The organism is Endozoicomonas sp. (genome assembly GCF_965196975.1).
Classification (GTDB): Bacteria; Pseudomonadota; Gammaproteobacteria; order Pseudomonadales; family Endozoicomonadaceae; genus Endozoicomonas.
In genome coordinates this window covers 3,251,261-3,366,603 of record NZ_OZ239981.1, presented here as the reverse complement: position 1 = coordinate 3,366,603, position 115,343 = coordinate 3,251,261, and the positions used below count along the sequence as shown (strand labels likewise).

90 protein-coding genes (2 of these 90 running past the window's edge) are annotated in these 115,343 nt (G+C 47.4%); 33 read left to right on the top strand and 57 right to left on the bottom strand.

The genetic code is table 11. The features are described from left to right. Positions 1 to 761, bottom strand: partial view of a glycoside hydrolase family 2 TIM barrel-domain containing protein gene (locus ACOCLE_RS15120; protein WP_419533168.1) — the 5' end (the start) only. The gene continues 2,401 nt to the left of window position 1, outside the view; only the first 761 of its 3,162 coding nucleotides appear in the window; it begins with the start codon at positions 759 to 761; its stop codon lies off the left edge, out of view. A gap of 83 nt (positions 762 to 844) precedes the next feature. Further along, on the bottom strand, positions 845 to 2,272 hold the full coding sequence (locus ACOCLE_RS15115; RefSeq protein ID WP_419533167.1) for an amino acid permease: 1,428 nt from the start codon (positions 2,270 to 2,272) through the stop codon (positions 845 to 847). Positions 2,273 to 2,570: 298 nt separating this feature from the next. Here ACOCLE_RS15115 and ACOCLE_RS15110 point away from each other — a divergent pair, with 298 nt between their 5' ends. Continuing rightward, positions 2,571 to 3,743 carry a hypothetical protein gene (locus tag ACOCLE_RS15110; protein WP_419533166.1) on the top strand — a complete coding sequence of 391 codons (1,173 nt, stop codon included), beginning with the start codon at positions 2,571 to 2,573 and terminating at the stop codon, positions 3,741 to 3,743. A gap of 105 nt (positions 3,744 to 3,848) precedes the next feature. On the opposite strand, the gene ebgR is transcribed toward ACOCLE_RS15110, so the two are convergent. The 7 genes from ebgR to ACOCLE_RS15075 all read right to left on the bottom strand — a co-directional run bounded on the left by ebgR (position 3,849) and on the right by ACOCLE_RS15075 (position 10,339). Further along, positions 3,849 to 4,823, bottom strand: coding sequence for a transcriptional regulator EbgR (gene ebgR, locus ACOCLE_RS15105; RefSeq protein ID WP_419533165.1), 975 nt, complete (start codon positions 4,821 to 4,823; stop codon positions 3,849 to 3,851). Positions 4,824 to 4,958: 135 nt separating this feature from the next. Further along, the gene (locus tag ACOCLE_RS15100; RefSeq protein WP_419533164.1) at positions 4,959 to 5,537 is read right to left on the bottom strand and encodes a disulfide bond formation protein B; all 579 of its coding nucleotides are present in this window, start codon (positions 5,535 to 5,537) and stop codon (positions 4,959 to 4,961) included. A 68-nt stretch (positions 5,538 to 5,605) separates the two neighbouring features. Next, entirely contained in the window at positions 5,606 to 6,250 is a 645-nt protein-coding gene (locus ACOCLE_RS15095) for a thioredoxin domain-containing protein (RefSeq protein ID WP_419533163.1), read from the bottom strand. Positions 6,251 to 6,347: 97 nt separating this feature from the next. Next, on the bottom strand, positions 6,348 to 7,244 hold the full coding sequence (gene ylqF / locus ACOCLE_RS15090) for a ribosome biogenesis GTPase YlqF (RefSeq protein WP_419533162.1): 897 nt from the start codon (positions 7,242 to 7,244) through the stop codon (positions 6,348 to 6,350). 219 nt (positions 7,245 to 7,463) lie between these two features. After that, positions 7,464 to 8,042, bottom strand: coding sequence for an HAD family hydrolase (locus ACOCLE_RS15085; protein WP_419533161.1), 579 nt, complete (start codon positions 8,040 to 8,042; stop codon positions 7,464 to 7,466). Between the two features lie 333 nt (positions 8,043 to 8,375). Beyond that, positions 8,376 to 9,266, bottom strand: a complete 891-nt coding sequence (locus ACOCLE_RS15080) for an IS982 family transposase (RefSeq protein WP_419533099.1) — start codon at positions 9,264 to 9,266, stop codon at positions 8,376 to 8,378. Positions 9,267 to 9,538: 272 nt separating this feature from the next. Beyond that, the gene (locus tag ACOCLE_RS15075) at positions 9,539 to 10,339 is read right to left on the bottom strand and encodes an oxalate:formate antiporter (protein ID WP_419533160.1); all 801 of its coding nucleotides are present in this window, start codon (positions 10,337 to 10,339) and stop codon (positions 9,539 to 9,541) included. Positions 10,340 to 10,459: 120 nt separating this feature from the next. Here ACOCLE_RS15075 and ACOCLE_RS15070 point away from each other — a divergent pair, with 120 nt between their 5' ends. After that, entirely contained in the window at positions 10,460 to 11,350 is an 891-nt protein-coding gene (locus ACOCLE_RS15070; RefSeq protein ID WP_419533099.1) for an IS982 family transposase, read from the top strand. A gap of 438 nt (positions 11,351 to 11,788) precedes the next feature. On the opposite strand, the gene ACOCLE_RS15065 is transcribed toward ACOCLE_RS15070, so the two are convergent. The 4 genes from ACOCLE_RS15065 to ACOCLE_RS15050 all read right to left on the bottom strand — a co-directional run bounded on the left by ACOCLE_RS15065 (position 11,789) and on the right by ACOCLE_RS15050 (position 15,061). Beyond that, complete coding sequence (locus tag ACOCLE_RS15065; RefSeq protein WP_419537214.1) at positions 11,789 to 12,091, bottom strand: DUF2306 domain-containing protein; 303 nt, start codon at positions 12,089 to 12,091, stop codon at positions 11,789 to 11,791. Positions 12,092 to 12,275: 184 nt separating this feature from the next. After that, a complete protein-coding gene (locus ACOCLE_RS15060) occupies positions 12,276 to 12,845 on the bottom strand; it encodes a hypothetical protein (protein WP_419533159.1) in 570 nt (189 codons plus the stop codon). Positions 12,846 to 13,220: 375 nt separating this feature from the next. Then, the gene (locus ACOCLE_RS15055; protein ID WP_419533158.1) at positions 13,221 to 14,009 is read right to left on the bottom strand and encodes a hypothetical protein; all 789 of its coding nucleotides are present in this window, start codon (positions 14,007 to 14,009) and stop codon (positions 13,221 to 13,223) included. A gap of 95 nt (positions 14,010 to 14,104) precedes the next feature. Then, on the bottom strand, positions 14,105 to 15,061 hold the full coding sequence (locus ACOCLE_RS15050; protein WP_419533157.1) for a GNAT family acetyltransferase: 957 nt from the start codon (positions 15,059 to 15,061) through the stop codon (positions 14,105 to 14,107). Between the two features lie 280 nt (positions 15,062 to 15,341). Here ACOCLE_RS15050 and ACOCLE_RS15045 point away from each other — a divergent pair, with 280 nt between their 5' ends. Next, the gene (locus tag ACOCLE_RS15045; protein WP_419533156.1) at positions 15,342 to 15,626 is read left to right on the top strand and encodes a hypothetical protein; all 285 of its coding nucleotides are present in this window, start codon (positions 15,342 to 15,344) and stop codon (positions 15,624 to 15,626) included. On the opposite strand, the gene ACOCLE_RS15040 is transcribed toward ACOCLE_RS15045, so the two are convergent. After that, the gene (locus tag ACOCLE_RS15040; RefSeq protein WP_419533155.1) at positions 15,615 to 16,256 is read right to left on the bottom strand and encodes a CDP-alcohol phosphatidyltransferase family protein; all 642 of its coding nucleotides are present in this window, start codon (positions 16,254 to 16,256) and stop codon (positions 15,615 to 15,617) included. The two genes, ACOCLE_RS15045 and ACOCLE_RS15040, sit on opposite strands and share 12 nt — an antisense overlap. Positions 16,257 to 16,565: 309 nt before the next feature. Here ACOCLE_RS15040 and ACOCLE_RS15035 point away from each other — a divergent pair, with 309 nt between their 5' ends. The 3 genes from ACOCLE_RS15035 to erpA all read left to right on the top strand — a co-directional run bounded on the left by ACOCLE_RS15035 (position 16,566) and on the right by erpA (position 18,219). Then, a complete protein-coding gene (locus ACOCLE_RS15035) occupies positions 16,566 to 17,318 on the top strand; it encodes a DUF6776 family protein (RefSeq protein ID WP_419533154.1) in 753 nt (250 codons plus the stop codon). Next, positions 17,308 to 17,766, top strand: coding sequence for a bactofilin family protein (locus ACOCLE_RS15030; RefSeq protein ID WP_419533153.1), 459 nt, complete (start codon positions 17,308 to 17,310; stop codon positions 17,764 to 17,766). Before ACOCLE_RS15035 ends, ACOCLE_RS15030 begins: the two co-directional genes overlap by 11 nt. A 99-nt stretch (positions 17,767 to 17,865) precedes the next feature. Beyond that, positions 17,866 to 18,219 (top strand): iron-sulfur cluster insertion protein ErpA, encoded by a 354-nt coding sequence (gene erpA, locus ACOCLE_RS15025; protein WP_066018029.1) that lies wholly within the window; start codon positions 17,866 to 17,868, stop codon positions 18,217 to 18,219. A gap of 133 nt (positions 18,220 to 18,352) precedes the next feature. Here erpA and ACOCLE_RS15020 read toward each other — a convergent pair whose 3' ends face one another. From ACOCLE_RS15020 to ACOCLE_RS14995, 6 genes are all read right to left on the bottom strand, one after another. After that, complete coding sequence (locus ACOCLE_RS15020; protein WP_419533152.1) at positions 18,353 to 19,291, bottom strand: L-lactate dehydrogenase; 939 nt, start codon at positions 19,289 to 19,291, stop codon at positions 18,353 to 18,355. Between the two features lie 54 nt (positions 19,292 to 19,345). Further along, positions 19,346 to 20,851, bottom strand: a complete 1,506-nt coding sequence (gene tnpC, locus ACOCLE_RS15015) for an IS66 family transposase (RefSeq protein ID WP_419532963.1) — start codon at positions 20,849 to 20,851, stop codon at positions 19,346 to 19,348. Positions 20,852 to 21,114: 263 nt separating this feature from the next. Beyond that, on the bottom strand, positions 21,115 to 22,224 hold the full coding sequence (locus ACOCLE_RS15010) for an anhydro-N-acetylmuramic acid kinase (protein ID WP_419533151.1): 1,110 nt from the start codon (positions 22,222 to 22,224) through the stop codon (positions 21,115 to 21,117). A 117-nt stretch (positions 22,225 to 22,341) separates the two neighbouring features. Then, on the bottom strand, positions 22,342 to 23,787 hold the full coding sequence (locus tag ACOCLE_RS15005; RefSeq protein ID WP_419533150.1) for an OapA family protein: 1,446 nt from the start codon (positions 23,785 to 23,787) through the stop codon (positions 22,342 to 22,344). A 401-nt stretch (positions 23,788 to 24,188) separates the two neighbouring features. Continuing rightward, a complete protein-coding gene (locus ACOCLE_RS15000) occupies positions 24,189 to 24,983 on the bottom strand; it encodes a hypothetical protein (protein WP_419533149.1) in 795 nt (264 codons plus the stop codon). A 221-nt stretch (positions 24,984 to 25,204) separates the two neighbouring features. Further along, positions 25,205 to 25,846, bottom strand: coding sequence for a hypothetical protein (locus tag ACOCLE_RS14995; protein ID WP_419533148.1), 642 nt, complete (start codon positions 25,844 to 25,846; stop codon positions 25,205 to 25,207). A 475-nt stretch (positions 25,847 to 26,321) separates the two neighbouring features. Here ACOCLE_RS14995 and tyrS point away from each other — a divergent pair, with 475 nt between their 5' ends. Then, the gene (gene tyrS / locus ACOCLE_RS14990) at positions 26,322 to 27,629 is read left to right on the top strand and encodes a tyrosine--tRNA ligase (protein WP_419533147.1); all 1,308 of its coding nucleotides are present in this window, start codon (positions 26,322 to 26,324) and stop codon (positions 27,627 to 27,629) included. 71 nt (positions 27,630 to 27,700) lie between these two features. On the opposite strand, the gene amrA is transcribed toward tyrS, so the two are convergent. Then, positions 27,701 to 28,282 carry an AmmeMemoRadiSam system protein A gene (gene amrA / locus ACOCLE_RS14985; protein ID WP_419533146.1) on the bottom strand — a complete coding sequence of 194 codons (582 nt, stop codon included), beginning with the start codon at positions 28,280 to 28,282 and terminating at the stop codon, positions 27,701 to 27,703. Between the two features lie 160 nt (positions 28,283 to 28,442). Continuing rightward, positions 28,443 to 29,222: an AmmeMemoRadiSam system protein B gene (gene amrB, locus ACOCLE_RS14980; RefSeq protein WP_419533145.1), complete on the bottom strand. Its 780-nt coding sequence runs from the start codon at positions 29,220 to 29,222 to the stop codon at positions 28,443 to 28,445. 167 nt (positions 29,223 to 29,389) lie between these two features. On the opposite strand from amrB, the gene amrS reads away from it, so the two are divergent. Beyond that, positions 29,390 to 30,490: an AmmeMemoRadiSam system radical SAM enzyme gene (gene amrS, locus ACOCLE_RS14975; protein WP_419533144.1), complete on the top strand. Its 1,101-nt coding sequence runs from the start codon at positions 29,390 to 29,392 to the stop codon at positions 30,488 to 30,490. A 2-nt stretch (positions 30,491 to 30,492) separates the two neighbouring features. Here amrS and ACOCLE_RS14970 read toward each other — a convergent pair whose 3' ends face one another. From ACOCLE_RS14970 to ACOCLE_RS14960, 3 genes are all read right to left on the bottom strand, one after another. After that, positions 30,493 to 32,421 carry a hypothetical protein gene (locus tag ACOCLE_RS14970; protein WP_419533143.1) on the bottom strand — a complete coding sequence of 643 codons (1,929 nt, stop codon included), beginning with the start codon at positions 32,419 to 32,421 and terminating at the stop codon, positions 30,493 to 30,495. A gap of 767 nt (positions 32,422 to 33,188) precedes the next feature. After that, the gene (locus ACOCLE_RS14965; protein WP_419533142.1) at positions 33,189 to 34,940 is read right to left on the bottom strand and encodes an autotransporter outer membrane beta-barrel domain-containing protein; all 1,752 of its coding nucleotides are present in this window, start codon (positions 34,938 to 34,940) and stop codon (positions 33,189 to 33,191) included. Further along, entirely contained in the window at positions 34,912 to 35,502 is a 591-nt protein-coding gene (locus tag ACOCLE_RS14960; RefSeq protein WP_419533141.1) for a hypothetical protein, read from the bottom strand. The genes ACOCLE_RS14965 and ACOCLE_RS14960 overlap by 29 nt, the downstream gene beginning before the upstream one ends. A gap of 381 nt (positions 35,503 to 35,883) precedes the next feature. Here ACOCLE_RS14960 and ACOCLE_RS14955 point away from each other — a divergent pair, with 381 nt between their 5' ends. From ACOCLE_RS14955 to ACOCLE_RS14935, 5 genes are all read left to right on the top strand, one after another. Continuing rightward, positions 35,884 to 36,294 (top strand): SPOR domain-containing protein, encoded by a 411-nt coding sequence (locus ACOCLE_RS14955; protein ID WP_419533140.1) that lies wholly within the window; start codon positions 35,884 to 35,886, stop codon positions 36,292 to 36,294. 63 nt (positions 36,295 to 36,357) lie between these two features. Beyond that, the gene (tnpC, locus tag ACOCLE_RS14950) at positions 36,358 to 37,863 is read left to right on the top strand and encodes an IS66 family transposase (RefSeq protein WP_419532963.1); all 1,506 of its coding nucleotides are present in this window, start codon (positions 36,358 to 36,360) and stop codon (positions 37,861 to 37,863) included. 56 nt (positions 37,864 to 37,919) lie between these two features. After that, positions 37,920 to 41,432: an Ig-like domain-containing protein gene (locus ACOCLE_RS14945; protein WP_419533139.1), complete on the top strand. Its 3,513-nt coding sequence runs from the start codon at positions 37,920 to 37,922 to the stop codon at positions 41,430 to 41,432. A gap of 68 nt (positions 41,433 to 41,500) precedes the next feature. After that, the gene (locus ACOCLE_RS14940; protein ID WP_419532972.1) at positions 41,501 to 42,781 is read left to right on the top strand and encodes an ISKra4 family transposase; all 1,281 of its coding nucleotides are present in this window, start codon (positions 41,501 to 41,503) and stop codon (positions 42,779 to 42,781) included. A 76-nt stretch (positions 42,782 to 42,857) separates the two neighbouring features. Beyond that, entirely contained in the window at positions 42,858 to 46,286 is a 3,429-nt protein-coding gene (locus ACOCLE_RS14935) for an Ig-like domain-containing protein (RefSeq protein WP_419533138.1), read from the top strand. Between the two features lie 182 nt (positions 46,287 to 46,468). Here ACOCLE_RS14935 and ACOCLE_RS14930 read toward each other — a convergent pair whose 3' ends face one another. Continuing rightward, positions 46,469 to 46,810, bottom strand: coding sequence for a hypothetical protein (locus tag ACOCLE_RS14930; RefSeq protein ID WP_419533137.1), 342 nt, complete (start codon positions 46,808 to 46,810; stop codon positions 46,469 to 46,471). A gap of 413 nt (positions 46,811 to 47,223) precedes the next feature. Between ACOCLE_RS14930 and ACOCLE_RS14925 the strand changes: the two genes are divergently transcribed. Next, positions 47,224 to 47,655 carry a YkgJ family cysteine cluster protein gene (locus ACOCLE_RS14925; protein ID WP_419533136.1) on the top strand — a complete coding sequence of 144 codons (432 nt, stop codon included), beginning with the start codon at positions 47,224 to 47,226 and terminating at the stop codon, positions 47,653 to 47,655. Between the two features lie 78 nt (positions 47,656 to 47,733). On the opposite strand, the gene ACOCLE_RS14920 is transcribed toward ACOCLE_RS14925, so the two are convergent. The 8 genes from ACOCLE_RS14920 to malE all read right to left on the bottom strand — a co-directional run bounded on the left by ACOCLE_RS14920 (position 47,734) and on the right by malE (position 57,428). Next, positions 47,734 to 48,021 (bottom strand): carbohydrate porin, encoded by a 288-nt coding sequence (locus ACOCLE_RS14920; protein WP_419533135.1) that lies wholly within the window; start codon positions 48,019 to 48,021, stop codon positions 47,734 to 47,736. Beyond that, positions 48,018 to 49,544 carry a maltoporin LamB gene (gene lamB, locus ACOCLE_RS14915; protein ID WP_419533134.1) on the bottom strand — a complete coding sequence of 509 codons (1,527 nt, stop codon included), beginning with the start codon at positions 49,542 to 49,544 and terminating at the stop codon, positions 48,018 to 48,020. The genes ACOCLE_RS14920 and lamB overlap by 4 nt, the downstream gene beginning before the upstream one ends. Before the next feature lie 90 nt (positions 49,545 to 49,634). After that, on the bottom strand, positions 49,635 to 50,126 hold the full coding sequence (locus ACOCLE_RS14910) for a DUF2244 domain-containing protein (protein ID WP_419533133.1): 492 nt from the start codon (positions 50,124 to 50,126) through the stop codon (positions 49,635 to 49,637). A gap of 57 nt (positions 50,127 to 50,183) precedes the next feature. Further along, entirely contained in the window at positions 50,184 to 52,397 is a 2,214-nt protein-coding gene (malQ, locus tag ACOCLE_RS14905) for a 4-alpha-glucanotransferase (RefSeq protein ID WP_419533132.1), read from the bottom strand. A 15-nt stretch (positions 52,398 to 52,412) separates the two neighbouring features. Next, a complete protein-coding gene (locus ACOCLE_RS14900) occupies positions 52,413 to 53,549 on the bottom strand; it encodes an ABC transporter ATP-binding protein (protein ID WP_419533131.1) in 1,137 nt (378 codons plus the stop codon). A gap of 89 nt (positions 53,550 to 53,638) precedes the next feature. Then, positions 53,639 to 54,529 carry a maltose ABC transporter permease MalG gene (gene malG, locus ACOCLE_RS14895; RefSeq protein WP_066015727.1) on the bottom strand — a complete coding sequence of 297 codons (891 nt, stop codon included), beginning with the start codon at positions 54,527 to 54,529 and terminating at the stop codon, positions 53,639 to 53,641. 90 nt (positions 54,530 to 54,619) lie between these two features. Further along, positions 54,620 to 56,176: a maltose ABC transporter permease MalF gene (gene malF / locus ACOCLE_RS14890; protein WP_419533130.1), complete on the bottom strand. Its 1,557-nt coding sequence runs from the start codon at positions 56,174 to 56,176 to the stop codon at positions 54,620 to 54,622. A gap of 34 nt (positions 56,177 to 56,210) precedes the next feature. Then, the gene (gene malE, locus ACOCLE_RS14885; protein WP_419533129.1) at positions 56,211 to 57,428 is read right to left on the bottom strand and encodes a maltose/maltodextrin ABC transporter substrate-binding protein MalE; all 1,218 of its coding nucleotides are present in this window, start codon (positions 57,426 to 57,428) and stop codon (positions 56,211 to 56,213) included. Positions 57,429 to 57,985: 557 nt separating this feature from the next. On the opposite strand from malE, the gene ACOCLE_RS14880 reads away from it, so the two are divergent. Further along, positions 57,986 to 58,666, top strand: coding sequence for a glycogen/starch/alpha-glucan phosphorylase (locus ACOCLE_RS14880; protein WP_419533128.1), 681 nt, complete (start codon positions 57,986 to 57,988; stop codon positions 58,664 to 58,666). 1 nt (position 58,667) lies between these two features. Here ACOCLE_RS14880 and ACOCLE_RS14875 read toward each other — a convergent pair whose 3' ends face one another. Further along, complete coding sequence (locus tag ACOCLE_RS14875; RefSeq protein WP_419532972.1) at positions 58,668 to 59,948, bottom strand: ISKra4 family transposase; 1,281 nt, start codon at positions 59,946 to 59,948, stop codon at positions 58,668 to 58,670. A gap of 93 nt (positions 59,949 to 60,041) precedes the next feature. Here ACOCLE_RS14875 and ACOCLE_RS14870 point away from each other — a divergent pair, with 93 nt between their 5' ends. The 8 genes from ACOCLE_RS14870 (at position 60,042) to glgB (ACOCLE_RS14835) (ending at position 74,647) form a co-directional block, all read left to right on the top strand. Beyond that, on the top strand, positions 60,042 to 61,841 hold the full coding sequence (locus ACOCLE_RS14870; RefSeq protein ID WP_419533127.1) for a glycogen/starch/alpha-glucan phosphorylase: 1,800 nt from the start codon (positions 60,042 to 60,044) through the stop codon (positions 61,839 to 61,841). A 24-nt stretch (positions 61,842 to 61,865) separates the two neighbouring features. Beyond that, positions 61,866 to 64,073, top strand: a complete 2,208-nt coding sequence (glgB, locus tag ACOCLE_RS14865; RefSeq protein ID WP_419533126.1) for a 1,4-alpha-glucan branching protein GlgB — start codon at positions 61,866 to 61,868, stop codon at positions 64,071 to 64,073. Between the two features lie 283 nt (positions 64,074 to 64,356). Further along, complete coding sequence (locus ACOCLE_RS14860; protein ID WP_419533125.1) at positions 64,357 to 65,028, top strand: hypothetical protein; 672 nt, start codon at positions 64,357 to 64,359, stop codon at positions 65,026 to 65,028. 208 nt (positions 65,029 to 65,236) lie between these two features. Continuing rightward, positions 65,237 to 67,387: a glycogen debranching protein GlgX gene (glgX, locus tag ACOCLE_RS14855; RefSeq protein ID WP_419533124.1), complete on the top strand. Its 2,151-nt coding sequence runs from the start codon at positions 65,237 to 65,239 to the stop codon at positions 67,385 to 67,387. Positions 67,388 to 67,752: 365 nt separating this feature from the next. After that, entirely contained in the window at positions 67,753 to 69,396 is a 1,644-nt protein-coding gene (pgm, locus tag ACOCLE_RS14850) for a phosphoglucomutase (alpha-D-glucose-1,6-bisphosphate-dependent) (RefSeq protein WP_419533123.1), read from the top strand. A gap of 196 nt (positions 69,397 to 69,592) precedes the next feature. After that, positions 69,593 to 70,816 carry a glucose-1-phosphate adenylyltransferase gene (gene glgC, locus ACOCLE_RS14845; RefSeq protein WP_419533122.1) on the top strand — a complete coding sequence of 408 codons (1,224 nt, stop codon included), beginning with the start codon at positions 69,593 to 69,595 and terminating at the stop codon, positions 70,814 to 70,816. Continuing rightward, a complete protein-coding gene (gene glgA, locus ACOCLE_RS14840; RefSeq protein ID WP_419533121.1) occupies positions 70,737 to 72,266 on the top strand; it encodes a glycogen synthase GlgA in 1,530 nt (509 codons plus the stop codon). Before glgC ends, glgA begins: the two co-directional genes overlap by 80 nt. Positions 72,267 to 72,403: 137 nt before the next feature. Continuing rightward, a complete protein-coding gene (gene glgB / locus ACOCLE_RS14835) occupies positions 72,404 to 74,647 on the top strand; it encodes a 1,4-alpha-glucan branching protein GlgB (RefSeq protein WP_419533120.1) in 2,244 nt (747 codons plus the stop codon). Between the two features lie 63 nt (positions 74,648 to 74,710). Here the strand turns inward: glgB (ACOCLE_RS14835) and ACOCLE_RS14830 are convergent, their stop codons facing one another. Both ACOCLE_RS14830 and ACOCLE_RS14825 read right to left on the bottom strand, forming a co-directional pair. Next, a complete protein-coding gene (locus tag ACOCLE_RS14830; protein ID WP_419533119.1) occupies positions 74,711 to 75,391 on the bottom strand; it encodes a DUF2726 domain-containing protein in 681 nt (226 codons plus the stop codon). A gap of 337 nt (positions 75,392 to 75,728) precedes the next feature. Then, complete coding sequence (locus ACOCLE_RS14825; RefSeq protein WP_419533118.1) at positions 75,729 to 76,043, bottom strand: cold shock domain-containing protein; 315 nt, start codon at positions 76,041 to 76,043, stop codon at positions 75,729 to 75,731. A 277-nt stretch (positions 76,044 to 76,320) separates the two neighbouring features. Here ACOCLE_RS14825 and ACOCLE_RS14820 point away from each other — a divergent pair, with 277 nt between their 5' ends. Continuing rightward, the gene (locus ACOCLE_RS14820; protein ID WP_419533117.1) at positions 76,321 to 77,331 is read left to right on the top strand and encodes a cation diffusion facilitator family transporter; all 1,011 of its coding nucleotides are present in this window, start codon (positions 76,321 to 76,323) and stop codon (positions 77,329 to 77,331) included. Between the two features lie 85 nt (positions 77,332 to 77,416). On the opposite strand, the gene ACOCLE_RS14815 is transcribed toward ACOCLE_RS14820, so the two are convergent. The 3 genes from ACOCLE_RS14815 to ACOCLE_RS14805 form a co-directional block, all read right to left on the bottom strand. Continuing rightward, the gene (locus ACOCLE_RS14815; protein WP_419533116.1) at positions 77,417 to 78,973 is read right to left on the bottom strand and encodes a SpoVR family protein; all 1,557 of its coding nucleotides are present in this window, start codon (positions 78,971 to 78,973) and stop codon (positions 77,417 to 77,419) included. Then, positions 78,960 to 80,249, bottom strand: coding sequence for a YeaH/YhbH family protein (locus ACOCLE_RS14810; protein WP_419533115.1), 1,290 nt, complete (start codon positions 80,247 to 80,249; stop codon positions 78,960 to 78,962). The genes ACOCLE_RS14815 and ACOCLE_RS14810 overlap by 14 nt, the downstream gene beginning before the upstream one ends. 108 nt (positions 80,250 to 80,357) lie before the next feature. After that, positions 80,358 to 82,280: a PrkA family serine protein kinase gene (locus tag ACOCLE_RS14805; protein WP_419533114.1), complete on the bottom strand. Its 1,923-nt coding sequence runs from the start codon at positions 82,278 to 82,280 to the stop codon at positions 80,358 to 80,360. Between the two features lie 465 nt (positions 82,281 to 82,745). Here ACOCLE_RS14805 and ACOCLE_RS14800 point away from each other — a divergent pair, with 465 nt between their 5' ends. The 4 genes from ACOCLE_RS14800 to ACOCLE_RS14785 all read left to right on the top strand — a co-directional run bounded on the left by ACOCLE_RS14800 (position 82,746) and on the right by ACOCLE_RS14785 (position 86,938). Continuing rightward, positions 82,746 to 83,528, top strand: a complete 783-nt coding sequence (locus ACOCLE_RS14800) for a sulfite exporter TauE/SafE family protein (RefSeq protein WP_419533113.1) — start codon at positions 82,746 to 82,748, stop codon at positions 83,526 to 83,528. Positions 83,529 to 83,622: 94 nt separating this feature from the next. Next, positions 83,623 to 85,128, top strand: coding sequence for an IS66 family transposase (tnpC, locus tag ACOCLE_RS14795; RefSeq protein ID WP_419532963.1), 1,506 nt, complete (start codon positions 83,623 to 83,625; stop codon positions 85,126 to 85,128). Between the two features lie 116 nt (positions 85,129 to 85,244). Continuing rightward, entirely contained in the window at positions 85,245 to 86,108 is an 864-nt protein-coding gene (gene lgt, locus ACOCLE_RS14790) for a prolipoprotein diacylglyceryl transferase (protein ID WP_419533112.1), read from the top strand. Beyond that, the gene (locus ACOCLE_RS14785) at positions 86,105 to 86,938 is read left to right on the top strand and encodes a thymidylate synthase (RefSeq protein WP_419533111.1); all 834 of its coding nucleotides are present in this window, start codon (positions 86,105 to 86,107) and stop codon (positions 86,936 to 86,938) included. Before lgt ends, ACOCLE_RS14785 begins: the two co-directional genes overlap by 4 nt. Positions 86,939 to 87,008: 70 nt before the next feature. On the opposite strand, the gene ACOCLE_RS14780 is transcribed toward ACOCLE_RS14785, so the two are convergent. The 4 genes from ACOCLE_RS14780 to ACOCLE_RS14765 form a co-directional block, all read right to left on the bottom strand. Beyond that, positions 87,009 to 89,699, bottom strand: a complete 2,691-nt coding sequence (locus ACOCLE_RS14780) for an inositol phosphate phosphatase SopB (RefSeq protein WP_419533110.1) — start codon at positions 89,697 to 89,699, stop codon at positions 87,009 to 87,011. A gap of 251 nt (positions 89,700 to 89,950) precedes the next feature. Then, positions 89,951 to 91,006 carry a succinylglutamate desuccinylase/aspartoacylase family protein gene (locus tag ACOCLE_RS14775; protein WP_066018243.1) on the bottom strand — a complete coding sequence of 352 codons (1,056 nt, stop codon included), beginning with the start codon at positions 91,004 to 91,006 and terminating at the stop codon, positions 89,951 to 89,953. A gap of 106 nt (positions 91,007 to 91,112) precedes the next feature. Further along, positions 91,113 to 92,015, bottom strand: a complete 903-nt coding sequence (gene rimK / locus ACOCLE_RS14770) for a 30S ribosomal protein S6--L-glutamate ligase (protein WP_066018242.1) — start codon at positions 92,013 to 92,015, stop codon at positions 91,113 to 91,115. A gap of 356 nt (positions 92,016 to 92,371) precedes the next feature. Then, positions 92,372 to 92,677 carry a hypothetical protein gene (locus ACOCLE_RS14765; RefSeq protein WP_066018241.1) on the bottom strand — a complete coding sequence of 102 codons (306 nt, stop codon included), beginning with the start codon at positions 92,675 to 92,677 and terminating at the stop codon, positions 92,372 to 92,374. Positions 92,678 to 92,996: 319 nt separating this feature from the next. Here ACOCLE_RS14765 and yccS point away from each other — a divergent pair, with 319 nt between their 5' ends. Further along, positions 92,997 to 95,144: a YccS family putative transporter gene (gene yccS / locus ACOCLE_RS14760; protein ID WP_419533109.1), complete on the top strand. Its 2,148-nt coding sequence runs from the start codon at positions 92,997 to 92,999 to the stop codon at positions 95,142 to 95,144. Positions 95,145 to 95,745: 601 nt separating this feature from the next. On the opposite strand, the gene ACOCLE_RS14755 is transcribed toward yccS, so the two are convergent. Next, positions 95,746 to 95,871: a hypothetical protein gene (locus ACOCLE_RS14755; protein ID WP_020580743.1), complete on the bottom strand. Its 126-nt coding sequence runs from the start codon at positions 95,869 to 95,871 to the stop codon at positions 95,746 to 95,748. A gap of 129 nt (positions 95,872 to 96,000) precedes the next feature. Continuing rightward, on the bottom strand, positions 96,001 to 96,240 hold the full coding sequence (locus tag ACOCLE_RS14750) for a hypothetical protein (protein ID WP_419533108.1): 240 nt from the start codon (positions 96,238 to 96,240) through the stop codon (positions 96,001 to 96,003). Between the two features lie 14 nt (positions 96,241 to 96,254). Here ACOCLE_RS14750 and ACOCLE_RS14745 point away from each other — a divergent pair, with 14 nt between their 5' ends. Next, entirely contained in the window at positions 96,255 to 97,535 is a 1,281-nt protein-coding gene (locus ACOCLE_RS14745; protein ID WP_419532972.1) for an ISKra4 family transposase, read from the top strand. 8 nt (positions 97,536 to 97,543) lie between these two features. On the opposite strand, the gene ACOCLE_RS14740 is transcribed toward ACOCLE_RS14745, so the two are convergent. After that, positions 97,544 to 99,007: a chondroitinase family polysaccharide lyase gene (locus tag ACOCLE_RS14740; RefSeq protein WP_419533107.1), complete on the bottom strand. Its 1,464-nt coding sequence runs from the start codon at positions 99,005 to 99,007 to the stop codon at positions 97,544 to 97,546. 142 nt (positions 99,008 to 99,149) lie between these two features. On the opposite strand from ACOCLE_RS14740, the gene tnpC (ACOCLE_RS14735) reads away from it, so the two are divergent. Continuing rightward, positions 99,150 to 100,655 carry an IS66 family transposase gene (tnpC, locus tag ACOCLE_RS14735; protein ID WP_419532963.1) on the top strand — a complete coding sequence of 502 codons (1,506 nt, stop codon included), beginning with the start codon at positions 99,150 to 99,152 and terminating at the stop codon, positions 100,653 to 100,655. Here the strand turns inward: tnpC (ACOCLE_RS14735) and ACOCLE_RS14730 are convergent. The 4 genes from ACOCLE_RS14730 to ACOCLE_RS14715 form a co-directional block, all read right to left on the bottom strand. Further along, entirely contained in the window at positions 100,606 to 102,117 is a 1,512-nt protein-coding gene (locus tag ACOCLE_RS14730; RefSeq protein WP_419533106.1) for a chondroitinase family polysaccharide lyase, read from the bottom strand. The genes tnpC (ACOCLE_RS14735) and ACOCLE_RS14730 overlap by 50 nt on opposite strands. Before the next feature lie 111 nt (positions 102,118 to 102,228). Next, entirely contained in the window at positions 102,229 to 104,481 is a 2,253-nt protein-coding gene (locus tag ACOCLE_RS14725) for an autotransporter outer membrane beta-barrel domain-containing protein (RefSeq protein ID WP_419533105.1), read from the bottom strand. A 60-nt stretch (positions 104,482 to 104,541) separates the two neighbouring features. Further along, positions 104,542 to 105,489 carry a hypothetical protein gene (locus ACOCLE_RS14720; RefSeq protein ID WP_419533104.1) on the bottom strand — a complete coding sequence of 316 codons (948 nt, stop codon included), beginning with the start codon at positions 105,487 to 105,489 and terminating at the stop codon, positions 104,542 to 104,544. Between the two features lie 233 nt (positions 105,490 to 105,722). Continuing rightward, positions 105,723 to 106,937, bottom strand: coding sequence for a M20 family metallopeptidase (locus ACOCLE_RS14715; RefSeq protein ID WP_419533103.1), 1,215 nt, complete (start codon positions 106,935 to 106,937; stop codon positions 105,723 to 105,725). A 265-nt stretch (positions 106,938 to 107,202) separates the two neighbouring features. On the opposite strand from ACOCLE_RS14715, the gene ACOCLE_RS14710 reads away from it, so the two are divergent. Beyond that, complete coding sequence (locus tag ACOCLE_RS14710) at positions 107,203 to 107,967, top strand: alpha/beta fold hydrolase (RefSeq protein ID WP_419533102.1); 765 nt, start codon at positions 107,203 to 107,205, stop codon at positions 107,965 to 107,967. Between the two features lie 74 nt (positions 107,968 to 108,041). Here ACOCLE_RS14710 and maiA read toward each other — a convergent pair whose 3' ends face one another. The 6 genes from maiA to cpdA form a co-directional block, all read right to left on the bottom strand. Then, complete coding sequence (gene maiA, locus ACOCLE_RS14705; protein WP_066016441.1) at positions 108,042 to 108,668, bottom strand: maleylacetoacetate isomerase; 627 nt, start codon at positions 108,666 to 108,668, stop codon at positions 108,042 to 108,044. 5 nt (positions 108,669 to 108,673) lie between these two features. Then, the gene (fahA, locus tag ACOCLE_RS14700; protein WP_419533101.1) at positions 108,674 to 110,002 is read right to left on the bottom strand and encodes a fumarylacetoacetase; all 1,329 of its coding nucleotides are present in this window, start codon (positions 110,000 to 110,002) and stop codon (positions 108,674 to 108,676) included. Positions 110,003 to 110,061: 59 nt separating this feature from the next. Further along, entirely contained in the window at positions 110,062 to 111,360 is a 1,299-nt protein-coding gene (hmgA, locus tag ACOCLE_RS14695) for a homogentisate 1,2-dioxygenase (protein WP_419533100.1), read from the bottom strand. A 695-nt stretch (positions 111,361 to 112,055) separates the two neighbouring features. Further along, the gene (locus tag ACOCLE_RS14690; protein ID WP_419533099.1) at positions 112,056 to 112,946 is read right to left on the bottom strand and encodes an IS982 family transposase; all 891 of its coding nucleotides are present in this window, start codon (positions 112,944 to 112,946) and stop codon (positions 112,056 to 112,058) included. 238 nt (positions 112,947 to 113,184) lie between these two features. After that, positions 113,185 to 113,409, bottom strand: a complete 225-nt coding sequence (locus ACOCLE_RS14685; protein ID WP_419533098.1) for a hypothetical protein — start codon at positions 113,407 to 113,409, stop codon at positions 113,185 to 113,187. A 244-nt stretch (positions 113,410 to 113,653) separates the two neighbouring features. Continuing rightward, on the bottom strand, positions 113,654 to 114,442 hold the full coding sequence (cpdA, locus tag ACOCLE_RS14680; protein ID WP_419533097.1) for a 3',5'-cyclic-AMP phosphodiesterase: 789 nt from the start codon (positions 114,440 to 114,442) through the stop codon (positions 113,654 to 113,656). Between the two features lie 613 nt (positions 114,443 to 115,055). Here cpdA and tnpC (ACOCLE_RS14675) point away from each other — a divergent pair. Further along, positions 115,056 to 115,343, top strand: partial view of an IS66 family transposase gene (gene tnpC / locus ACOCLE_RS14675; RefSeq protein WP_419533096.1) — the 5' end (the start) only. The gene runs 1,218 nt beyond the window's last position; only the first 288 of its 1,506 coding nucleotides appear in the window; it begins with the start codon at positions 115,056 to 115,058; the stop codon falls past the right edge of the window.

Genomic DNA, 115,343 nt, shown 5'->3' with positions numbered 1-115,343 from the left:
TGGGTAAAGGTTGCATCCAGTTCAGGTTTGCAGTGGAAGTCATAGATACGGCTTTTGCCTGTGGAATAGATAAAGACTTCCCGCTCAAGCCCGGACATATCCAGCATGTCCTGCTTTTCCAGGTAGCTGGCGTTGGACCAGCGGAAGATCTCCAGGGCAATGGTGTTAGCACCCTCACGGACATAGGCACTGATGTTGAACTCGGCAGGGTTCTTGGCATTCTGGCTGTAACCAACCCGTTGCCCGTTAATCCAGATAAAGGTGGCTGTGCGGGCTCCCGCCAGTTGCAGGAAAATTTCCCGGCCAGACCAGCTCTGATCCAGAGTAAACGTACGACGATAAGAACCTACAGGGTTGTAGTCTCTGGGCACTTCCGGCCATTCGGTGGTAAAGGGAAAGCGTTCATCCAGATAGATGGCCTTATCAAAGCCCTGGGCTTCCCAGTTACCGGGAACCTGAATACTGTCCCAGCCGTCAACATCAAAGCTTTCCTGATGGAAACCCCGTGGACGGGACTCTGGATTGATGGCGCAGTTAAACTGCCACAGGCCATTCAGTGAGAGATAGTTGCCGGCTTTTTCGGGTTGATTATTGATCGCCAGGGATTCATGACTGAATGGAAAGGCGTGAGGTCTTGGTGCTTCTTTATTGATGCCATTGATACGGTGATCTTCCATAACCGCCGGCACATGATTGATCTCTTCGTACAGATCGATGACCTTTTGTTCGTCACCTTTGCTGGAAAAAACGACTGCGCTCATACAAAAATTCCGGGTCAGTGAAGCCACCCGCCAGCTCTGCTGGCTGATGGCTTTATACAAATGGTTGAAAAGGTTGTCTGTTATCAGGAGAAAGCGGCGGCAGTAGTGCGAACCTGACTTTCAGGCTGCTGACGCTTCAGGTAACGGCTGTACCAGAGGTTGGCGGCACCCAGGAAGATCACTACACCAGAGACGTTGTAGAGCAGTACCTGCATGATGTTGCTGCCGGTTGGGAAGGTGGCGGCCAGGAAGCCAATGGTGAAAATGGTCAGCAGCATGACGGTAATCACCACACCCACTTTGGCAGAGCCCATGCGGAAGTCACGTTCGATATGGTCATGCTTCAGGCGCAGCATGATGTAAGACGCCATGATGAAGATAGGTGGCAGCATCGCAGTTGCTGCAGTCATATTGATGGTGGTATTCATCAGTTCCTGGGCGGTTTCACTGCCCAGTGCAGGGATGAACATCAGCGGAATCACGATAAAGAACTGGGCCCAGGCTGCACGTTCAGGCACACCGTGCTGGTTCAGTTCAGTCGTTTTCTCACCGTAAATACCTTTGGGGATTTCAGAGAAGTGAATTTTTACCGGAGTGGCAGACCACATCAGCAGGCTGCCAAACATGGCGATAAACAGAACCACACCAACAATGCGACCGGTAATAACGGTTGAGAAACCGTAGTGATTGGCCAGTCCGGTAAATACTTCCACCATACCACCAGTGAATGAGAGTTCAGCGCGTGGTACGAACACGTTGATCAGTAGGGAACCGGCTGCGTACATCACGCCAATGAACAGGCCTGCAGCAACAATAACTTTAACAAAAGTTTTAGCACCACCTTTCACATCGTTCAGGTAAACCGCAACACTTTCTGCGCCACCGGCCGCCTGGAAAATCCAGCACATAATGCCCAGGGTTGCCCAGTTGATGGTCGGGCTCAGAGCCTCCATGGTGATGGGGTCTGCTGGCTCAAGTCCACCAACCAGCGCACCACCGGCCAGGAAGATATAACCGAGCGTCAGGGCCAGAACAACAGAAGCAACTACCGAAGTGATCTTGCCCAGCCAGCTGGCTCCACGGGTAGAGACGAAGGTTGCCAGAGCAAACAGTGCAGTAGAGAGAATCGCTGTAGCCATGGGTGAGAAGGTTTGCTCGTAACCCAGCAGTGCATAGGATGCATAGGCAATAACGTTGGGCAGGAGCGAAGTAAACCAGAACAGGTTTACAAAGAAGTAGGTGAATGAGCCCAGGTAAGCCGCGCGGTCACCCAGAGGGGTCTTCAGCCAGTCGTACATGCCGGACTCGGAGTTTTTATTGGCGGAAACAAACTCGGCAACGATGAAGACAAACGGAATGAAATAGAAAATCGTGGCAAAAAGGAAGATAGGGGCAGAACTGAGGCCCAGCTCAATATTGTTGTTCACAATATTACGAACGTTGAATACTGCGGTAAACGTCAGGGCCAGCAGGGCAAATTTGCCTATGGTCCCGCGGTTGTTTTCACTCATGGTCGCTCCGCCTGGTATTTTTATCGAACAGTGTGTTTGCTTATTTTTTGCGTTTATTTTTACGCAAATTTTTACTTGGCGTGATCCTAGCGTTGTTGTGTTTGTTTTTGTTTGATCGAGATCAAGTTTTGTTTGAGGGGTGATTAAAAAAGTTGCGCGGCTGCTGTAGGTGTGCAGAGGTTAACAAATGATTGCATTGTTGGAAGTCGAGGGTTCTTATGAGTTTTTATTTCTGAACTATCTTCGAAATTAAGGGTCTTTTACCACGATTGAACAAAAAATATAGCAGGTCAATGTTATGGATAGAGTGAACTCACCTGTTTCTCCGCCTGCAGTGGGAAACCTTATCCCTGTCTCACCAGATGTGGAATGTGATGATAAGGATATGCTTGCAAAGCTAGACGCGCTTCCTTCTGTAAGGAGATTACCTGTTCCTCCTACAAGACAGCAGGACGAGCTACTTCAGAAAACTCTAGATAAATACAAAGTTACTGCTCAAAAAGCGGTAGTGCGCCCCGAAGCAGTTATTAATGGTATTTTTAGAGGTGCTTCCTACTCCTGTCAGGCGTTTTTCCCCAAGTTTCCTATGGTACCTCGATGGATTCCTGTGATTCAGGGAGGGGCATCCTATTTTATCGGCGTGAAAAATACGGCTTTGATTTTATTCGCGGCAGGGGTTGGCGCTGGAGGTTTTGGCTTTCTCTCTGGTTTATCAGAGAAAGCCAGAGAAATTCATCTAAAGACTCCTGAAGAAAATTTGAAAGCCAAGAAAGAGTCCCTCGATGCTGATATTAAATATTACAAGGGGAAAATTGCTAGTGCCCGAGAAGATATTCTTAGAGAGAAAAAGGCTTGGCATCAAATAGCCCCGGAGTCGAAGATAAATACTCCTAATAAAGTGTTCGCGGAATTACAGGATACTCTAATTCAGGTTTCTGAAATGACGAAGGAGGCAAGTGTGCGCTTCTTTGAGAAGGAGTTGGAGGTTCAAAGTAGACGGGTTCAGGAATGTAAAAAATTAAGAGATCAGCTGCAAAAAAGCGTGCATTTAGATGATCGACTAGAGTACCTGAAAGCAGAGCTCGACTTTCAAAACGAAACTGAGGCTTTGGATAATTTAAGGGAGTGTTTGGAGAGCGCTAGGACGGCACAAATACATGATGAGTCCGAGCATATTGAGAGGCAGAGAGAAGTCTCTGACATAATTACTAAAAGTAAATTTCAAGCTCTGAATGAAATTTACCAAAGATACCTAAAGGCAGAGAGCGTATTAAAATCTGCAGAATCTGATTTGTTAAGAGTACATACAGAGCTAGTATCTGTCCGTAAAGATGAACAGCAGATTTTGCTGGCCAGGCAGAGAGGAATGACACCGACCAAGGAGGATAAGGATGTACCTCGTCTTGGAGCTCCTGTTGCCACTGCAAGTATTACTCAGCCACCGCAGGCGGCTGGTTCACAGAATACATAAACTCAAAAGAGAGCCTTTTGTATTTTGCGGGCCAATATTTGGCCTCCCAATTTTATTCATCGCTAGAGTTTTAAGTAACCAGCCGATCATTCTTCCGTTAATTTGTCAGGTGGTTCCGCGGTGTTTGAGCGTTGCTGGTATGGTCATGCACAACGGTATACGACGCTCATCGCGAATCTGGTCTGAAAGCAGATTTACCGCCTGAATGCCCATCAACTCTGATTCCAGCCGGAAGGTAGAGAGAGGGGGGAAGGTAAAGCGGGCTGTAGGAATATCATTGATGCTGATCATCGAGAGATCCTCAGGAATGCGGATATTGCTTTCATGAAGTGCTCTTAACACCCCAATGGCAATGGAGTCTGAGGCGACCAGAAACGCTTTAGGGTATTCTTCTTCCAGCATCTGTTTGGCCAGGCGATAGCCAGACGCGCTGGAAAAGTCGCCGCGATAAATATCTCCGGCATTAACCACTTTCCGGGAACGCCCATACTCCAGAAATGCGGACTCCCTGACATCTATGGTTTTACCGGCATCCTGCCCGCCAATAAAGCCAATGCGCTGATGGCCCTGTTGCATAAAGTAGTCAATGGCGTGTTGACAGATCCGGGCAAGGTCGGTGTAAACGCAGTCAAACTCATCGTGTTGATAATCGACACAGACGATTGGCAAGGTGTGTTTTTTGCTGGTAATTTTCAGCGCATCGTCGTTTTCTGGACGAACTCCCACCAGAATGACGCCATCAGTTCCGTCAGGTACCGGTTGCTCAAATGCATCGTACTGGCGTGTTAACTGAATGTTCAGCTTCTTGCACTGCAGCTCAATCCCGTACCGGATGGAGAGATAATAAGGGTCATTGATTTCAACCGCTTCGGGGTAGCCAAACCGGGCAAGAAACTGATAGCTGGTCGCTGGTGTTTCTTTGCGGCTGCGAGTGGTGCGATACTGCAGTTTTTCAGCGATTTCAAAGATGGCGTGGCGGGTTTCTGCTTTTACGCTGATGGAAGGGTCGTCATTCAACACCCTGGATACTGTGGATAAAGAGACCCCGGCCTGTTGGGCGATCTCCTTTAACGTGGCCATGTTTACTCCGGCATAAATAATGTGCTGAATATTCTGGAGAGGAATGTATCACAGAATTCTAAAGCCAGGTAAAAAATAGTAAAATTTTACCTGGCTGATGGAAAGACATCGATTATTGAAACCGATGTCAGCTGCTCAGGGCTTCTTAAAGAGAGTGGAGTATGTGGAACTGATAATGCAGGTTGCCGCTGCCAGCAGATAGATTGAGAAAATCACCACCATCCACTCGGCCATATTCAGGGTCAGGAAAGTCCAGTCATCGGCACCGCAGATTCCTGTGGGCATGAACATGGAGGGCCACCATTCATAAAGCGGCAGGTCGAAAGGGAAGATCGGACGGAAGCTGCAGCTGGACGTAAATGGATTAAATTCGGCATAGTCTGCAGTTTGCGCAATGGCTTCCTTCAATCCATACAGTGCACCGGCGATCCAGAGACCGTAGCCTGTGATTCTCAGCAGCGGATTGGTTGGTGAAACGGTGATAACCAGCGGAGCAAACATCAATACCAGTACTGCAAGCCGTTGATAGACACAGCGCTCACAGGGATCCATATGCAGAATATACTGAAAACCCAGGGCGCACAGTTCCAGAAAGAGCGCTGTGGCAAACATAATGAGCCAGGTGACTCGTAAATTCTGCCAGCCATGAATGGTTTGCAGGGGGCTCTCTTTCAAGTTTTGAAAAGGGCTCTTGGAATTCTGTTCAGCAGCCAATGGTCGGGTCCCTCACGAAGTTACCTATGGCTTTCCAGTTGGGAAACCGGAAAGCCATCAGCTCTGTTTTATTTTGTGTCTTCCACTGGAAGTTTGGTCAGGTAGGTAATCAGTGCGTTCAGATCGTCGTGGGACTTCAGACTGCCCATGTTGATCAGGTAACGGTTATTGACCATAAAGCTGGGAACGGCATGAACGTATTCTCCATACTGATTCCAGTCCAGCACGGTTTTCATGACCATCAGGTTATTCTGGTTAGCCTCGAAATCAGACTGTTTCAGCCCGGCCTTTTCCATGGTCTGGAAGAAGTCCGTATCATTCCTCCAGTCGCCCTTGCGCTCCACATGAATGCGATTGAACAGTGCCTGTTTGACAGCGTTATGGCGGGGTGTGCCCTGGGTCATGGCCAGGGCCATAGTGGCCTGTTTGGCATACGAACCCATAAAGTTCATGTGCGCTTGCTTGAATTCAATGTTCTGCTGGCCCAGCCATCCTTTCAGAGTAACCAGAGGCCCTTTTTCCCACTGATAGCAACCACCGCAGTAGATGGAAAACAGTTCGGTCACGGTTGGCTTAGTATAAGCTGGAAGCCCTTTAACGACTTCATAATGGGTTCCTTCCTGAAACCGGCTCGCATTTTGAGTGCTGTCCGTTGCTTTGGCAAAAGCCATCATCGGAAATGCAAACATAAGTACCAATAACAACTTTTTCATCGGTATTATTTTCCTGTAGTCCTGTTCAACAGTGTGATTATAGAGAGGTTAACATTGTCTACCAGACACTAATCTCAGTGTCTGGTAAATATATTGGTTATTTTTTAGCCTTTTCTGCTTCGCTGGCCGCTTTTGCTGCTTCCATGGCCTTCTGTTGGGCTTCAATCATTTCTGGCGTTTCCAGGGTAATGCGACCCAGCTGGCCATCTCGAAATTCATTGATCAGAATTTCAGACACCTTATGGGTATCGGCAATACCGCCCCGGCGCATACAGCCTCTGCGCTGACCGATCCTATCAAACAGCTCGATACCGGTTTGCGGGATTTCCCTAAGCTGATAACGCTGCTGAAGTGCATTGGGGTAATGCTGCATCAGGAACTCGGCCAGATACATGGCAACGTCTTCGAACTCGATCACCGTGTTTTTGATCGCACCGCTGATGGCCAGACGATAGCCACAATCTTCCGGATCAAGCTTTGGCCAGAGGAAGCCGGGGGTGTCCAGCAGCACAATATTATTGGGCAGTTTTATCCGCTGCTGCTGCTTGGTGACCGCTGGTTCATTACCGGTTTTGGCCACCGTCCGGCTGGCCAGAATATTGATGGTGGTGGACTTGCCCACATTGGGAATCCCAAGAATGATGGCCTTCAGCTGGCTGACATCCAGGTTTCGCTCAGGAACCATGGCGGGAGCCATGTCCAGTATGCTGCGAATTTTGTCCGGCTGCTTCAGGTTGACGGCAATGGCTTTCATACCGGAAGTACGGTTGATATGGTCTACCCACTGCTGGGTCACAGCCGGATCCGCCAGGTCGCTCTTGTTAAGAATCTTGATGCAGGGCGTGTCTCTGCGCAGGGAGGCAACCATCGGGTTCTCGCTGCTGAAGGGAAGTCGGGCATCCAGCACTTCAATGATCAGATCCATCTTTGGTATCACTTCACGGATCTCTTTTTTGGCCTTGTGCATATGGCCGGGATACCAGTTTATTGCCATCGTTGGATCTATCTTGCCTAAGTGAAAACGAGCTATTTTACTATGTATCGGGTGCGCCAAAAACCACCAATTTTAAAACAATCAGTTATATGAAGTGGTGGTGGTCTGCCGCGATCGTGCTGTTTGGCTGTTAGTCAGAACTTGCGTTTGAGTGATGGCTTCAAAGTGCAGGCAGAATCTGGAAGTGTCTCAGGCCAGAAAACGGTCTGTATCTGTTAGCTATGTGTATTTTCCAATGATGGATAGCAGGTCTTCAACATGGTGGGCAACGTAATCAGGCTTGTGCTGCCAGTTATCCGGCTCAGAATGGCTGTATGCAGCAGCGACTGAAATAACTCTGGCATGACTGCCCAGTGCTGACTGTAGATTCCGCGCAAACTGGGTATCTGCTTCATGGTCGCCAATGTACATAAGCAGTTGACTGTTGGTGTGACCAAACATGGTTTCAAGGCACTGTATGCCACCATATGGTGTCGGCTTTTGGTGGTCACTGGATACATCGTCATAGCCAACCACGGCTTTGAATGGCCTGTCTATACCATTGAGCTGCAGTACGCTGCGGATATTAAGTTGAGAGTTTTGGGAGCAGATCCCGTGGGAGAGATGTGAAAATTGCTGGATAACGCTGTTGATGCCCTTAAAAAGCCTGACGGGTGTCTGGTTCTTTTCCTGATGTTCTGCCCACATACTGCCAGCCTGGAGCATCTCTTCCTGTGTCATCCCATAATAATTAACGTATAAATCCTGCCAGTTCGCAGCGGCATGATTCGCCTCATGATACGCGCTTTCACTCTGCAAGTGCTTGGGTAAATTGTCACCAGTCAAGTGAGGAGCAACAATGGATAGGATCGCTTTTGTAATACTAACGCGATGTGCGACTTTGTCTGAAACTATCTCAAATTACTAGCCCGGATATTTCATAAACTGCCCCGAATCTCGGGCAGGACTTTGTCGCCCTAAGGGATTTTGTGAGGGAGTGCCGTACCGGGGAGTACGGTCGACCGAGCAAAACTCCCTTAGGGCGGCAAAGGACAAGCGAGAACGGGAGCACGTTTATGAAATATCCGGGCTAGCATGATGGTAAGTCCAAGTTGTATCTTCAAAATCACGCAATTATTTGCTTTCCGTTTTTTAATCTTCGGAAATAAGGTTCTCAAACTGTATTGCAGGACGACCAGCAATTATATTCAGATAAGAACCAATATTATGTGCCAGTAACTTCCGAGCGATACGTGATGTCATATGCCATCTATCTCGACAATGGCACTTTTCTATTTCAAAGCGCTCTGTCAATTGACCTATCACTGTTTCTATTCTCCGTCGTACCCGTAATACCAGCTTTACAAACGACTTCGGACGTTCATCTTGCATGTTTTTTCTCAGTGGCGTCTGAAGATCAATACCTAATTCCTGACAATCAGCTTTAAACTCAGGCCTTATATAGCCCTTATCGCCAAGCAAGAGGCCAGAAATGGTCTCGAGCATGTCATAGGCTGCATCACGCTCATCTACGTTCGCTGCGGTCAGAGTAAAACCCACAGGAATCCCTCGTGCTTCAACCAGCAAATGCCCCTGAAAGCCATAGAACTTCTTGTCCTTGGAAGCGCAGTAACCATAACCAGCCTCAGCTTTAAAGATACGGCTCTGTGGTGCACGGGTTCTGACGACAACATCAATCGGAAAACCATCGATTAAATGGATATCTGCATTATCTGCATGCATCATCTGGACTATACGAATTTGCAGTCGTTGTTTCACATGCCATAAGTTGGCGGCCTGTTTGACAAATGCCGAGCGTGAAGGAATGTCAGGAAACAGGTGTCGCCAGTGTCGGGTAAAATACTTCCAAATCTCAGTGTCCTTATGATGCCCAAGCCATTCACCGACAACTTCCATGGTGATCGCTTCACTATCAGTGAGCTTTGGTGGAAACCCTCGAAGTCGCAGTGGTACAGGAAAAAGCTCTTTTACCAAATCGTCGATCAAGCAGTAGACTGTAGTGATAAACTCTTCAACGGGCATGACTGAAACCTTCTTTGCTTTCTACTGCTTTTAATAGCAGAAAGCAGGATCAGTCATGTCTCCTTATGCAAACCTAAAAGTCGCACATGGCGTAATACTAATATTCTTTGGTATTGAGTTGACCAGTGTTCCATCGTAATCCCACAGTACTGCATCTAACTTCATGATCTGATTCATTCTTCCGCATATTAAAAAACATCATAAGCGTTGTACTCCGAACTAAACCAGAATACAACGTGGACTTTATGCTACTGATAAATAATATGCAGACATTACCCTGTAGCTGTATCTCGAAGCATCTGTAAATAATTTAAAGACAGGCGTTGTGCTTTCTTGCGTACTGTAATTACAGGGCTACGAAGTTCAAGGTAGAGTTTTACCGCATACTCCGTTGCATCCAGCAACGTTTCTTTTTCTGGAATGGCGACTGTTTTTTTCAGCTTTTCTGCAAAGTCAGGAAGCAGTTGCTCAATTTTACGGACGCCTCTTGCCTCATAACCTGCCTCTTGCAATGCCAGAGATCCTAATACTTGAGAGCGTAGAAAGCTTAAAAAGTCCAGGGTTTCAAAATACTCACCACGGCCTATTTTGGTGCCGGCATAATGGACCCATACCCAGAAACGATCTTCGATCCACTGGCCATTGGCTTCAGGATACGCTCCCTTACCCTGGCTAAGAGCCTCTTTTAAGCTGGAATCCCTTGCCCACAGGATAACCGGTTCATCAACCCGGATCGCTGCATCTTCTACTTTGATAAACTTGAAATCCACATGGAGCAGTTCAGGGCCGAAAAGGGTAATCAAAACCCGGGGTTCACCAACGTGTTCACCGGTAAATCCAGCCACCATATCGCCCAGTGCAGAAATTATGAGAACCCGGTCCTTCATGATGGAATCAAATGCCTGAGGCTCCACCGCGATGACCAGGTCCAGATCGCTGAAGATATCGAGTGTGTTGTCCGCATAGGAGCCGGAGGCTGCGATGCCGATAATTCTGGGATCGCTGATCAGTATTGGTAATGCCTGCTCAATAAACGCCTGATGAAGGCTGGGGAGAGAGTTTGGAAATTGCATGCTTTATCACTTAACTCTTACTGCTTTACGCCATGTGCGACTTTTAGGTTTGCATAAGGAGACATGACTGATCCTGCTTTCTGCTATTAAAAGCAGTAGAAAGCAAAGAAGGTTTCAGTCATGCCCGTTGAAGAGTTTATCACTACAGTCTACTGCTTGATCGACGATTTGGTAAAAGAGCTTTTTCCTGTACCACTGCGACTTCGAGGGTTTCCACCAAAGCTCACTGATAGTGAAGCGATCACCATGGAAGTTGTCGGTGAATGGCTTGGGCATCATAAGGACACTGAGATTTGGAAGTATTTTACCCGACACTGGCGACACCTGTTTCCTGACATTCCTTCACGCTCGGCATTTGTCAAACAGGCCGCCAACTTATGGCATGTGAAACAACGACTGCAAATTCGTATAGTCCAGATGATGCATGCAGATAATGCAGATATCCATTTAATCGATGGTTTTCCGATTGATGTTGTCGTCAGAACCCGTGCACCACAGAGCCGTATCTTTAAAGCTGAGGCTGGTTATGGTTACTGCGCTTCCAAGGACAAGAAGTTCTATGGCTTTCAGGGGCATTTGCTGGTTGAAGCACGAGGGATTCCTGTGGGTTTTACTCTGACCGCAGCGAACGTAGATGAGCGTGATGCAGCCTATGACATGCTCGAGACCATTTCTGGCCTCTTGCTTGGCGATAAGGGCTATATAAGGCCTGAGTTTAAAGCTGATTGTCAGGAATTAGGTATTGATCTTCAGACGCCACTGAGAAAAAACATGCAAGATGAACGTCCGAAGTCGTTTGTAAAGCTGGTATTACGGGTACGACGGAGAATAGAAACAGTGATAGGTCAATTGACAGAGCGCTTTGAAATAGAAAAGTGCCATTGTCGAGATAGATGGCATATGACATCACGTATCGCTCGGAAGTTACTGGCACATAATATTGGTTCTTATCTGAATATAATTGCTGGTCGTCCTGCAATACAGTTTGAGAACCTTATTTCCGAAGATTAAAAAACGGAAAGCAAATAATTGCGTGATTTTGAAGATACAACTTGGACTTACCATCATGCTAGCCCGGATATTTCATAAACGTGCTCCCGTTCTCGCTTGTCCTTTGCCGCCCTAAGGGAGTTTTGCTCGGTCGACCGTACTCCCCGGTACGGCACTCCCTCACAAAATCCCTTAGGGCGACAAAGTCCTGCCCGAGATTCGGGGCAGTTTATGAAATATCCGGGCTAGTAATTTGAGATAGTTTCAGACAAAGTCGCACATCGCGTTGCTTTATATTCACCATCGACAAGATGATGTCTGTAAGAATTTCAAACAGCATTACAGGCTAACTTCTTGGGTAGTAGGGTTATAAGTCGAACTAATACCTACTGAGTCTTTTTTGTTAAGGCCGGACTAAATGATACCATTTGATATTGATCACCTTTATGGTGAAAGAAGTTAACCACCGAAGAATAATTGATACAAATAACGCCCGGGCGCAAAAGCCCCAATACCTGCACCCACCAAGCCAACGTAAGCACCAATTGAATAAGCCTTATGACGTTTGATTTTATGACTCCGGGCTGCAGATACAGAAATGACTACACAGATGATAATCCACACAGAGAGCAGATGAATGGGACCAAAACTGCTCCAGATGGGAAAGAAGCTGCTGATCCAGAATGAGGAAGTGGCCGTGATCAGCATGGCCACCATCCAGGTTCGCCCAAGGTACCGGTGCAGGGGGGTGCCTTTTTTCATCGTTAGCTGAAGTGTACCCGTTAGAAGACTATAGACTGCTGCTGTCAGGTGAATCGCTATCGGTGTTGTCATCATCTAATATCCAAAAATCATGCTTGAACACATGCTTAAATAATTTTAAGTTCCTTAATGAGTCATCATTTATAATCCAATTTTAGCGATGTATTATCTGAAGAGGTTGTGCTTAATGAATCTCACCGACGGATTGGATATTCAGCTTATCCCTTAAATAATAGGCGATCCATTTTAATCCACGTCGTTGCAGTGAGTACAAAGGACGACCAGCAATTTCTTCAGCTTCTTTAACTACATCGTGGTAACTCATACCAAGGTACTGCATCTGATAAGTACCAATGACCAGAGCGGCTCTATCACTGCCCGCTTTACAATGCACAAAAAGTATACGTGGTCTGCTCCATTCCTGATTCATCAGGATTTGCAATCGATCTACCAGTCGATAGACATTGTCAAGAAAAGGAATGTTGTGCATCAGGTCCAGTATTATACCGGGGTATAAATCAGGGCTTGAAAGCGCGCCGTATATGGGGTGGTGAACTAAACGTACAAAGTCTGGATGCTCATTGGAAAACTCCTCTTCCAGCTTTAACAGGTGGCTCTCATTAAGAGTGCTGATCAATGAGAAATTGAGAATTAAGAAGTCTTCTGGAAGTGGGGTGTCCATTTTTTCCAGTGACCTTTGATTCATTGATTTTACCAGTTCATCATAAGCAAACTGATTGCTTAAGACAGGCATGTTCCCCCTGAACAGGTAGTTCCCGGTTTCTGAGTTGAAGTCAACCATCCGTAATTTCTGTGGATTGAATGCCAGTACCCTTTTCTGTAAGGCCGGTGGTAAGGGTGAATACTCTACTACAGGGGGGGAGCGTTGATCAGAAGAAACTCCTGCTACCAGGCAGAACAAAAGTAACGTTGGAATGATTTTCCTGAGGATATTCATAGCTCACTACATAATGGTTCTGATACTGGCTTCAGACCATATCTTGATCCAATAGTTTCAAAAGCAGTAAATGAGTCATCAGGATAGGTTCACTTGAGTATATTTGCAGAAGCCGTTCATAAATCAGCAGTAGCCCTGCCTGAACAGAATTGTTTGAGGGCACAGGCCCCTCTAGATATCACCAATGGTAGGAAGTTTTTCAACCTCTTTGAGATAATAGGCGTACCACTGCAGTCCATGCTTGCTTAATGAACTGATCTGTCGACCTGCGACAAGGACAGCATTCTGGTAGGCTTGATGGTAGCTTTTCCCTTGGTGGCGCAGTTGGTAGGCAGCGATCAGCTCACCAGTTCGGTCAAAGCCTGCTTCACAGTGCACGTAGAGAATGATGGTGGCTGTTTCATCTTGATCCAGCCGTCTTTTCAGGTTGTTAACCAACGATTCAAGTTTGTCTTTGCCCCATTTTTTAGCAAAGTGTTTACGCCACTTACGATGGGTGTGTTTGACGCTGACAGGGATGCCATAAACGGGGTAGTGAATCACTTCTCCCAGTTCTTTATTCTGATCAAAGAATCCGTGCTCTTTTGCTAAATGCCTTCTCTCGTTGGGGTTAATTGTATTTATCAGGGAAATATCAATGATTCTGACCATTTCTGGTATGGGGCTTCCTGTTTGTTCAATAGCATGGCTGTTAACAATGCCCATCAACTCATGATAGGCAAATGTTTTACTGTTAAGTGGCATGTTTCCACGAAACAGGTAGTTACCAGTTTGTTCGTTATAATCAACGAGATGGACCCTCTCCGGCTTGAATTCACTACTGGGCTCATTCTGATAAGCTGCTGCCAGACCCGATGTATTGAGAAATGTTTCTGTATCAAGGGAGCGTTCCTGATGCGATTGGGCCACAGGTGAAAATGCAATGATCAGTAAGAATAATAACCGCACATAAGCATGCATTTGCTAAACCATTTTCTAAGAGCTTATGTGTTGATATCTGCTGGTGATGGTAAAACCATTAGATCCCCAGCATCAGAAAACTGGGGAGGTCTGGGCTAGTCGTCAATCCTTTTTCCCAAACTGATGACACTATCTGTCTGGTATTTCAGGGATCGATAAAATGCTAAAACCTGATGATTCGTAGTGCGGACCTGCAGATTGATTTTTGGACAGCCGAGTTTTGCTAATCGTGTTTCCAGCTTGCTCATCAGGGTTTTACCCAGCCCGTATGATTGCCATTGGGGAATGACGGCCAGATAGTTCACCCAGCCTCTATGACCCTCATAACCACCCATAACAGAGGCGACGATTTCATTGTTGATAAGTCCTACCAGAAAAAGATCGTCATTCATGGCAGTTTTTCGGTCTATATCACTCTCTGGGTTATTCTGTGGGGTGGTCAGACCACACTGTTTCCACAGTCTGACCACTGCTTCTCTATCTTCAGACTTGAAGGTACGGACTGTCATATCAGGACGAGCATTTTGTCGTGGTGTGATCTTTGGTGTCGAGTCAACTATTGGTAGACGGACTCTGGACATCCGATAGCTGTTGACAAACTGCCCATTACGAAAGGCATCACATTTGCTTTCACCCTCTATCTCAAAACCAAAACCCTGGTAGAGGGCAATAGCCCGGGAGTTGTCTGTATAAACGTCTAACTCGATCCGTACCAGATTCAACCAGTTGTCTGCGAGCTCCACCATTGTCGCCATCAGCTGTTTACCAATGCCTTTTCCCTGGGCATTTGGATGAATGGTAATACCAAAACTTGCGCAATGTTTGCGGCGGGGGTTCTCCTGTGTTCGTAACCCCAGGTGGCCAAGAATTTGCCCTGATGACTCGGCGACCAGTTGTATATGGTTTTTATCGTCAATATTGAACAGGCTTTTCCAATACTCTTTGGAACGATAGGGAATCTGGCTGGTCTGGCGGGTGACTTCGGGATCACGGAAAAACGCCCCAATAGCTTCAAGGTCTGAAACTTCGGCATGTCTGATCACTGCATCCATGACATATTCTCTGTTGTGTTTATTTTTAAGGATTATATGGGAAAGCGGTTAGCTTTTTACAACAAACTGGATGTCTATCAACAAGGACTAGTAATAAGCGGAGCTATGTGTGCAGAAAACTAAAATATACGTTCAATTAGGTTGATTCCGTTTTTTACTTCTGGCGTGGTACTTACAGAGGTGTAGGAATATGCATGCTCAAACGTGACAACTCATGATTAAAAGAGGTTGAACGGTTCTTTAGAATTCAGAGTTCGTATTTTGTTTCAGGAACCTGACCGTGGGTGAAGTCTGCTTTACATTGTTTGATCCCTTCTTTTTGTTTGTTGCTGTGATTGGTATTTCACTTGGCTACTCAAAAAAATACATTGTCCCACTCACGGCACTGTTTATTGGTTTGCTGGCTGAAACTCTGGCAACAGAAGCAAATCAGGCTCGGCAGTGGGGGGAAAGCATTCACGTTTTTCTGGGGGCTGCGATTATTCAGGCGATCCTTGCTTACTTTGCTGTCGGCTGTTGGCGTCGGAGAAAGTTCTGCGTAGAAAAGAACGTTTCATGCCGCTGAGCGGTTATGTTTTTCTCTTTCGGCTTGACGAATGCTCTGATACCCAGCCCAGATTCTGAGCCCGGCTGTTAATATGCAGACAGCTGCAAAACCAAGGGCAAGTTGTGGAAAATAGGAAGGGAGCATACAGAAAAGGACAAACAGGAATATGGTCTCAGTTCCCTCTGCCAGACCGCCCAGATAGTAGAGCGATTTATGGTTGAAATGTGGGTCAGATAGCTGGTGTTTTTCAGCCATAATGGCATAGGCGAGAAAACTGGCCCCCGTTCCCATGAAGGAAAAAATAAGGATGGAAGCGGCAACCGCATTTTTATCCGGGGCGGCCAGGGCGAATCCCATAACGATGCCTGAATAGAAAATAAAATCCAACGTGATATCCAGGAACCCTCCTGCATCAGAAGGTGCGCTTAGTCTGGCCAGTGTACCATCGAGCCCGTCCAGGCAACGGTTAATCAAAATAGCGAATAATGCAAATGAGTACTGTTCAAAGGCGAGAAGAGGAATTGCTACCATCCCTACCAGAAAGCCAAAGATTGTAATCTGGTCAGGTTTGACGCCACGATGCTGTAGCCAACTGGCCAGAATTTTCAGCGGTGGTTGGATGAGAGGAGCTGTCCATTTATCGAGCATGTGATTGAATGAGCTTACTAACGGTTATAACTGCATCATACCCTTGAGAAACTACGGTGCCAAACCACTTCTCATGCAGATAATGTGAATGAGCTCCAGACGCAGTGAAAATTATATCAGCCAGTTTGTTATGTTTTTTTGGCTTGTGTATAGTCCCGCTGTTAAAGTTTTCAGCATAAGATTCGCCTTAATACGTTAAGGTGGTTTTCAGTCCCGGATATAAACAGTGGCTTTTAAAAATCACGTTGATGCATTGCTAAATGGACATCAATTGGTTTTTAAGCCGTGGTCAGGAAAAGGTGGATATCTTTGATCCCCGACAATGGCAAACTCAAGGTTATACGCCATGACCCTAGGCGTGAACAGTTAGTTCGAATCTTCCTGTTGGTCTTTATTGCTTTGCTGGCTGTTGTTACCTACTGGTATGGTGGTAGTCATGCAGGACAGAATCTGGATGAGGCACAGCAGCAAAATCTGAGCCTGGAAAGGCAGACAGACGTTTTACAAGAAGAGAATAACGAACTCAGACAGAGACTGGCCATTCTGGAAGGTGCCAGCAAGATGGATCGTGAAGCCCTGAACAATGTTCGACTGCAGGTCAAACAGCTGGAAGATGAAAAAGAGAGGCTTCATAAAGAGCTCGTTTTCTTCAAGAGCATACTGGCTCCGGAAGATATGTCGACGGGTGTCAGGATGGCAGGGTTCAGCTTGCTTAGAGGCGATGAACCCGGTCAATATCGAATGCGTCTTGTTATCTCCCAGGTTGCTCGAAGTAACCCGTTTCTCAGAGGGGCGTTATCTGTGTCGTTACTGGGTGAACAGGGTGGTAAGGCTCTCTCTATACCGCTTCAGCAGTTAGTTGGAGGGGAGCAGATAACAACCCGTCTTGGGTTTCGCTATTTTCAGGCTCTGCCCAGTGACCGAGAGTATCTCGACTTTACTTTACCAGAAGGGTTTCAGCCGTCAGAAATAAAAGTAGTGATACAAATAACGAGTGGTATAAAGCAACATTTTGAACAAATTTATCAATGGGATAAGGAGCTGGTAGGGGATGTTCGGTAAGAGCAAAGCAGCAGGTAACGTAAGTAACAAGCATGGTAGCACTACCCTCATATCATCTGAAACTACCATTACCGGAGATATCCATTTTACCGGAGCAGTCCATATAGAAGGTCGTGTGAAGGGAAATATCTCTGCTGATCATGGGTTGCTGACTATTGCTCACAGCGGTAGTGTTGAGGGTGATGTTCGAGCTCAGCGCGTGGTCGTTGATGGCCATGTTCGTGGTAATGTTTTTGCTGAAGAACACCTGGAACTTGCCTCCAGAGCGGTAATTACCGGGAATGTATTTTACAGTGTGATTGAAATGACCAAAGGATCTCAGGTAAATGGCAGTCTTGAGCATCATCCTAACGGTGTACCTGCGGGGCAGCAGCCGCTTCTGGAACGATCTGATGCTACCGACACGGAAATACCTGTTGGAGAAGTGATTGAAGTAGGGAATAATTGACTGTAATAGTTGGTTACTTGGATAATAGCCAGCTGATGAGTACATGACGGGCCGTTGGATTAACTGGAATAAGTAGATGACAGCGGCACGGGAGGGTCAATGAGCGTAGTAGAAACAGTGATACCTGAGCCAATCAGTGTTACGGAAGCTGCTGCCCGCAGGGTAAGTGAATTGCTGGCAGATGAGACTGAAGAAAATCAAAGGCTGCGGGTATATGTCACCGGTGGAGGCTGTTCTGGTTTTCAGTATGGCTTCACCTTTGACAGTAACCTTGCTGATGATGATACCTTGATTATCAAGGATGGAGCGCCGGTGGTGGTTGACTCCCTGAGTTATCAGTATCTGGTAGGGGCAGAAATTGATTATGAAGAAGGACTGGAAGGTTCCCGCTTTCTGGTCAAAAATCCGAATGCCAAATCTACCTGTGGTTGTGGATCTTCTTTCTCAATATGAACGGGTAGCCTGAAGCGTTCTATGGGACTTTTTGGGAACCACAAGAGTCACACAGAACACAAAGAAGTATTTTCTCTTTTCCCTTGTGCTGTGTGATAGTTTATGGTTTAGACGCAGCCTTTAAAAAGCGAACCTACACCAACTGATCCATTGATGCTTTCAGGGTGCTTGCAGAGTGCTGAATACCTGCAAGTTCCTCTTCATCCAGTTTAGGGGCGATAATACTCTCCACACCATCACTGCCAATCACTGTGGGCAGGCTGAGGCAGATATCACTGATACCGTATTCCCCATTTAGCCTGACGGTTACTGGCAGAACACTTCGTTGGTTATTGCGAACTGTGCGAATGATGTAGGCAATGACCAGGCCGATGGCCCAGTTGGTGTAGCCTTTGTTAGCAATAATCTCATAAGCGGCTTTTCTGACACGTGTGACAATTCCTGCCAGAGCCTCCTGACTGTATTCACGGCCATTAATGGTATTGCCTTTAATACCCAGGCCTGCAATAGACGCCGAGCTCCATACAGGTACTTCAGAATCCCCATGCTCGCCAAGAATATACGCATGAATCGACTGTGGGGATACGTCGTAGTGGCTGGCCAGAAGGGTTCGAAAGCGGGAGGTATCCAGCAGAGTTCCAGTACCTATCACCAGATTGTTGGGACGCTGGCTCAGGCTTTGCATGGCATGAGTAAGAATATCTACCGGGTTGCTGGCAATCAGTAACATAGCCTCTGGTGCATGGTGATCCAGCTCTTTGGCAATCGCTTCAAACACTTTGATATTGCGTTGCAGCAGATGCAAACGGCTTTCATCCGGACTGGACTGGCTGACACCTGCGCAGATAACAATGATTCCCGCGCCTTTCAGGCTGGAAAAGTCACCGGCAGTGACCTCACAGCGTCCGACCAGAGGCTGGCCGTGCATCAAATCAAGAGCCTCTCCATGAGCTCTGTCGTGGTTTTTATCCACAAGAACAATTTGGTTGGCCAGCTTTTGTTGGAATAGGGAGTAGGCTGCAGCCATACCAACAAAGCCGGTACCGATGATGCCAATTTTATTCATATTCATGGGAGAGTGCCTGCGTCTTTGAGGTTAGCTCAGACAACCTTAAGCTGAATGTAACTATTCAGCACCCAGCAAAGGCGTATTGTTGTAATTTCGAACCGCTTTAAGAAGCGCCTGAAATATGTTCAACCCCTGCTTTTTAGCAGATGATAAATAGCTTCGGATTCGGGTAAACATGGTACCTCCGTCTTCGCTTCTGAAGCAGCCTGAGATCTTCTGCTTAAGTTTGGCCATCCTGGCATCACGTTCACTGCCATTGTTATCGAAGGGAATTGAAAAGTCCGACATGAAGCGCAACGTTTCAACCTTAAACTCAATAAGCCTTTTGAACAGGTTGTAGGCCTTGGTATTCCTGACCTTCTTACGTCCAAGCACCTGTCGTTGTTTTTCCATATAAGCGGTTTCCTTCGTGAGAGCCCTTTGAAGGATTTGGTCGTATATCGTCTCAATGCGAAGCTGTATTGCACCAGGCATTTGAGTCAGACCGGCTGCTTTGTATTTCTTGCAGAAGTGCCAGGAGAGCGTAAGCAATTTCATCAGCCGCAGAGCCAGCTTATTCGCATCCCTATCGACAACTCCCTGAAGCTCTCTCAGATGATGGGCATTACAAAGCACATGCACTGCCGCATAGGCAAAGTAGGACTTCCAATGATCGTGAACCAGAATGCCTGCAAAAGTCAGCAGGATGCCCATTGCATCCATTGCTTCACAACCTCGCCTTTCTGAGAGGTAGTAAAGCGTCCATTGGTCATCTCGCATAATGTGTAACCACCACAGTGAACCGTCAACCCGCATGCCAGTTTCATCCGCTCCTGCAACCGGACTTTCTTGTAAAGCATCGCGGATACTCTGCTCAGTAGAGGCCAGGTTCTCATGGGTATAGGCAACAAAATTGGCAACAGAGCCTGCGCTGACACTCATGCAATAAATAGTATTGAAATACTCAGACACCCGGTGATATGGGATGAAGTGATACTGGTTTAAATGAACAGCCATTGCCTGAGTCACTTCTCCGTATTGAGCAGCGGCTTTCACTCCTTGGGGAAACTCAGCGGTGTTCCGTTTACCACAAGGACATACTTTAACGTCTGCCCAGTACGCGGTAACTTCAAATTCTCCGGGTCTACCTGGATCAAAAACCTGTCGCTCAATGTATTTGGTGGGTTTAATATCGATAAGCGAAGACTGGCAACAGCAACATTTTTCAACCTTCAGATGCCTGACATAATCGGGTAAGGCGACACGTCTCAAACAAGAGCCTTGATGACCTTTCTGGCCACCTGGTTTATTGCCTGAAGATGGTCTAAGGCTTTTGGGGTTCGGTGTTTCCTGTGAGGAGCAGGGGGCTTCTTTGGAAGATGTATCACCTTTATCACTCCCTTTTTTACTGGGCTTTTGATAACCATCTGACGATGGTGGCTTACTACTGTTTTGACTGTTTTTATTAACCCTTTCTTCCAGTTCGCTGCAACGTTCCCGTAAAAGCGCATTCTCGGTCCGAAGCTCTTCATTCTCTTTAAGGAGAGCTTCGGTAAACGGAGTAGCTGGGAAGTCTGGTTCCATACTGGAGATTTGTTAGAAAAATTGAGTATAAGATGATGGTCGAAAAATCAGAAAATTCCAGATTTATATGAAGGGTGCTGAATAGTTACAGCTGAATAATAGCGTACCTCAATAGTGTGAAGGAGGGAGTTCCAAGGTGCTATGAAAGGAGGCTGCCCTTCCTTGCGATAAAGTGTTTCAAAGTAAGTGTTTAGATGAAATTTAGTCTCATATATTCTTATTGGGTAGTCATCATCAAGCGGTCGGCTTTCAAGAGAACGGGGTCATGCTGGATAAACGCCACCAAGCAGACGTAGGCCAGACGCTCCAGTAACTGCAGGCAGATTGCCGGGCAGTTTCGATATATTCTGTCTGGCAAGCCAGGCAAAGGCGACTGCTTCAACCCATTGAGGATCAATGTCCAGTTCGGAAGTTGAACCCAGTCGTCTGTCAGGCATTTCCTCTTTAAGCATAGACATTAAAACTTTGTTGTTAGCGCCACCACCACAGGCAAACACTTCATTTGTTTCTGGTGCATGCTGCCTTATGGCATCTGCAATACAGCGAGCCGTTAAACGACAAAGAGTTGCTTGTATGGTGGTCGGGGATAATCCGCGAAACCCTTCAAGCATTGAGCTCAGCCAGGCAGGGTTGAACAGTTCCCTGCCGGTACTCTTGGGAGCTGCCAGCCGGAAAAATGGTTCGCTCAGCATGGTTTCCAGCAGGATGGGGTCATGAGGCTCCTGGGAAGCATGAAAGCCGTCTTTATCGAAAGGTTGATGCCACTGTTGCTGACACCAATAGTCCATTAACAGGTTGCCAGGGCCGGTATCAAAGCCAGTTACGGAGCTTTGTCCACTATTTGCAGCCGGCAAGATAGAAATATTGCTGATTCCCCCAATGTTGACGACCACTCGGTGGGAAGTTTTGCTGGTAAAAACGGCATGGTGAAAGGCGGGTACCAGAGGGGCTCCCTGGCCACCAGCTGCCATGTCCCGACGTCTGAAATCGGCAACAACGGTAATGCCGGTTTGCTCTGCCAGTATATTAGGGTCACCAATCTGAAGGGTATAGCCGAACTCTGGTATATGCCTGATGGTCTGACCGTGGCTGCCAATGGCATTGATCTGGTTTGCAGTCAGCCCGGCTTTATCCAGAAGTGACTTGACGGTTTCAGCGGCAATATAAGCTATGGCCGGATCAACCTCAGCCATTAAGCGAATTTCATCATTGCCTGGCTGACAAAGCCGCTGAATTTTTTCCTTCAGCTTTAACGGCCACTCTGTGGTATGGCTGGCAATGAGAATCGGGTGATTGTCATCGAAGCGAACAGCAACCGCGTCCATGGCATCCAGACTGGTACCTGACATAAGGCCTATATAGATATCTGACATGGTTTGCCCTTGGGAGGAAAGGTTGTTGAGTATCATTGTTAACCAAAAAGACTCCGGGGCACAGAGAAGAGATAATACTTTCTCTGTGCCCCGGAGTCTTTTTGGTTTGATGGAACATTATTGCGTAGCCAGCAGTGTCTCACTTTGCTTTTCAAGCCTTGCAATCATCAGCTCTGACCTTTTTTTGAAGTTAGCCATTTCACTTTTGGCAATAGGTGCTGCATCCGGTAATTTGACCGTCATGGGGTTGCGGTGAACGCCATTGACGCGGAACTCATAATGCAAGTGGGGACCTGTTGCCCATCCTGTTTTGCCAACATAGGCAATAACCTGACCTTGGCGAACTTTCTGTCCTTTCTTCAACCCTGCCAGCTTATTGGCATGAGCGTAGATAGTAACAATATTGTTGGGGTGCTCAATAAAGACTACGTTTCCATAGCCATTCTGCCAGCCGGAAAACTTGACCCGACCATCCCCTGCTGCCTTGATGGGAGTATTCATGGGGGCTGCATAGTCAACAGCCCTGTGGGGGCGTTTGGTTTTGAAGATTGGATGAAGCCGGTCTGGGTTGTATCGGGAACTTATGCGGGTAAAGTCAACCGGAGTACGGAGAAAGGCCTTTTTCATGCTTTTTCCATCCGGGGTGTAATAATCGGTATCACCATTGCTATCGGTATAGCGAATAGCGGTATACGTCTGCCCCTGGTTGGTAAAGCTGGCAACCAGAATATTGCCGTCACCCAGCTTTTCACCTTCCAGATACTTCTCTTCATAGAGCAGGTGGAAGCTGTCACCACTGCGAATATCCTGAACAAAATCGATATCCCAGCCAAAGATGCCCGCCAGCTCCATGGTCAGATTCTGGGAAAGGCCTGCTCTCTGGCTGGCAAGAAAAAGGGAACTTTCAATGGTACCACTGGCATAGGTAGGGCGTATATCCGGTGACAAGGTTACCAGTTCAGCCTGATAACCATCACTTTCTTTGTTAAAGAAGATACTTTCCAGTTTGGATTTGACATAGCGTAATTGGGTCAGGCTACCTTCCTGATTAATCCGAAACTCAAGGGATTCACCTGGTCGGATTCGAGCAAGTGTTTCACCATACTTGGGTGTGTTGGCAATCTGGTAGACAACACTGGCACTTAACCCCTGAGTATTAAAGATCGCCGATAAGTTATCACCGGATTTAATGGTAACGTTGTGCCACGTACCAAGCTGCTGTTCCAGGTCGTATGCGGCTTTTGCCAGTGCTTTGGCTTCCGCTTCCTGCTCCAGCTCTTTGATAGAGGCTTCTGCTGTATCGGAGCTCTGCCCGTTGATAAATGGAGCAGGCTGGGAAGTTGTTGTGCTGCTGGCCAGTTCAGGAACGGTTTCCTCAGACTGAAACGCATCAATGGCCATTGGAATTTCGCTGCGCTTAGCTTCTACCTCACCAGAGGGCAGAAGAGCCATCACTCCCATGATGCTGGCAGCGATAGTACTTGCCAGCAGCAAGTGTCGCTTGGGGAATTGTTTCAGGCGCTGGTTCACTCGGGTGGCGCCTCTCGGGATGGCTTTATTCATTAAGGTTGTTAACGCTGTCTGCAATGTGCTGATAAGTAAATTATAACGATAAAAAACACTGTAAGTCATATCCGTCAGAAAAGATGCGTCAACTGAACGTCAATTATTATTTTTTCTTATGAGTGACTTGTTTATCGCAAATCATTTTGTGGATGGTATGGGAAGTACTGGTGGCCTGGACGTATAGAAGGAGAATTGAGCTTTGAGCCGGAGGTAATATTAAACCATGGATGAATTTTCAGGCACGCTGGCTGATGTATATTTGATGCGGGGTAAATCTTGGTAGGGGATTTGCCGGACACCCTGTTGCATAAGGCAGGTAAAAATATCTGGAAGATTGCTTGTTAGATGCTTGTAAAAACATCCAGCGTGTTTGATTTCTGGTAGCGATGACCCTGAATTTATTCTTTCCTGAGCAGTTTATGAATGAAATTTTCATGCCCTCCAAAGGGCTCGGCATCGAGCAGGTAGGGTGTATTTAGTATTAACGCGATCAGTAACGGAGCCGGCAGGAAGTAAAGCAGTGGCGCCGCATAAACAATTGTTGTGAGGTAGGTGAGAATGACCCCTCCTACTATCTCTGGGATCTTACCGAATACCAGCAAATATTGATCAGGTATGTTACTGGTCTCTTCTGTACCGCGGATGGTTGCTTCTGTCGGATTATCAGGAGCTCTGTTACTGAGGTAATCCCTTTGGTATGCACCATCAATAACGGACTTTCTACAAGCTCTAAGATTACTAACAACCTTTTCAAGATAAGGGATACCAGTCAGGGGGGAAGCATTTATCTGGCGATCAGCAAGGTTTCTCTCGGTTGGGCTTGAGTCGCCCAGCCAGTGCAGAAAGCCAATGACAGCACCTAATGTAAGGCTCGTGACGTGCCTGCCCAAATAAAAAGCGGTTTGACTGATTGTGGCACTGAGCTTTATTCCGGTTTCCAGGGCTTTGCAAGCTCGTTCTTTAATACCCGGGGACAAAGTGTTGTGAGATTGTTGCCCAAGCTTTTTTGAGATTTCCAAGGCTTTGCAAGCTTGTTTTTTAATACCCGACCACAAAGTGTTGCGAGTGTGTTGCCCAAGCTTTATACCAGCGCCAAGGGCGTTACGAGTTTGCTGCTCCAGCCCACTACTCTGTCCATATGATAGAGAGGTGAATCGCATTATATCCATAATAATCAACCACTTGTTCAGCATATGTCAGCAGAAGCATTTGACTGCTACAGCGTATGAATTATCTGGAGGGAAAATGATAGAAAGACTAAAAAAGTCAACTATTTAGAGTCCCTTGGGGCTCTTTTTTCGACCGGGGAAGTTTGCTTTTGTTCCATGACTTTGCAGTATGTTGAACTTTTATGCCTGAGTTATGGGAGGGAAAAACAGCAACCGGTCAGGTTGCTGTTTTCACTCATTGATGATTACACGATGCGAACTGTAGACTGATTAGACGTAGACTGCATGCCCATGAAGATATTCCAGTGGCTTACGACACCCGTGTCAGGATGAGGCCGGCTTGTTAACTCATAGGTTGCAGGCTCTGGATTAGGTTGCACTGTTTTAAGGGTGTTGAATGGAAGAAGTTTTGGCGCATTCACTAACGGTGCAATAATTAAAGGCAGGCCAAGCCCGTAGGTAGCAGCCCCAGTCAAAGCCATCGCACTCAACGTACTCAAAGCACCGCTGATGGATGATATCTCGTATTTTTTAAAGAGCGGCTTGTTAATCAATTCGAGAGCACTGACCTGCCAGTCTTTGATCGACTTTGTCACGCGCTCATGGAATTCCAGGTTGTCTCCACGACTACATGGAGGAGTCTCAACGTCCATTCTGCGGCTTCCATCACGGCAGTGGTAAATCCCTTTAGCCAGTCCAACCGGTGCACCTATAGCATAACCTACGGCATAACCAGCAAAGCAAGCTACAGCCTGACCTGGCTGCATAGCAATTTCAGTGGCCCCTGAAGCCAAGGTTGCACCAGTCTTGACCAGGCCCTTAGTTCCTGACCATACTGATGATGCGGCAAAGTAGGCGCAATCTGCGACACCCGAAACTAAACTCATATCTATTCTCCTGATTTGTATTCATTTTTATAGAGCTCTGGCCATACTGCTTTAGCAATGGTGGCAAGGCTTATCATCCAGAAATGCAGCGGATCTCCACAAATGAGACTGGGTCACTTGGGAAGGGCTGAACTGCTCTATGGTTCTATTTGATAGGCAGTCAATGTTTTAGTTCATTGGCACAAGTGTACTTGGACTACCTTGAGGTCAGGAATAACTAACGTAGGGTGTACTTTTACCTGAGTATTCAGATGTATTGATTGCTGCTGCTCGCCTGTTATCAAAATGCCAATTTACCACGGTTTCTCTCTTTAGAACTGCCTAAAAGCTTCATTCCACGACATCAAAAGGCTGGCAGCTACTAAAGAAAATATATTTATAGTTCAGGCATTTGTTCCAGCGAGATTTTGTTGTATTTTGAGCGGCTTGATTTTTTATTTCGATTGAATCACCAAATCGTTGCAGGAAAAGGTAAATGTCCGATAGCCAAAACCCGTTGCTGAAAGATCTTCAGGCCCGCCAGCTCATCGCGCAGACTACTGCAGTCGAGGAACTGGACGCTCATTTGAGCGAACAGCCTCGGGTGCTCTATTGTGGCTTCGACCCTACTGCTGACAGTCTCCATCTGGGGCATCTGGTTCCTTTGCTGGTTCTCAAGCGCTTCCAGGAAGCCGGGCACAAGCCAATAGCGCTGGTGGGTGGAGCTACTGGCCTGATTGGTGACCCAAGCTTTAAGGCTGCTGAACGTCAATTGAATACTCCTGACGTGGTGGCTGGCTGGGTAGAGAAAATCAAAGGTCAGGTAAGCCAGTTTATTGATTTCGACTGTGGGGACAACTCCGCGGTTGTTGCCAATAATCTGGACTGGACCGGTAACCTGAACGTGCTTGATTTCCTGAGGGATATTGGTAAGCACTTCTCTGTGAATGCCATGATCAACAAGGAGTCCGTGCAGCAGCGTTTGAACCGTGAAGGCTCTGGCATCTCCTTTACTGAGTTCTCCTATGCCCTGCTTCAGGGTATGGACTTTGCGGAGCTGAACCGCCGTTACGACTGTACCCTTCAGATCGGTGGCAGTGATCAGTGGGGGAATATTGTTGGCGGTATTGATCTTGCCCGTCGTCAGAATAAGGCTCGTGCCTTTGGGTTAACGGTACCGCTGATTACCAAATCTGATGGTACCAAATTCGGTAAAACAGAGGGGGGGGCGGTCTGGCTGGATTCCAGAAAGACTTCCCAGTATGCGTTTTACCAGTTCTGGATGAACACGGCTGATGCAGATGTGTATCGTTTCCTGAAATTCTTCACCTTCTTGACTATGGAAGAGATTGATGCCATTGAGAAAGCCGACGCAGAACGTCAGGGGCGCCCTGAGGCCCAGAGAATTCTTGCCCGTGAAGCTACCCGCCTGGTGCATGGGGAAGAAGGTCTTAAGGCTGCTGAGCGAATTACGGAAGCACTGTTTTCCGGTGACATTACCCAGCTTTCAGAAACTGATATGGAGCAGTTGAAGCAGGATGGCCTGCCAAGTGCCACGATTGAACGGGCTGGACTGGAAGGTCAGGCCATGACTCAACTGTTTGCTGAAGTGGGTATGGTGAAGTCTGGCAAACAGGTTAAAGATGCGCTGGGTAATAATGCCGTGTTCTTTAATGGTATCGCCCGTGGAGCTGCGGATAATATGAACCTGCCTGAGTGCTTTGCTGCTGATAAGGCAATGTACGGTCGATTCTTTCTGGTAAAACTGGGTAAGAAGAATCACTTCCTGTTTGAAGTGGTTTGATTGATCCCGTTTATGGTTTACTGAAAATCATGGTCATCGGGCGATCCTGTCCCGGTGACTTATTTCATCTATTAACCTCTCCTTTCCTCAAATTTCACACATTGATAGCGGAAGCATTCCATATCATCAGGCCAGATGCCCGGGGGCATGCCTGCCTTGTTTTTCAGGTGAGCCAGAAACTGCCTTGGATTAGGGAGCTGCTTCCAAACCTGGGGTAAGAATGTCGCAGAGTATTGCGAGTTGCGAATCAATAATCCGTCGATGCCAGGACGTAATTGCTTCAGTAAATCTCTCTCATCAGCAACCTCCATGCGTTGCTGGGGTGTCAATATGGATATTTCTACCTTTATTTCTGGTAATTCGTTTTCAGTAACGGGTGGAAACCGAGGGTCTCGAAATGCACTGGCAAAGGCATTATGAATGATGTCATCGAGCAGGGTTCGGTGAGCCTGAGTCGAACCAGTACAACCACGCAGTATCCCCTTTTTCTGGAGAGTGACAAAGCTGGCTGCTTTTTGCAGAAATACATCTGGCTGGTCTTCCCGTTCCTGTATTTGCTCTGGTGGCAAGCCCCGTGTACACCCTTCGCTGATCGTCTTTCGGGCAAGGCGCAGCAATTCTCTTTTCTGGTTTTCTGTGGGTTCGATTTGCACAGTAGAAATTCCCGTTTTCCTTCGTTAGAGGCATGGGAAGCCTCTTTCTGGTTTTTATCGTCACCCAACGGGGCCTCTGAATAACTGCTTCATTTACACTGGCAGTGGCTGGGAGTCTTCTGTATAGGATGTATGCAGCTCAGGTTCTGCAGAATATCGTCTATTGAATAACAAAGGCGCCATACCCCACCACTCGGCTTTTATCGCCAGCAGTATCTCCAGAGTTGCGCACATCAAGAGTAATGACATCCATTCCCCGACGCTGGGCAACCTTCAACATGCCATTAAGAGGATAGCAGCCACAGGCCTGTCCACCGGTTAAATTGCAACTGAGCTGTTCAATGGCCTTTACCGTCTGGTTATCCCGGTAGCAGGCTTCTTCATAATTATGGTAATGACTCAGATCAGAGCTGATAATAATCAGGGTTTCGTCTTCTCCCCAGAGGTATTCGATCACTTCAGCCACCGCCAGAGGGCTGGTGTCGCCAACGACAATGGGTATCAGTTTGAAGTTATCCAGACAGGCCTGAAGAAAAGGGCATTGAACCTCCAGACTGTGCTCATAGGCATGCGCCTGATCAATGGTCTGTATCTGACTGAACTGCTTCAGCTCAGCCATAGCCTCTGCATCCAGAGGTACGTTACCAAGCGGTGTAGCAAATGCTTCACAGGCAGGAAGCGCCATACCCTGCAGAGGAACCCTGTGACAAGGCCCCAGCAGAACAACCCGGCGGATACTCTTTCGCATAGAGCTCAATAGACGATACGCGCTGGCAGCTATTGAACCGGAGTAGATAAAGCCAGCATGGGGAACGATCAGGGCCTTGGGTGAAAAATCCCTGGGGTCAGCATCATTGAGCAGTTCTTTGACAACATGATCCAGAGCACTGGGTGATTCAGGATAGAACGTCCCGGCGACGGCAGGTTGGCGAATAATCATTATGGGTTCTCCCCCGAGAGTGGCTTGTGGGCACGCAGTTTGAGTGAAGGTACCCCCTGTTTTTCAAGCTCCACTCAAATCGCGCTGGCAGAGCCTATAATTATAGTCTTCGTTCCATATTCAGGATGATGATCAGAGTTATATTCTTTGATCGGGAGAGAGGGAACATGCTCAAGGAAAAAACGCCTGCCGGTAATGTGCCGACAAACTATTGGCACGTTCTGGATGATGGGCGTATCCAGTGTGATGTCTGCCCCAGGGCTTGCAAGCTCAGGGAGGGGCAACAGGGACTCTGCTTTGTCCGAGCCTGTGAAAATGGCCAGATTGTTCTCACCAGCTATGGACGCTCCAGTGGGTTTTGCATCGACCCTATTGAAAAGAAACCTCTTAACCATTTTCTTCCCGGAACTCCAATTCTTTCTTTTGGCACTGCAGGCTGTAACCTTGGCTGCAAATTCTGCCAGAACTGGGATATGAGCAAATCCAGAGAGATGGATACTCTGGCCGCTCAGGCCATGCCCGAACACCTGGCTGCAGCAGCTGAGCAGACAGGGTGTCGTTCACTGGCTTATACCTACAACGACCCGATTATTTTCATGGAATATGCCATTGATGTAGCTCAGGCAGCAGCAGAGAAGGGCATCAAGTCGGTGGCGGTTTCTGCAGGGTATATCTGTGATGAGCCCCGAGCTGAATTTTTCCGTTACATGGATGCTGCCAATATTGATTTGAAAGCATTCAGTGAAGGCTTCTATCGAAAAATCTGTGGAGGGGCTCTTCAACCGGTGCTGGAAACGCTGGAATATCTGAAACATGAAACCTCTGTCTGGTTTGAGATCACAACATTATTGATTCCCGGTGAAAACGATTCTGATTGTGAGCTGAACGACATGTGTCAGTGGATTGCTGAGCATCTGGGGGTGGATGTTCCTATTCACTTCACGGCATTCCACCCTGACTGGAAGATGCGTGATCACCCCAATACACCTGCTGCCACGCTGACCAGAGCCAAGAAAATAGCAATGAACCACGGTATCCGGTACGCCTACACAGGTAATGTCCATGATTCTGATGGTGGTAGCACTCGCTGCCATCACTGCCACAGTATGCTCATTGAACGTGACTGGTATGTGTTGGGTGAGTGGGGGGTTAACGCTTCGAAAGGTAAGGGATTCTGTCAGCAGTGTGGTACACCGGTTGCCGGTGTTTTTGAAAAGCAGCCTGGCGTTTGGGGGAGTCGTCGGGTGCCTGTTAAGATTGTGACCTGAAATCAAAATCTCCAGACAAAATCAGCACTGATTTGTTGTGCGAGTATGTGTGATGAATGTCGTGCACTGTAGCGAATACTGCTATCTAGAAACTCCCCCGTCATTTGCAGTCCAATACCCAGCTCTGTGCTGGTTCTATCCATTTTTGGACTTGAAATGGATACGCCAGAGCCTTTGTTATTGTTTAACGAAACTTCGGTTTGCAGCTCCCGATCACCCCAGGTGGGAATAAAGCGAATATCGAGCTGGGGCAATAATTGAACTCTGGCATTATCTCTGGAAATCAGGTCAGGTCCTTGAATGGCGACACTTAGCGGTAGTTGTCTGTAGTTCTGTTTGGTTTTGCTGCGTGTGTAGAGATCATTGCCGTCTACCATGATTTCACTGTCTGGTTGGTGGGTATGCCAGAGTTCAATGTGTGCAGCAGGCGTCACCAACCAGTCTCCATAATAATGGGGCCATGCCATTCCCGCCTGTACGCCAGCCACATCAAGTGTTGTATTCGATTTAAGGTGTTGGCCATTGTTGTATTGATGCAGCTTGTGTTTGGTATGCAGATAAGTCGCGCCGAGGTTGATCACAAAGGGAGAAAAACGTAAGGCGCCACTGATCAGCCCACCCAGATAATCGGCATCGCTATCCACAGGGGTGACGAGTTCTGTGGAATTGATATCTCCTTTTCCATTAAATAGCCCTGTACCGATGCTGCCCCAGCTTGTTTCTTTTACCAGTTGGAGGCCGAGCCCATGAATATTGGCCTTGAAGCCGAGATGCCCGTCTGGTACATCAAAATCTCTGCCTGTTATACGGTCATAAAGAGGGAGAGCCCATAAGGAGAAAGGTTCATCGGTTGGGTCAAGGCACTGCCCGATCCAAACAGGGCTGTCTGCTCTTTTGCAGAATGACGTTGATAGTGTGCTGTGCAAGAGTTTTGAGGCCAGCATCTGATCCACCATATTGACCGGAAGCTGCTGGCTGAATGCGCTGTTCTGAGCAATCGTTGCTGATGAGGGTGCTATTGAAGAAGAATATGAGGGACCCAGTGGAGTCCAGGGGAGTGTCTTATGGCTTGGATCTGGAGGTGCAGGCTCTTCAGGATTTGTTAATATGGCGTAGAGATAACCCTCATTAGACTCATTCTGTTGCTCAAGTGTTAGCGTATAGCCAGGTCTGTCCGTTTGAGTTGATAGGGTAGACAGATCCAGGTTCAAGCCACCATTGTCTGCAAAGTTCTTCTTAACCAGAACAAATTTCTGCTGCTCGCCCGCTTGTAATTCAGTTTGCACATTACCCAGAACGGTTCCCTGGCCTCTGACCATAAACTCCCCTCCCTGCTCAATAATCAGGGGGGCTACTGCAGCAGAATTGGTCAACTGATTATCAAGGGATAAAGGAACCTGCCATGTTCCTCCGCTGGCAAAATTGATGATCAGATTGCCCTGACTGCCAATGGTAGAACCGGGAATTGTAATCCACTTTGCATTGGGACTGTGAAATTGCCAGCTGACATTTCCCTGGGCAATATCCAGCTGGCTGTTGATGATCGAGCCTTCTGCCAGATCAAGAATCATCTGATTGAAACCATTAAAAAGATGAATCTTGCCCTCAAGCATGATCTTTTGAGGGTTTGGCTCTTGTGGGTCAGAAGGACTGTATGTGGTCAGCAGGCTACCAAATGTTGGATTAATTGCTGCCATTTCTATCGCGCTGGCACCATTGTGGGTGGATACATTAAGCTCATTATTGATGTATACGCTCCCTCCTAAAATGCTCAGGGCATTAGTATTGTCATCACTGGCATTGATATCCGTAGTCCCATTGAGCTGAACGGTGGCGGAGTTATCACTGATGGGAAAGGCGTATAATCCAGCACTGTAAGTTCCCGATACATTTATTGTCAGAGAGTTATCAAACGTGATCTGTCCTGGCATTGAAGCAACACCAAAGGAGCTTATACCCTGAAGATTGATGTCCACAGGACCTGTAAAGTGCATTCCCTGGTCCAGACCTGTCCATATTCCATGGTTTTGTTCCAGACCACTGGTGTTGGTTATGGATATGGGGCCATTCAGGTCAATTTTCCCGTCCTGCTGGCTTTCAATTCCATTAAGGCCAGAGCTTAATAAATGAATCTGTAAACTATCGACCGTTCCTGATATTTGCCCGTTTTGAGCCGCAAATACTGCCCCGGTTCCTGTGGCACTTGAACTGAGGTTAACCGTTATATTCCCGGAAAGTGTCGAGTTTTCTCCATTCGCACTCAGGCTCTCGGTATAGACGCCAGACCCATAATCAGTGGCGTATGAATGTGTTGAAATGAACAGTGTCAGGAAAACGGATAAAAACGGCGAGCTCTTTGGGGGAGAGGGGATGAGCTGTATGCGCCGTCAAACAGGGAGAGCATTGGTACGCTCCTGTAAACGGGAGTGCTAAATATTATAGTTGTCGTTTACTTAATGTGTGTACCAGATTGTTTGCTCAGTCAAAATAGGAAACGGCGCAGCCCATCGGCGACCACTTGGTATCGTTTTTCATTTTTTTGCTGTTTCCACTATTCCAGTAACTGGGAGATACTGGTGTTCTATAGGGGCTATTCACCAATAGCAGTTATTGGGCTGTTGATGTGATCGCCTCAAGGAAATTGGCTGGTATTGAATCCGATCAGTTGATGCCAGATGAGTGGGGGAGGTACATTTCTTTAAAACAGCCAGCTTACACTGGCAGTAAATGCCTGAGAAAATAGATGCTGTGATTTGTCCAAACAATAGCTGATGGCAGCATCAAGCTGTTTCCCAATGACGTGCAGCCCTAACTGAGATTGCCAGTAATGTTTATCAAGCATTGGTGACGCCAGTGGGATGGAGACAGGACTCTGGTCATGCGCACGAATCTGAGTGCTCATATTCTTTTCTCCAATCACTGTCGTATGGCCTAGATCAGCTGTTATCTGCCAGGAGAGTGCTGGGCTTACTGTTGGCATTAAGGGGCTGGTCAGATCAACCCGCGGGGTTGCCTGCCAGAAGTGCTGCCGCCCACCACTGATCTGAAGTTCGGTGTCATCAACAGTCAGTCGGTAAGCACTCTGTTGAGTGTTCCACCAGGATAAGCTGGCAGAAGGTAACACCCGCCAGTCACCAATGGCCAGCCCAGTGCGAACCGTTGCCTGTGCCACAGTCAGGTCAGTCGCCACCTGAGCCTGAAGCTGCCTATTTGGTATGGATTGTTGCAGGTTGTGACGACCGTTCAGATAAGCCGTCTGCATATGCAGATCAACATGTGATATTGATCGGCTCCAACCCAGAAAAACGGCTCTGTAATTTGAGTTGCTCTGTACGCTTTCTGGTAAGCCCTTGGTAAAGCCATTGCTGTCACCCATAGTGAATCCGGCACTGACGTAACCTTCAGGAAGCGTTTTCAATAGTTGAAGGCCAAGCCCTCGAGTATCAGCCTTCCAGCTCTGATCAAAACTGTATAGGTTGTAGTCTTTTCCCTTCAGGTTGCTCAGGAATGGGCTGACTTGCAAATACCAGCTGTCAGCAGATGATACTTCGCCACTGTTTATACCAACCCACGGTACTGTTTGAAGGTGGCTGTTGTCGGGTGTTGTTGCCATATTATTTAACAACTGTCGAAAGGTGAGCTGGTCAATCAGACTAACAGGCAATGCCTGATGTGGTAGGTAGCTCAGTGATACTGTGGCAGGAAGTGGTGGCCGAGGTCCTGGCGTATTTTCTTCGCGAGTCAGCACACCGAGCAGATAACCTGAGCTGTCGGTAGTTTGCTGTTCAATGTTCAGTTTGTATCCCGGTGTATTGGTTGATGCCTGCAGCTCATCAATACCATTATATTGATAGCTGGCATCAACATTTTCAGTTTTTACCAGAACATAAGTCTGGCTGTTACCTGCTTCCAGTGTTGTGGAGACCAGTCCCTGGATAGTGCCGCTACCGGTGATTGACAGCTGTCCACCAGATTGAACGGTCAGCGGAATAGTGCCAGTTACCGTATCATTCTGAAATTCAGCGGTCAGTGGCATTTGCCATAAACCACCGTTCTCAAAATTCAGGGACAGAGCCCCTTTACTGCCAACTGTTGAGCCGGCCACAGGAGAAAACTGAGCATGAGGGCTGTCAAAGGAAAGTAGCATCTCTCCTTCAGAAATATTCAGGCGACTATTAATCTGTGAGTCTGCAGACAGGTCAAGCAATACCAACGCGGCGGGACTTAAAAGCTGAATCTGGCCATTTAACCGGATGATCTGTGGGTTGGCTGGTTGCAAATGTGTTGCTCGGGTTCCAACGGTACTGACTTGAATACTGGGCATTGCGTCAACGGCTATAGCGGTATTATTTTTGGCGTTAACGGTCAGGGGGGCATTGATGTTTATGATTCCGCCCGTATTGGAAATTGCTTCTCCCTGATTACTCGTTGTGATTGTTGTTGGGGCCATTTAAATACGTATTGGAAATACCCCCGATGCTCATTGTGAGTATGCCATAGGAGCGTTGACCACCGGTCACGATATCAAGTTTATTATTGAATGTGACTTCACCAGCTAACACCTCTACCGGTATATTGTATTCCCCAATAGTATTGATAGAGACAGGGCCTTGAAAAGCTGCTCTACTGTCCGCTATCAACAGACTCTCCATAGTGTCAGACAGTCCTTCATGAGAAGAAACCGTTACGGAGCCTGAGAACTCAGCTGAGCTTTTATTGTTTAGTTCTATACCATATTTTGAGGCTCCTCCTAAGTTGATCAACAAAGTATCTAATGAGCCGATCAGGCGTGCATCATCCATGCTGATGGCTGATGAATGGCTTTCCCACTTTGCGTCGATGATGATATTACCTGTCAGTGTCAGGGTGTCTCCATTCGTGGCCGACAGTGGTTCTGTGTAAGTCCCTGTGTCAATACTCTGGTCTGCTGCAGAGGCAGATAGAGTTGCTACGGTCATGATGGGAGCGGTGAACCAGTTTACCGAAAATGTGCGGCTGATAATCGAAAGCATAAAAGCTCAATATGAGTTGTCAGAAAGGACTCGAAGCAATAAATAACAAGAATAGCTCACAAGGGGAGAGTGCTCTTAAAGTGAAAATATGAATAGCTTGCAAGGCAGGGTCTGTTTACGAGTGTTTTATAATGGGTAGTGCAATATATTCAGTAAAATATTATCTATTCGAATTATCGTTTACTTGTCGTTAGTTTTATGGGCTGATTTGAGGTTTCTGCTTTAGATCTCAGAGATTGAATTTCGATAAAATGTAAAATGTTCGTGGACTTCTATCTCAAAATTGCCATTTTCAAATTCCTATTCTATTACTTCTTCAGGTGATTTCCCCCTCTTCTTTATTTCATTTCTAAATAGCTTTTCAGCTTTGACTACTTAGACATGTTTAGAAAAATTGTCGCTTATTTGTTAGTGGCGCTTCAGTTATTTATAAGTCCACTGTCTTATGCATTCCCAGTTCTGACGTACCTTGGGGCCGATGTAGGTATGTATTTTTCATCAACGGCAAGTGAGGGGCTTATTTCATCGAGCTCAACGGAAGACATTTATTTTCATGTTTATAAAGGTATTAAACCTCGAGATTCTTATATCAAGTGGCTGGAAATGACGGTTAAGAAGGTGAATCCAGATTTTAAGGTCAGAATGGTTACATCCAATATTGGACGGCAGGGTGGCCATTATCGCGTATTGGTTGGGCCTGCTGATAGAGTTGATGTTGCAGAGGTTGAAAAGTCATTAAAAGCTCTGGGAGTTGATAACTTTCCTAGTAACTATTCAGCACCCTTCATATAAATCTGGAATTTTCTGATTTTTCGACCATCATCTTATACTCAATTTTTCTAACAAATCTCCAGTATGGAACCAGACTTCCCAGCTACTCCGTTTACCGAAGCTCTCCTTAAAGAGAATGAAGAGCTTCGGACCGAGAATGCGCTTTTACGGGAACGTTGCAGCGAACTGGAAGAAAGGGTTAATAAAAACAGTCAAAACAGTAGTAAGCCACCATCGTCAGATGGTTATCAAAAGCCCAGTAAAAAAGGGAGTGATAAAGGTGATACATCTTCCAAAGAAGCCCCCTGCTCCTCACAGGAAACACCGAACCCCAAAAGCCTTAGACCATCTTCAGGCAATAAACCAGGTGGCCAGAAAGGTCATCAAGGCTCTTGTTTGAGACGTGTCGCCTTACCCGATTATGTCAGGCATCTGAAGGTTGAAAAATGTTGCTGTTGCCAGTCTTCGCTTATCGATATTAAACCCACCAAATACATTGAGCGACAGGTTTTTGATCCAGGTAGACCCGGAGAATTTGAAGTTACCGCGTACTGGGCAGACGTTAAAGTATGTCCTTGTGGTAAACGGAACACCGCTGAGTTTCCCCAAGGAGTGAAAGCCGCTGCTCAATACGGAGAAGTGACTCAGGCAATGGCTGTTCATTTAAACCAGTATCACTTCATCCCATATCACCGGGTGTCTGAGTATTTCAATACTATTTATTGCATGAGTGTCAGCGCAGGCTCTGTTGCCAATTTTGTTGCCTATACCCATGAGAACCTGGCCTCTACTGAGCAGAGTATCCGCGATGCTTTACAAGAAAGTCCGGTTGCAGGAGCGGATGAAACTGGCATGCGGGTTGACGGTTCACTGTGGTGGTTACACATTATGCGAGATGACCAATGGACGCTTTACTACCTCTCAGAAAGGCGAGGTTGTGAAGCAATGGATGCAATGGGCATCCTGCTGACTTTTGCAGGCATTCTGGTTCACGATCATTGGAAGTCCTACTTTGCCTATGCGGCAGTGCATGTGCTTTGTAATGCCCATCATCTGAGAGAGCTTCAGGGAGTTGTCGATAGGGATGCGAATAAGCTGGCTCTGCGGCTGATGAAATTGCTTACGCTCTCCTGGCACTTCTGCAAGAAATACAAAGCAGCCGGTCTGACTCAAATGCCTGGTGCAATACAGCTTCGCATTGAGACGATATACGACCAAATCCTTCAAAGGGCTCTCACGAAGGAAACCGCTTATATGGAAAAACAACGACAGGTGCTTGGACGTAAGAAGGTCAGGAATACCAAGGCCTACAACCTGTTCAAAAGGCTTATTGAGTTTAAGGTTGAAACGTTGCGCTTCATGTCGGACTTTTCAATTCCCTTCGATAACAATGGCAGTGAACGTGATGCCAGGATGGCCAAACTTAAGCAGAAGATCTCAGGCTGCTTCAGAAGCGAAGACGGAGGTACCATGTTTACCCGAATCCGAAGCTATTTATCATCTGCTAAAAAGCAGGGGTTGAACATATTTCAGGCGCTTCTTAAAGCGGTTCGAAATTACAACAATACGCCTTTGCTGGGTGCTGAATAGTTACCTTCTATTTTCCTCTTTCTCAATGGAAAGGCAGTCATGACCAGTTTGTCTCATTGGAAAACTGGGTTTTGATGGAGCGTCCTGCCAGAGCGGTGGATGTTGGAATCACGGGATACTTGCCTGATTTTCCATGGTTGTCGATTACTGCAAACTATCAGCAGTTTTTTGGGGAAATGATTGAGGTCAGTACGGGAAATGATCCTCTGAAAGATCCCTACCAGTTGGACGTCGCCCTGAACTACCAGCCAGTTCCACTTCTGACATTCAATGCAGGTTACTCCAGGGAGAAAGGAGGAGAAAAAGGGTTGACGGTAGGTGCGAGCGTGACCTACGTCTTTGGTGTTCCCTTTGAAAAGCAAATTGATCCAGGTGAGGTCGGGGTATCAAAATCTCTGGATGTTCAGCTCTTCAAACTGGTGGAGCGAGACCATAATATTCGTCTTGAGTACCGCAAAAAAGAACCCGCTTTTATTGCCCGATTTACACAAAGCCAGTATGTGGTGATGGAGGGTAGTGACAATAACCTGAGCTCCTGGCTGATACTCAGTAACCCGACTGAGGTGTCAAGTATCCGATATTCTGGTACTGCCATTACAGGCGTTCCAGCTGGCAGTGGAGTGATACAAAGAGATCAGATTGATTATTTCCATGCCCCTGCTTACCAGCGTCAAACCAGTGCAGACAGCAACCAGTACCAGTTGACGGGGGTCGTCACATTGAAGAATGGGCAGGTGATTTCTACACCACCTGCTGCGATTACGATCAAACCCAGTGAGACCATTGCCAGTCTGGTCCAACGTGGTAGCCCGGTAGAGCCTGATGGTGAGGCATTCATACTGGTAACAGCCATGGTGGAAGATGCTGATCATCACCCTCTGGCTGGGCAGACCGTGTCTTTCTCTCAAATACCTAACATAACCATAACCGACGAGGGGAGCAGTACTACCGATACCAACGGGCAGGTCACCAAAAAAGTCACTTGTTCCAAGGCGGGGACTTATACCGTCGTGGCTGAGTTCCATGAGCAGAGCCGATCAGTTGATGTGGTATTCAGTGACCGGCCATCACCACCGCCAGGCGATCTGTCTGATGCCTACTCTTCAATGGCCGCAAGTGGTAGCCCGGCTCTGGCGGATGGAACGGCTCCAGTTACAGTGACTGTCACCTTGAAAAATGACGATGACAATCCAGTGTCGGGGCAAACTGTGACCTTCCCTGAGGTGCTCGAGCTGACCATTACTCCTCAAAATACGACCACTGATGAGCATGGTCAGGTCACCGCACTGGTTACCAGTTCTAAGTCAGGTATTTACTCTGTGACTGCTGTATCTAATGATCAGAGCCGCTCTGTGGATTTGGTTTTCAAGGCAAACTCCGCAACAGCAGACATTTCCAATAGCCATTCAACGGTCATTATCAATAAAGATTCAGCGATCGCTGATGGAGCTGATACTGCTTTCATAGCCGCTACGTTGAAGGATGCGTACGGTAATCCAGTCTCTGGTGAGGTGGTAACCTTCCCGGATGTGCAGGGTTTGACGATTTTCAAGCCTGTTAAAACCACTGATGAAAATGGACAGGTTTTTGCAGATATCACCAGTACAGTAGCTGGTACTTATACAGTGTCTGCAGAATATGGCGGTAAAACCAGACCTGCTACGGTGACATTTACTGCCAATACGGCGACGGCAGACATCACTAATGATTATTCTTCGCTGGAGGAAACTGGAAGCCCGGCTGTGGCTGATGGTATCTCCACTATTTCGGTAACCGCGACCCTGAAAGATGCAGATGGGAACCCTGTTGCTGGTCAGGCAATTCATTTCCCAGAAGTGGTAGGTATAACAATTTCCGAATCTAGCGGTATGACGGATGATAATGGTCAGGTAGTGACTGATGTGACCAGCACTCTTGCTGGTAACTATACAGTCCAGACCGTATATGGCGGCAAGTCACGGTCTCTTGATATTACTTTCATTGCCAACGCAGCGACAGCGGATATTACCAATACCCATTCCAGCGTAACGGAAACCCACAGCCCGGCATTGGCCGATGCAACCGACGCGGTAACGGTAACTGCAACGCTAATGGATGCTGATGGTAATCCTGTCTCTGGAGAAACGATTACCTTCCCGGCAGTAGCGGATTTGAGGATCGTCGAACAGACCGCCACAACCGATGAGCAGGGGCAGGCTGTGGCGAAAGTGACCAGTACTGTAGCTGGTGTCTACACCGTGGCTGCAGAATATAAAGGGAAGACCCGGGCTGTGGATATTTCTTTTATCGCTAATCCGGCCACGGCAGACATAACCAACTCACACTCCACCGTGACAGAAGTAGGCAGCCCATCACTGGCAGATGGCAATGCAGTGATTGAAGTGACCGTAGCGCTGAAAGACGCTTATGGTAACCCGGTAGCTAACCAGATGGTCACCTTCCCTGAGGTCGTCGGTTTGAAGATTGCTGAGCAGGCCTTGACTACGGATGCTGCAGGTCAGGTCAGGGTGAATGTGACCAGTACGGTTGCCGGAACCTATTCTTTAGGTGCTGAATATCAGGGAAAAAGTCGGTCGGTTCAAGTGATCTTTATTGCAAACCCGGCAACAGCAGATATTACCAACAGTCATTCCTCTGTAACTGAGACCAGCAGCCCTGCTCTGGCTGATGGAAATGCAATCGTTACTGTGACAGCGACATTGAAAGATGCCGATGGAAACCCCGTACCTGATCAGGAGGTTGCGTTCCCGGCTGTGAGCGGGCTGACCATCACGGAACAGAGCTCTACCACGAATACTGATGGTCAGGTCATCGCCAGTGTGACCAGTAAAATGGCAGGTACATACTCTGTTGCTGCAGAGTACAGAGGAAAAAGCCGGGCAGTTGAGGTCGTCTTCAACGCCAACCCGGCAACAGCAGATATCACCAATGATTATTCCACCTTTACGGCCACGGGTAGCCCAGCTCTGGCAGATGGCTCTGCCGTCATTACCGTGACTGCGACGTTGAAGGATGCCGATGGAAACCCTGTGCCCAATCAGGCTGTGACCTTCCCTGCTGTCACAGGTCTTAGCATTACTGAACAGAACGGTGTTACAAACGACGATGGAAAGGTATTTGTCGGTGTGACCAGTTTCACGGCAGGTACTTACCCTGTGTCTGTAGAGCACAATGGCAAGAGCAGGACGGTGAATATCATCTTTACTGCAAATGCTGCTACGGCAGAGATTACCAATGACGATTCATCTGTTACTGAAAAAGGCAGCCCAGCTATAGCGGATGGACATGCACCTGTCGCGATAACAGTGGTACTGAAAGATGCTTATGGTAATCCAGTACCGGATCAGGAAATTGTTTTCCCTGCCGTTACTGGTTTAACCATGTCTTATCCGGACAATAAAACCAACGCTGATGGGCAAGTAATCGCCAGTTTTACCAGCACGGATGCTGGAGAATATTCAGTAGCTGCTGAGTACAAAGGTCAGGTCCGGCCAGTCACAATCTCTTTTACGGCGAATCCGGCTACCGCAGACATTACCAATGAGTATTCGAATGGGTGCTCTCTCTGAATGATTGAAACAATAGTGCTCTATTTTCACAGCTACTATGGGAACACCACTCATAATAGTTAACTGTCATGCCCGCTTCTGTTATTTCCAGCTCTACCAAAAGCATCGTTTTGCAAATTGAAGTTTCTATAGATTCAGGCAACATGCTGAATCTTGAAGATAGTTTACAGCGTGCACTCAATGAAGCCGGGCAGCTTGGAACAAAAGAGTTATTGGGGCTATTTGAATCACCCAATAAAGAACCTATCGTCGTTAATCAGCAGAAGTGGAACTACAAAGGAAAGGTTCTTAAGCACTATGAAACCTTATACGGTCGTATACCTTTGGAGCGCTCCGTATATCAGGGTGTCAGAGGTGGCAGTACTCTGGCAGCACTTGATCTTCGTGCCGGTATTATTGGTTCAGCTACCCCCAAATTTGCCAAGTCTATCGCCTGGAAATACAGCCAGATGCCAGCGCCTGCGGTAAAAGAAGATTTTGAGACCAACCATCAAAGGACGCTTTCAAATTCTTATATCAAGCATTTATCGGACAGAGTAGGTGCATTAATTGAAGACCAGCAAGACACTCACTACCACCTTCCTCCACTAAAAGAGCCTGTTGAAACAATAGCCATTGGTCTGGATGGAACCTGCATGCTGCTTTGTGAAGAAGGCTGGAGGGAAGCCATGTGTGGGACATTGAGCCTATATTCTGCAGATGGAGACAGGCTCCACACGATATATACAGCCAGTTCGCCAGAGTATGGTAAACAAAGCTTTATGAGCAAGCTCGACGAGGAGATTGCAGATCTAAAACGACTCTACCCAAATGCCACATACATCGGGGTAGCTGACGGGGCTAGAGAAAACTGGAGTTATTTGAAACAACATACCTCTGGGCAGATACTCGATTTTTATCATGCATCTGAATATTTAGCTGGAGCAGCGGAAGCACTGTTTCCAACCAGTAAGGCGAAGCGACACCAGTGGCTTGAAGACAGGCTACATAGTTTGAAAAACAAGCGTGGAGCAGCCAAAAAAATCCTTCAGGAAATTGAATCAGCCGAGCTCCCGAAAAAGACAATCGCACTGACAGAGAAGCGCTACAAAGCTGTGAGCTATTTTACAAACAATCACCAGTTAATGAATTATCATCAGGCGCTTAAACGCCATTGGCCAATAGGTTCAGGAGTTACTGAAGCGGCTTGTAAGACTCTGGTAAAGCAACGATTATGTGGTTCTGGAATGAGGTGGAAAGCAACAGGAGCGGAAGTGCTTTTGACAACAAGAGCACTGATCCAGAGTAAGGGGCGCTGGGAACAACTTTGGTCTGAGTTCATGACTGGAAAGGTTGAAGCTAACCTATGAGTCAGTTATCAAATTGAGAGAGCACCCTTCGAATACATCAGAGGTCGGAAGCCCAGCCCTTGCTGACGGCCATTCAGTGATTACGGTAACCGCAACATTGAAAGATAGCAGAGGGAATCCAGTTCCTGACCAGATAGTTACCTTTCCGTCAGTTCCCGGGGTAACAATTTCTGAGCCAGACAATAAAACCAATGCTGAGGGGCAGGTTGTCGCCAGTGTTGTCAGTACCAGAGCAGGTAATTACACGGTGCTTGCGGAGCACAATGGTAAAACGCGTCCCATCGACATCAGCTTTACTGCCAATTCAGCAACTGCTGATATCGAGAATAACCATTCCAGCGTCATTGAAACGGCCAGCCCAGCCGTGGCCGATGGAATTGATAGTATTACCGTAACTGCAACGCTTATGGATGCAGAAGGTAATCCAGTCTCTGGTCAAATGGTTACCTTTCCTGCAGTGGATCACCTGAATATCAGCGAGAGCACATCAACGACGAATGCGAATGGTCAGGTTGTGGCTATGGTAACTTCGACGGTGGCGGGAACGTATTCGGTTTCTGCTGAATACAATGGTAAGCAACGAGCGGTATCCATTGTCTATACCGATAATCCTGCCACGGCAGACATCACGAATGCTCATTCCAGCGTGATAGAAACGGGGAGTCCTGCATTGGCAGATGGAAGTGCTGTTATCAAAGTAGTGGCCACATTAAAAGATGCATACGGCAATCCTGTACCTGATGCAGCTGTTACCTTCCCGTCTATTCCCGGGTTGAGCATTGCGCAGCAGAACGCTACAACCAATGCTGATGGTGAGATAGAAGCGCTTGTCACCAGTACAGCGGCGGGCACTTATGCCGTTGCAGCTTCTTATAAAGGTAAAAACCAGCCTGTTGATATCTCTTTTACAGCGGATCCGGCCACCGCGGATATTGCCAATACCTTCTCAAGCGTGATAGAGATCGGAAGCCCGGCTCTGGCTGATGGGAATGCAGTGATTACTGTGACTGCAACTTTGAAAGACGCGTATGGGAACCCTGTACCGGGTCAAAAGGTCACTTTCCCGGATGTTGCCGGACTAACGATTACCGAGCAGAATTCGATCACCAATGCCGAGGGGCAGGTCGTAGCCATTGTTCTGAGTATGGTTGAGGGGGATTACACCGTAAGTGCGGACTTTAAGGGTAAAACCCGTTCTGTAAGTGTCAGTTTTTCCGATAATCCTGCGACAGCTGATATCGCTAATGTCTATTCAAGTCTGGTTGAAACGGGGAGTCCAGCTATAGCCAATGGCTCCACGGTTATTACGGCAACCGCCACGCTAATGGATGAGCATGGAAACCCTGTCCCTAATGAAAGCGTCACCTTTCCAGAAGTGCCAGGTTTAACCATTACTCAGAGAGCCGCAATGACAGACCAGCATGGACAGGTAATGGCAGACATTACCTGTACTAAAGCAGGAAGTTACCAGGTTGCTGCCAGCTATAAAGGTAAGTCGCGTTCTGTGGCGGTGGCCTTTACGGCTGATCCGGCGACAGCAGATATTACGAATGCCTATTCATTGTTAACTGACATCGGTAGCCCAGCTGTGGCTGATGGCACTTCTGAAGTTTCAGTTATAGCAACGTTAGCTGATGAGAATGGCAATCCGGTTTCTGGTCAGACTGTTACTTTCCCTGCCGTCAGCGGGCTGACAATCGCTGAAGATACGTTAAAAACAAACGATGATGGACAGGTAGAAGCCAAAGTGAGCAGTGTTTTGGCGGGTACATACCCGGTTGTTGCTGAATACAATGGTAAAAGGAGAGCGGTAAATATTGTTTTTGAAGCGGACGTGTCAACCGCTGAGATCAATAATGCCTATTCCAGCATGACAGAGGCGGGGAGTCCTGCTCTGGCAGATGATTCAGCAGTTATTAGCATAACAGCGACATTGAGGGATGCTCATGGTAATCCGGTTTCTGGACAGGCGATTGTTTTCCCTGCAGTTGTTGACTTGAACATCAGTGAAAATGCGATGACCACTAATGCAGATGGCCAGGCTACCATCCAGGCCACCAGCAGCAGGGCTGGCACTTACTCGGTTGTTGCTGAATACAAGGGGAATACAAAGTCGGTAGACGTAACCTTTGATGCCAATCCTGTAACAGCATCAATAGCTGGCATAAGTGAACTGGGCAGCCCTGCACTGGCTGATGGTTCGGCTCCAATTGCTGTAACAGTGACAGTAGAGGATGCGGATGGTAACCCTGTGATTGGTCAGACAGTTAACTTTCCTGCGCTTGAAGGCTTACGTTTCACTGAACCCTTACAAGCAACAGATATGAATGGCCAGGTAACTGCACGAGTAACGAGTACTCAAGCTGGAGACTATTTGGTTAAGGCTGAGTTGAATGGCTCGGTGAAGTCTATCAATGTTACGTTTAATGCCAATCCGGAAACAGCTGAAATTACCAGTATCGTTGAAAGTGGTAGCCCATCGTCGGCTGATGGAACTGACGGCATTGTGGTCACCGCAACGTTGAAAGATGCTGACGGAAATCCGGTTCCAGGGCAGGCTGTTACTTTCCCAAGTGTTCCTGGCTTAACGATAGTTGAACATGCTCGAGTGACCAATGCCGATGGCAGGGTAGCCGCGAGTATAACCAGTACGATAGCTGATACGTACACGGTTACTGCGGACTATCAAGGTAATAGCCGCTCCATTGACGTTGTTTTCAAGGCCAATCAGGCAACTGCTCAGATCATCAGTATTACTGGCATTGGCAGTCCTGCGATTGCGGATGGTAGTACGCTGGTTAAGGTGACTGCTACGGTGAAAGATGCCGAGGGTAATCCTGTATCGAATCAAATTGTGAGCTTTCCTCCTGTGCCAGGCTTAACACTGAAGGGCTCTGGAGATGTCTCAAATGATGAGGGTCAGGTGAATGTCGATGCTACCAGTGTTAAGGCCGGGGCTTATACAATCTCCGCAGAATACAAAGGGAAAACATTGTCCACTGAGGTGAGTTTTGTAGCAGGTCCTGCCAGGTCCGTAGCATTGTCATCAGTGACAGGGGATCTGATTGCGGATGGCTCAGCAACAAAGAATTTGGTAGCGACAGTTACTGATGCTGATGACAATCCGGTTGAGAATGTTAAGGTAACATTCAGTGTACCAGCAGACTCTCGGGCCGTTCTTGGTGCATCAGAGGTTCATACCAATGCAGATGGGCAAGCCGTTACCAGTATTAAGGGCAACACTGTCGGTACCATCCCTGTTTCTGCAAAAATCGCTGTTAATGACAGACCTTCAGGAGCCTCTGCACGAACAAAAGTGGTATTTGTAGCAGGTCGCTCGTCATCGGAGAGCGCTGCTGATAGGAGCCCTGCTGTAATGGCAAGAGAAAGACCTGCGCCCTTAGATATTAATCAACCAGTTTCTTCTGTCGTCATTTTTGAAGAGCCAGATTCTGCAGAGGTTATTATTGAGGCGCCCGACTCTGCTGAATTAAATCTGTGGTAGGTTATATCACTCTTGAAGCTTATCTGGTTAAAACAAACAGATGACTGATCAATCTGGTTGCTCGTGAAAAAAGCAATTTTCTGTTATTGGAAGTTTAAGCTCATTGCTACTGATTGTGAGAGCATCGATACACAAAAGGATCCAGGTCAAGCTCCCACGCTGAACGTGGGAGCTAAAGGCCATCAATCAAAATAAAAGACTGCACTCCCCATCTGGGACCACTTGTATTCGTTTTTTTGTTTTTTAGCGGCTTCAGCCTTTTCTAATAGCTCTGACAGATCAGGAGCTGATTGATGGAGCTCTTTGTTAGTCGTTTCAGGTGTCTGGTTTAACTGAAGAGAAACGAAGCATTGGCTAAGTATGGCCTGAGTTTCCGGGTTATCACTGATATCGCGGTAATGCAGTAACTGTTCTACAAGGCGTTCATCTGAGAGGTGCAGGATTTCATTAAATTCTGCACGTATTAAGCGTCTTGCTGCCAGCAGCTGTTCCAGAGTGGATTTGGACAGGTTGAGTGTGGACACTATCGTGAGCCCTCATTCTATTTCTTATCACTAAGGGGTAGCAGTCATCCAGTTCAGCCATACCGCGGGTAACGGGCGCATTGCGATGCGAAAGGCTTTCTGAATGCAAATCAAGTGTGGGACATGGCTGCTGATCAAGTGCAATGTGGAACTTCAGCATATGCCCATAGTCTAAAATGGCCGTGCTGTTTGTCATTGGAATGTGGAAACAGATTCCTACCCTGACAAATCAAATTATTACTGGCTGAAGGATCTCAGGAAAGTGTTTTTTGAGCAATGATAAAGTGGCTACTAACAGGTCATCCTAATGACACAGGTCACATATATTTCTTGTTCGGGACATTCGCTATTGATCCCCTGGCAAAGTACGATAGTTCATAAAATAACAGATAGTAATCTTCGTTGTGTTGGATATGGTTAATCGGATCGAAACTAAGGACATTACCTCTACCAATAAATGCGATCATTGTTCTTCATTGTGTTGCTCATACATTACCCAGGAGCTGGATACTCCCCGTAGCATGCATGCTTTTGATGTATTGCTCTGGCAGGTTGCGCATAAGGGGGTTCATGTTTTTAAGGATGGTAATGGCTGGTATCTGCTCTGTGAGACCCAGTGTGAGTTTCTGTTGCCGCATAATCGCTGTGGTATCTATGAAAGGCGCCCTATTATCTGCCGTGAACACAGCAACGAAGCCTGTGAGATTGATGCTCCGATCAATGACGGCTGTGAGCTGTATTTTCAGACTTATGAAGAGTTGGATGCCTATTGCCGCAAGCGCTTTAAAACCTGGGATAAGCGGCTGGAGAAATTTGAAGCGGAACAAGCGAAGAAGAAGCGATAAATTGGCTCCTCTGAAAGGGGAGCCTGAGTCTTGGGGAGTTGCAAATAGTAGGCTTCCTGGAAACCTACCTATGTTGGATTAGAACCAGATTTCCATTTGGGCACCGTATGTCCAGCCATCAGATGTGGTGCCGAAAGCATTTGCAATCTGTTCTCGTGTTGTATAAGTGTCAAAATACTCCAGACCGAGAGCATTACACTCTTCTGAATTGTTACAAGCATTGGTTCCCTTTTGCGGAGGCACTGCTGTGCCTGAATTATAACTGCTGGGGGTGTCCCAGTTTGCATAAGTGGCAAAGATTCGGATTTGTGGTCTTACCCAGTTACCAAACTGTGGGTGAAATTGCTGGGCAAGAGTGAACTTCAACAATTTACTTTGAAAAGGCCGCTGCTAACCAGGTTGGTGCCATCGGAAAAAGAAGAGCTGGCATTCTTGACCTGATCGTAGCCAAGTTCAATTGTTGTGCTGGTCAGGTCATTCCAGTTCCAGGAAGGGCGGACGCCAGCGGTATACCATGTTGTTTTATTGCCGTATTGCGGGTAGAACTGTTTGTCATATTTAACTTCTGTGATGCCAAGAACGTACATCATGTCCAGTTTTGGCATTAAGGAGATGGCTCCATGGTCAAGCACTCTCCAGAGTTTATTGCCTTTATACCAGTCAGTGGTTTGCATATAGCTACCGGCGGTTCCGGTGCCGGGCCCGGTCATGGCGTCGGTCGCGTATTGAACAACAAATTTGTTAAAGCCACCCATTACATCCCACGTCAGCTCACCGGTGAACATCCAGCCGTTTTTATCAAAATAACCTTTAGTGTGCTCGTTAGGTGGTGTACCAACCGTCAGTCTGTCGGGAGGACTGCCGACGCCATAATCCAATCCAAGCTCCAGCTTCAGATTGTGCATGAGTTCGATGTCATTCCAGCGAAAATCCAGAATATTGGTCGTGATTTTTTCAGTTTCATAGGCATAGTTTCCTGCTGAGCCAGCCCAGGTATCATACTTCACACCGTTCTGGTTCCTAACCCAGGCGACATCCAGCTTGCCCATGCCGACATCAATATTCTCAATACCTACACCTGGGCCAGACACGTTCCAATAGTAGTAATCGATCATATGGACATCATGGCGATTATAGAGACGCTTGCCGACCCACAGGGTTGAACCTGGAAGTGCATCGCCAAAGACGCCTTTTGCTTTCAGATTCATTTCCCGAACAGCGGGCTCGGTAGTTTCATAGTCATCCTGCTGGGCAACTTTGTAAGCAATGTTGGTATCCAGGTAAAACTGCACACCATCCTGATCAAAAAGGTTCGCGCCAAACTTCATCTCTGCATAAGTTTCGCACTCATTACCCAGACGGTATTTCGAGGGAGCCCCTGCTGCCTTAAAGCATAACTGTTGGCCACCTTTGTCAGTGCTGCCTATACCTGAACGGGCATAAGCGGTGAAGTCAATATCATCACCTGTAACTGCCATCGCGCAGGTTGAAGCTGACGCAATAGCCACTGCACCGCAGTACTGGCATGAGCGACGGGATACCGATGAAACCATTTCGGATAATGTTTTCAATCCGGTATTTGGAGTTGAAGGAGATTGATGCCTGGAAAGCATGTTTAGCCTACCTTGTGTGTTTCTCTGGCTCCGGCTTTCTTTATCATCATGCCGTTCATTGAACGCGTGATGTTGTTGAAATAGCCGCGTCACTCTTTGTAAACGGGCGTACATAAAAGCAGATAGCCGTCGGTTAATGTGTGTTGAAAAAGCAAGGCCTGCTTTCCGTGCAGGAAAAGGAGTAATAGGCGCGTCGTATAAATTCGACTGTATTGAATGACTTAACACAGCGTCGACGAAAGGTTGTTGGGTATCCCGATTTTTTATCTCTGGCATAGAACCACCTAGCCAGAGTCTTTTAAGAATTTAGTTCAGGGTTTAGAGATGGGCAAAAAAATGTTTACTTAATGAGCCATTTTTCTGAATTTAATAAGATATGTAGGCATTGCGGAGAAGCTTTTTCAGGCGATCAATCACGATGAGTTTATCCTGCCTGTTCAGAAAGGAGCCCAGCTCCAGCTCCTTACCGTGAGAGCGAAGGTGAACGGAAGGTGATTTCCATGGGTGGGACGCCTCGCGAATGATCAACTGGCACCACAAACGGTGGTAATGATGAGTGGTCAGTGGCTTATAAAATCCTTTTTGAATCGTGACCTGATGTTTTTGAAAAGTGATCAGCTCTTTTCGTTGTCGCTGCCACGCGCAGTAGTAGATGCCCGCAGATAATGCGATGACTTCCAGTATGGAAAAGGGCAGGATGGCTTTGGCACCTGCCAGATAGAAGCCGATAGCAATGGTCAGCGACAATGTGGCTATCAGCCCCAGTAACAGCAGGTTTTGTCGCCAGCTCATTGAGTTATTGGGCTGCAGAAGTATACTGCCATCCGTCCTTCCAGGAGGAAAATCTATCGTTACCATTACTCCTGTTTATATCAGATTAACAATGATTACAGGCATTGAAGTGAGTCAGGGTTTTCAGGCTTTGCGGGTTAAACCAAGGTTTTTGAAGAATACCTGATTTTCTTCACTGGCAAATATCTCGCTGATATTGCGGGTCAGCTTGCGGCTCCAGTTACGATACTCGCTGCTGGTACCGGGAACGTTCACCGGTGTATCCAGCTCAAGCACATCCTCCAGCTGGATCACAATGATTTTGGATGCGGTTTTGCCCAGGTAATAATGGATCTTTTCCATCAGCTCCCGGCTATAGCCCATGGAGCTTAAATCGCCAGGGGTTACACCGTACGGTGCTTCACCAATATGCTGAAGGGTTTTTAGCAGAGCCAGTTTGTCTTCATGTCGTGCAGCCTTTTCCTGCTCTGTTCTGGCGGCGTCGTAGATGCCAAGCTCCTGTCGTAAATCGAGGTCATTGCAGTTCCACCAGGCTCTGAGCGTTGGAATATCGTGATTGGAAATACAGGTCAGGGCACGTGGTTTGTACTTTTCGGGCGGTAGGAAATGATCTTCGATCCTAGAAAAGAGCACGACTTCGTTGGAGTAGAAATGGGCTGGTGGCAGCGCTGCTTCTATCTCTGGAGGCACGGTTCCCAGATCTTCACCAAAAATCAGGCACTGCTGTCGCTGGCTTTCCAGTTTAATGATGCCTAACAGGTCATTCAGTGGGTAATTAACGTAGACGCCATAGTCTGCGGTTTTATCCGGTGGGCACCACCAGAGCCGGAGTATTCCCATTACATGATCAATGCGCAGTGCTGCACAGTGCTGCATATTGGCATAAACCATATCGATAAATGTATAGGCCTGTTCCTGCATCAGATTAGGATCAAAGGGTGGTAGCCCCCAGTTCTGGCCCTGTGGTGCAACGGTATCGGGAGGTGCTCCAACGCTGGCGTTGAGAACATAGTTGTCCCGGTGTGCCCAGACATCTGCACCACCCCGGTCTACGCCAACGGCAAGATCCCGATAGATACCGACGCGCATGCCGGACTCTATAGCAGTCCGCTGAGCATCAGCCAGTTGCAGCTCTGCAATCCACTGCAGGTATGAATAAAATCGAATTCGCTCTTTTGACTGGGCAACAAAATCCTTCACATGTGGGCTGTCAGGATCCTGATAGTCTGCTGGCCAGCAGTTCCAGCCCCAGCTATTGATATCTCTGGACCTGAAATGCTCAAAGAGGGCTTCATAGGTGGCCTGAAGCTCAAGGTCTTTCCCTTTTTCTTCACAATAATGGCCAAAGTCCGCTGACCTGTAGGATTGATGGGCTTTGTCGTGTTTTTCAAAATGACGAAAAGCCATTTCGAGAACGGAAAATTTCAGAGAGGCAACCCGGTCATACTCCACATGTGAACAGTCCCTTGCTTTACGTAGCTGGCGTTGAAAGTCATCACTGCTTACATGTTGCTGTATTTCTGCTGAATCCTGATACTCTTTCAGGGCCGTAACATCGATATACAGGGGGTTAATAAAGTTCCGGCTTGATGGACTATAAGGGCTGCAATGCAGAGGGTTGGATGGGTAGAGTGAATGAATTGGGTTCAGGCCGACGATATCAGCGCCCTGTGGTCCGAGTTTGCTCACCAGCTGTTTAAGGTCACTGAAATCACCCATTCCCCAGTTGTTTTCTGAGCGAAGTGTGTAGAGCTGTACACTCACACCCCAGATTTTTTCGGTAGGCCCGGGTTGCTCAAAACTGAGGATATTTGGCTCGTAGCAGGTCTGTGGAGCAACGATCAGGCTGCAACTTTCTTGATGAGCACTTTCTTGATTCATAGAAAGGGTAAGGGATAGCTCATGGTAGCCTGCAGGAAGGTCTTCTGGCAGAGGGTAAAGCAGCCGTATCCGCTCCTGTTTGTCCACAGAGAGCCTGTCTTCTTCGGGAAGTTCTGACAGCTTGATGCTAAGTGGAATTGAGCGGCTGTCTTCCAGAGTGATTTCACCCTGTAGTGAATCATTCCGATGAGTTTCATCAACCTGAACGGGAATCGTAAACAGGTCTCCACAGTGCACCACGTGAACGACAGGGATCAATGATGACCATTGCTTTCTTAGAATGCCATCGATGGAGGCCTGTACTTCCAGTTCGTTATCAACGGCAACACCCATGGCTTTTAACGCATTCAGTTTATAGTCCGTCTCAATAGTGACTGGGTTGCCTGCTGCATCAATATAATGGGCGGGAATACCACAGAGCTCTGCCAGAGCATCAATCTGTTTAATCTCGTGCATGGTGGACTCACTAAGTTATTGATCAATCTCTGGTGCCCGGGTTCTATTGAAGGCAATGCCGTTGGCATCGAACAGATAACAATGTTCAGGGGGGAGTTCGACACGAATTCTGCTACCTTCTTCCCTGCGAAGGGAGTCTTCTACCCTCACAATAAAGTGCTCTCGAATAGTATCGTGGCTCATATAGATAAAGGACTCGGCTCCCAGTCGCTCCAGTGCTTCAATCCGTCCATCAACGGCATTGCCATTGTCGGTTTCCGCGAGGGTATGTTCCGGTCGAATACCTAACACAACGCGGGAGCTCAGATCTGCTTTGCTGGTATCGACAAAGGCTTTCAGTGTTTCTCCGGTAGTCAGGCGAATATGCGTCTCTTCCTCTCCACCTTTTTCAATCACACCATCAAAAAAGTTCATTTTGGGAGAGCCAATAAAACCGGCAACGAACAGATTGGCTGGATGGTGATAAAGTTTCAGTGGTTTACCTACCTGTTCAAGGTTGGTCGAAGCTCCCTGTGCCAGCGGACTCAATACCACGATCTGGTCGGCCAGCGTCATAGCTTCAACCTGATCATGAGTAACGTAGATGGACGTGGTTTGAAGTCGACGATGTAATCTGGCAATTTCCTGCCTCATCTGGACACGAAGGGCTACGTCAAGATTCGACAGAGGCTCATCAAACAGAAAGACCCTGGGTTGTTGAACAATGGAACGACCAATAGCGACCCGCTGTCGCTGACCTCCGGACATGGCTTTGGGTTTTCGCTCAAGAAGTGCCTGGAGCTGCAGGATTCGGGCGGCTTCATCGACTCGTTCATCGACAACGCTTTTTTTCGCTTTGGCCAGTTTCAGACCAAACCCCATATTTTCTGCAACGGACATATGGGGATAGAGGGCGTAAGACTGGAAGACCATGCCCACACGCCGCTCATTGGGTGGCCAGTCATTTACTTTTTCCCCATCAATGCTCAGTTCACCACTGGTGATATCTTCCAGTCCACAGATCATCCTCAGCAGAGTTGACTTCCCACAACCGGAAGGGCCGATAAAAGCAATAAATTCACCATTACCAATGTTCAGGTTGATGTCTTTCAGAGTCCAGGTTTGTCCCTGGTCATAACTTTTCGCAATGTTGACGAGTTTGACTTCTGCCATTGGTGTTACCGTCTGTGGACAGATGAGAAGTGGTTATAGAGGCACAGAGTCTTTTAAAAGATAAACCCCTGTGTCTTTGTGATGAAAAATTAGCCTTTGACGCCTCCCGAGGTCAGCCCTCCAACAATCCAGCGCTGGCAGGCAAGGAAAATAATGGTAATCGGAAAGCCGGAGAGAACGGCGGCGGCAGCAAAGTCGCCCCAGAGATAATTCTGTGGGTTCAGGTACTGCCTTGAGCCCACCGCAAGTGTGAGGTTATCCATACTCTGAAGCAGTACGGATGCTACGGGGTACTCAGCAATACTGGCGATAAAGGCCAGGATAAAAACAACCGCCAGAATGGGGACTGAAAGAGGCAATAGAACAAAGCGGAATGCTTGCCAGGGCGTTGCTCCATCAATGGCTGCTGCTTCTTCCAGGGAGTTATCGATGGTTTCAAAGTACCCTTTGATCAGCCAGATATGCAGTGCCATACCACCCAGGTAAGCCAGTGTGACTGAACCAAGGCTGTCCAGGCCCAGCCAGGGGATATAGTCGCCAATCTGGTCAAACAGGGAGTAGATGGCAACGAGAGCGAGTACGGCTGGAAACATCTGCAGGATCATCATAGCGGTCAGCATCTGCTGTTTGAACCTGAACCGCAGCCGGGCAAAGGCATAGGCGCCGGTTGTCGCCAGAATCAGTATCAGGGCAGAGCTGGTAATGGCGACCTTGATGGAATTCCACAGCCAGGTCAGTACGGGAAATGGTGGCTGTGTAATAGAACCATCAGCGTTCTCCCAGGGGATGCCCAGAGCGAGGTACCAGTGTTCAAGGCTGGGGTTTTCAGGAATCAGAGAGCCCGTAGCAAAGTTGCCGGTGCGCAGGGAAACCGAGATAATCATGAAAAAAGGGAACAGGATAACCAGCAGAAATAGCCACATCACAATACGGGCTGTCCAGACCCGATATTTCAGATTTCTTGGTTGCACCATGGCCATGATGGCTTCTCCTGTATGATCTCTTTAGTATTTCCAAGCTGGATACAATTAACGTTCTTTGTGCTCTCTGTGATTTTTGCGGTTTAAACATCATTGCAATCGCCGTGTTGCTTTCAGATTTATCCAGGCAATAAAACCCACCATCAGAAAGATCACGGTGGCAATTGCAGAGGCCAGACCGTAATCCTGACCATAGGAACCAAATGCGATTCGGAAGGTGTAACTCACCAGAATATCAGTGGCTCCTGCCGGGGTAGTGGCATGGAGCATATCCGGAGCACCATCGGTTAACAGGGCAACCAGAACCAGGTTGTTAAAGTTAAAGGCGAAGCTGGCAATCAGTAATGGGATGAGCGGCTTGATGATCATCGGAATGGTAATGTGGAACAGGTTCTGGGCCGGTGAAGCGCCGTCAATGCCCGACGCTTCATAGAGATCATCCGGAATGCTTTTCAACAGTCCGATACAGAGAATCATCATGTAGGGGTAGCCCAGCCAGGTGTTGACAATGATGACCATGGACTTGGCCAACAGCTCATTACTGAACCATTCCGGTTTAATCCCGAAGAGCATATCCAGTAGAAGGTTGATTTCACCAAAGTTCTGGTTAAACAAGCCTCTGAATATCAGAATGGAAATAAATGCCGGAACAGCGTAAGGCAGGATCAACAGCAACCGGTAAACCCCATTACCTTTAAGCGGCTCCCATTGCACCAGGCAGGCCATTAACAGGCCGATGACCAGGGTGAAGGCAACAGAGAGAGCGGAAAAAATGACCGTCCAGCTGAAGATTTTCAGGAAAGGTCCCTGTATTCCCGGATCAGTGAAGACTCGGACAAAATTATCCCAGCCCGTATAGATAGTGAAACCGGGACCAATCTGCTCCGTTCCGTCTTCATTTGTGTAATACCCCGTCTCCATATCCGGGTAGATGGTTTCTTCAGTGCGGTTATCGATCAGGGCAAAGCTTTGTTCCGGGTATTGTCGGTCAGTATGGTCATCAGGCCGGTAAACCTTGGCAATAGCACCGAACTTTCTCAGGCTGGTCATGGCCAGCTCGGTGCCATCAGGCAGAACAATATCCAGCTTTTTGAGAATAGAACGCTTTTTGATGACTTCCCGGATAGGGAGCACTGCTCCGGTTGGTACATGGCTGGATTCAAAGGCGTTCAACACCTGTGGTTCTTCACTGTCGGTAAATGGCTCCGTCAGATAGTGTTCCTCTCCACCAGCGGCACTGGTCAGCATCAGGCGGAAGCTGGGGCCTTCCTGATACATCTTGAAAGAAAAGGATTCACCACCCGTACGATAAGTTTTCGCCAGATGTATAGCCCTGACCCGCTCAAGGGAGAGCAGGTGGTTGGAACTGTAATTGGTAAAGGCGACATTAACTGTGTAAATCAGAGGAAAGACGATAAAGGTGATTACCCCCAGAAGGCTGGGGTAGACATAGCGATAGTTGTACCCTTTTCTACTGATAAAAACCCATGAGCCTACCGCTGCAAGAACCAGCACGAGCATGGCAAAAGCCAGCTCCCCCTGGGCATACATCAAGGTCACACCGTATAAAAGTACCAGATCGATAACGGCGACAATGGCGATCACCAGATAGGCACCGCTACTTCTGGTAGCTCTTGATGTGCTCATGGCGTGCTGGCCTCTTTTTACAGACAGAAAACGGTTAGCTGATGATGCGTTTTGCCGCGTCGTTCAGTGCTTCACGGTAATTTTGTCTACCACTGGTGATATTGCGCAGAGCTGTCTCCATTGCAGACCAGAACTTACCCATTTCCGGAACATTGGGCATGATCAGGCCCTGCTCAACATTCTGGTAAGTTGCCGCAATGCGCGGGTCTTTCATCAGTTTTTCCATCATTGCTTTATTGGCTACGGCACCAAGAGGAACGTCATTATTCATGACGGTTAAACCTTTTTCGGTGAGCAGGTAGTTTTCCAGAAACTCTTTGGCAATGGATTTATTGGGGCTGGCATTATTAAGGGCTGCACCCCACACACCAACAAAGGCTTTAGCGGGTTTACCATGAAGTGTGGGCAGTGGTGCAACACCATAACTGATTTTGCTTTTATCCAGATTCGCCCAGGCCCAGGGGCCGGTGATCATCATGGCGACTTTCTGCTTATTGAAATTGGCTTCCATGACTCCATAGTCCACGCCTCGTGGCATCACGCCTTTATCGATCAAATCGACCAGCATTTTGGCGCCTTCCATTGCACCTTGATCGTTTACACCGGTTTTCTTGACGTCATAGCCTTTGGCCGTTTTCTGAAAGACGTAACCGCCATCGGCAGCCAGTAACGGCATGGTGAAATAGGGTTGATCCTGATCCCACATAATAGTGATGATGCCTTTTTCCTTTTTCTTGTTGGGGACTGGCTGCTGCTTCAGTTTCTTGGCCAGAGGAAACATTTCCTCAAAGGTGGCAGGAGGGGTTGGCAGGATCGCTTTGTTGTAGATAAGGCTGATGGCTTCCAGAGAAATGGGGTAGCCATAAATTTTGCCATTGCTGGTCATGGCTTCCCAGCCAATGTTGTTTACGCCTTTCTTGAATTCTGGTGATGGGTTAACAGGAGCCAGCAAACCACTTCTTGCCCACTCACCATATCGATCATGGGCCCAGAAAATAATATCAGGGCCACTGCCGGAGGCTGCTGCCTGTTGAAAACGATCAGTAATGTTCTCCGGGATTTCGACTTTAACTTTTATCTCCATGTCTTTCGTGAACTGGGCACCTACCTTGCGAATACCCTCATAGGCTTTGTCTCCACCAACCCAGATCAACAGTTCATCGGAGCTGAAGGCCAGTGCATTACCTGTAATGATCAGTGATAGTGATGTAAGGATGACAAGAAAGGTTTTTTTCATCAGCGAAGGGATCATTTCTGATTTCTCCGGGTAAACCAGATTGCATAATGGCTGCTGGTTATTCGGGTAAGGGGATGTAGTTAACTGGTTGAGAGAACCATGGTTGATTACTAAAAAATCGGTTAGGTAATAGTTGGATGAATGAAACGAGTACTGACCAATAATAATCGCTGCGTTTAAGTATGCCAGTAAGAATATTGAATGCCTTTAATTGGAACAATTATTTGGTTATTAGTTATTTGTTTTTAATGTCATTTTTTATTCTTATGGTTTTTTAAATGCCAGTTGTTGTTTTATTTATATAAGTTAGTTATTTATCGTCGTTTATAATGCTAAAAATAATATAACTCTAAAAAAAACAGACAAAAGTACACCTAATCAGAGTCAGGCAACTATAACTTACTCATGGTTTTTCATTGTTTTCAGGTTCTGTTGAGATAAGGTTCCAAACTCATTGGCTCTTGTGCCCCGATTCATATTCTGTAGTTATTTCTCTCAAGCTATTCCTTTGAAATTTCCCTGTTCAAAAAGTCAATCTGAAAAGCTTGAGCAGCCAAAAGAGAGTGTTTGATATGGGTAGAATAAATGTAGATCTGAGCTCAGTACGTAATATGGATGCTGTTCAGATTGAACAGGGGATTCGACGTCATCTTGAACAGTCTCTTGGAGTTGAGCCCGATGAAGCCACATCTGGGGATTATTGGGAAGCATTAAGCCTTCTTGCCAGGGAAATCAATCTGGATCGTATAAGGAATACGCGGAGGGAGGAAAAAGACAAAGGTGCCCGAAGGGTTTACTACCTGTCACTTGAATTTCTGGTAGGCCGCTTACTGGGTAATAACCTTCATAACCTGGGAATCTATCATCAGGCTGAGAAAGCCATGGCCAGTTTTGGTGTGAGCCTTTCGGATGTACTGGAATATGAAACGGATCCTGCGCTGGGGAACGGAGGACTTGGACGACTGGCTGCCTGTTTTCTCGACTCACTGACAACCCTGAACGTGCCTGCCTTTGGTTATGGCATTAACTACCGCTTTGGCCTTTTTAAGCAGGGCTTTGTCGGTGGTAAACAGGTTGAAAGCCCGGACGCCTGGCGGGAAGACAGCTTTCCATGGGGCATTGAAAAACCCAAAAGAAAGCAGGTTGTGCGTTTATACGGCAAGGTCAGGGAGGTTGATGGTAATAAGCTTTGGGAGGACACTCAGGAAGTATTGGGAGTCCCCTGGGGGGTGCTCTCTCAATTTGATAACTGACTCATAGGTTAGCTTCAACCTTTCCAGTCATGAACTCAGACCAAAGTTGTTCCCAGCGCCCCTTACTCTGGATCAGTGCTCTTGTTGTCAAAAGCACTTCCGCTCCTGTTGCTTTCCACCTCATTCCAGAACCACATAATCGTTGCTTTACCAGAGTCTTACAAGCCGCTTCAGTAACTCCTGAACCTATTGGCCAATGGCGTTTAAGCGCCTGATGATAATTCATTAACTGGTGATTGTTTGTAAAATAGCTCACAGCTTTGTAGCGCTTCTCTGTCAGTGCGATTGTCTTTTTCGGGAGCTCGGCTGATTCAATTTCCTGAAGGATTTTTTTGGCTGCTCCACGCTTGTTTTTCAAACTATGTAGCCTGTCTTCAAGCCACTGGTGTCGCTTCGCCTTACTGGTTGGAAACAGTGCTTCCGCTGCTCCAGCTAAATATTCAGATGCATGATAAAAATCGAGTATCTGCCCAGAGGTATGTTGTTTCAAATAACTCCAGTTTTCTCTAGCCCCGTCAGCTACCCCGATGTATGTGGCATTTGGGTAGAGTCGTTTTAGATCTGCAATCTCCTCGTCGAGCTTGCTCATAAAGCTTTGTTTACCATACTCTGGCGAACTGGCTGTATATATCGTGTGGAGCCTGTCTCCATCTGCAGAATATAGGCTCAATGTCCCACACATGGCTTCCCTCCAGCCTTCTTCACAAAGCAGCATGCAGGTTCCATCCAGACCAATGGCTATTGTTTCAACAGGCTCTTTTAGTGGAGGAAGGTGGTAGTGAGTGTCTTGCTGGTCTTCAATTAATGCACCTACTCTGTCCGATAAATGCTTGATATAAGAATTTGAAAGCGTCCTTTGATGGTTGGTCTCAAAATCTTCTTTTACCGCAGGCGCTGGCATCTGGCTGTATTTCCAGGCGATAGACTTGGCAAATTTGGGGGTAGCTGAACCAATAATACCGGCACGAAGATCAAGTGCTGCCAGAGTACTGCCACCTCTGACACCCTGATATACGGAGCGCTCCAAAGGTATACGACCGTATAAGGTTTCATAGTGCTTAAGAACCTTTCCTTTGTAGTTCCACTTCTGCTGATTAACGACGATAGGTTCTTTATTGGGTGATTCAAATAGCCCCAATAACTCTTTTGTTCCAAGCTGCCCGGCTTCATTGAGTGCACGCTGTAAACTATCTTCAAGATTCAGCATGTTGCCTGAATCTATAGAAACTTCAATTTGCAAAACGATGCTTTTGGTAGAGCTGGAAATAACAGAAGCGGGCATGACAGTTAACTATTATGAGTGGTGTTCCCATAGTAGCTGTGAAAATAGAGCACTATTGTTTCAATCATTCAGAGAGAGCACCCCCCCTGGGATTTGCCAATTACCGGCTATAACACTGAACGGGTTAACACCCTGCGCCTCTGGGAGGGAAGAGCGACAGAAGGGTTCGATCTGAACAGTTTTGATGCTGGTCGTTATCAGGATTCCAGGTTCCGGGAAATCCTGGCAGAAAATATCAGTCAGGTGCTTTATCCAAACGACAGTCATCCTGAGGGCAAGGAACTTCGACTTATTCAACAGTATTTCTTCGTTGCCTGTTCACTGGCCGATTTGATTGCCCGCTACAAGCGGGAGCATGAAGGCTGGGAAGAATTTACCAGTAAAGTCGTGATTCAGTTAAATGATACGCACCCGGCAATTGCTGTGCCTGAGTTGTTGCGAATCCTGATGGATGAAGAGGATTTTGTCTTTACCAAGGCTTTGGAAGTATGCCGCAGTGTTTTCTGCTACACCAACCATACACTGCTGCCCGAAGCACTTGAAACCTGGCCTCAGGGTTTGATTTCACGAGTGTTACCCAGGCATATGCAGTTGATCTATAAACTGAATTATCACTTCCTGCACAAAGAGGTAGAACAACAGTGGCCGGGTGACCATCAAATGAAGCGTCGTCTGTCCATTATTGAAGAGCCGGCAAACCCGGCGGAACCTCAGATGGTGCGTATGGCATACTTGTCGGTTATTGGCAGCCATAAGGTCAATGGTGTTGCCGCTCTGCACTCAATGCTGGTAAAAGCAAACCTCTTCCCTGAATTTGACCAGCTCTGGCCAGAGAAAATTGTCAATGTTACCAATGGCGTCACACCCAGACGCTGGCTAGCTAACTGTAATTCTGAACTTGCCGGGTTGATTGATCAGACCCTAAAAGGGGACTGGCGCAGTGATCTTGCGCAATTAAGCGAATTGAAGACCTGGGCTGATGACCCTCAGTTTCAGGAAAAATTTGCTCGAATCAAACTGGATAATAAGAAACACCTGGCAGGAGTCATTGATGAGCTGTGCGGTGTAAGAGTCAACCCTGATGCTATCTTTGATGTACAGATAAAGCGGCTCCATGAATATAAACGACAGCAACTGAATCTTTTGCACATTATGGCGATTTACCGTCGCCTTCTGGAAAATCCTGACCTGGACGTTCCCCATCGGGTGTTTATTTTTGCGGCAAAAGCAGCACCAGGATATCTGGTGGCAAAAAACATTATCTACGCCATTAACCGTGTAGCCGATCGGGTCAATAACGATCGCCGTATTCGCGACAAGTTAAAGGTTGTCTTCCTCCCCAACTATCGAGTGAGCCTGGCTGAAAAAATCATCCCTGCAGCCAATGTTTCAGAGCAGATATCAACCGCCGGTTTTGAGGCTTCAGGTACAGGGAATATGAAGCTGGCTCTGAATGGAGCATTAACCATTGGAACCATGGATGGCGCTAATGTTGAAATTGCCGAGGAAGTTGGCGAAGACAATATTTTTATTTTTGGGAAGACGGTAGATGAAGTCAGTGACCTGCGACAGAGAGGTTATAACCCCCGGGATATCTATCAGCACAATGGAGAGTTGAAGGCTGTTATTGACTGGCTGGCGTCCGGAGATCTTAGCCCGGACGAACCAGATGCATTCCGTCCGCTGGTGGAATCCCTTCTGGATTCTGACTACTTCCTGACACTGGCTGACTACCAGTCTTACAGTGATGCTCATGACCGGATCGTTCAAGCCTGGAAAAATCCATCTCACTGGTGGCGAATGGCGATCATTAATACAGCATCCATGGGCAAATTTTCATCAGACCGATCCATTGTCGACTACTGTAAAACTATCTGGAATATTGACGTTTAGTGTCGTTCACTCTTGGGGCTGATTATGGCTGGTGCTCTTGAAAATATCCGAGTGGATTCTGACAGCTGGGATACCGTGCTTGATGACCTTCTTAATACTTGCTGTGCAAGACCATTTGATTTGCTCGGTTGGCACCCCAGTAGAACTGGTAGCGGGTTGGTAGTAAGAATATGGCGGCCAGATGCCATTGGTGTGGATGTTGTTGATGAAATCACAGGAAATAAACTGGGCGCCGCTACCAACATTGCACCGGGTCTATTTGAACTGAAATTTCCGGATATCTCCCAGCCTCAGGCTTATCATCTTCTGGTCACCAATGCCCAGCATCACCAGTTCATGGCGAATGACCCTTATCAATTCTCCAGCCTTTGTCACACAGAACCTGTAATCCACCACTACTGGCTGCACCATACACTGGGGGCGCATCTCCACTCTGTGACGCTGTCAGATCATACCTGGCAAGGCGTCATGTTCCGTATATACGCCCCACATGCCCGCAGTGTCAGCGTGATCGGTTCATTTAACCACTGGGATGGCCGGCTTCACCAAATGGCCAGCAGCAACAGTGGTATATGGCGGCTGTTTATTCCTGAAGTGAAAGAAGGTGATCTCTATAAGTTTGAGCTGAAAGATCAGAATGGACAGCTGTTGCCGCATAAAGCGGATCCATTTTCTTTTTATGCGGAGCAGCCACCGGGAAATGCGTCCATTGTTTATGATCCCAAAAAATATCAATGGCAGGGCAAGGGGTGGCACCAACACCAGGGATTGGATCGTCCTGTCAGTATTTATGAGGTGCACCTGGGTTCCTGGAAAAAAGGAAAGAGAGGACAGCTGCTGAATTACACTGAGCTGGCTGAACAGCTGGTGCCCTATGTGAAGGGAATGGGGTTTACTCATGTTGAATTTCTCCCTCTTCACGAGCACCCCTTTAATGGTTCCTGGGGCTATCAGCCGGTGGGTTTGTTTGCTCCAACCAGTCGCTATGGTGATCCGGATGAGCTGAAAGCATTGATAGACCGATTTCATGATGCGGGTATTGGGGTCATTCTTGACTGGGTACCTGCGCACTTTCCCTCTGACAGCCATGGCCTGGCCCACTTTGATGGTACCCATCTTTATGAATACGAAGATCCTCGAAGGGGGTGGCACCCGGACTGGCAGACACACATTTATAACTACGGACACTCAGAGGTCAGAAACTTTCTGATCAGTAATGCGTTGTTCTGGTTTGAACAGTTTCGTGTGGACGGCCTGCGGGTGGATGCTGTCGCTTCGATGCTTTACCTCGATTACTCAAGAGGTGAAGGGGAGTGGGAACCCAATGTCCTGGGGGGAAATGAACACCTTGAGGCCGTCCAGTTTATTAAGGAGCTTAATGAAGCCGTATACCAGAACTACCCCGATGCCATGATGATCGCTGAAGAGTCTACCAGCTGGCCCGGAGTCTCCATGCCAACTTACGACAATGGACTTGGATTTGGTTACAAATGGAATATGGGGTGGATGAATGACACGCTGAATTACATGACCCGTTACCCTGAGCATCGGCGCTATCATCATGATCAGATCTTATTCAGCATGGTGTACAACTACAGCGAACACTTTATTTTACCGCTTTCGCACGATGAAGTCGTTCACGGTAAAGGAACACTGCTCAGCCGAATGCCTGGAGATGAGTGGCAGCAGTTTGCCAATCTTCGAACTCTCTATGGATATATGTTTGGGCACCCTGGTAAAAAACTGCTGTTTATGGGGGCTGAACTGGGTTCTCATCGTGAATGGAATCACGATGGTCAACTGGACTGGTTTTTAGCAGAGGAGAATGAATATGCCAGTGGGCTAATTACCATGGTCAGGCATTTGAATTCGACTTACCAGTCCTTACCTGCTTTATGGCATTCCGATTATGACCCAACGGGGTTTCAGTGGTTGATTACGGATGATGAGCTTCAGTCAGTCATAGCATTCAGTCGACATACTTTTAGTGATACTCCTGTCGTCGTAATTTGTAATTTTACCCCGGTGGTCAGGCAGAATTATCGGCTTGGTGTGCCAAAGGCAGGCACCTGGAAGGAAGTATTTAATACTGATAGCACTGAGTTTTCTGGCAGTGGTGTTTTGAATCCATCACTGTTGGTGACAGAGCCTCTGCCAATGCATCATCAGTTACATTCATTGGTTATGACTCTGCCTCCCTTAGCGACGGTTTTTTTACACTTGAATGAATAATCTATTTCTCATGATTTGAACAGATTGCTCATTATTTTTTTCTATTAGAGAACACATCAAATTGTGTTCTCACAGGTTACTTTTATCCGTCATTAAATGGAAAATACTGGCGTTCTGTCGATGTCTTTCGAGTTTGAAATATTTGCCTGCAAAGCTTCAGTGGGCTTTTGCTTATTGTATTGATTGTATCCCCCTGCCAAGGGCTGGCTTATTTTTCCACCAGATCTATTTTTGCAGCCTACCAGAGAAAATAACCTTAATATTGGCTGATTCGGAAGTTCTTATGTCATCAGTTTTGTCACTGTTAACCAAACCTTTTACCGGTGGTGATGGCTCGGATAGATTATCTTCATTTGTTCCTGAATTATGTGCAGGTAATATGGGGAGGCGAGAGGTTAAAGAGTCCTGTTCAAGTGCTACTGTTATAAATCGAAATACCACACCCAATACAGCAGGAAAAGAATTATGCGTGAGATTGGCCAAAGTATTAATAGGTGGTGTTGCGTTTCTCAATCAGCTGTCGTTATGTACTTCATCACCGGTAACACCTATGAATCCCCATATGTCTACATCAGGCACAAGTGATGGAGAGAGCTCAGTATGGTCCGATCCAGCTTTCTCTATCCCTTTTGGGGTTGGAGCTACTTTAGCCGGGGGACTGCTTTGTATGGGAGTGTACGAGTGTATTTTGAGATGTACGGTTAGTGAGGAAGATGCTGAAAGGAGAGAAAGAAGTGCTATCTATAGATCACCCAGCAGGGTAAGCCTCCCTGATCCAGAGCATCAATTAGCGACTATTTCTCATGATGTAACTTCTGATGGGGCGGGAAGAGACTTATCTCAATCACAGGTGACTGTCGAAGTATACTCACCCTTACCCGATATGGCCGAGGCGTTTGAGCTTACTGAAAAAAAAGGTCGAAAAAGAGAAAGTGATGAGCAACCATTACTTTGAACAGGGGTGGTTATCAGCTGGCTAGTAGAGCCTGGCTGTTTTTTAACCTGCTTCCAGATTTATTTAACATCAGGAATATTATTAGGAATAGCCCACAATATAATCCAGTGAATAGTCTTGGTTAAAAGAACATTTTTAACAGCAGTAGTTATTGTCGGTGAATCAAATTAAGATTCAACATATTCCAATATGTTGATGTCTCGGATACATGAATCAGCCACGAATAACGATAGAATCATTTGGCCCGGGAAGTTGCCACCATCTGGGAGCCAACTTTCTGAATCAGCAGCTGCACCCAGCGCTTCCCGCTTCTGCTGCAGGTGTGAATTTTGCGGTATATGCGCCGGAAGCGTCAGCCATGATGCTGTGCCTGTTTGACAGCACTGGAGTGGAGCAGCGTATTCCCATGCATGGCCCTGAAAAGGGCATCTGGCATGTATTGGTTAAAGGGTTACAGGAAGGTCAGGCCTATGGTTATCGCGCCGATGGCCGTTGGGCTCCTGATGAGGGGTTGCGCTTTAATATTAATCAACTGCTGGTGGACCCTTATGCCCGTGAGGTTAAAGGTGCTATTAACTGGCAGCCTGCTGTTTATGATTACTCAGGAAAGGAAAGAAATCACTGGTTGTTCAATGATCAGGACAATGGCCATTTGCTGCCCAAATCGGTGGTCAGGACAGATCACTTTGACTGGCAGTCCGTTACCAGGCCAGAGCTTTCCCATGATGACAGCATTATCTACGAGAGCCATGTAAAGGGCTTTACCCGCCAGCATCCTGATATTCCAGAAGCGTTGAGAGGGACTTACCTGGGGATGTGCCACCCCTTAGTGATTGATTACCTCAAGGACCTGGGTGTCAATACGGTTGAACTACTGCCTGTGACCAGTTTTCTCAGCGAGCCAAGATTACGGAAACTGGGGTTGAAAAACTACTGGGGCTATAACCCTCTTTGTTTTATGGCACCAGAGCCATCGTACGCTATCGATGACCCTGTCGATGAATTGAAGACAATGGTTCGTGAGCTGCACCGTGCCGGTATTCGGGTAGTGATGGATGTCGTTTACAACCATACCTGTGAAGCGGGCTCTGATGGCCCAAGTCTCAGCCTGAGAGGGCTGGCTGAGAAAGATTACTATCTGCTGGATCATCACGGTGGGCACCTGGTTACTACCAACTACAGCGGCTGTGGAAATACCCTGAACTTTGACTGTGCCCAGACCATTAAGCTGGTAATGGATAGCCTTCGTTATTGGGCTGAACAGTATCAGATCGATGGCTTCCGATTTGACCTGGCGCCGACCATGGCCAGACGACACCGGCAGTTCGATGCTCACAGTGCATTCTTTCAGGCAGTATTTCAGGATCCGGTTCTGTCTACACGACAGATGATTGCTGAGCCCTGGGATCTAGGGCCTGAAGGTTACCGGCTGAAAGGATTCCCAAGAGACTGGCATGAGTGGAATGACCGTTACCGGGATGGTATTCGTTCATTCTGGCGTGGTGATAAGGATCAGGTCGTCGATATTGCCTGGCGCCTGACTGGCTCCAGGGATCTGTTTGGGCGTGGCAGGCCTGCCGGAAGCGTTAACTATATCTGCAGCCATGATGGGTTTACGCTTCACGATCTGGTGGCCTTTGAGCACCGGCACAATCTGGCGAATGGTGAAGGCAACCGCGATGGTGACCAGCATAACCTGTCCTGGAATTACGGTGTTGAAGGGGCTTCCAGTGACCCCGCTGTTCAGAAACTCAGGCTGCGAGCACGTAAAAACCTGCTGACTACACTGATGTTTTCCCGAAGTATCCCCATGATCATGGCGGGTGATGAGTTTGGCAACAGTCAACACGGCAATAATAATGCTTACTGTCAGGATAACCCGATTGGCTGGGTTGATTGGTCATGGCAGGCTGGAGCTAATGACAATAGCAATGAGAACCCTGATGGTGCAGAGCTGCAGAAGTTCACATCAATGCTCATTCATTTGCGAAAATCAGAGCCATTACTGGGGGTTCGTTATCAGACGGATGACAACCAATGGCACAGTGCTGTGCTCGATTGGTTTAATACACATGGAATACCTCTGACTGCAGCAATGCTGCCTGATGAGCGGGGTCATGCCCTGGTGATGCGATATCGCTGCCCTGTGGATAGCCAGCCCAGTATGGTGCTATTGGTCAATAATGAGGTTGAAACCCGGCGCTTCAACTTGCCAGATACAGGCAATACCGTTCGTTGGCAACGGGTTTTGTCCACAGATCTGGATAATACAGAGGCTTTCCGGGAAGAGGTGATCTTGAATCAGGGCTGGTATGAAGTACCAGGACACACTGTTGTGGTTGTTAAAGAGTTGATCTAGCAGTCTGTCGTGCTTAACCGCCTATTATCTCACAATAATGGGCGTATGTTGAATCAGTAATAAACGGCAATGCATCCGTATAAAATAGTCGGTATCGTGAGCATTATTACATGCTTATAGACTGATGCTCTGCTTTTGTTTGTGTTGGGTGGCGGTTTTTTCTGTTAATTTCTGCGAGGTGGGCGGATTATTCTCTGCCTTATTAAAGAAATAGTATAGAAAATAACCATGAGCGGTAAATGTGAGCTGACTTTTATCTTTCAAAAATGATGAATGGTTTGCATTTTCATGGTTATAAAGTGTTGGTTTTTTTTGCTGTCAGCCGACCTGAGCATTTTCTGCCATTTTATTACTGAGGAACCGCCATGCATCCGCTCGCAGGCCAACCCGCTACTGATGACCTTCTGGTAAATATCCCCCGGCTGATCAGTGACTATTATACGATACAGCCTGATCAGGCAGAAAGCAGTCAACGTGTTGCTTTTGGTACATCGGGGCATCGTGGAACCTCTTCCAATGGCTCGTTTAATGAAGCCCATATTCTGGCTGTCAGTCAGGCGATCTGTGAATATCGCCGTGCTCATGGAATAGAAGGCCCTGTTTTTGTCGGCATGGATACCCATGCGCTTTCTGAGCCTGCCTTAATCAGCGCTGTTGAAGTGTTTGCTGCGAATGATTTGGATGTCCTGATTGATCAGGAGCGTGGCTACACACCGACGCCTGTTATTTCTCATGCCATCGTTTCCTACAATCGTAGCCACAGCAAGCTCGCAGACGGGGTCGTGATTACCCCCTCTCACAATCCACCGGAAGATGGTGGCTTTAAATATAACCCTCCCCATGGTGGCCCTGCGGGCAGTGATATTACCGGCTGGGTTGAACAGCGAGCTAATGAGCTGATCGCTGAAAACCTTTCTGGAGTTAACCGGGTATCGTTCGAACAGGCGTTAAGGTCAGGCAAAGTCCACAAGTACGATTTCATTACACCCTATGTGAATGACCTGGAACATGTTCTGGATATGGAAGCCATTGCCAGCGGTAAACTGAGCATTGGTGTTGATCCTCTGGGCGGTTCAGGTTTGCACTATTGGGGATCTATTGCCGATCGCTATGGTCTTGATCTGACGCTGGTCAGCAAGAAAATTGATCCGACTTTTTCTTTTATGCATCTGGATAAGGATGGCCGGATCCGTATGGACTGTTCATCCGCCTCCGCGATGGCCGGGCTGATCAACCTCAAAGATGACTTTGATATTGCTTTCGGGAATGACCCGGACTTTGATCGCCACGGTATAGTAACCCGTGGTCATGGATTGTTGAATCCAAACCACTATCTGGCCGTTGCCATCCAGTACCTTTATACCCACCGTCCTCAGTGGTCTTCTGGTGCGACAATCGGTAAGACGCTGGTGTCCAGTGCCATGATTGATCGTGTTGCCAGCGGTCTGGGTCGCACAGTAACTGAAGTTCCCGTCGGGTTTAAGTGGTTTGTTGATGGCCTCTCGGAAGGTTCCATGGCGTTTGGCGGAGAAGAGAGTGCCGGAGCCTGTTTCCTGCGCCGGGATGGTAATTCCTGGTGTACGGATAAAGATGGTTTCATCATGGCGCTGCTGGCGGCAGAAATCACGGCTGTTACCGGGCGTGACCCAGGCGAGCATTACCAGGAGCTTACACAAAAATACGGTGCTCCGGTTTACCAGCGTCTTGATGCTGTTGCTAATGATGCCCAGAAGAAGGTTCTGTCCGCATTGAGTCCGGAGCAGGTTAAAGCGGAAAAGCTGGCAGGTGACCCAATCATTGCCCGTTTGACTCATGCGCCGGGCAATGGCGCCGCGATTGGTGGTCTGAAAGTGGTTACCGAGCGTGGCTGGTTTGCTGCCAGACCGTCCGGAACCGAAGCCGTTTATAAAATATACGCTGAAAGCTTTGAAGGGAAAGAGCATCTTTCTCATCTGCAGAGTGAAGCTCAGGAGATTGTCGCCGACGTCTTTAAGGCAAATGGCGTGTGACTTTTTATTCGCTACCGGCGTGTAGCTGAATCTGTCACAGCGTTGGAATACTTTGCCTGAGGCTGGCAATAGGGGTGCGGGCTTTCAGGCAAGTAGGGGATTCTTCCGGGTAAGTACTTTATTCAACAGCCCGGAATGGGTCAGGGATTGACCTTAATACTTTCAGATCATAATGCAGATAACAGGAAAAACGACCATGGCATCAGTCCTTTCCATGATCCTGGCCGGGGGAGAAGGATCCAGGCTTGCTCCGCTCACGGGAATGAGAGCAAAACCTGCGGTTCCTTTTGGCGGACAATATCGAATCATCGACTTTGTGCTGAGTAATTTTGTGAATTCTGATCTTCACAAGATTTACCTGATTACTCAGTTCAAGTCGCACTCTTTGAGCAAACACCTGCAACGTTGCTGGCGTATTGCCGGTCTGGCGGACAAGTTTATTGATACGTTGCCAGCCCAGATGAATACCGGCAGTGACTGGTATCAGGGCACTGCAGATGCTGTGTTCCAGAACCTGAATCACATTGAGTCGCACAACCCGGACTTGGTTTGTGTGTTTGGTGGTGATCATATCTACACCATGGATGTGCGGGATATGGTTCAGTATCACCAGCAGCACAGCGCTGACCTGACCGTTGCGGCGATTCCTGTACCGGTCGATCAGGCTCATCACTTCGGTATTATCGAGGTTGATGAAGATGGCCGTATGATCGGCTTTGCAGAAAAGCCCAAAGATAATGTGAAAACCATTCCCGGAAACCCGGACTTTGTGCTGGCTTCAATGGGTAACTACGTATTCACCAAAGAGTGTCTGGTGAAAGAGCTGCTGGATGATCATGCCAATGAAGGGTCTGACCACGACTTTGGCAAAAACATCATTCCATCCCTTTACCCGCGGGCAAAAGTCATGGTGTATGACTTTTCCAAAAATGCAGTTCCCGGTGGCAAAAACAATGGTTACTGGCGCGATGTAGGAACCATTGATTCATTCTGGGAAGCGAATATGGATCTGCTGACCAGTGAGCCGCCCATCGACCTGCACAATCAGGACTGGCCGATTCGCACCTATATTCCACCCTATCCACCGGCGCTGATCGCTTTTGACCGGAATGAGCGTGAAGGTCAGATCAACAACTCCATGGTCGGTGTGGGTTGCGTATTCCATGACATCTATATGCATCGCAGTGTGGTAGGCTACAACGTCAAGATTGGCGACAATACCCGAATTACCGAATCGGTTATTCTGCCCAATGTCACCATTGGTGAAGGCGTAGTATTGAACCGGGTTATTGTTGATAAGCGTGTAGAAATTGCACCGGGAACCCGCATCGGTGTGGACCGTGAAGAGGATCTTAAGCGCTTCAAGGTCACTGATTCTGGTCTGGTGGTTATTCCCAGAGGAACAAGAGTTGGGTTCTGATTTGAAAATACTTTTTGCAGTTTCAGAGCTGGCAGGTATTGTCAAAACCGGAGGGCTGGCCGATGTGGCCGGCGCTCTCGGGCCCTGGATGCGGAAGCTCGGAAATGATGTCCGGGTGATTATGCCCGCCTACCGTCAGGCTCTGGAAGCGTTGACAACGGATGTTGTTGGGGTTGGAGAGGTTTGTCTCGGTTCATATGGCAACATGGGTTTTGCCATAAGACAGGGGGAGTTTGAAGGCGTCCCGGTTTACCTGATTGAGCACAACCAATACTTTGACCGCAGTGGTCTTTACACCCATGAGGGTGAAGGTTTTGGCGATAACACTGAGCGATTTGCCTTCTTTTGCAAGGCTGCACTTCAGGCCTGTCAGATTTTAAGTTTTAAACCGGATATTATTCATGGTCATGACTGGCAGTCGGCACTTTTGCCGTACTATCTGAAAATCCATGAGTCTGGAAACGCCCTCTTTGCTGGCACACGGACGGTTCTGACCATTCATAATGGTGCGTATCAACAGCATACAGACAGAGCCTTGCTGGATGTCCTGGGTATCGATCACCACTGGTATACCCCGGATTTCTTTGAAGATCATGGGCATATTAATCTGCTCAAGGGTGGTATTGCCTTTGCGGATAAAATCACAACTGTGAGCCCAAGGTATGCTGAAGAACTCCAGACGGATCTTGGATCTCATGGTCTTGCTCATGTCATCGGGCGAAGAAAACAGGATTTTTCCGGTATTCTTAATGGCTGTGATTATCAGGAGTGGAACCCTGAAACGGACGCCTTGCTGCCAGCCAATTACTCTCTGGATGATCTTTCTGGCAAGCAGATCTGTAAGCAGGCTTTGCAGGAGCGGCTCCAGTTGCCGGTGATCACAGATAAGCCTTTGTATGGGCTGGTCAGTCGCCTTGCCGAGCAGAAAGGTTTTGCTTATCTGATACCCGCCCTGTGGCAATTTCTGCAGGATGATGTTCAGGTGGTTCTCCAGGGATCAGGTGATCGGGCTACCGCTGCTGAGCTGAACCGGTTGGCCGGTACTTTTCCCGACAAGTGCCGCTTTGTTGAGGCTTATGACAACCGTCTGGCTCATCTGATCGAAGCGGGTTCTGACTTCTTCCTTATGCCCTCCCTGTTTGAGCCCTGCGGCCTTAACCAGATGTACAGTATGAAGTACGGTACCCTGCCTGTTGTGCGGGCTGTTGGTGGACTGGTGGATTCTGTCAAAGGGTATGATTCAGCTGCAGAGGGCGCAACCGGGTTTATGTTTGATTCGGCTGACACTGATGCCCTGCTGCATTGCCTCAATCAGACCCGAGTTGTCTATCAGGATAGGCAGCTCATGAGTCGATTAGTGGGTAATGCCATGTCTGAGTCATTTACCTGGGAGCAGTCAGCCCAGGATTACCTTGAGGTTTATCGAACCGCTCTGAATGTTGAATCTTGAGGAAAAGCGGAAGGCTGAGATTCTCAGCCTTCCAGATACAAGTTTGCCCTGTCTTCTCGAATAAGAGCGCTTTCAGGTCATAAGGAGTCAATCTGATTTTGACGACAGGCCATTTTTGCACTGAAAAAAACAACGCTATGAATATCGCAGTATCATCCACAACATCTTCAGCAGCACCATCTGTAACAGCAGGGGCAGCCATAACTCCTGTGGTGTCAGATCTGGCTAACAGTCAGTGTGCAATCCCCTTTGATGAACTGGGGCTGCATCCTCATCCAGAAGGAAAGGGGCTGGTCATTCGCGCATGGCGCCCGGATGCAGCAATGGTTGAGGTTTTTGATCACCGCACCGGCAAGTTGCTGGGTGAGATGAGTCGTAATGAGGCTGGTGTGTTTGAGCTGCATCTGCCCAGAAGAAAAAAAACGTTTCTTTATCAACTGGCTATCCATTGGGCTAATGGCCACAGCTTTGTGGTTTATGACCCGTACTGTTTTGGGGAATATATTCTTGCCCAGTCAGATATTGAGCCGGAAGGACTTTATCGACACCTTGGTGCCCAGGTGGTCTCTCACAAGGTGAACAGCAAACTGAATATACAGGGTGTGCTGTTCAAGGTTTTTGCACCTTATGCCCGCTCTGTGAGTATTGTGGGAAGCTTTAACGGTTGGGATGATCGACTCCATCCAATGGCCAGCGCTGATGATGGTATCTGGCGCTTGTTTGTGCCCGGCGTTCAGCCCGGAGATCACTATAAATACGCTATCCGTGATTACCACGGTAATCAGCTGCCACTGAAAACTGATCCTTTTGCCCGGCATATTGAGCAGTGGCCTGGACTGGCTTCTGTTGTTCAGGGTGTCGAAAGCTATTCCTGGAAAGACCAGAAATGGATGAGTAAGAGAAAAGACAGGGGCGATGAAGAGCAGCCTTTCTCTATTTACGAGGTGCATGCGGGCTCATGGAAAAGAAAAGAGAATAATGATTTCCTGACTTTCCGTGAACTGGCCGATGAGTTGATTCCTTATGTTACGGACATGGGCTTTACTCATATTGAGTTGCTGCCTGTGTCAGAGCATCCGTTGTTTGATTCCTGGGGTTATCAGCCGGTGGGCCTTTATGCGCCCAGCAGCCGTTATGGTTCACCAGATGATTTCCGCTATTTTGTGGATAAGTGTCACCAGAAGGGCATTGGGGTCATCCTGGATTGGGTACCTGCCCACTTCCCCAGTGACGACCATGGGCTTGCCAGGTTTGATGGTTCATCACTCTATGAGCATCCAGACCCCCGCCGTGGCTGGCATCCTGACTGGCAAACCTGTATTTATGATTTTGGTAAGCCATGGGTTCAGGACTTTCTGATCAGTAATGCCCTTTACTGGCTGGATGAATTCCATATCGATGGTCTACGTGTAGACGCGGTTGCCTCCATGCTCTATCTGGATTACTCAAGGAATCACGGTGAATGGGAAGCCAATATTCATGGTGGTAATGAGAATCTGGAAGCCGTAGCGTTCCTGAAAAAGTTCAATGAGAAGGTTCATGCTGCATTCCCGGATGTAATGACCATTGCTGAGGAGTCAACAAGCTGGCCAGGTGTCTCCAAAGCGGTTGCAGACGGTGGGCTTGGATTTGACTTCAAATGGAACATGGGATGGATGAATGACACGCTTGAGTATATGAAGCTCGATCCTGTCTATCGTCAGCATCATCATGGCCAGATGACGTTCAGTACGGTGTATGCCTGGAGTGAGCATTTTGTTCTACCCCTATCCCATGATGAAGTGGTTCATGGTAAGGGCACTATTTTGACCCGTATGCCGGGTGATGATTGGCAGCGCTTTGCCAACCTGCGGGCTTATCTGGCATTTATGTATGCACATCCCGGTAAAAAACTTCTCTTTATGGGGGCTGAACTGGGTACCCATAAAGAGTGGAATCAGAATACGGCGCTGGACTGGAATTTGCTGGAGAACCCGGAAGGGTTTAATGCGGGTATTCAGAGGCTGGTTAAAACGCTTAACCGGCTTCATGGTTCAGAGTCTGCAATGTTTGCAGCTGATCTCATGACAGAAGGCTTTGCCTGGACAACTGGAGACGACAGTAGTCAGAGTGTTCTTGTATTCCGCCGCTATGATAATGAGGGGCAGTCAGTGCAGGTTATTTGTAATCTGACACCGGTTGTTCGTGAGAATTATCGTATTGGTGTTCCCGAGTCTGGCCGGTATTCTGAGGTGTTGAATACGGACGATGTGGGCTTTGGCGGAAGTGGTGTTACGGCAGGAGAGCAGCTTGAAGCGGAGGAAGTCCCTATGCATCATTTGCCATACAGCCTTTCTCTTACATTGCCGCCTTTGGCCACTGTGATCCTTAAGAGTTCCTGATATCTGTTTAATGTACTGGCTCCGTCAAAGTGGCGTAGCCAGTTCTCCTGGAAAGTCTCCTGATCAGGAGTGAACCATCCTGGCACCTTTGCAGCTTGGGTAGGTGCTGCATACCCAGCATTCCTGACCTGCCTGAGGGCCTTTTGTAAGCGTTCGTAGTTTCATGGTGCTATGGCATTTAGGACATTCCGGATCAACGATGGTCTCGACTTCTGCAATAGCTTCTCTTGGACTCGGGAGTTCGTATTCTGGGGTACCATCTTCTTCAAATCCACAAGTAGCGAGAACTGTGCGTCTCAATTCGGTAACATCCCGCCAGGGCTTCATACTGTATTCGAGTAATGGCAGATCTGCTGCTTCACAGAGTTGGCGTAACAGCTTGAATTCTTTTGAGCCTGATTTCTTATTGTATGGGATCAAGTTGATAACACAGCAAACTTCCATCTTTCTGCGATGATAGAGCACAAAATCAAACCGGCGATTTTTTTTGACATTAAGCACCATTGCAGTGCGGCTGAATTTTTTGGACTTAAGAACGTCGCCAACGGGTAAAGAAGGTAAAACCATCAAGTGACTGCGAACAGCAATATCCAGTTGCCCAAAAAAGGCTCGCTTATTCTGCTCGAAAATATGGCTGTTGGTTTTGGCTTTTAATGGGCTGAAAGAAAGCCAGAGGAACCAGGCCGTCACAACAGTAAAAATCAGGGAGCCTGAAAGAATGAGAGGAAAGCTATCCAGCAGCACTGCACTACCTTGTATTAGATTTAATGAGCCAATGGTATTATTGAGAAAGAGCCTCTGACAGACTCTCTAGCAAAGGTAGAGAGAATGAAGGCCTTTATGGCTAATCATGGGCGATGCAATAAATTCGCTTGTGGCTTATTACCAGTAAACGCAACCAGTTTGGGTGGCCGGAAAGGGCGGTCATGATCAGCCAGGCAGTCTTTTTTATAAAAGATTGCCCGGAGATAATAGCAACAAATATTCTTTTGTCATAATAGGTGTTTCTCCACAAAGGACAGATCTGTGGAGAATTACACACTATCGGCTGCTTATGAGAGTGTCTGGGAATAAAATAGCTTTAAACCGAGGACGACTCTTCTTGAGCTGCAGTTGCACCCTGAGTGCTTTCACTGGCATTGCCATTGCCATTGCCATTGTCGGGGATGACTTTTGTTGCAATGAGGCCTTTAGGGCCATGGCCAATTTCAAAACTGACCACCTGACCTGCCTTCAATGTTTTAAAGCCGTCCATATCAATGACAGAGTAATGAATGAGAACATCCTGATTCTCTGTCGCTTCCTGCGCCTGGATAAATCCATACCCTTTGGGGTTATTAAACCACTTGACTGTACCTACCAGCATAGCTTCCATTTCCTTCTTGGTCGCTTCCATACAGCTTAAATCCTTCAAATATTACATTGAAGGAACTGCTGGGAAACTGCAACCCTTGTTGTTTTATTTTTTGGCATTTTTTTATGGTTATTCATAAAAAGTGTCGTCCTTGCCACTTTAACTCCCTTCATCGCTGCTTAAAACAGGGCTGAATCCTCAGGGATCCAGCAAAGGGAACTTACAATATAACATCATAAATTGTCTTTGTAATAGCCCTGTTGAGGCTTTATCTGCTGATGTTACAGGCTTTTTCAGCTTTTTTTCTTGCTACAAAGCTGTGTCCAGAAGGGGGATAGCGTTTTTCATCGGTAATAATAAGGATAGGGAGTTATCTATTTCAGGCCTGCCAGGTGATTTTAACCTCTCTGATTTTGTACGACAGACTACAATTAAAAGCTCTGTAAATGTTGAGAAAACATCAATGGGCCAGCATGATGACTATGATTCCGTTGGTGATGGAAAGCTAAGCCTTGCCATACTTATCAAGCTCTTTTTGAGCGGTGTTCAGGTTGTTGGGGGAGGTATTGCCGGCAGCCTTTCCTTGATCGCAGACTCGATACATAACCTTGGAGATGCAGGGGCAATTCTGGTTGCAGTGATTGCCAGGAGGATAGGTTGCAAGTCTGCAGATAAGGTCATGACCTACGGATATAAACGGGCAGATGTTCTTGGGGCGTTAATAAACAGTGTATTTTTATTGGTTGTGGGAATATATCTCATATTTGAGGCTGTAGGTAAGTATTTCTACCCCACGGAAATTGACGGCTGGATTGTGCTGTTGGTTGCCGGTGTAGCCCTTCTGGTTAATATCACGACAACACTGTTAACTTTCAAGGCTGGAGCCAGAAGCGACATCAATATCAATGCGGTTTTTATTCACAATGCATCCGATGCGGTTGCTTCTCTGGCCGTCATTGTAGCCGGAGTGCTGATCATCAACTACCAACTCTATATTTTTGATGTCATAGCAACGATCGGGATATCAATCTATGTGATCTACAACGGTGCAATTCTTTTGAGACGCTGCATTATTATTCTTATGCAGGGGGTTCCCAGTAGCATTGATATTGAAAAGATAAGGACGGCCTTGGAAAGTATTGAGGGTGTGAAAAGAGTTGGTCTTATGCACGTCTGGCAGCTGGACGATAAAAAGATTTTTTTTGAAGGCCGTATTCTATTGAATGGCGCTGAGCCTGAGATGGTTAAAAGAAAAATCAGGGTGGCATTACGGCATCAGTTCTGCATCAATCACTCAACTCTGGAAACAAAGAGCACCCGTTGTCCCTAATACAATGATGAGTTGCCTGTGGAAGTGTTATGGGTTAATCAGAGAAATGCCTATCAGGCTGCCTGTTGGCAGCCTGATAGCACGATCATGAAGTTTTGTCAGAGGGTTGCTTCTCTTTGGGTAGAGTATGTTCATATTGAACGATACTTTCTTCGTCCACAGACTCCATTTTTACATCAAAACCCCACAGGCGATGAATGTGTTTGATGATTTCAGTGGTGCTGTCCTCATCAAGCGGTCTTCCTTTGTGCATGTAATGACGAAGCGTCAGCGAGCGGTCACCACGGACATCCACGTTGTAGACCTGAATGTTAGGCTCCCTGTTACCCAGGTTATATTGTGCGGCCAGGTTTTCCCTCAGCTGACGATAGCCTGAGTCATCATGGATTGCATCCACCTCCAGGTAAGGGTTGACCTCATTGTCATCGATGCTGAACAGCCGCATATCCCGCATTACCTTAGGCGACAGGTATTGAAGAATGAAGCCTTCATCCTTGAAGTTCTGCATGGCGAAGTGAACCGCATCCAGCCAGTCAGAGCCTGCCAGATCCGGGAACCACGCTCGATCTTCATCCGTTGGGTTCTCACAGATTCGTCGTATATCTCGGAAGATATTGAAGCCCAGGGTGTAGGGGTTTATTCCACTGTATCGTGGATCATCAAAATCTGGCTGAAAGACAACACTTGAATGCGAGTGCAGGAATTCCATGATAAAGCCTTCGGTTATCAGGCCTTCATCGTACATCTCATGCATCAGGTGGTAGTGCCAGAAAGTCGCCCAGCCCTCGTTCATAACTTGAGTCTGTCGTTGAGGGTAGAAGTATTGAGCCACCTTTCGCACAATTCGAATGATTTCCCGCTGCCAGGTTTCTAACAGTGGCGCATTCTTTTCAATGAAGTAGAGCAGGTTTTCTTCCGGATCCTTGGGGAAGCGAACGGTTTTTTTCTCCTGTTCACTCTCGCGGACAGGAATGGTCCGCCAGAGGTCATTCAGGTTGCGCTGAATGTACTCCTCCCGCTCCTGTGAACGAGCCTTTTCCTGCTCGGCAGACATAGGAGTTGGTCGAACATAGCGATTGACCCCCTGGTTCATCAGGGCGTGACAGGCATCCAGTACATCCTCGACGGCGCTGATGCCGTACTTCTCTTCACATTTGGCAAGATAGCTCTTGGCAAACAACAAGTAGTCAATGATCGCGCTGGCATCCGTCCATTGCCTGAACAGATAATTACCCTTGAAGAAAGAGTTATGTCCATAGCAGGCATGGGCAATAACCAGTGCCTGCATAGGCATGGTGTTTTCTTCCATGAGGTACGCTATGCAGGGGTTGGAGTTGATGACTATCTCATACGCCAGGCCCATTCTTCCCTGCTGGTAGTTCTGCTGGTTACTCAGGAACGTCTTGCCATAGCTCCAGTGGTTATACATCAACGGCATGCCCACGGAGGAGTATGCGTCCAGCATCTGCTCAGAGCTGATCACCTCTATCTGGTTCGGATAGGTGTCCAGTCTGAACTTGTCGGCCAGCCGGGCAAACTCCCGGTCATAGACTTCCAGTAGTTCGAAGGTCCAGTCAGAGCCGGTAGACAGCGGCTCTTTCCTTTCTTTTGATTTTTTTACAGGTGCTTCAGCTTCCAACATGACTTCCCTCCTTTTTCTCAAATAAACGGCGGAAGGTTGGGTAAATGTCCGCATAACTGCGGATCTGCTGCATGGCAAAATGTCCTGGATGTGCCTGCTCTATGGATTTGTACTCGTACCACAGGTTCTGGTGATGGCGATCTGTGATTTCTACATAGGAGTAGTACTGACAGACCGGGAGCAGTTTTTCCAGAATGATGTCGTGACATTTACTGGAATCTGCCTCCCAGTTATCACCATCAGAAGCCTGGGCGATATAGATATTCCACTCGTTGGGGGAGTAACGATTAGTGATGATTTCATCAGCCAGACGCAGGGCGGTGGATACAACGGTTCCCCCGGTTTCTCTGGCGTAGAAGAAGTCCTGCTCATCACACTCACGAGCTTCGCTGTGGTGTCGTATAAAGACGACCTCTACCGCTTCATAGTTTCTCTCCAGGAACAGGTAGAGAAGCAGGAAGAAGCGCTTGGCCATGTCCTTGATTTCCCGGGTCATGGAGCCGGAAACATCCATCACGCAGAACATCACTGCCTTGCTGGAAGGCTGAGGTACCTTGGCCATGTTGTTGAAGCGTAGGTCAAAGTCATCAATGAATGGCAGGCGCTTCAGCTTTTTATTAAGTACATTGATCTCTTCACGGATCCGGCGCGCCTGAAGATGGTCAACCTCATCCGGGCTGACTTCCATTTCCCGAAGCTCTCGCTTCAGCGTTCGGATCACTTTTCGGTCTTTTCCGGAGAGAGCTATCCGCCGTGCATGAGCTGCACGCAGTGAACGGACAACATTCAAGCGGTCTGGCGAGCCCGCTGTCGTAAAACCCGCGCGCTTTAATTTGTAGTCTGTGCTGTCTTTCAGCTCTTTCCTGACCAGGTTAGGCAGTTCCAGATCATCAAACAGGTACTCAAGAAATTCATCACGATTGATCTGGAAGGCAAAGTCATCAGCGCCTTCACCGCTGTCACTGGCCTTGCCATCTCCTGTACCCTGTCCGCCACCACCCGGAGGTCGCTGAATGCGATCGCCCTGGTTAAACTCTTTATTGCCCGGATGAACGTGGCCGTGATGGCCGCCCTGACCGTGATGAAAAAAAGGTTCATTCAGGTCTTTTTTCGGGATGGTAATATTGCTGCCGCTTTCAACGTCGGTTATTGAGCGTTGATCAACAGCATCCTGTACTGCCTCTTTGACAAGGCTGCGGTAACGCCTCAGAAAACGCTGTCGGTTGACAGTACTCTTCTTTTTTCCGTTGAGGCGTCGGTCGATTATGATGCTCATAAAGACGCTCCCCCGATAGTTGCTGTTCGCTTTATAGTGATTTGCCCTGCTAGCGCAGGGCATGAGGGTTATGCCCGCCTTGCTGGTAATGACAGGCGGGGATCGTTCTTATTGAGACTTGCGAACCCGGATATACCACTCGGATAACAGGCGAACCTGTTTCTCGGTATAGCCATGGGCAACCATCCGTGAGACGAAATCAGCGTGCTTGCGCTGATCTTCCTGAGATCCCTTGGCATTAAAGGAGATAACAGGCAGCAGGTCTTCAGTATTTGAGAACATTTTCTTCTCAATTACGGTGCGCATCTTCTCATAGCTCAGCCAGCTTGGGTTCTTGCCGTCATTATTGGCCCGGGCTCTCAGAACAAAGTTAACCACTTCATTCCGGAAGTCCTTGGGATTAGCAATGCCTGCAGGTTTCTCAATCTTCTCCAGCTCTTCGCTGAGTGCTGAACGGTCAAGAATATGGCCGGTATCCGGATCACGATATTCCTGATCCTGAATCCAGAAATCAGCGTAGGTGATGTAGCGATCAAAGATGTTCTGACCGTACTCAGAGTAAGACTCCAGGTAGGCGGTCTGAATTTCCTTACCCAGGAACTCGATGTACTTGGGCGTCAGGTACTCTTTGATAAACGACAGATAGCGATCCTGTATTTCTTCCGGGAACTGGTGCTGTTCAATCTGCTGTTCCAGAACATACAGAAGATGAACAGGGTTTGCTGCTACCTCTGATGGGTCAAAGTTGAAGACCTTGGACAGAATCTTGAAGGCGAATCGGGTAGAAAGACCGTTCATGCCTTCATCAACCCCTGCCATGTCCTTGTATTCCTGCAAGGGCTTGGCATTAGGATCGGTATCCTTCAGGTTCTCGCCGTCGTACACCTTCATCTTGGAGTAGATAGAGGAGTTTTCAGGCTCTTTGATACGGGACAGTGTGGTGAACTGCGCGAGCATCTTCAGAGTGTCTGGTGCGCAAGGAGCATCCTTGAGAGAACTGTGTTCAAGCAGCTTCTCATAGATATGGATCTCTTCACTGACTCTTACGCAATAAGGCACCTTGACAATGTTAACCCGGTCAATAAAGGCTTCATTGGTTTTATTATTTCTGAAAGTCTGCCACTCAGATTCATTTGAGTGAGCTAGAAGAACGCCTTCATAAGGAATGGCGCCAAGACCTTCGGTACTGTTGTAGTTACCTTCCTGGGTTGCGGTCAACAATGGGTGTAACACTTTAATCGGTGCTTTGAACATCTCCACAAATTCCATGATGCCCTGGTTGGCCCGGCACAATGCGCCAGAGAAGCTGTAGGCATCAGGATCATCCTGAGAATATTCTTCCAATTGACGAATATCGACTTTACCCACCAGGCTGGAGATATCCTGATTGTTCTCATCGCCAGGCTCGGTTTTGGCGATAGCCACCTGGTTTAAGCCGCTTGGATAAAGTTTTACAACACGGAACTTGGAGATGTCTCCACCATACTCGTTCAGCCGCTTCACGGCCCAGGGGGACATAATATATTTAAGGTACCGACTTGGAATACCGTATTCTTCCTTGAGAATTTCAGCATCTTCCTCAGGGTTGAATAATCCCAGTGGGGATTCAAAAACCGGGGATCCCTTGATGGCATAGAAAGGTACTCTTTCCATCAGCTGCTTTAATCTTTCAGCGAGGGATGACTTACCGCCACCCACTGGTCCCAGTAAGTAGAGAATCTGTTTCTTCTCTTCCAGACCCTGCGCGGCATGTTTAAAATAAGAGACGATCTGTTCAATGGCTTCTTCCATGCCATAGAATTCTTTGAACGCCGGGTACTGTTTAATCAGTTTATTAGAAAAGATCCTGCTGGAGCGTGGATCCCGGGAAGTGTCAATCACCTCAGGCTCACCAATCGCTTTCAGCATACGTTCAGCTGCGTTGGCATAAGCCCAGGGATCTGTTTTGCAGAGTTCCAGGTACTCTGTGAGACTCATCTCTTCCTGTTGGACGGACTCGTATCTCTGCTGATATTGAGCAAATATGGACATCTGTTTTCCCCCTCGCCTGATCGTTGTGAGTCTTGTAAGGCGTACTACTTAATTATGATTTTCAGGAGTCTTACTATCCTTATGAACGACACATTATCAATAATGAAAAAGTGTACGTACATTTACGTTATAGAACTAATAGATAAGAATGTCTATACCTTTTACGGTTTGATTTTTCAGGAATTATTTGTAAACAAAAAAAATGGGTGGGGATAAAATAGACAAGTGTTTAATAGGCATCCAACCAGTCTAGATTATTTTTTCATCTATTTGAATATACTTTGTCGTATATATGTTGATCATGTGGGTTTATTAAATTTCAAAATAATCTCAAAAAATAAGTTCTACTGAGTTTTCTATCAATTATTGGCATGTCAGGTTAACAGTAATTTCCTGAAAATAGAGCCTCCTGATAATAATTTATCGTCGTATAATTACGAATCTTATTTATTGTAAGGAATAAAGATGCTCTTTCTCCTCTATCTGGTCTTGGGGGCTTGTGCCGGAGTAATGGCTGGTTTGTTTGGTATTGGTGGGGGGCTGATTATAGTCCCTGTACTGATCTTCAGCTTCAAAGTCCAGGGCATGTCGCCTGAGGTTTTGACTCATATGGCTGTTGGCACATCCCTGGCTACTATGGTAGTTACATCGCTAAGCTCGATCAAAGCGCACCAGGATGAGGGAGCTGTTCAATGGCGGATATTTGCCACATTAAGTGTTGGTATTCTTGCCGGTGCTTTTCTCGGAGTTTATACCGCCGTGAATCTGAGCGGGCACGTGTTGCAGAAGCTTCTGGGTGTATTTGCCATACTGGTGTCGGCAAAAATGTGGTTTGGTTTTAAGGTTCATGAAGGTGCCAGAATTCCAGGAAAATCAGTACTGGTAAGTGCAGGCGTTGTGATTGGTTCCGTTTCCAGTATGTTTGGTATTGGGGGAGGGACACTCTCTGTCCCATTTTTGCGCAGAATCAGCCTGACGATGAAGCAGGCTGTTGGAACATCGGCGGCCTGTGGCTTTCCTATCGCTGTAATGGGTGCCATATCAAACATGGTGTTGGGTGAAAAGGGTACTGAACTGCCTGCTCTTGCTACCGGGTATGTGTATTGGCCCGCTTTTCTGGGAATAGTCCTGACCAGTATGCTATTTGCACGAATTGGTGCCCGAATAGCTCATGGGCTACCGGCAGAAAATCTGCAGAAAATGTTCGCCGTTTTCCTATTTATAGTAGGGGCCCAATTTTTGATATAATTGAGGTAACTATTCAGCACCCTTCATATAAATCTGGAATTTTCTGATTTTTCGACCATCATCTTATACTCAATTTTTCTAACAAATCTCCAGTATGGAACCAGACTTCCCAGCTACTCCGTTTACCGAAGCTCTCCTTAAAGAGAATGAAGAGCTTCGGACCGAGAATGCGCTTTTACGGGAACGTTGCAGCGAACTGGAAGAAAGGGTTAATAAAAACAGTCAAAACAGTAGTAAGCCACCATCGTCAGATGGTTATCAAAAGCCCAGTAAAAAAGGGAGTGATAAAGGTGATACATCTTCCAAAGAAGCCCCCTGCTCCTCACAGGAAACACCGAACCCCAAAAGCCTTAGACCATCTTCAGGCAATAAACCAGGTGGCCAGAAAGGTCATCAAGGCTCTTGTTTGAGACGTGTCGCCTTACCCGATTATGTCAGGCATCTGAAGGTTGAAAAATGTTGCTGTTGCCAGTCTTCGCTTATCGATATTAAACCCACCAAATACATTGAGCGACAGGTTTTTGATCCAGGTAGACCCGGAGAATTTGAAGTTACCGCGTACTGGGCAGACGTTAAAGTATGTCCTTGTGGTAAACGGAACACCGCTGAGTTTCCCCAAGGAGTGAAAGCCGCTGCTCAATACGGAGAAGTGACTCAGGCAATGGCTGTTCATTTAAACCAGTATCACTTCATCCCATATCACCGGGTGTCTGAGTATTTCAATACTATTTATTGCATGAGTGTCAGCGCAGGCTCTGTTGCCAATTTTGTTGCCTATACCCATGAGAACCTGGCCTCTACTGAGCAGAGTATCCGCGATGCTTTACAAGAAAGTCCGGTTGCAGGAGCGGATGAAACTGGCATGCGGGTTGACGGTTCACTGTGGTGGTTACACATTATGCGAGATGACCAATGGACGCTTTACTACCTCTCAGAAAGGCGAGGTTGTGAAGCAATGGATGCAATGGGCATCCTGCTGACTTTTGCAGGCATTCTGGTTCACGATCATTGGAAGTCCTACTTTGCCTATGCGGCAGTGCATGTGCTTTGTAATGCCCATCATCTGAGAGAGCTTCAGGGAGTTGTCGATAGGGATGCGAATAAGCTGGCTCTGCGGCTGATGAAATTGCTTACGCTCTCCTGGCACTTCTGCAAGAAATACAAAGCAGCCGGTCTGACTCAAATGCCTGGTGCAATACAGCTTCGCATTGAGACGATATACGACCAAATCCTTCAAAGGGCTCTCACGAAGGAAACCGCTTATATGGAAAAACAACGACAGGTGCTTGGACGTAAGAAGGTCAGGAATACCAAGGCCTACAACCTGTTCAAAAGGCTTATTGAGTTTAAGGTTGAAACGTTGCGCTTCATGTCGGACTTTTCAATTCCCTTCGATAACAATGGCAGTGAACGTGATGCCAGGATGGCCAAACTTAAGCAGAAGATCTCAGGCTGCTTCAGAAGCGAAGACGGAGGTACCATGTTTACCCGAATCCGAAGCTATTTATCATCTGCTAAAAAGCAGGGGTTGAACATATTTCAGGCGCTTCTTAAAGCGGTTCGAAATTACAACAATACGCCTTTGCTGGGTGCTGAATAGTTACAATGACAGTATTATAAAGTGTTGAGAAAATACACTTGAATGCTGTCAGGGTTGGCTCATTAGCCAGATACCTTGGTACACTGTGACGATATTATTTTGATCGGAATCGGTTTGTGATTGCATACCCTGAGATAGATCCCATTGCGTTTAGTGTTGGCCCACTAAGTGTTCACTGGTATGGCCTCATGTATCTGGCTGGTTTTGCACTGGCACTCTGGTTAGGCAGTATCCGTGCTCGAAGATCCGAGGGACTGTGGAGGCCTGAGCAAGTCAGTGACCTGGTTTTTTATGGTGCAGTTGGGGTTATTCTGGGAGGGCGTGTCGGTTATGTGATCTTCTATCACTTTGACTACTTCATAAGAGACCCTATCTGGCTTTTTAAAGTCTGGGATGGTGGCATGTCCTTTCATGGAGGGCTTCTGGGTGTTCTTGTTGCCATGTGGCTCTATGGACGTTCCCAGGGCAGGAACTTCTTTCAAGTTACCGATTTTATAGCCCCACTGGTGCCTTTGGGACTTGGCCTTGGCCGAGTTGGAAACTTTATTGGTGGAGAGCTTTGGGGTAGGGCGTCCGATGCTCCATGGGCCATGGTTTTCCCTACTGACCCCAGTCAGTTGGCAAGGCATCCCTCACAGCTTTATCAGTTCTTTCTGGAAGGCCTTGTTCTGTTCTGTATTCTATGGTGGTTTTCATCAAAGCCCAGACCAAGGATGTCAGTTTCTGGTTTGTTCCTGCTTATCTACGGGCTTGCAAGATTTGCCGTTGAATTTATACGGGAGCCTGATGTCCAGCTTGGTTTTATTGCTTTTGACTGGCTAACCATGGGGCAGTTGTTATCTTTGCCTATGGTCGTTATGGGTATAGTGTTTATGATTTGGGGATATCGTCACTACCCATTGGTTAATGGTATGAACAGTGATGACGCTTCCTGGCTGGAAAAGGCCAGAATGAATAAACGTGGATCGAAAAAACGATGAAAGAATATCTGGACCTACTGCGACATGTGAAAGATCATGGTACTTTCAAAGCGGATCGAACCGGTACGGGTACCTACAGTGTGTTTGGCTATCAGATGCGGTTTGATCTTTCTGATGGCTTTCCACTGGTGACGACCAAAAAGTGTCACCTGCGCTCAATTATTCATGAATTGTTGTGGTTCCTCAAAGGGGATACCAACATTGGCTACCTTCAGGAAAATGGTGTCCGAATCTGGAATGAGTGGGCAACGGGTGAAGGGGATCTTGGTCCAGTTTATGGCAAACAGTGGCGAAGCTGGGAGGGGGCCAATGGTGAAGTGGTTGACCAGATTCAGTGGTTGTTGAATGAGATCAAAACCAACCCTGATTCGCGTCGTATGGTCATCAGCGCATGGAATCCATCAGTACTTCCTGATGTTGCCTACTCGCCAAAAGAAAATGCCGCTATGGGGCGTCAGGCGTTACCACCTTGCCACTGCCTTTTTCAATTTTATGTACTGAATGGAAAACTTTCCTGCCAGTTGTATCAGCGCAGTGCCGATATTTTTCTGGGAGTGCCGTTTAATATCGCCTCCTATGCGCTGTTGACCATGATGATCGCGCAGGTGTGTGATCTGGAACCTGGTGATTTTGTACATACCTTTGGTGATGCCCACTTGTATTCTAATCATCTTGAGCAGGCTGAAGAGCAGCTAAACCGAACACCATATCAGCGACCTCAGATGAAGTTAAACCCGGCAATTCGTGATCTGTTTGAGTTTACCGGTGATGACTTTGAGCTGGTTAATTATGAAGCTCATCCGCATATAAAGGCAGCTGTATCCGTTTAGTTGGGAGTCCCTTTCCTTCCGGATAGCCCTTTGATCATTTATCCGCGGGGAAGCCTGCGGATAAATGGACTTAGTGAATTTCTAATGTGATAGGAGTCAATAATTCAGGATCAGAAAAAATGGTTCGTTGCTCTCTGTCTGCTCTCCTTGGATTACGCCTCATCAGTTCGGTACTGATTCTGTCCATATCTCGAACTGGTGTCTCATCAAGGCGAAAACCGACCAGTGCGGTATTCCTTTTCTGTACTTCAGTGTGGCCACCATAAACCATGAATAATTCGACGATCATGGCATAGAGTGGGTTTGCTTCCTGATTTTCATTTTCCTGACTCTCATGAAGGTGCATGTTAGTCGTCAATAGAGACTGAAGAACGGCTTGAACAATCGAGGTACGATCTTTATTACTTTTGCAGCCGCTGAAAATATCAATATTAAGTTCTTCAAGAATTTGGAACAGACGCTCTGTAAAAATAAATGGATCAAACTCATTGGTAATGGCCTCAAAGTCCTTTTTATTGCCGAGCAGCTTCCAGAGCTGATCATTCAATGCCTTCACTTTTTTCTGTCTGCCTTCTGGAAGGTTGCGTAACTTTCTACTAACCAGGCCATCTAGCCAGGATTTGGACTCGTTATTCACTTTATTAACGGTTTTCCATGTGTTACCAGCTTTTCTCATTAAGTAATTTAAAGCCTTTTTAAAAAAGCTACTGTGGGCTGGCTGTTTGAGCGCCAGCTGGTTGCACGGAATAACAAACATCCTGACATTAGGGGTTATTTTTACTGTCGCGTCTTGTCCATTATCCAGGTAAACCTTTAGCTCCATTTTTTGCCCGGACAGTTTTTTAAACATCTCATGCAGCTCTTCAACCCATTTCTTCTCATCGTCTTGCCCAATTGCCGTCATAAGTCGGTTATTTCTAATATAATCCGGGCTTAACAGGTTCATGTAAACTGCATCCAGATCGATAGGTTCATGCTTGGGGTCATCCATTGCTTTCTGAAGTTCTGGCAGGTGGTTTTGAACCAGCAGGGCAGTGAAGATTTCTTTTATGCGATCGAGAGTTACTTTTTCCCTTTCAGTTTTATCTTTTTCTGCATAGGCGTAGGGGCAGCCAACACGAATTTGGCGGGTAACCGGATTGCCATCAATTTTCATGGTATAGCCCATCATATTGACAGCATGCTTTGTATCTCGTTGCATGGAAGGAGCTAGCTTTCCTTCATAGTCATTCTCAAAGGGGGATCGGTTGCCGGATTTTTCTTTAAGTTGCTCTGTGGGTATACAGAGGCGCATGGCTGCAGCTGGAAAGTAGGAACTACTGACTTCCCTCCATTTTCCATCTAAATAAACATTAAGCCGAGTTTCAAACGGTTCAGAATTTTCAGAAAGAACGTTAATTAATTCCCGGTCAAAGAGTTTAGGATTATGAAAAAGTTTTCTGAGCGCGAGATCAAGCTCGAGAAAATCATCCATGTTTTCGGCGATAGATTCTACAGGTGGATCGCTCTTTTTTTTATCGGTTTCTAAGACTGGTTCATCCGAGGGTAAGGGAAAGTCAAATAGATCTGAAGATTGGTCTTTATTATCATTCAAAGTGTCTATTGTTTCTGATGAACTTTCTTTCTTTTCCTTCAGGTATTGCTCTTGTTCAACTTTTTCTTTTTTTTCATGAATAATCTTTTTTGCCTTGTATCGATATTTATCAATTTGCCTTTGGTATGGTTCCTGTTCAACTAGCCTGCTCACGAGACGTTCATAAACCTCAATCTGCTGCAAATACTGATGACTACTTCGGAAATCGTATTTATTCGCATGTTCAATGAACACCCTTAGGCCCTGAAAGTCATCGTCAAGAGATTTTGTGATTTCCTGAAGTTCTTGTGGCATAAGAGTGTAATCATAGTGTTTGAACAGTGCTCGGGTGTAGCCAAGTGTGCTTTTTTCTATTCTATCAAGCTGTGCCAGTGTTGAAGAAGGTGAAGGACCATATCGTAAAAATGAGAGTTGGGTGTCTATAATGAGTTTCTGAACTTTAGCTCTTCTGTTGACTAACATGCTCGTTAACTTTTTTAACTCTGTATCCGGTATAATGTTCCTAAATAGTCTGTCCTGGTTTGTTTTAGATGGCCTCTGGCTATTAGCTGAGTTTTTGAAGTGGAAAGGGTGAGTATCATGATTTCTGTGATAAATCTCTAAAAATGGATCGACATATGATTGTTGCTCTTTCTCCCATTCATCATCCTCATCAATGAGTGGTTCTAAATCTTGAGCATCATAAAGGTCAGGCTCGTCCTCAATGGTTCTTCTGACATCAACTCTATAGTCACTGATGTTGGTGCTTTTAAAGGGTGTTTGATCTTTTTGTGTGGGGGAGGCATCATCTTTTGGGTCATAATAGCTATGATGTTTTTTATTTCCCTCATGATGTGCTGTTGGAGATTTTCTTATCCTAAAAATATTGATTATTTTTGACAAGGAGAACTCTGATAACTTTTTGAAAGCCCTTTTCTTGCTTTGTCTTGGCTTTTTTAAGGTTTTTTTTACAGACCGTTCAGATATCTTTTTTCTTGTTGTGAGCTGATGATAAATCTTTCCAGGAAGGGAGGCTGACCACCTGAAGCCTCTGGATATTACGCTGGGGGCATTTTTAACAGCTCGTGCTGTTCTGGACCAAAATCCATTTTTATCGTTGTTCTCGCCAGTTAGTAAGGGCGTTTTGGTGCTCTCTGTTTTGGATGTTGGGCGAAAATCAATAGGCATAAATTACCTACCCCCGTATAAAAAAACTCAGTTATATTCTCTATTTTTTGTTGACTGTCTACCATTAGACTAATTTATTGTTTTCTTAGAGGTATATGGTTCTGTTAAGCAATAATTATAATACGTTGCCGATATCAGTATTGTCTTATACTTTTTTATCTCTTTTTAATATATAAATAATTTTTATATTCTTTAATGGTATTTCTAATGCTTCATTTTTTGAAAAAGATGAAGCATTAGATACATGCTAATTAATCCTGATTTTCAGGTACAGGCAGCTGGGCAACTCCCAGGTCAAGCTCTTCTTCAATGACTTCCTGATCATACTCGGTATCTGCCAGGGTGCTGCTGACTTTGGCAAGGTGGACCAGTGCATCGCCTTCATTGGCCAGTGGAAGCTGGCTAAGGCCGATAACCACACCATCAAAAGGTGCAGTAATGCTTTCACTGTCATTGGCATCAAACGGGTTCACGATGGTCATCATGGTGTCACCTTCCTTTACAAGATGACCCTGTTTGATATGAAGTAACACCAAGCCATCCCTTGAGCTTCTCAACCATTGGCTCTGGTTGCACTCCCATGGCTGAATAGCCGGTGCTTTGACTGGTTTTTTGGGCAGCATGTTCAGATGTCGCATAACACGCATAACGCCTTTGAGGCCCAGTTTGATTGATGCTTCTTCAAGTCGCAGGGCTTCACCAGCCTCATAAACCAGTGCAGGAATGTTGTACTCGTTTGCAGCCCCCCTGAATGAGCCATCTCTCAGGGATGAGTGGAGGATCACCGGTGCTCCAAACGCTCTGGCCAGACCAAGACATTTCTCGTTGGTCAGATCCGTTCTCAGCTGCGGCAGGTTTGTTCTGTGAATGGCTCCAGTATGGAGGTCCAGGGCATAGTCAACGTGTGGAAAAATGCCCGTAGTGATCAGGTTGGCGAGTCTTCCCCCCAGAGATCCTTTGCTGGATCCCGGGAAGCAGCGGTTCAGGTCCCTGCGGTCAGGCAGGTAGCGGATTTGCTGGATGAATCCGAGCTGGTTAACGACGGGAATAACGATCAGAGTCCCATAGATTTTGGACAGGTTTTTGTGACCGAGGATCTGTCGGCAGATTTCCACGCCATTCAGTTCATCACCATGAATGGCGGCTGTTACTAAAAGGCATGGACCTTTCTTGCGACCGTGAATAACCTCCATTCGAAGATCAATGGGAGTATCGGTGTAGAGTTTGACGACAGGGATATTAAGGTGCTGTCGTGTACCTGGCAGGATAGTATGGCCAAATAGCTCTAGGGGTTGTGCTCTTTCCATGGAGGACTCCAGCCCCGATCATCAAGCGTTCTAGAGAGAGACCGGGGTTGAAAAGCATCACTCGGTGTTCTTTTAATCAGAGTGATGGTGGGTTGGTGAAATTGTTTTATCCAGTAATCCGTGTGTTACTGGTGCGATGATAGTTATTCTCAATGTATTCGATGATGCAGTTGGCTACATCGTTGGCCGTAGCCCGCTCAATACCCTCAAGCCCAGGAGATGAGTTGACCTCCATCACCAGAGGGCCGCGATTGGAGCGAAGAATGTCCACACCTGCCAGCCTCAGACCCATGGCTTTTGCCGCCTTTACTGCTGTGGCTCGCTCGTCTTTAGTCAGTTTCACCAGGCTGGCACTGCCGCCACGGTGAATATTTGAACGGAATTCACCTTCCGGTGCCTGACGTTTCATGGCTGCGATTACTTTGTCGCCTATCACAAAGCAGCGAATATCGGCACCACCGGCTTCTTTGATGTATTCCTGAACCATAATATTGGCTTTCAGACCCATAAACGCTTCCAGAACGCTTTCCGCCGCTTTTCGGGTCTCTGCCAGTACTACACCGATTCCCTGAGTGCCTTCCAGCAGTTTGATGACCAATGGGGCACCACCAACCATGTCGATCAGGTCAGGAATATCCCCAGGACCACTGGCAAAACCGGTAACTGGAAGGCCAACCCCTTTACGCGACAGCAGTTGCATTGACCGTAATTTGTCACGGGAGCGGGCAATGGCCAGAGACTCATTCAGTGAATAACAGTTCATCATTTCAAACTGGCGAAGAACTGCAGTTCCATAAAAGGTATTGGAAGCTCCAATGCGTGGAATCACAGCATCATAGTGAGGCAGCTCAACCCCTTTCATATGAATACTGGGGTTTTTGTCATTGATATTCATATAGCAACTTAAAATATCAATAACATCGATCGTATGACCTCTGGCTTCTGCAGCCTCAATGATGCGGCGGGATGAATATAACCGCTCGTTACGTGAAAGTAGCGCAATTCGCATTGGGTAATTCCTGATAAAAGGTCATTCTGCGCTCTGGCTGAAAACCTCGTTCATTAATGGTAGAGAAAAAGTATGGCTTACCAGAGAGCTTTTTACTGAATATACGGGGATCGGCAGATTCGTAAAACTGTTTTATAAAAGTAGTACTCATCTTTTACTATGAAAATTCGGCTACTTTGATTTCTGTAGCCATTTCATGGTTTGTGATGAGCGGAGTACTCTGCTCATGACTATTTATTCTATCTTCACAAAAACGATCCGGGTAACTGGTTGTAAACGGCAATATAAATCAAAGCGGGCTGACAAACTGCAGCCCTTGGGTAGAGGAGGGATCCTAATCAGTAACGGGAGTCAATTTACCAGTGGTCAAAGACCAGGTGCTCGTCTCCGAGTAATTCCCGCAACCGTTTGCGTTCAAGGTGAAGCTCCGCTTTCGACCGTTTTTTCTCATAGTCAGCCTGGCGGGTGCGATAACGCTTTTTGGCTCTGGCCGCTTTTTCAAACTCTTCTTCGAAGTCTGGATACTCTTCCATCTCTGCCTGCTCTGAATGCCGGTCAAGACAAATAGCAAACAGCCGTTCCTCATCTGCAAACCATCGCTCACAGAGATTGTGGAACTGGCGTTGCAGCGCTAATTTCTGGTAAAACCATGGTTCAGTCAATAAAAAAAAACAGAGCCTGCATAAAACAGGGGGAAAGCCTGTTTTTTAGTAATTACCTGCGTTTTAGTCTGTAAGCAAGCAAGATTTTCTATGCTTTTGCTTTTTTTATTGGCTTTTTTTAGTGTTTTATATTTGTTTTGGTAAGTGGCGTTGAGCGATTTTTCTCGGTTTTTTCTTAAATGCTGGTGAATGAAGCGCCATAAAACCGGTACAACGAAATAGTTTCTCTGGGATTACGGCCATCGCTACTTAGTCTCTCAGCTTTTTTCGGGTATGCTCATAAACTTTAGATCAATCGCCCGGCAATCAGCTCTCCATCATGTTCTCCCCTGATATCTTCCAACCATTTCGCAACTACTGGGCAAATGACCGGTTTAATTACAGTGTAAAAGTCTTTTTTGCCTTGGCTGGCGTTACCTTACCCGCCTGGTATCGGGGAACAACCGATGAGATCACACCCATGGTCCTGGGCATTATTGCTGCTGCTCTGGCCGAAGTGGATGACAACCTTTGGGGAAGAATTAAAGCCCTGGTCTTGATGCTTGCCTGTTTTCTATTGGCATCACTGTCAATTGAGCTGCTGTTCGGTCATCCATTTCTTTTTGCTGCCGGACTCTTCTGCTCAACGTTTGGCTTTACCATGCTCGGTGCTATGGGGCCACGGTACAGCAGTATGGCATTTGCTTCGTTACTTCTGGCGGTTTACACCATGCTGGGTGCGGGAGAAAGTCCCAGTCTCTGGGAACAGCCGACTCTGCTTCTGGGCGGAGCGCTCTGGTATGGTGTGCTGTCTCTGGTCTGGCATATCCTCTGGCCGAATCGACCTGTGCAGCAGTCTCTGGCTAATGTATTTAAAGAACTGGCTGGTTATTTTGACAGTAAAAGCCTGCTGTTTGATCCCGTTGCTAATATGAACCCTCAGCCTTCACGCTTGGAGGTGGCCAGGAAAAATGCAAGTGTTGTTAACGCTCTGAATCAGGCCAAGGTGTCATTGCTTCAGAGAGTTCGCCGGCAGACCAGTGTGCGAGAGCAGCCTTTTCTGCAAATTTACTTTCTTGCACAGGATATTCATGAGCGGGTGAGTTCCTCTCACTATCGCTATCAGGATCTGGCAGAAAGCTTCTCCCGAAGCGATATTCTTTTCCGCTTTCAGAAAATGCTCAGAGTTCAGGCAAATGCATGTCGGGCAATAGCTCATTCTCTGGCCATGGGGCGAGAGTATGTGCATGATAGCGAAAGTGTGGCTGTTCTTGATGAGCTGCAGCAGTCACTGGAATATCTGAAACAACAAAACAATCCACAGTGGCAATCGTTACTGGTTCAGCTGGAATACCTGCTGAAAAATCTGGCGACCGTGGAATTACAAATGTCGTCGGTAGGGCACCCCAGTTCAGAGATGCCTGGTGACGAGGGGATACTGGCAGACTCCGAACCTCAGGGGGTCAAGGCTCACCTGCTGTGCATCTGGAATGAATGCCGTCTGGACAGCCCTCTATTTCGGCACGGCCTTCGTCTGGCAACGGCGCTGACCCTAGGCTATGGGCTGATTGTGCTATTGAACCTGCAACCCGGTTACTGGGTTCTGCTGACCATACTGTTTGTCTGCCAGCCCAGCTACAGCGCAACAAGGCAGAAACTTACCCAGAGGGTTCTTGGAACCCTGGCCGGTCTGCTGGTCGGGATACCTCTTCTGTACCTTTTTCCGGGGCAGGAAGGTCAGCTGGTTCTGATGGTGATCAGCGGAATTCTGTTTTTTGCGTTTCGCACCGTGCGCTATGACCTGGCAACCGCCTTTATTACCTTGCTGGTGTTGTTTTGTTTTAATCAGCAGGGGATGGGCTTTGCTGTGATTATGCCTCGTCTGGGGGATACACTTCTCGGCTGTCTGCTGGCTGTCGCTGCAGTTGCTTTTATTCTGCCTGACTGGGAGTCAAAGCGGCTGAACCGGATTATGGCGTTGACCATATCCAGGCATAGGGAATATCTGGCTCAGGTCATGGAGCAATATCAAAATGGCAAGCGGGATACAGTGGATTATCGCCTGGCCCGCCGTCATGCTCACAATATGGATGCACAGCTATATGCAGCCATTATGAATATGCTCACGGAGCCGGGGCGCTATCAGCGGGCAAAGGATGAAAGTTTTCGTTTTCTGGCTCTTTCCCATGCCTTGTTGAGTTATATCTCTACACTGGGGGCACACCGCATCCGGTTGGCTGACCATATTGTTGAAGACAAGCTTCAGGAATCGTACCTGGTTATTGATAATCACATGCAGCTGCTGGAAACCCAGCTTTCAGGGAATCAAGACAAGGATAAGATAGAGGTAGATTCTTATCCATCAGCTACTATTCATGGCTGGCTTGAAGAAGAGAACCCTGAAGTGAGGCTGTTATTACAGCAGCTTCAGCTGATGTTCAAAATCATGCCCGAGATGCACGCTCTGGCTCTGGCTTTAAAAAGCTAACCCACTAAGCTAAGCATTGATTCTGGCTCTGGTGTCCGCAGAAGGGGGCTTACTTCTACTTGGCGGGTTGTGTTGAGCGAGAGTGAAGTGATCGTCTACTAGTTTGTGTATTGCTGATATATTGCTTTGCCCTTCCTTAAACTGGTTGTTCTGGTTATGGGTTTCAACAGTGTATATAACTTCGCTACAGGATCGTTGTGTTTGCAGGTGAACCGAGTAAGGACCTTTTTGAACGGCTGTTTGTGGAAAGCCAGAATGGAGTGTCTGATTCATTGAGTTGGAAGAATTTATTTGGGGAGTTGGGTGCCCTTGAAGGTTTGGGTATGAAACTTGCCAGTGGTGATAGTTCGCGGTTGTATTAGCTTGTTGATTATTTCGATCCTGAAGAGAATAAGTAGGGTTATTGGTTATAGGATCAAGAGTAGAGCTGTCATAGTAATCTGTGAACATGCTTACCTCCAGCTGGTAGGTATTAGCTGAATACTAAGACTGCAGGATTGGGAAAGAGTTCTCTATTTTGATGAAAAATAAAATCAGAAAGGGCATTAGCTGATAAGAATTTTATATGGCACTGAATTTCAGTGCCATAATCAGGAGCGGATCAATCGCTGTCCATCATACCGTCATCCTGGAAGATAACAGACTGATCGACAGTTTCACCGTTGGTTGCGCAGCCAGTCAGCAGGGTCAGCATGCCTGCAAAGAAAATAACAAGAGCCTTTTTCATTTTAAGTTTCCAACTTTCGAATATGGTGCTGATCATCGATCAAAACTTTCGAAAAGTTATTGATATTGGTCAGTCTTTTTACAATGCTGTCTGTAAAATAATCACAGACAGCACGTGTTTTCACTTTCCTTACTGAGCTTTCGTCAGTTTGATCTCTGCAGGAATACCAAAGTAGCTGCTGAAGACCAGACTGGTGCAGTCACCGCTGGTAGCAACCTTAACTTTGTCGTTCATCTCAGCCGCCTGCCATGCGCCTTTGATGGTTACTGCAATATCAATGGTTTTTGGCATGGTTTCCTTGGGTGCTCTCTCTGAATGATTGAAACAATAGTGCTCTATTTTCACAGCTACTATGGGAACACCACTCATAATAGTTAACTGTCATGCCCGCTTCTGTTATTTCCAGCTCTACCAAAAGCATCGTTTTGCAAATTGAAGTTTCTATAGATTCAGGCAACATGCTGAATCTTGAAGATAGTTTACAGCGTGCACTCAATGAAGCCGGGCAGCTTGGAACAAAAGAGTTATTGGGGCTATTTGAATCACCCAATAAAGAACCTATCGTCGTTAATCAGCAGAAGTGGAACTACAAAGGAAAGGTTCTTAAGCACTATGAAACCTTATACGGTCGTATACCTTTGGAGCGCTCCGTATATCAGGGTGTCAGAGGTGGCAGTACTCTGGCAGCACTTGATCTTCGTGCCGGTATTATTGGTTCAGCTACCCCCAAATTTGCCAAGTCTATCGCCTGGAAATACAGCCAGATGCCAGCGCCTGCGGTAAAAGAAGATTTTGAGACCAACCATCAAAGGACGCTTTCAAATTCTTATATCAAGCATTTATCGGACAGAGTAGGTGCATTAATTGAAGACCAGCAAGACACTCACTACCACCTTCCTCCACTAAAAGAGCCTGTTGAAACAATAGCCATTGGTCTGGATGGAACCTGCATGCTGCTTTGTGAAGAAGGCTGGAGGGAAGCCATGTGTGGGACATTGAGCCTATATTCTGCAGATGGAGACAGGCTCCACACGATATATACAGCCAGTTCGCCAGAGTATGGTAAACAAAGCTTTATGAGCAAGCTCGACGAGGAGATTGCAGATCTAAAACGACTCTACCCAAATGCCACATACATCGGGGTAGCTGACGGGGCTAGAGAAAACTGGAGTTATTTGAAACAACATACCTCTGGGCAGATACTCGATTTTTATCATGCATCTGAATATTTAGCTGGAGCAGCGGAAGCACTGTTTCCAACCAGTAAGGCGAAGCGACACCAGTGGCTTGAAGACAGGCTACATAGTTTGAAAAACAAGCGTGGAGCAGCCAAAAAAATCCTTCAGGAAATTGAATCAGCCGAGCTCCCGAAAAAGACAATCGCACTGACAGAGAAGCGCTACAAAGCTGTGAGCTATTTTACAAACAATCACCAGTTAATGAATTATCATCAGGCGCTTAAACGCCATTGGCCAATAGGTTCAGGAGTTACTGAAGCGGCTTGTAAGACTCTGGTAAAGCAACGATTATGTGGTTCTGGAATGAGGTGGAAAGCAACAGGAGCGGAAGTGCTTTTGACAACAAGAGCACTGATCCAGAGTAAGGGGCGCTGGGAACAACTTTGGTCTGAGTTCATGACTGGAAAGGTTGAAGCTAACCTATGAGTCAGTTATCAAATTGAGAGAGCACCCGTTTCCTTGGTCAGTCCAAGATCGGTGGTAACGGCGCTGATGGTCATTTCCGTGTCAGAAACCGGGCGGGTCATCACCATGGCCTCACGACTGATGCTGTTGACCACGCCTTCATTAAAGCTTCCACCCGTGAAGGCAACATAACCGGTTACCTGAGAGGTGTTGTCTTTAATAATATGAGCGCTGGCGTCTTTACGAAGTACTTGGTAAGGCTTCTTGCCCGCTTTCATATCGTCAGCCAGTTTAGTCATGGCTTCCGGTGTGGTATCCATCAGCACCAGATATTCATACTCGGCATCACTTGGCGCCTTGCCATGACTAATCCAGGCAACTGAGAAGTCACCTTCCGTTGGCTTCATGGTCTTGTCATGACGGGATGTCTGATGCTGGCGTCGTACGTTCACCTCATCACCCTTGATGACATAGTAACCATTGTCATGGCCATCGATCAGCCAGTCGCCAGCCTTCAGGGTGGCAGCAAACGGGAATTGCTCAACTTTCTTGCCATTAACCCATAGGTCGGCAGACTTCTCTGCAATACCGTGCTGGAACAGCGTGGTTTCGGTTGAGTACTTGGATGTCCGGTTCTTGATATCGCTGCCCAGCAGGATCAGTCGGTCATCAATAGCCATCACAGACTTTCTGGCAACAAAGGAGCCATCAAAGCGGTCCAGGTGGCCCGGCGCCTTGTGTTTGAAGCCAAACAGGCCGTACTTGCCTTCCAGATTGGAACTGCCGCTGAAAGTTTCGCTGGAACGCAGCATGAGCGTATGGCGAATCGGGCTGTTCAGCTGTTCCAGAGGCAGGTGGATAGTTGTGGCGCCCGGGTTACGGTTCCAGTCCCAGCCTTCCTGAGCAAAGCCGTACTCGGTCTGATCACCGAAGGGCTTGATCTGAACCGCACCGTGACTCTGGTAACGGCCGTAGCGGTTATCCCGATAATAGATTTCGGAAGACCAGACATCCTTGTTGTAGGCTTTCAAGGTGACCATCTTGTCCTTGTAACGGTGAATACCGAAGGCTCCGCCGTTATAAGTCCAGTGACCTTCAGGCAATGGCATTGGCTCAAGGTGTCTGCCAAAAATGCCCTGGCTTTCATCAGCTGAACGACTGGTGACTTGCAAGTAGGTGGATGCCAGTTCTTCATCCAGGCTGTCGCCTGTTTCTGGATTACCGGTCATGGCCAGCCATTTGAAAGATTCACGGAAATCCTTCACACCGTAAGGACGGAATGGGTGACGTCCGGCAAGGCCCAGACCAACGGACGGGTTGGAATAGTTCCATGCCGCCATCATGGCACGCTTCAGGTTGGCTCGCCCACCTGCACTTACGGCAAACGGTGAATCCTTCAGCATATAGACCACCTGGGCAGCACCATTAAAGGCTGGGAAAGAGTAACCCGGGTAGTTGCCATCGTGACGCCAGGCCTTACCGTCTGGACGCAAACCGTCGTAATAGCCCGGAGGAGTCTGAGCCAGTGACTGATTAAAGAAGTCACGTAACTATTCAGCACCCTTCATATAAATCTGGAATTTTCTGATTTTTCGACCATCATCTTATACTCAATTTTTCTAACAAATCTCCAGTATGGAACCAGACTTCCCAGCTACTCCGTTTACCGAAGCTCTCCTTAAAGAGAATGAAGAGCTTCGGACCGAGAATGCGCTTTTACGGGAACGTTGCAGCGAACTGGAAGAAAGGGTTAATAAAAACAGTCAAAACAGTAGTAAGCCACCATCGTCAGATGGTTATCAAAAGCCCAGTAAAAAAGGGAGTGATAAAGGTGATACATCTTCCAAAGAAGCCCCCTGCTCCTCACAGGAAACACCGAACCCCAAAAGCCTTAGACCATCTTCAGGCAATAAACCAGGTGGCCAGAAAGGTCATCAAGGCTCTTGTTTGAGACGTGTCGCCTTACCCGATTATGTCAGGCATCTGAAGGTTGAAAAATGTTGCTGTTGCCAGTCTTCGCTTATCGATATTAAACCCACCAAATACATTGAGCGACAGGTTTTTGATCCAGGTAGACCCGGAGAATTTGAAGTTACCGCGTACTGGGCAGACGTTAAAGTATGTCCTTGTGGTAAACGGAACACCGCTGAGTTTCCCCAAGGAGTGAAAGCCGCTGCTCAATACGGAGAAGTGACTCAGGCAATGGCTGTTCATTTAAACCAGTATCACTTCATCCCATATCACCGGGTGTCTGAGTATTTCAATACTATTTATTGCATGAGTGTCAGCGCAGGCTCTGTTGCCAATTTTGTTGCCTATACCCATGAGAACCTGGCCTCTACTGAGCAGAGTATCCGCGATGCTTTACAAGAAAGTCCGGTTGCAGGAGCGGATGAAACTGGCATGCGGGTTGACGGTTCACTGTGGTGGTTACACATTATGCGAGATGACCAATGGACGCTTTACTACCTCTCAGAAAGGCGAGGTTGTGAAGCAATGGATGCAATGGGCATCCTGCTGACTTTTGCAGGCATTCTGGTTCACGATCATTGGAAGTCCTACTTTGCCTATGCGGCAGTGCATGTGCTTTGTAATGCCCATCATCTGAGAGAGCTTCAGGGAGTTGTCGATAGGGATGCGAATAAGCTGGCTCTGCGGCTGATGAAATTGCTTACGCTCTCCTGGCACTTCTGCAAGAAATACAAAGCAGCCGGTCTGACTCAAATGCCTGGTGCAATACAGCTTCGCATTGAGACGATATACGACCAAATCCTTCAAAGGGCTCTCACGAAGGAAACCGCTTATATGGAAAAACAACGACAGGTGCTTGGACGTAAGAAGGTCAGGAATACCAAGGCCTACAACCTGTTCAAAAGGCTTATTGAGTTTAAGGTTGAAACGTTGCGCTTCATGTCGGACTTTTCAATTCCCTTCGATAACAATGGCAGTGAACGTGATGCCAGGATGGCCAAACTTAAGCAGAAGATCTCAGGCTGCTTCAGAAGCGAAGACGGAGGTACCATGTTTACCCGAATCCGAAGCTATTTATCATCTGCTAAAAAGCAGGGGTTGAACATATTTCAGGCGCTTCTTAAAGCGGTTCGAAATTACAACAATACGCCTTTGCTGGGTGCTGAATAGTTACGAAGTCACCAAACTTCTTCAGCAGAGCAACTCGCTCCACCGGGTCAGGGTTGAGCAGCAGCAGCGCCAGATGCTGACGAGCCAGCGTGTTGTAGTAATCCAGGTTGGAGCTTTCTTTGCCCGTTTCCATGCTGAAGCTGGCAATGAATTCGCGGGAGTACCATACCAGGGCATCATACACCGCCTGACGGTGGCCTGCCTCGGACAGAACTTCCGACATCATCATGGCGGAGATATACCACCAGCGGGCACCGTATCCCCAGTGGTGAGTGGTAACCAGACCGCTACCATCAGCAAAACCCTGGTCCATCAGGTGTTCAATCATCAGCAGGTACATGGCCTTGAACTCATCCTTCTCGGCACCGGCTTCAAGGTTGTTCCAGTGACGGGCAAGGTTGAGCATCAGGGCGGAATAGTCAGCCATCAGAACATAGTCGTCCAGTAGCGCCTTATCTTCCGGCTTCAGATGAGCTGGCTGATAGATAACCTGCTGGAACTTGGTATTGACGTGACGGCCACGCAGAGTGCCATCCTCATCCTTTTCGATCTCCAGAGCTGCAAACATTTCACGGAGTCGATCGGGATCATTAATCTTTCTCAGGCCGGTTTCATTGGCTGAGCTGGAGAATACCCGCACCAGTGCATTATGGATCTCATCAACACCTTTCAACTCTTCCGCGGTTGGCGTCGGGAGTACATCTGGCAGGTAAAAGTCGATTTCAGGAACGGTGATACGGGTTTTAACATGATCGTCAGACCACTGATAACGGGCATCGTCCACAGAGAGCATGATACGGTCGATGTAGAAAGTACCGGCCTTCACGCCAGTAGGTGCGCTGAAGCGAATACTGTCCATATCCGGTTTGATGCCGCCCAGCTGAGACATGTCGCCCATGCCCTCATGATCACCGCTGTCACTGATACCAAGACCTTCCATTTCACGGCCCTGGAAATCGTTTTGCAGTGAAAGGCCTACGGTACGCCAGCCCTTGAAATTCAGTTTGACTTCAAAGCCGGCATCAGCAGGCATAAACCCACCCAGACCACGACCCACATCAACGGTCAATACGTCATCAATAGGCTTTTCGTTGTAAATCCAGAAGGAGAGCACCTGTGTGCCTCGACGTCCCCAGGCCTTATAGGCTTCCTGATCGGTCACCAGACGGATAGGCTCAATGACTGAAAAGGTAGAGCCACGAGTCCAGTCCCAACGCAGGGATTGGTCACCGGCAATATAGCGTTTGTCACTTAGAGATAGCTTTGAACCAGAACCGGCATGAACCGTTTCAGGAACTTGATCATCGGTAAATGCGATGATCTTGGATTGCATCACATTAAACGGTGTCGTTTTTTCAGTTTTTGGAGCGGGCTTGGCGATTTCCAGCGCTTGAACTGCACTGACCCCCAGCACCATGGCCACAGCAACCGACAGCTGCTTCAGTTTTCCTGGTGTCTTCATTGATGTATTACGCCAATCATTCTTTATGGAGAACCAGCCCGAAAGAAACCATGGGGCTGGTTTGCACAGATTATTTTGGATCAGCCCGCCGGAAGCAGGCTGTCAGAGATGTTAGAAGCGCCAGTTGGCATTGGCGGTCAGGGCGATATCCTGGTAGTCACCACGGGTGTAGTAAGTCAGGCCTCCACCGACATTCATGCCGGATACCATCTCCATGTCCGCACCAAGACGGGTGTAGAAGCTGTTATCACCTACGCTTTCGCCGGTCATCAGGAAGCGGCCATCATCGGCATCGTTCACCAGACCAGCACTTTCCTGAATCACTTCATCGTTGCTCAGGTCGCGGTAGGCCATCATGGTCAGGGAAGGTGTCAGTGTGCCGTGCTCAGTACGGAAGCTCTGAGAAGCAACAGCACCGATACCGAACTCATTCACCACATAAGACTGGCGGTCAAAGCGGAGTGCGGCAGGTGAGCCACTCTCTTCGTAGTCTTCAACACGGATCCACTGGTAGCCATAGGAAACCTGTGGCTGAATCATCACTTTGTTGAAATCCAGTTTGGTACCGGCAGTAATGCGGTAACCCATCTGATGGCTGGCGTAGTCGGCTTCTGCCTTCTGGTTACCCTCATAGCCGGTGCTGGCGCCTACATAGCGGGTACTGCTGTTGTTGTGGAAGCCCATGTTGAAGCTACCATCGACAAAGAAGCGGTCATTGAACCAGCCGGCGTAGGTCATGAACTGATAAGACTGAACGTCCTTGGTATTGTTGCCACCGGCAATTTCTACGTCGGAGTAGGCCATCGCAGTGGACAAGCCAAACAGTTTGTTATCGTCAAACACACGGTCAAGACCAAAAGAGGCGCCCATCATGCTCAGGTCGTAGCCATTGGTTTCAGCGGCATCTTTCATCTGGGCATCGCTGTAGATCACCTGAGTCCAGCCATTCCAGCCATCGTGGCTGTTACGCAGGTAGCTCTGGTTACGCAGGTAGTTGGTACGGACATCCAGACCACGTTCCATTTGCTGAACCATGGACAGTGCAGAGCGAACCTCGCCACCTTCGGCATCAGGCGTCAGTTCGTCATTCAGTGCGGCGGTCAATTGAGCGTCATTACCACTGCTGGATAGCAGAGCAACCAGCTCACCCATCGGATTTGTTGCTGTTACGTTGTAGGTTGCGGCTTCTTCTTCACCAGCGCCAGCAGCCTGGTTGTACTGGGTCAGAGCGGTAGAAACGATGTACTCACCAGCAGCCATTTCCTGCTCACTGGCACCGCCTTCTTCCAGCAGGGCACAATACGCTTCAGTACTGCCTTCGACATCCTGAGTGACATCTACTTTAACAATGATTTCGGTGCCAGTGGTTTCTCCAGTCAGGCCAGTGGTTTCTTCCAGCCAGCTGTCACCGGTGAGAAGAGGAGAGAGGTTTTCTTCAACGCTTTCCAGCGCGTAGTCAATATCCGTTCCTTTAATTTCATCAGCTTCCAGAACGGTGATCTCCTGACCAACGATGTTATCTATATTGGCGCCGGTATATGTCATGGCGATGGTGCTGCCACTTTTGAAATCTGCAGTGCCTTCAATATCGAGGATAGTATGACCGTTTGCCAGAGCGTCATCACCAATCACAAAACTCATGGTGGTGTCTGAGTTGTTTGTGTAGTCTGTTTCCCAAACAACCGTTCTGTCTTTGCCAACAACTGATAGATGTCCATGGTTTTGTATTGGGCCTGCTCCAGTGATCAGATACCCATTAAATGTGGCAGTTTTATCACCACCATAGGCAAAATTGATTTTGTTTCCGGCCATATTGTTGCCGATTATATTGCCTTCAACCGTACCATTGACGTCAATACGCACATTGGTATCAGCAGTAGAGTAATCAATAGCAATTTCTTTACCCTTTACCAGAGAGCCATCTTTAATCATGACCCCACGGGTACCGCCACCTTCTTTATCGTTGTCGTCAAACCCACCCTCAATGACAATGGCAGTTCCATTCTCACTGATAATGCTGCTGCCACCGTTGACCATAATGTCAAAATCAAGCTGAGCCTGATCACCAAGGTAGATGGCCGAAGCGCCGTTACCTGTCACGGTTACATCATGACCGAGGGATTTGAATACACCGTATTTTGTGCTTGGCTGGCCAATAAACTCCACGCCATTGCCATTGGTAACGTAGACATCTGAGCTAAGCTCGACTTTATCACCAGCGGTATTTTTGGAGATGGTTTCACAAATTGCACCTTCAGGTGCTTGTGGGTCACAGGCTGCCATTGATGATGTTGAGTAGGCAGCAATACTCATGGCAATTGAGGCCGCTAAAAGACTTTTCTTAAATACAGCATTGGATGACATAACAACTTCCCAATAATTTATGTTCGTTTAATCTCGTAAAGCAGAGTCTTTAGCTGACGATCAGAAGTTAAAGTTCAGGCCAAGTTTGAAGTACTTGGTTTTGCTGTCGTCTTTACCAGTGCTGAAGCCTTCCTTGTATTTAATGTCTTCCAGATAGTATTCACCGACCAGACGCATGGCTGTGGTGACCGGATAAGTAAATTGGAATGCATAGCGTGTTACTTTGCTTAACTGATCTGAGCCTTCAGGCATGCTTGGGCTGACATACCACTGTTGACGTTCACCCCAGCTGAGTGGGTAACGAACATAAGGCTGGATGCTCAGGCCATTGGCAAACTTGTGATAGTAGTAAGCACGGGCCTGGCTGGACCAGTTACTGCCACCGACACCCCAGTCACTGCCTTTATCTGCGAGGCGGCCAAAGTCATAAAGAGAAACGGTAATTCGGGAGTCGTTAGAGAAGTAATAACGGATACCTTCTTCGATTTCCCAGGTGTAAGCGTCGCTGTAGATGGACTCCAAAGTACCACTTTTCACCGATTCGCTGGTTTCTTTCATCATCTGGAAGGACCAGTCACCCCAGAGTCCCCAGTTGCCTCCCAGGGACAGGATATGGTTCAGTTCCAGGCCATAAATGTCGGTCATCAAGCGACCGCCATTGCTGCTTTTGTAAAGGGTCTCATCGCGACGGATTTTAGCCTCCGGTTGAATCCAGCCATTTTCGAAACGGAAACGGTAACCTGCGCTCAGGTCGGTACGGCTATAGCGCTGGCCATTGTCATGGTTACGCTTTCGAGTACCGATATCGAAATACCAGTTCGTGCCATCCGGGTTGATGGTCATATCCAGTCGTGGGCCGTCGTAGTTGTAGTCACTGCCGTAATCACCCACTTCGTAGCTGGTGGTCAGGCTGATTTTGGCGGCATTTGCACTGGAGGCCATGGTCATGGCAGTCAGGCCAGCGAGAACGCTGTAACCAATAGACTGGATTCCGGATTTCATTTTCATGCTATTTCGAGAGGCCTGTTATAAATTGAAAATATTTTGCAGGCTATAATACTTACGAATCCTTTCCTTATGTTGATTTGTGTCAAGAAGGGGTAAGGAATACGTTTGAAAAGAGAACAAAAAGAAGGGTTTTGTTTATGCGTACTATTATTTGAAAGATTTTGTGTTTTTGTTTTTTTTCTTTTGTGGGCTCATTGATGATTGATGAGCCCTGGTTTCATTATCTTCTTTTTTTATCGGCTGATGGTTTCTGCCAGGTTGATCAGCACATTACGCAGCAGTGTCAGACGAGGCTCGATGGAGTCCAGAACCAGAAACTCGTTACGGCTGTGCATGGCTCCACCAATAGGGCCCAGACCATCAATCGTTGGCACGCCAAGCGAGCCTGTCAGGTTGGCATCGGAACCACCACCTACTGCCTGCCAGGTAATGTTCAGTCCCATATCCTGCCCGGTCTTTTCAATCAGGGCCATCAGCTTTTCACTGCCCTCATTCGGGGTAAATGCCGGTTTGTGGGCTTCACGGGTCAACTCAATTTTAATGCCACGCAGTGACGGATTTTCCAGCATGTGCTGGATCTTCTTTTCCAGACGGGCGTAGTCATCGTTATCCCAGAAACGGATATCCAGGACAGTGGACGCGTAGTCAGGCACGACGTTACCGGCAGAACCGCCCTTAACAACACCAAAGTTCAGTGTGGTACCAATTTCAAAGTTGGTTTCCTGGTTCAGTGTGGTGATCCAGTGCGCCAGCTCAGTAATGGCAGAAATACCTTTTTCGGGCTCATTACCGGCGTGAGCCGCTTTGCCATTGAACTCGACTTTGTAAGAGGCCATGCCTTTACGGGCTTTCACCAGAGAGCCATCAGCACGGGCCGCTTCGGCCACCAGCACATAACGGCTCTTGCTGGCAATGCTCTTGAGCCAGTCGCCGGAGAAAATAGAGCCGACTTCTTCATCCGGGTTCATGCAGACACAGATGCTCAGGCGATCAGCAACATCTTCTGGTAGCTGGCTGATGGCTTTAAACATATTGAGCTGGCCGGATTTCATATCGGCAACGCCTGGACCGTAGGCTTTTTCACCATCGTGGGTCAGGGACCATTCAGCCACCGTTCCTTCCGGGAACACAGTATCCAGGTGTCCGATCAGCATGATGTCGTATTCTTCGGCGTCCGGCTTATTGGTCGCCAGCAGGCCCGGGCCTACTTTTTCATCAAAGGTGTGACGGGTTACCTGCCAGCCAAGGCTCTGGTATTTCTCGGTCATGATATCAGCAACCTTGCTGACACCAGCGGGGGTCCAGGTACCACAATCGACGTTAATCAGTGGCTTCAGTTCTTCCAGATACTGGTCCAGATTGAAGTGTTGATCACTCATGATGGCTTCACTTTCCTGTTTTTGGGTTAGGTCGCTTACCGGAACAGAGACAGCGGGGACGATCATCATGAATATACCCATCGCCTTTCAAGCTGCTACTTTGTTGGCAGCATTCGCTCACCATGGTCACATAGTATTCCTATGCTCCCATGGCTTCGCTCATTTGCCGCCGCGTAGCAACGTAAAATCCATTGGGTATAAGCCGCTGGCTTTTCTGGCAAAGCTCAATTTATGATCTTTGTATCAAATGCAGAGGCGGTTGTACGTACGTTTAGGTAGAATTCCTGATCAGTATTTACCGTTCGTTAGCAACAGTTAGAGAAGCACTGAAGACATGAAATTGTACGCAAGGCAACAGGGGCAGGGCGCTGATGTCATCAGCCTTCATGGCCTGTTTGGCTCACAGGAAAACCTGGGGATGATTAGCCGGGGGCTTGCTGAATCATTTCGTGTTCATGGGCTGGATCTTCGAAATCATGGTCGTTCTCCTCATGGTGAGGCGATGAACTATCAGGCCATGGCCGAAGATGTTCTGGAATATATGGATGACAACCAGCTTGAGAAAGTACATTTGGTTGGTCACTCCATGGGTGGCAAGGTGGCGATGACCATTGCGCTGATGGCCCCGGAGCGCGTTACAAAGCTGGCGGTGATTGATATTGCACCGGTGACATATCAGGAAAGGCGGCACGACAGTATTCTTGAGGGGTTGTCGTCCATGCCTTTGGATACGCTGACAAGCCGCACTGAAGCGGATCGGTTTCTGGAAACCTATGAGCCGGAAAAAGGGGTGCGTCAGTTTCTGCTGAAAAATCTCTATCGTGATGAGCAGGGAGCCTATCACTGGCGGGTGAACCTTCCTGCGATCATTACCCACTATATGGAAATCCTTGCCGGGCAGCAGTCTGACAGCGGTTTTGCCAGTGATACCCTGTTTATTAAGGGAGGTGAGTCTGACTATATCTTGCCAGAGCATCGTGAGCAGGTGCTGTCACTCTTTCCATCGGCATCTATGCGGGTGATACCGGGAGCGGGCCACTGGGTTCATGCCCAGAAACCAGAGCTGGTGACGCGAATGTTGTTACGATTTCTTGGGTGAGGTTCTCAAACCACAAAGTTCCGCCGGTGTTGTCGGGAACATTCACCGGCGGTCTTAGTGGTTAGGAAAGTCTGTTACACCGCATCCGGCTGATTTTCCGGTGCTGCATCAATAAACGCTGGCTGCATATTACAGTGCTTGTAGATTTCATGGATTCTGGGGAAATCTGTCATTTCCACCTTAAAACGCAGGGCGTTAAATACCTGTGGTACAAGGCATATGTCGGCTATAGAGGGCTGTTCCGAGCAGCAGAAAGGCTGGTCATCCAGCTGGGCTTCTAACGCGGTAAAGCCAGTGTGAATCCAGTGCTTATACCACTGTGTTTTGGCATCATCACTCACCGCCAGTTCCTGCTGCAGGTATTTCAGTACCCGGAGGTTATTGACAGGGTGTATGTCACAGCTGACCTGATAGGCGAGACTGCGCAGCTGGGCTTTTTTCCATGAATCTCCGGGAATGATGGAGCGTTCCGGGAAGGTCTCCTCCAACCACTCAATGATCGCCAGAGACTGGATGAGAATTCCTTTATCAGTGGTTAATGTGGGTACCAGTCCCTGAGGATTGATTTTTTTGTAATCTTCCGAGTTCTGCTCACCTTTCAATAGGTTGATGCCCGATTGTTGATAATCAAGCTCTTTAAGGTTCAGAGCAATCCGCACCCGATATGCAGCCGATGAGCGGAAGTAGCCGTAGAGTTTCATCGTATTTATTCTCCAATATCCGTCCGGGCAGGCAGAATGGTTGCCTGTACTTCGCCGAAGCCGATACGGGCATGTCCGGCTTTTTCACACCAGCCTTTGAAAATGACAGTATCTCCATCTTCGAGGAATGTTCTTGTTTCACCATTGGGCAGGGACAGCGGTTTTTTTCCACCCTGGGAAAGTTCCAGCAGTGAACCCGCTTCTTCAGGCCTGGGGCCTGACTGCGTGCCGCTGCCAAATAGATCGCCGGGCTGGAGGTTGCAGCCATTCACGGTATGGTGAGCCACCATCTGGTTGATGGTCCAGTACGAGTGACGGAAGCTGGATTGTGACAGTTGCGCAGGTATGTCTCCTTCCTGATCCATCTGTTTGGTCAGCAGGTGAGCAGAGAGCTGAATATCAATGGAACCCTGCTGGCGGTTTTTCTGGGAGTCAAGGTAAGGCAGTGGCTGCGGATCACTGGCGGGGCGATCAAAGCTGGTAAGGTAAGGCACCAGTGCCTCCAGAGTGACAATCCAGGGGGAAACGGTGGAAGCAAAGCTCTTGGATAAAAATGGCCCCAGAGGCTGGTACTCCCAGGCCTGAATATCCCGGGCGGACCAGTCATTAAACAGGCAGAGACCAAATACGTGCTGGTCGGCCTGATCCAGCTTTATCGGCTCTCCCAGGGCATTGCCAGAGCCAATGAAAATACCCATTTCCAGTTCATAATCAAGCCGCTTACAGGGACCGAAAGCGGGGGTGTCGGCATCGGGAGCTTTGGTTTGGCCGGAGGGACGGTGAAAATCCTGACCAGATACATTAACAGAAGATGTACGACCATGGTAACCAATGGGCACCCACTTGTAGTTGGGCAGCAATGGATTATCAGGTCTGAACAGTGAGCCAACGCTGGTGGCATGATAGATGGACGTATAAAAGTCGGTGTAATCGCCGATCTGGCAGGGCAGTTGGTATTCCACCGTATCCATATCAACCAGGCATCGCGACAGTTCAGCTTCTTCTGCGGCCCCTTTGCTCAGGGCTCTGGATAAAGCTCGTCTTAATGACGACCAGTGCTCAATACCCAGCCCCATAAATCGGTTCAGGGTTTCATCACAGCAGGCTTCCAGAGCCTCCCAGTCTTTCCCCGAAGCAACGCTGGTCTGGGAAACAGCAGCAAGATCCAGAACCTGGTCGCCAATGGCTACGCCTGCTCGAAAAGATTCACCACTGTCTTTACGTCTGAAGATAGCAAACGGCAGGTTTTGAATAGGAAAGTCACTGTTTTTGTTATTGGCCGATGCAACCCAGCTGGTCAGGTTTACATCATGTGTTTCATTAAGTGTCAGCATGATGAGCTCTATGTCTCCGGCGTAAGTTAGAAAAACGACAAGTTTCTTATTCTGTGCTCTTATCGGTTGAAGTGTTTCTTGAGTCCTTTCCAGCAATCAATATAGTCGGTTTGGCGGGCATTACTTTCCAGCGCAAACCGGGTTGGTGCAAAGACAAAGCGGGACTCAAACATAAAGGCCATAGTGTCTTTGTATCGCACAGGCTCAAGCTCTGCTGAGCTGGCTTTTTCAAACACTTCGGCTTCAGGGCCGTGAGGACTCATGCAGTTATGGAGACTGGCACCACCAGGAACAAACCCTTTTTCCTTGGCATCGTAAACACCATGAATCAGCCCCATAAATTCACTCATGACATTTCTGTGATACCAGGGAGGACGGAATGTGTTCTCAGCCACCATCCAACGTGGAGGGAAGATAACAAAGTCGATATTGGCCACCCCGGGGGTATCACTCTGAGAGGTCAATACGGTGAAGATGGATGGGTCGGGATGGTCGAAGCTGACGGTGTTGATAACATTGAAGCGGGACAGATCATATTTATAGGGGGCTGAAGTGCCCACCCAGGCAACAACATCCAGGGGAGAATGATCCAGGTTGGAGCTGAAGAGGTTTCCTCCAAACTTTGCCACCAGTTCAAACTCACCATCGATATCTTCAAAGCTGGCGACTGGGTAATGGAAGTCCCGATCATTAGCATAACCATTGGCTCCAACTGGTCCGCGTTCGGGAAGAATAAATGGCGCACCGTAATTTTCACAGATATAGCCTCTGGCCTTACCTTCTGGAAGTTGAATCTGAAACTTGATGCCCCTGGGAATGACCAGAATTTCACCGGGAGGTACATGCAGGTTGCCCAGCTCTGTTCGTGCCAGGATAGCCCCCTGCTGAGGGACTATCAATAACTCACCATCGGCGTTATAGAAGAAGCGATCGGTCATATCCTGATTGGCCAGATATATGTGAACGGCTGAACCTGTCTGAGTGTGCAGGTTGCCGTTGGCTGCCATGGTGACAAGACCATCAACAAAATCGGTTTCTTTTTCAGGAAACTCAAGGGCATCCCAGCGCATCATATCCGGAGGGGCTGGTACCTCGGTAACAGGACCTGAGCGAAGCCGGTCGGATGCTATTGGCTCATACCTGCCCTGGGCCGCTGAAGGCCGAATCCGGTACATCCAGGTTCTTCTGTTCTGATGTCGTGGTGCTGTGAATGCGGTAGTGGAGAACTGCTCTGCATAGAGCCCCATGGGCGCACGTTGCGGGTTGAATTGCCCGATGGGGAGGGCACCCTCTAGAGCTTCGGTTTCATGTTCGTTACCAAAACCATGGAGGTATTGGAGTTCGGAAGGTGTTGTCATTCGTCATTACCCCATAATCGTAAAATCGATTTCTGATCAGCAAAGAACACTTCTGGCAGTTAGGCCGTAATAGAGTATGAAACACATGGACAGGGCTTCATTGAAATAGCCGCACTAAAATTGGCTGTAACAGTAAAGTCATAATGTCTGTGTGCTTCTACAACAACCTCTGACGATTCCTGACACTGGTTTTATTGTTGTTATGCCTTATTTATGAACTATTTCTACCGGCTATGTCCAATGGCATGGCTACTGCTGTAGGGGGCAGTTAACTTTCAGGTCATGCTTATGACCAATAACTGCAGGGCAATAACAATTAGTGAGTACCGTGTGAGAATCGCTTAAAGCCACTTCATTAAGTGACCAATTGCAATGAGAGTGTAGCTGGTATTTTATGTTCAACAGCGTTGAGGTGGACTTCTTATTAATACGCGATGTGCGACTTTGTCTGAAACTATCTCAAATTACTAGCCCGGATATTTCATAAACTGCCCCGAATCTCGGGCAGGACTTTGTCGCCCTAAGGGATTTTGTGAGGGAGTGCCGTACCGGGGAGTACGGTCGACCGAGCAAAACTCCCTTAGGGCGGCAAAGGACAAGCGAGAACGGGAGCACGTTTATGAAATATCCGGGCTAGCATGATGGTAAGTCCAAGTTGTATCTTCAAAATCACGCAATTATTTGCTTTCCGTTTTTTAATCTTCGGAAATAAGGTTCTCAAACTGTATTGCAGGACGACCAGCAATTATATTCAGATAAGAACCAATATTATGTGCCAGTAACTTCCGAGCGATACGTGATGTCATATGCCATCTATCTCGACAATGGCACTTTTCTATTTCAAAGCGCTCTGTCAATTGACCTATCACTGTTTCTATTCTCCGTCGTACCCGTAATACCAGCTTTACAAACGACTTCGGACGTTCATCTTGCATGTTTTTTCTCAGTGGCGTCTGAAGATCAATACCTAATTCCTGACAATCAGCTTTAAACTCAGGCCTTATATAGCCCTTATCGCCAAGCAAGAGGCCAGAAATGGTCTCGAGCATGTCATAGGCTGCATCACGCTCATCTACGTTCGCTGCGGTCAGAGTAAAACCCACAGGAATCCCTCGTGCTTCAACCAGCAAATGCCCCTGAAAGCCATAGAACTTCTTGTCCTTGGAAGCGCAGTAACCATAACCAGCCTCAGCTTTAAAGATACGGCTCTGTGGTGCACGGGTTCTGACGACAACATCAATCGGAAAACCATCGATTAAATGGATATCTGCATTATCTGCATGCATCATCTGGACTATACGAATTTGCAGTCGTTGTTTCACATGCCATAAGTTGGCGGCCTGTTTGACAAATGCCGAGCGTGAAGGAATGTCAGGAAACAGGTGTCGCCAGTGTCGGGTAAAATACTTCCAAATCTCAGTGTCCTTATGATGCCCAAGCCATTCACCGACAACTTCCATGGTGATCGCTTCACTATCAGTGAGCTTTGGTGGAAACCCTCGAAGTCGCAGTGGTACAGGAAAAAGCTCTTTTACCAAATCGTCGATCAAGCAGTAGACTGTAGTGATAAACTCTTCAACGGGCATGACTGAAACCTTCTTTGCTTTCTACTGCTTTTAATAGCAGAAAGCAGGATCAGTCATGTCTCCTTATGCAAACCTAAAAGTCGCACATGGCGTTATTAATGGTTATTGATATTGGCTTGCCATCTGTAAGCAGAATTGCCCGCAGCTCTATGTCCATAGAGTTAGTATGGACTTTCTGACGGTTTCATAAATAAAAAATGCCACCGTGTTGAGTGGCATTTTTAGGTGCTTGGATGACTCAGATTCGGGGTTTGTAGTCTGAATTATCTAAATCTTCATAAGCATCTAGTTCTTGATATCGTTCTGATATACTTTTCCTCAGCTTGCTTTTGTCAAAGTAATCTTCGATTCCCTCACGTATGGCTGATGAATTTAACCCCTTGTGCCTTGCTTTCCGTGCCTTTGCCTTTCTATGTTCATGATTGCTGTTCCAGAAAGCATCGTCCCAATCATCCTGCTGCATGGACCTTATCCTGGTCATAACTACATCCTTATGTTTACTGCTCCTAATAATAAATCTAGGAAAGGATACGAGCTTATTTAATAAAAAATAGTTATATAATGATAAACGCTTAATTCTGAAAGGTTTATTAGAGCGTATAGCTCTGGTTAGGATGCAATAATTTAGGTGCTTAACAGGCCGTTTTATAAAGAAAAACTGACCATACAGTTTACGAAAAAACGGATAAATGGTTGTTTATAGCTTATCAGTAACCGCTTGATTTCAGATCGACTTTCATTGGTTCTTCACCAACTCTTACAACTCGGGTCTCTATCTGGCCGTCTGGGAGCAGGTCAAGCACGCGAAAGCCTGGTTGCTTTGTATCAGCCTGAAAATCATCGGACCCTGGAGCAAACTGAACGCAGGTTGAAGGAGTGGCCATTACGGGAATATTGCAAAAATCATACTTTTTGGCCTGATGAACATGACCATGGATCATACCCTTAACATTCGTGTGTTGGGAGATGACCTGAGCAAGATCTTCGGGATTTTTCAGCATGATGTTGTCCATCCATTGGCTATTGATGGGAGCCGGGTGGTGGTGAATAGCCAGAAGCGTATGCTTTTCTGGGGCCTGCTTCAGGTAGGTATCCAGCAGATCAAGCTCAGTTTGACTGAGATAGCCGAATACCTCACCCTCGACCTGAGTGTTCAACATCAAAATCTGCCAGCTTTCCAGGGTAACCCGTTTTTGCATAGCTGAAGGGTTAATGGCTTCCATCAAATCGGGTTGATCATGGTTACCGCATAGCCAGTATTGAGGAGCATCCAGCTTTGATAACTTGGCTTCCAGATGACGGTATGATGTTTCACTGTCATCCTGGGTCAGGTCCCCCGTTACCAGAAGGCATGCTATTTCCTGATAGTCATTCATTATCTTTGCAAGTACCTCATCCAGCGTTTCAGAGGTATTTATCCCCATCAACGTTGAGGTGGGATCAGCAAACAGGTGAGGATCCGTAATCTGCAAGACTCGAATTCTGGAGGTATTCATAGTCAGTTATAATCGATGTTATCGTTATCCAGCTTGGACACAGGTTTATTAGTTAGCATACTGCCGGTAATCTCCCGTCAACCGGGATCATGAATGTTACTTTCTCAAGCTGCCGGTTTACGGCAACAGCTTTTTGTAAGGCTCAATTGCAGCGGTGTCATGATAGCCTGCAAAACCCAGATTGGAAATGGAGTAATGTCAGTTTTGGGAAGTAGAGACGCATTTTTTAACCCTTGATGATTTGAGTGTCTTACACTGGCTCAGCAAGTGATTTTCTGTATTTCGACTTCGTCTGTTTTAATCAGCAAAAATGCTCTGTTCGAATATTTGGTGGCAGGTATTTACATTGTTGCGTCTGTATATACGACAACTAATGTTTTTACAGCTCGCTTTCTTTAATTTTACCATCCTTTAACACAAACGTACGATGGTTCTTCTAATCTTATTGTTGCTTGGAGGAGAAACAGGCTGAAATAAAAAACGGAAAGGAAGTTGGTTTCGTTTTTACAGGAGATAAAACAATGGTAACTATTCAGCACCCTTCATATAAATCTGGAATTTTCTGATTTTTCGACCATCATCTTATACTCAATTTTTCTAACAAATCTCCAGTATGGAACCAGACTTCCCAGCTACTCCGTTTACCGAAGCTCTCCTTAAAGAGAATGAAGAGCTTCGGACCGAGAATGCGCTTTTACGGGAACGTTGCAGCGAACTGGAAGAAAGGGTTAATAAAAACAGTCAAAACAGTAGTAAGCCACCATCGTCAGATGGTTATCAAAAGCCCAGTAAAAAAGGGAGTGATAAAGGTGATACATCTTCCAAAGAAGCCCCCTGCTCCTCACAGGAAACACCGAACCCCAAAAGCCCTAGACCATCTTCAGGCAATAAACCAGGTGGC

Coding starts and splice junctions, on each gene's coding strand:
- ACOCLE_RS14995 (WP_419533148.1), bottom strand. CDS start 25,846: ATGAGTTTAGTTTCGGGTGTCGCAGATTGCGCCTACTTTGCCGCATCA.
- ylqF (WP_419533162.1), bottom strand. CDS start 7,244: ATGGCAATAAACTGGTATCCCGGCCATATGCACAAGGCCAAAAAAGAG.
- ACOCLE_RS14970 (WP_419533143.1), bottom strand. CDS start 32,421: ATGCCAGGACAGATCACGTTTGATAACTCTCTGACAATAAATGTATCG.
- yccS (WP_419533109.1), top strand. CDS start 92,997: ATGTTCTCCCCTGATATCTTCCAACCATTTCGCAACTACTGGGCAAAT.
- ACOCLE_RS15050 (WP_419533157.1), bottom strand. CDS start 15,061: ATGGATGCAGTGATCAGACATGCCGAAGTTTCAGACCTTGAAGCTATT.
- amrB (WP_419533145.1), bottom strand. CDS start 29,222: ATGATTATTCGCCAACCTGCCGTCGCCGGGACGTTCTATCCTGAATCA.
- ACOCLE_RS14810 (WP_419533115.1), bottom strand. CDS start 80,249: ATGAGCATCATAATCGACCGACGCCTCAACGGAAAAAAGAAGAGTACT.
- ACOCLE_RS14815 (WP_419533116.1), bottom strand. CDS start 78,973: ATGTTGGAAGCTGAAGCACCTGTAAAAAAATCAAAAGAAAGGAAAGAG.
- ACOCLE_RS15080 (WP_419533099.1), bottom strand. CDS start 9,266: ATGCCCGTTGAAGAGTTTATCACTACAGTCTACTGCTTGATCGACGAT.
- ACOCLE_RS15095 (WP_419533163.1), bottom strand. CDS start 6,250: ATGAAAAAGTTGTTATTGGTACTTATGTTTGCATTTCCGATGATGGCT.
- ACOCLE_RS14925 (WP_419533136.1), top strand. CDS start 47,224: ATGGTTAATCGGATCGAAACTAAGGACATTACCTCTACCAATAAATGC.
- ACOCLE_RS14715 (WP_419533103.1), bottom strand. CDS start 106,937: ATGATGATCGTCCCCGCTGTCTCTGTTCCGGTAAGCGACCTAACCCAA.
- tnpC (WP_419532963.1), top strand. CDS start 36,358: ATGGAACCAGACTTCCCAGCTACTCCGTTTACCGAAGCTCTCCTTAAA.
- erpA (WP_066018029.1), top strand. CDS start 17,866: ATGAGCGTAGTAGAAACAGTGATACCTGAGCCAATCAGTGTTACGGAA.
- ACOCLE_RS15030 (WP_419533153.1), top strand. CDS start 17,308: ATGTTCGGTAAGAGCAAAGCAGCAGGTAACGTAAGTAACAAGCATGGT.
- ACOCLE_RS15075 (WP_419533160.1), bottom strand. CDS start 10,339: ATGCAATTTCCAAACTCTCTCCCCAGCCTTCATCAGGCGTTTATTGAG.
- ACOCLE_RS14860 (WP_419533125.1), top strand. CDS start 64,357: ATGTCATCAGTTTTGTCACTGTTAACCAAACCTTTTACCGGTGGTGAT.
- ACOCLE_RS15040 (WP_419533155.1), bottom strand. CDS start 16,256: ATGCTCGATAAATGGACAGCTCCTCTCATCCAACCACCGCTGAAAATT.
- ACOCLE_RS15065 (WP_419537214.1), bottom strand. CDS start 12,091: ATGAAAAAAGGCACCCCCCTGCACCGGTACCTTGGGCGAACCTGGATG.
- cpdA (WP_419533097.1), bottom strand. CDS start 114,442: ATGAATACCTCCAGAATTCGAGTCTTGCAGATTACGGATCCTCACCTG.
- fahA (WP_419533101.1), bottom strand. CDS start 110,002: ATGCTGACACTTAATGAAACACATGATGTAAACCTGACCAGCTGGGTT.
- ACOCLE_RS14720 (WP_419533104.1), bottom strand. CDS start 105,489: ATGAAAATGAAATCCGGAATCCAGTCTATTGGTTACAGCGTTCTCGCT.
- amrS (WP_419533144.1), top strand. CDS start 29,390: ATGCTCAAGGAAAAAACGCCTGCCGGTAATGTGCCGACAAACTATTGG.
- ACOCLE_RS14900 (WP_419533131.1), bottom strand. CDS start 53,549: ATGGCAGAAGTCAAACTCGTCAACATTGCGAAAAGTTATGACCAGGGA.
- ACOCLE_RS15000 (WP_419533149.1), bottom strand. CDS start 24,983: ATGCTGAACAAGTGGTTGATTATTATGGATATAATGCGATTCACCTCT.
- ACOCLE_RS14825 (WP_419533118.1), bottom strand. CDS start 76,043: ATGGAAGCGACCAAGAAGGAAATGGAAGCTATGCTGGTAGGTACAGTC.
- ebgR (WP_419533165.1), bottom strand. CDS start 4,823: ATGGCCACGTTAAAGGAGATCGCCCAACAGGCCGGGGTCTCTTTATCC.
- ACOCLE_RS14880 (WP_419533128.1), top strand. CDS start 57,986: ATGGGTAGAATAAATGTAGATCTGAGCTCAGTACGTAATATGGATGCT.
- malQ (WP_419533132.1), bottom strand. CDS start 52,397: ATGCACGAGATTAAACAGATTGATGCTCTGGCAGAGCTCTGTGGTATT.
- tyrS (WP_419533147.1), top strand. CDS start 26,322: ATGTCCGATAGCCAAAACCCGTTGCTGAAAGATCTTCAGGCCCGCCAG.
- ACOCLE_RS14940 (WP_419532972.1), top strand. CDS start 41,501: ATGCCCGCTTCTGTTATTTCCAGCTCTACCAAAAGCATCGTTTTGCAA.
- ACOCLE_RS14755 (WP_020580743.1), bottom strand. CDS start 95,871: ATGAAAAAGGCTCTTGTTATTTTCTTTGCAGGCATGCTGACCCTGCTG.
- ACOCLE_RS14875 (WP_419532972.1), bottom strand. CDS start 59,948: ATGCCCGCTTCTGTTATTTCCAGCTCTACCAAAAGCATCGTTTTGCAA.
- ACOCLE_RS14910 (WP_419533133.1), bottom strand. CDS start 50,126: ATGGTAACGATAGATTTTCCTCCTGGAAGGACGGATGGCAGTATACTT.
- ACOCLE_RS14730 (WP_419533106.1), bottom strand. CDS start 102,117: ATGAAGACACCAGGAAAACTGAAGCAGCTGTCGGTTGCTGTGGCCATG.
- ACOCLE_RS14955 (WP_419533140.1), top strand. CDS start 35,884: ATGTTTAGAAAAATTGTCGCTTATTTGTTAGTGGCGCTTCAGTTATTT.
- ACOCLE_RS15055 (WP_419533158.1), bottom strand. CDS start 14,009: ATGCATGCTTATGTGCGGTTATTATTCTTACTGATCATTGCATTTTCA.
- ACOCLE_RS14785 (WP_419533111.1), top strand. CDS start 86,105: ATGAAAGAATATCTGGACCTACTGCGACATGTGAAAGATCATGGTACT.
- ACOCLE_RS14780 (WP_419533110.1), bottom strand. CDS start 89,699: ATGCCTATTGATTTTCGCCCAACATCCAAAACAGAGAGCACCAAAACG.
- ACOCLE_RS14800 (WP_419533113.1), top strand. CDS start 82,746: ATGCTCTTTCTCCTCTATCTGGTCTTGGGGGCTTGTGCCGGAGTAATG.
- ACOCLE_RS15110 (WP_419533166.1), top strand. CDS start 2,571: ATGGATAGAGTGAACTCACCTGTTTCTCCGCCTGCAGTGGGAAACCTT.
- malG (WP_066015727.1), bottom strand. CDS start 54,529: ATGGCCATGGTGCAACCAAGAAATCTGAAATATCGGGTCTGGACAGCC.
- glgX (WP_419533124.1), top strand. CDS start 65,237: ATGAATCAGCCACGAATAACGATAGAATCATTTGGCCCGGGAAGTTGC.
- lamB (WP_419533134.1), bottom strand. CDS start 49,544: ATGCCAGAGATAAAAAATCGGGATACCCAACAACCTTTCGTCGACGCT.
- tnpC (WP_419532963.1), bottom strand. CDS start 20,851: ATGGAACCAGACTTCCCAGCTACTCCGTTTACCGAAGCTCTCCTTAAA.
- rimK (WP_066018242.1), bottom strand. CDS start 92,015: ATGCGAATTGCGCTACTTTCACGTAACGAGCGGTTATATTCATCCCGC.
- ACOCLE_RS14685 (WP_419533098.1), bottom strand. CDS start 113,409: ATGCAGCAGGATGATTGGGACGATGCTTTCTGGAACAGCAATCATGAA.
- ACOCLE_RS14745 (WP_419532972.1), top strand. CDS start 96,255: ATGCCCGCTTCTGTTATTTCCAGCTCTACCAAAAGCATCGTTTTGCAA.
- ACOCLE_RS15115 (WP_419533167.1), bottom strand. CDS start 2,272: ATGAGTGAAAACAACCGCGGGACCATAGGCAAATTTGCCCTGCTGGCC.
- ACOCLE_RS15010 (WP_419533151.1), bottom strand. CDS start 22,224: ATGTCAGATATCTATATAGGCCTTATGTCAGGTACCAGTCTGGATGCC.
- glgC (WP_419533122.1), top strand. CDS start 69,593: ATGGCATCAGTCCTTTCCATGATCCTGGCCGGGGGAGAAGGATCCAGG.
- ACOCLE_RS14710 (WP_419533102.1), top strand. CDS start 107,203: ATGAAATTGTACGCAAGGCAACAGGGGCAGGGCGCTGATGTCATCAGC.
- ACOCLE_RS14960 (WP_419533141.1), bottom strand. CDS start 35,502: ATGCTTTCGATTATCAGCCGCACATTTTCGGTAAACTGGTTCACCGCT.
- glgB (WP_419533126.1), top strand. CDS start 61,866: ATGGCTGGTGCTCTTGAAAATATCCGAGTGGATTCTGACAGCTGGGAT.
- ACOCLE_RS14805 (WP_419533114.1), bottom strand. CDS start 82,280: ATGTCCATATTTGCTCAATATCAGCAGAGATACGAGTCCGTCCAACAG.
- tnpC (WP_419532963.1), top strand. CDS start 99,150: ATGGAACCAGACTTCCCAGCTACTCCGTTTACCGAAGCTCTCCTTAAA.
- malE (WP_419533129.1), bottom strand. CDS start 57,428: ATGATCCCTTCGCTGATGAAAAAAACCTTTCTTGTCATCCTTACATCA.
- ACOCLE_RS14690 (WP_419533099.1), bottom strand. CDS start 112,946: ATGCCCGTTGAAGAGTTTATCACTACAGTCTACTGCTTGATCGACGAT.
- tnpC (WP_419532963.1), top strand. CDS start 83,623: ATGGAACCAGACTTCCCAGCTACTCCGTTTACCGAAGCTCTCCTTAAA.
- maiA (WP_066016441.1), bottom strand. CDS start 108,668: ATGAAACTCTACGGCTACTTCCGCTCATCGGCTGCATATCGGGTGCGG.
- pgm (WP_419533123.1), top strand. CDS start 67,753: ATGCATCCGCTCGCAGGCCAACCCGCTACTGATGACCTTCTGGTAAAT.
- malF (WP_419533130.1), bottom strand. CDS start 56,176: ATGAGCACATCAAGAGCTACCAGAAGTAGCGGTGCCTATCTGGTGATC.
- ACOCLE_RS14965 (WP_419533142.1), bottom strand. CDS start 34,940: ATGGCCCCAACAACAATCACAACGAGTAATCAGGGAGAAGCAATTTCC.
- hmgA (WP_419533100.1), bottom strand. CDS start 111,360: ATGACAACACCTTCCGAACTCCAATACCTCCATGGTTTTGGTAACGAA.
- ACOCLE_RS15020 (WP_419533152.1), bottom strand. CDS start 19,291: ATGAATATGAATAAAATTGGCATCATCGGTACCGGCTTTGTTGGTATG.
- ACOCLE_RS15070 (WP_419533099.1), top strand. CDS start 10,460: ATGCCCGTTGAAGAGTTTATCACTACAGTCTACTGCTTGATCGACGAT.
- ACOCLE_RS15060 (WP_419533159.1), bottom strand. CDS start 12,845: ATGCCTGTCTTAAGCAATCAGTTTGCTTATGATGAACTGGTAAAATCA.
- ACOCLE_RS15005 (WP_419533150.1), bottom strand. CDS start 23,787: ATGAATAAAGCCATCCCGAGAGGCGCCACCCGAGTGAACCAGCGCCTG.
- glgB (WP_419533120.1), top strand. CDS start 72,404: ATGAATATCGCAGTATCATCCACAACATCTTCAGCAGCACCATCTGTA.
- ACOCLE_RS14775 (WP_066018243.1), bottom strand. CDS start 91,006: ATGGAAAGAGCACAACCCCTAGAGCTATTTGGCCATACTATCCTGCCA.
- ACOCLE_RS14725 (WP_419533105.1), bottom strand. CDS start 104,481: ATGTCATCCAATGCTGTATTTAAGAAAAGTCTTTTAGCGGCCTCAATT.
- ACOCLE_RS14750 (WP_419533108.1), bottom strand. CDS start 96,240: ATGAGTGGTGTTCCCATAGTAGCTGTGAAAATAGAGCACTATTGTTTC.